Annotated in this window: 98 protein-coding genes, 1 other RNA gene and 1 pseudogene (2 of these 100 running past the window's edge); 52 read left to right on the top strand and 48 right to left on the bottom strand. The window is 60.7% G+C overall.

Annotated elements, in window-relative coordinates; translation table 11 throughout:
• The 12 genes from ssrA to HSW_RS04490 form a co-directional block, all read left to right on the top strand.
• Positions 1-50, top strand: a transfer-messenger RNA (tmRNA) gene (gene ssrA / locus HSW_RS23395); it begins 320 nt to the left of the window's first position.
• 277 nt (positions 51-327) lie between these two features.
• Complete coding sequence (locus HSW_RS04450; RefSeq protein ID WP_044000985.1) at positions 328-1,680, top strand: sigma-54-dependent transcriptional regulator; 1,353 nt, start codon at positions 328-330, stop codon at positions 1,678-1,680.
• A 444-nt stretch (positions 1,681-2,124) separates the two neighbouring features.
• Positions 2,125-2,478: a DUF7674 family protein gene (locus tag HSW_RS04455; RefSeq protein WP_052346111.1), complete on the top strand. Its 354-nt coding sequence runs from the start codon at positions 2,125-2,127 to the stop codon at positions 2,476-2,478.
• A gap of 135 nt (positions 2,479-2,613) precedes the next feature.
• The gene (gene kdpF, locus HSW_RS25155) at positions 2,614-2,691 is read left to right on the top strand and encodes a K(+)-transporting ATPase subunit F (protein WP_129922805.1); all 78 of its coding nucleotides are present in this window, start codon (positions 2,614-2,616) and stop codon (positions 2,689-2,691) included.
• A 90-nt stretch (positions 2,692-2,781) separates the two neighbouring features.
• The gene (gene kdpA / locus HSW_RS04460) at positions 2,782-4,482 is read left to right on the top strand and encodes a potassium-transporting ATPase subunit KdpA (RefSeq protein ID WP_044000987.1); all 1,701 of its coding nucleotides are present in this window, start codon (positions 2,782-2,784) and stop codon (positions 4,480-4,482) included.
• A gap of 89 nt (positions 4,483-4,571) precedes the next feature.
• Positions 4,572-6,620: a potassium-transporting ATPase subunit KdpB gene (gene kdpB / locus HSW_RS04465; RefSeq protein WP_044000988.1), complete on the top strand. Its 2,049-nt coding sequence runs from the start codon at positions 4,572-4,574 to the stop codon at positions 6,618-6,620.
• 198 nt (positions 6,621-6,818) lie between these two features.
• Positions 6,819-7,379 carry a potassium-transporting ATPase subunit KdpC gene (gene kdpC / locus HSW_RS04470; RefSeq protein WP_044000989.1) on the top strand — a complete coding sequence of 187 codons (561 nt, stop codon included), beginning with the start codon at positions 6,819-6,821 and terminating at the stop codon, positions 7,377-7,379.
• Positions 7,380-7,382: 3 nt separating this feature from the next.
• A complete protein-coding gene (locus tag HSW_RS24935) occupies positions 7,383-7,517 on the top strand; it encodes a hypothetical protein (RefSeq protein WP_262489408.1) in 135 nt (44 codons plus the stop codon).
• A 248-nt stretch (positions 7,518-7,765) separates the two neighbouring features.
• A complete protein-coding gene (locus HSW_RS04475; RefSeq protein ID WP_044000990.1) occupies positions 7,766-8,875 on the top strand; it encodes a porin in 1,110 nt (369 codons plus the stop codon).
• A gap of 241 nt (positions 8,876-9,116) precedes the next feature.
• Positions 9,117-10,292 (top strand): histidine kinase, encoded by a 1,176-nt coding sequence (locus tag HSW_RS04480; RefSeq protein WP_044000991.1) that lies wholly within the window; start codon positions 9,117-9,119, stop codon positions 10,290-10,292.
• Between the two features lie 178 nt (positions 10,293-10,470).
• Positions 10,471-12,219: a HAMP domain-containing sensor histidine kinase gene (locus HSW_RS04485; protein WP_044000992.1), complete on the top strand. Its 1,749-nt coding sequence runs from the start codon at positions 10,471-10,473 to the stop codon at positions 12,217-12,219.
• A 134-nt stretch (positions 12,220-12,353) separates the two neighbouring features.
• Complete coding sequence (locus tag HSW_RS04490) at positions 12,354-12,755, top strand: hypothetical protein (protein WP_044000993.1); 402 nt, start codon at positions 12,354-12,356, stop codon at positions 12,753-12,755.
• A gap of 76 nt (positions 12,756-12,831) precedes the next feature.
• Here HSW_RS04490 and HSW_RS04495 read toward each other — a convergent pair whose 3' ends face one another.
• From HSW_RS04495 to HSW_RS04515, 5 genes are all read right to left on the bottom strand, one after another.
• On the bottom strand, positions 12,832-13,179 hold the full coding sequence (locus tag HSW_RS04495; RefSeq protein ID WP_044000994.1) for a hypothetical protein: 348 nt from the start codon (positions 13,177-13,179) through the stop codon (positions 12,832-12,834).
• An 80-nt stretch (positions 13,180-13,259) separates the two neighbouring features.
• Positions 13,260-14,174: a UV DNA damage repair endonuclease UvsE gene (gene uvsE, locus HSW_RS04500; RefSeq protein WP_044000995.1), complete on the bottom strand. Its 915-nt coding sequence runs from the start codon at positions 14,172-14,174 to the stop codon at positions 13,260-13,262.
• Positions 14,175-14,287: 113 nt separating this feature from the next.
• Positions 14,288-14,968, bottom strand: coding sequence for a carboxypeptidase-like regulatory domain-containing protein (locus HSW_RS04505; RefSeq protein WP_081768250.1), 681 nt, complete (start codon positions 14,966-14,968; stop codon positions 14,288-14,290).
• Positions 14,969-15,143: 175 nt separating this feature from the next.
• Positions 15,144-15,782 (bottom strand): hypothetical protein, encoded by a 639-nt coding sequence (locus HSW_RS04510; RefSeq protein ID WP_044000997.1) that lies wholly within the window; start codon positions 15,780-15,782, stop codon positions 15,144-15,146.
• Between the two features lie 152 nt (positions 15,783-15,934).
• Complete coding sequence (locus HSW_RS04515; protein ID WP_044000998.1) at positions 15,935-17,179, bottom strand: metallophosphoesterase; 1,245 nt, start codon at positions 17,177-17,179, stop codon at positions 15,935-15,937.
• Positions 17,180-17,322: 143 nt separating this feature from the next.
• Between HSW_RS04515 and radC the strand changes: the two genes are divergently transcribed.
• From radC to HSW_RS04550, 7 genes are all read left to right on the top strand, one after another.
• Positions 17,323-18,054 (top strand): RadC family protein, encoded by a 732-nt coding sequence (radC, locus tag HSW_RS04520; RefSeq protein ID WP_044004115.1) that lies wholly within the window; start codon positions 17,323-17,325, stop codon positions 18,052-18,054.
• Positions 18,055-18,087: 33 nt separating this feature from the next.
• Positions 18,088-18,702, top strand: coding sequence for a DUF1684 domain-containing protein (locus HSW_RS04525; protein WP_052346113.1), 615 nt, complete (start codon positions 18,088-18,090; stop codon positions 18,700-18,702).
• A gap of 187 nt (positions 18,703-18,889) precedes the next feature.
• Positions 18,890-21,322: a phenylalanine--tRNA ligase subunit beta gene (pheT, locus tag HSW_RS04530; RefSeq protein WP_044000999.1), complete on the top strand. Its 2,433-nt coding sequence runs from the start codon at positions 18,890-18,892 to the stop codon at positions 21,320-21,322.
• A 200-nt stretch (positions 21,323-21,522) separates the two neighbouring features.
• Positions 21,523-21,819, top strand: coding sequence for a hypothetical protein (locus HSW_RS04535; RefSeq protein ID WP_044001000.1), 297 nt, complete (start codon positions 21,523-21,525; stop codon positions 21,817-21,819).
• Positions 21,820-21,856: 37 nt separating this feature from the next.
• Entirely contained in the window at positions 21,857-22,147 is a 291-nt protein-coding gene (locus HSW_RS04540; RefSeq protein WP_044001001.1) for a cell division protein ZapA, read from the top strand.
• Positions 22,148-22,280: 133 nt separating this feature from the next.
• Positions 22,281-23,978 carry a ribonuclease Y gene (gene rny, locus HSW_RS04545; RefSeq protein ID WP_044001002.1) on the top strand — a complete coding sequence of 566 codons (1,698 nt, stop codon included), beginning with the start codon at positions 22,281-22,283 and terminating at the stop codon, positions 23,976-23,978.
• Between the two features lie 128 nt (positions 23,979-24,106).
• Entirely contained in the window at positions 24,107-24,856 is a 750-nt protein-coding gene (locus tag HSW_RS04550) for a hypothetical protein (protein WP_155832819.1), read from the top strand.
• A 5-nt stretch (positions 24,857-24,861) separates the two neighbouring features.
• On the opposite strand, the gene HSW_RS04555 is transcribed toward HSW_RS04550, so the two are convergent.
• Positions 24,862-26,262: a mercuric reductase gene (locus HSW_RS04555; RefSeq protein WP_044001004.1), complete on the bottom strand. Its 1,401-nt coding sequence runs from the start codon at positions 26,260-26,262 to the stop codon at positions 24,862-24,864.
• A 152-nt stretch (positions 26,263-26,414) separates the two neighbouring features.
• On the opposite strand from HSW_RS04555, the gene HSW_RS04560 reads away from it, so the two are divergent.
• A complete protein-coding gene (locus tag HSW_RS04560) occupies positions 26,415-27,149 on the top strand; it encodes a porin family protein (RefSeq protein ID WP_044001005.1) in 735 nt (244 codons plus the stop codon).
• A 20-nt stretch (positions 27,150-27,169) separates the two neighbouring features.
• Here the strand turns inward: HSW_RS04560 and HSW_RS04565 are convergent, their stop codons facing one another.
• Complete coding sequence (locus HSW_RS04565) at positions 27,170-29,056, bottom strand: hypothetical protein (RefSeq protein ID WP_044001006.1); 1,887 nt, start codon at positions 29,054-29,056, stop codon at positions 27,170-27,172.
• A 68-nt stretch (positions 29,057-29,124) separates the two neighbouring features.
• On the bottom strand, positions 29,125-30,303 hold the full coding sequence (locus HSW_RS04570; RefSeq protein WP_044001007.1) for a PIG-L family deacetylase: 1,179 nt from the start codon (positions 30,301-30,303) through the stop codon (positions 29,125-29,127).
• Positions 30,304-30,824: 521 nt separating this feature from the next.
• Between HSW_RS04570 and HSW_RS04575 the strand changes: the two genes are divergently transcribed.
• Positions 30,825-31,562 (top strand): hypothetical protein, encoded by a 738-nt coding sequence (locus HSW_RS04575; RefSeq protein WP_044001008.1) that lies wholly within the window; start codon positions 30,825-30,827, stop codon positions 31,560-31,562.
• A 20-nt stretch (positions 31,563-31,582) separates the two neighbouring features.
• Here HSW_RS04575 and HSW_RS04580 read toward each other — a convergent pair whose 3' ends face one another.
• The 3 genes from HSW_RS04580 to sucD all read right to left on the bottom strand — a co-directional run bounded on the left by HSW_RS04580 (position 31,583) and on the right by sucD (position 34,264).
• A complete protein-coding gene (locus HSW_RS04580; protein WP_044001009.1) occupies positions 31,583-32,362 on the bottom strand; it encodes a hypothetical protein in 780 nt (259 codons plus the stop codon).
• Entirely contained in the window at positions 32,359-33,234 is an 876-nt protein-coding gene (locus HSW_RS04585; protein ID WP_044001010.1) for a hypothetical protein, read from the bottom strand. Before HSW_RS04585 ends, HSW_RS04580 begins: the two co-directional genes overlap by 4 nt.
• A gap of 148 nt (positions 33,235-33,382) precedes the next feature.
• Complete coding sequence (gene sucD, locus HSW_RS04590; protein WP_044001011.1) at positions 33,383-34,264, bottom strand: succinate--CoA ligase subunit alpha; 882 nt, start codon at positions 34,262-34,264, stop codon at positions 33,383-33,385.
• A gap of 247 nt (positions 34,265-34,511) precedes the next feature.
• Here sucD and HSW_RS04595 point away from each other — a divergent pair.
• Positions 34,512-35,486 (top strand): annotated as a pseudogene (locus HSW_RS04595) (PLP-dependent cysteine synthase family protein); the annotation flags it as partial.
• Between the two features lie 50 nt (positions 35,487-35,536).
• Positions 35,537-35,875 (top strand): response regulator, encoded by a 339-nt coding sequence (locus HSW_RS04600; RefSeq protein WP_044001013.1) that lies wholly within the window; start codon positions 35,537-35,539, stop codon positions 35,873-35,875.
• A 179-nt stretch (positions 35,876-36,054) separates the two neighbouring features.
• Here HSW_RS04600 and ade read toward each other — a convergent pair whose 3' ends face one another.
• Positions 36,055-37,710: an adenine deaminase gene (gene ade / locus HSW_RS04605; protein WP_044001014.1), complete on the bottom strand. Its 1,656-nt coding sequence runs from the start codon at positions 37,708-37,710 to the stop codon at positions 36,055-36,057.
• Positions 37,711-37,963: 253 nt separating this feature from the next.
• On the opposite strand from ade, the gene HSW_RS04610 reads away from it, so the two are divergent.
• The 3 genes from HSW_RS04610 to HSW_RS04620 all read left to right on the top strand — a co-directional run bounded on the left by HSW_RS04610 (position 37,964) and on the right by HSW_RS04620 (position 40,137).
• Positions 37,964-38,356, top strand: coding sequence for a hypothetical protein (locus HSW_RS04610; RefSeq protein ID WP_044001015.1), 393 nt, complete (start codon positions 37,964-37,966; stop codon positions 38,354-38,356).
• Between the two features lie 41 nt (positions 38,357-38,397).
• Positions 38,398-39,114 (top strand): (d)CMP kinase, encoded by a 717-nt coding sequence (gene cmk / locus HSW_RS04615; protein WP_052346114.1) that lies wholly within the window; start codon positions 38,398-38,400, stop codon positions 39,112-39,114.
• A 138-nt stretch (positions 39,115-39,252) separates the two neighbouring features.
• A complete protein-coding gene (locus tag HSW_RS04620) occupies positions 39,253-40,137 on the top strand; it encodes a 4-hydroxy-3-methylbut-2-enyl diphosphate reductase (protein ID WP_044001016.1) in 885 nt (294 codons plus the stop codon).
• Between the two features lie 96 nt (positions 40,138-40,233).
• On the opposite strand, the gene HSW_RS04625 is transcribed toward HSW_RS04620, so the two are convergent.
• Together HSW_RS04625 and HSW_RS04630 are read right to left on the bottom strand one after the other, a co-directional pair.
• Complete coding sequence (locus tag HSW_RS04625) at positions 40,234-40,929, bottom strand: SDR family NAD(P)-dependent oxidoreductase (protein ID WP_052346115.1); 696 nt, start codon at positions 40,927-40,929, stop codon at positions 40,234-40,236.
• Positions 40,930-41,078: 149 nt separating this feature from the next.
• Entirely contained in the window at positions 41,079-41,312 is a 234-nt protein-coding gene (locus HSW_RS04630; protein WP_316931426.1) for a helix-turn-helix transcriptional regulator, read from the bottom strand.
• Between the two features lie 268 nt (positions 41,313-41,580).
• Between HSW_RS04630 and HSW_RS04635 the strand changes: the two genes are divergently transcribed.
• From HSW_RS04635 to HSW_RS04670, 8 genes are all read left to right on the top strand, one after another.
• Positions 41,581-42,135, top strand: a complete 555-nt coding sequence (locus tag HSW_RS04635) for a DUF502 domain-containing protein (RefSeq protein WP_044001018.1) — start codon at positions 41,581-41,583, stop codon at positions 42,133-42,135.
• A 176-nt stretch (positions 42,136-42,311) separates the two neighbouring features.
• Positions 42,312-42,599: a 2TM domain-containing protein gene (locus tag HSW_RS04640; protein WP_044004118.1), complete on the top strand. Its 288-nt coding sequence runs from the start codon at positions 42,312-42,314 to the stop codon at positions 42,597-42,599.
• Between the two features lie 114 nt (positions 42,600-42,713).
• Positions 42,714-43,835 (top strand): PQQ-dependent sugar dehydrogenase, encoded by a 1,122-nt coding sequence (locus tag HSW_RS04645; RefSeq protein ID WP_044001019.1) that lies wholly within the window; start codon positions 42,714-42,716, stop codon positions 43,833-43,835.
• A 119-nt stretch (positions 43,836-43,954) separates the two neighbouring features.
• Entirely contained in the window at positions 43,955-44,416 is a 462-nt protein-coding gene (locus HSW_RS04650; protein WP_044001020.1) for an ATP-dependent zinc protease family protein, read from the top strand.
• Between the two features lie 78 nt (positions 44,417-44,494).
• Positions 44,495-45,436, top strand: coding sequence for a 30S ribosomal protein S6--L-glutamate ligase (gene rimK / locus HSW_RS04655; protein WP_052346117.1), 942 nt, complete (start codon positions 44,495-44,497; stop codon positions 45,434-45,436).
• A 228-nt stretch (positions 45,437-45,664) separates the two neighbouring features.
• A complete protein-coding gene (locus HSW_RS04660) occupies positions 45,665-46,738 on the top strand; it encodes a succinylglutamate desuccinylase/aspartoacylase family protein (protein ID WP_316931411.1) in 1,074 nt (357 codons plus the stop codon).
• A gap of 109 nt (positions 46,739-46,847) precedes the next feature.
• On the top strand, positions 46,848-47,507 hold the full coding sequence (locus HSW_RS04665) for an OmpH family outer membrane protein (protein ID WP_052346118.1): 660 nt from the start codon (positions 46,848-46,850) through the stop codon (positions 47,505-47,507).
• 184 nt (positions 47,508-47,691) lie between these two features.
• Entirely contained in the window at positions 47,692-47,958 is a 267-nt protein-coding gene (locus HSW_RS04670; protein ID WP_044001021.1) for a hypothetical protein, read from the top strand.
• A 129-nt stretch (positions 47,959-48,087) separates the two neighbouring features.
• On the opposite strand, the gene HSW_RS04675 is transcribed toward HSW_RS04670, so the two are convergent.
• The 5 genes from HSW_RS04675 to HSW_RS04695 form a co-directional block, all read right to left on the bottom strand.
• Entirely contained in the window at positions 48,088-49,395 is a 1,308-nt protein-coding gene (locus tag HSW_RS04675) for a T9SS type A sorting domain-containing protein (RefSeq protein WP_197031941.1), read from the bottom strand.
• A 177-nt stretch (positions 49,396-49,572) separates the two neighbouring features.
• Complete coding sequence (locus HSW_RS04680; RefSeq protein WP_044001023.1) at positions 49,573-50,139, bottom strand: hypothetical protein; 567 nt, start codon at positions 50,137-50,139, stop codon at positions 49,573-49,575.
• Between the two features lie 58 nt (positions 50,140-50,197).
• Complete coding sequence (locus HSW_RS04685) at positions 50,198-50,866, bottom strand: NAD-dependent epimerase/dehydratase family protein (RefSeq protein ID WP_044004122.1); 669 nt, start codon at positions 50,864-50,866, stop codon at positions 50,198-50,200.
• A gap of 246 nt (positions 50,867-51,112) precedes the next feature.
• Positions 51,113-51,952: a CvfB family protein gene (locus HSW_RS04690; protein ID WP_044001024.1), complete on the bottom strand. Its 840-nt coding sequence runs from the start codon at positions 51,950-51,952 to the stop codon at positions 51,113-51,115.
• Between the two features lie 127 nt (positions 51,953-52,079).
• Positions 52,080-53,984, bottom strand: a complete 1,905-nt coding sequence (locus tag HSW_RS04695) for a BamA/TamA family outer membrane protein (protein ID WP_052346119.1) — start codon at positions 53,982-53,984, stop codon at positions 52,080-52,082.
• Positions 53,985-54,220: 236 nt separating this feature from the next.
• On the opposite strand from HSW_RS04695, the gene HSW_RS04700 reads away from it, so the two are divergent.
• The 4 genes from HSW_RS04700 (at position 54,221) to HSW_RS24100 (ending at position 58,689) form a co-directional block, all read left to right on the top strand.
• On the top strand, positions 54,221-55,489 hold the full coding sequence (locus HSW_RS04700) for a putative DNA modification/repair radical SAM protein (protein WP_044001025.1): 1,269 nt from the start codon (positions 54,221-54,223) through the stop codon (positions 55,487-55,489).
• A gap of 532 nt (positions 55,490-56,021) precedes the next feature.
• Positions 56,022-56,966 carry a TIGR03915 family putative DNA repair protein gene (locus HSW_RS04705; RefSeq protein ID WP_052346120.1) on the top strand — a complete coding sequence of 315 codons (945 nt, stop codon included), beginning with the start codon at positions 56,022-56,024 and terminating at the stop codon, positions 56,964-56,966.
• A gap of 189 nt (positions 56,967-57,155) precedes the next feature.
• A complete protein-coding gene (gene rfbD / locus HSW_RS04710) occupies positions 57,156-58,013 on the top strand; it encodes a dTDP-4-dehydrorhamnose reductase (RefSeq protein ID WP_044001026.1) in 858 nt (285 codons plus the stop codon).
• A gap of 73 nt (positions 58,014-58,086) precedes the next feature.
• Positions 58,087-58,689: a hypothetical protein gene (locus tag HSW_RS24100; protein ID WP_155832820.1), complete on the top strand. Its 603-nt coding sequence runs from the start codon at positions 58,087-58,089 to the stop codon at positions 58,687-58,689.
• Between the two features lie 28 nt (positions 58,690-58,717).
• Here HSW_RS24100 and HSW_RS04715 read toward each other — a convergent pair whose 3' ends face one another.
• Both HSW_RS04715 and HSW_RS04720 read right to left on the bottom strand, forming a co-directional pair.
• Positions 58,718-59,953 carry an MFS transporter gene (locus HSW_RS04715; protein ID WP_394332385.1) on the bottom strand — a complete coding sequence of 412 codons (1,236 nt, stop codon included), beginning with the start codon at positions 59,951-59,953 and terminating at the stop codon, positions 58,718-58,720.
• A 270-nt stretch (positions 59,954-60,223) separates the two neighbouring features.
• Positions 60,224-61,144 (bottom strand): AraC family transcriptional regulator, encoded by a 921-nt coding sequence (locus HSW_RS04720; protein ID WP_052346121.1) that lies wholly within the window; start codon positions 61,142-61,144, stop codon positions 60,224-60,226.
• A 274-nt stretch (positions 61,145-61,418) separates the two neighbouring features.
• Here HSW_RS04720 and HSW_RS04725 point away from each other — a divergent pair, with 274 nt between their 5' ends.
• The 3 genes from HSW_RS04725 (at position 61,419) to HSW_RS04735 (ending at position 63,915) form a co-directional block, all read left to right on the top strand.
• Positions 61,419-62,945, top strand: a complete 1,527-nt coding sequence (locus HSW_RS04725) for an aldehyde dehydrogenase family protein (protein ID WP_044001027.1) — start codon at positions 61,419-61,421, stop codon at positions 62,943-62,945.
• Between the two features lie 184 nt (positions 62,946-63,129).
• Positions 63,130-63,468, top strand: a complete 339-nt coding sequence (locus tag HSW_RS04730) for a hypothetical protein (RefSeq protein WP_155832821.1) — start codon at positions 63,130-63,132, stop codon at positions 63,466-63,468.
• 39 nt (positions 63,469-63,507) lie between these two features.
• Positions 63,508-63,915 carry a DUF779 domain-containing protein gene (locus HSW_RS04735; protein WP_044001029.1) on the top strand — a complete coding sequence of 136 codons (408 nt, stop codon included), beginning with the start codon at positions 63,508-63,510 and terminating at the stop codon, positions 63,913-63,915.
• A 74-nt stretch (positions 63,916-63,989) separates the two neighbouring features.
• Here HSW_RS04735 and HSW_RS04740 read toward each other — a convergent pair whose 3' ends face one another.
• Positions 63,990-64,454 (bottom strand): DUF4440 domain-containing protein, encoded by a 465-nt coding sequence (locus HSW_RS04740; RefSeq protein WP_044001030.1) that lies wholly within the window; start codon positions 64,452-64,454, stop codon positions 63,990-63,992.
• A gap of 98 nt (positions 64,455-64,552) precedes the next feature.
• Positions 64,553-65,065 (bottom strand): YMGG-like glycine zipper-containing protein, encoded by a 513-nt coding sequence (locus tag HSW_RS04745; RefSeq protein WP_044001031.1) that lies wholly within the window; start codon positions 65,063-65,065, stop codon positions 64,553-64,555.
• A 200-nt stretch (positions 65,066-65,265) separates the two neighbouring features.
• On the opposite strand from HSW_RS04745, the gene HSW_RS04750 reads away from it, so the two are divergent.
• The gene (locus tag HSW_RS04750; protein WP_044001032.1) at positions 65,266-65,571 is read left to right on the top strand and encodes a hypothetical protein; all 306 of its coding nucleotides are present in this window, start codon (positions 65,266-65,268) and stop codon (positions 65,569-65,571) included.
• On the opposite strand, the gene HSW_RS04755 is transcribed toward HSW_RS04750, so the two are convergent.
• The 10 genes from HSW_RS04755 to HSW_RS04800 all read right to left on the bottom strand — a co-directional run bounded on the left by HSW_RS04755 (position 65,568) and on the right by HSW_RS04800 (position 86,580).
• Complete coding sequence (locus tag HSW_RS04755) at positions 65,568-66,491, bottom strand: alpha/beta hydrolase (protein ID WP_044001033.1); 924 nt, start codon at positions 66,489-66,491, stop codon at positions 65,568-65,570. The two genes, HSW_RS04750 and HSW_RS04755, sit on opposite strands and share 4 nt — an antisense overlap.
• A gap of 52 nt (positions 66,492-66,543) precedes the next feature.
• Entirely contained in the window at positions 66,544-69,543 is a 3,000-nt protein-coding gene (locus tag HSW_RS04760) for a DUF6493 family protein (RefSeq protein WP_044001034.1), read from the bottom strand.
• Between the two features lie 54 nt (positions 69,544-69,597).
• A complete protein-coding gene (locus tag HSW_RS04765) occupies positions 69,598-70,944 on the bottom strand; it encodes an SWIM zinc finger family protein (protein WP_044001035.1) in 1,347 nt (448 codons plus the stop codon).
• A 307-nt stretch (positions 70,945-71,251) separates the two neighbouring features.
• Positions 71,252-74,479 (bottom strand): efflux RND transporter permease subunit, encoded by a 3,228-nt coding sequence (locus HSW_RS04770; protein WP_052346122.1) that lies wholly within the window; start codon positions 74,477-74,479, stop codon positions 71,252-71,254.
• A gap of 119 nt (positions 74,480-74,598) precedes the next feature.
• Positions 74,599-75,735 carry an efflux RND transporter periplasmic adaptor subunit gene (locus HSW_RS04775; RefSeq protein WP_044001036.1) on the bottom strand — a complete coding sequence of 379 codons (1,137 nt, stop codon included), beginning with the start codon at positions 75,733-75,735 and terminating at the stop codon, positions 74,599-74,601.
• A gap of 227 nt (positions 75,736-75,962) precedes the next feature.
• Positions 75,963-77,321: a TolC family protein gene (locus tag HSW_RS04780; RefSeq protein ID WP_044001037.1), complete on the bottom strand. Its 1,359-nt coding sequence runs from the start codon at positions 77,319-77,321 to the stop codon at positions 75,963-75,965.
• A 318-nt stretch (positions 77,322-77,639) separates the two neighbouring features.
• The gene (pbpC, locus tag HSW_RS04785; protein WP_052346123.1) at positions 77,640-79,946 is read right to left on the bottom strand and encodes a penicillin-binding protein 1C; all 2,307 of its coding nucleotides are present in this window, start codon (positions 79,944-79,946) and stop codon (positions 77,640-77,642) included.
• Between the two features lie 62 nt (positions 79,947-80,008).
• Positions 80,009-80,338 carry a hypothetical protein gene (locus HSW_RS04790; protein ID WP_044001038.1) on the bottom strand — a complete coding sequence of 110 codons (330 nt, stop codon included), beginning with the start codon at positions 80,336-80,338 and terminating at the stop codon, positions 80,009-80,011.
• 117 nt (positions 80,339-80,455) lie between these two features.
• Entirely contained in the window at positions 80,456-80,917 is a 462-nt protein-coding gene (locus HSW_RS04795; RefSeq protein WP_044001039.1) for a hypothetical protein, read from the bottom strand.
• A gap of 128 nt (positions 80,918-81,045) precedes the next feature.
• The gene (locus tag HSW_RS04800) at positions 81,046-86,580 is read right to left on the bottom strand and encodes an alpha-2-macroglobulin family protein (RefSeq protein WP_044001040.1); all 5,535 of its coding nucleotides are present in this window, start codon (positions 86,578-86,580) and stop codon (positions 81,046-81,048) included.
• 119 nt (positions 86,581-86,699) lie between these two features.
• On the opposite strand from HSW_RS04800, the gene HSW_RS04805 reads away from it, so the two are divergent.
• Positions 86,700-87,017, top strand: a complete 318-nt coding sequence (locus tag HSW_RS04805) for a hypothetical protein (protein ID WP_155832822.1) — start codon at positions 86,700-86,702, stop codon at positions 87,015-87,017.
• 890 nt (positions 87,018-87,907) lie between these two features.
• Here HSW_RS04805 and HSW_RS04810 read toward each other — a convergent pair.
• Positions 87,908-92,245 carry a hypothetical protein gene (locus HSW_RS04810; RefSeq protein ID WP_052346124.1) on the bottom strand — a complete coding sequence of 1,446 codons (4,338 nt, stop codon included), beginning with the start codon at positions 92,243-92,245 and terminating at the stop codon, positions 87,908-87,910.
• 319 nt (positions 92,246-92,564) lie between these two features.
• Here HSW_RS04810 and HSW_RS04820 point away from each other — a divergent pair, with 319 nt between their 5' ends.
• A complete protein-coding gene (locus HSW_RS04820) occupies positions 92,565-93,473 on the top strand; it encodes a LysR substrate-binding domain-containing protein (RefSeq protein ID WP_044001044.1) in 909 nt (302 codons plus the stop codon).
• Between the two features lie 272 nt (positions 93,474-93,745).
• The gene (locus HSW_RS04825; RefSeq protein WP_044001045.1) at positions 93,746-94,951 is read left to right on the top strand and encodes a threonine synthase; all 1,206 of its coding nucleotides are present in this window, start codon (positions 93,746-93,748) and stop codon (positions 94,949-94,951) included.
• 256 nt (positions 94,952-95,207) lie between these two features.
• On the opposite strand, the gene HSW_RS04830 is transcribed toward HSW_RS04825, so the two are convergent.
• Genes HSW_RS04830 through HSW_RS04840 form a run of 3 tightly spaced genes read right to left on the bottom strand, consistent with a single transcriptional unit; the run spans position 95,208 to position 99,111 of the window.
• Entirely contained in the window at positions 95,208-96,410 is a 1,203-nt protein-coding gene (locus HSW_RS04830; protein WP_044001046.1) for a tetratricopeptide repeat protein, read from the bottom strand.
• A 48-nt stretch (positions 96,411-96,458) separates the two neighbouring features.
• Positions 96,459-97,727 carry a tetratricopeptide repeat protein gene (locus HSW_RS04835; RefSeq protein ID WP_044001047.1) on the bottom strand — a complete coding sequence of 423 codons (1,269 nt, stop codon included), beginning with the start codon at positions 97,725-97,727 and terminating at the stop codon, positions 96,459-96,461.
• 7 nt (positions 97,728-97,734) lie between these two features.
• Positions 97,735-99,111, bottom strand: a complete 1,377-nt coding sequence (locus HSW_RS04840; RefSeq protein WP_044001048.1) for an ATP-binding protein — start codon at positions 99,109-99,111, stop codon at positions 97,735-97,737.
• A gap of 263 nt (positions 99,112-99,374) precedes the next feature.
• Between HSW_RS04840 and HSW_RS04845 the strand changes: the two genes are divergently transcribed.
• Entirely contained in the window at positions 99,375-100,757 is a 1,383-nt protein-coding gene (locus tag HSW_RS04845; protein ID WP_081768255.1) for an ammonium transporter, read from the top strand.
• A gap of 161 nt (positions 100,758-100,918) precedes the next feature.
• Here the strand turns inward: HSW_RS04845 and HSW_RS04850 are convergent, their stop codons facing one another.
• The 7 genes from HSW_RS04850 to HSW_RS22515 all read right to left on the bottom strand — a co-directional run bounded on the left by HSW_RS04850 (position 100,919) and on the right by HSW_RS22515 (position 106,439).
• Positions 100,919-101,719 (bottom strand): ZIP family metal transporter, encoded by an 801-nt coding sequence (locus HSW_RS04850; RefSeq protein WP_044001049.1) that lies wholly within the window; start codon positions 101,717-101,719, stop codon positions 100,919-100,921.
• Positions 101,720-101,803: 84 nt separating this feature from the next.
• Positions 101,804-102,076, bottom strand: a complete 273-nt coding sequence (locus HSW_RS04855) for a DUF167 domain-containing protein (RefSeq protein ID WP_052346125.1) — start codon at positions 102,074-102,076, stop codon at positions 101,804-101,806.
• A 3-nt stretch (positions 102,077-102,079) separates the two neighbouring features.
• Positions 102,080-102,280: a hypothetical protein gene (locus HSW_RS04860; protein WP_044001050.1), complete on the bottom strand. Its 201-nt coding sequence runs from the start codon at positions 102,278-102,280 to the stop codon at positions 102,080-102,082.
• A 37-nt stretch (positions 102,281-102,317) separates the two neighbouring features.
• Positions 102,318-103,067 carry an endonuclease III domain-containing protein gene (locus tag HSW_RS04865; RefSeq protein ID WP_081768256.1) on the bottom strand — a complete coding sequence of 250 codons (750 nt, stop codon included), beginning with the start codon at positions 103,065-103,067 and terminating at the stop codon, positions 102,318-102,320.
• Between the two features lie 74 nt (positions 103,068-103,141).
• Entirely contained in the window at positions 103,142-104,092 is a 951-nt protein-coding gene (locus tag HSW_RS04870) for a hypothetical protein (protein WP_044001051.1), read from the bottom strand.
• A 338-nt stretch (positions 104,093-104,430) separates the two neighbouring features.
• Positions 104,431-104,841 (bottom strand): response regulator, encoded by a 411-nt coding sequence (locus HSW_RS04875; protein WP_044001052.1) that lies wholly within the window; start codon positions 104,839-104,841, stop codon positions 104,431-104,433.
• 110 nt (positions 104,842-104,951) lie between these two features.
• Entirely contained in the window at positions 104,952-106,439 is a 1,488-nt protein-coding gene (locus HSW_RS22515; RefSeq protein ID WP_052346126.1) for a sensor histidine kinase, read from the bottom strand.
• 150 nt (positions 106,440-106,589) lie between these two features.
• Here HSW_RS22515 and HSW_RS04885 point away from each other — a divergent pair, with 150 nt between their 5' ends.
• A complete protein-coding gene (locus tag HSW_RS04885) occupies positions 106,590-107,399 on the top strand; it encodes a TrmH family RNA methyltransferase (protein WP_044001053.1) in 810 nt (269 codons plus the stop codon).
• Positions 107,400-107,431: 32 nt separating this feature from the next.
• Here HSW_RS04885 and HSW_RS22520 read toward each other — a convergent pair whose 3' ends face one another.
• Both HSW_RS22520 and nagA read right to left on the bottom strand, forming a co-directional pair.
• A complete protein-coding gene (locus HSW_RS22520; protein WP_052346127.1) occupies positions 107,432-108,091 on the bottom strand; it encodes a DoxX family membrane protein in 660 nt (219 codons plus the stop codon).
• Positions 108,092-108,241: 150 nt separating this feature from the next.
• On the bottom strand, positions 108,242-109,360 hold the full coding sequence (gene nagA, locus HSW_RS04895; protein ID WP_044001054.1) for an N-acetylglucosamine-6-phosphate deacetylase: 1,119 nt from the start codon (positions 109,358-109,360) through the stop codon (positions 108,242-108,244).
• A gap of 101 nt (positions 109,361-109,461) precedes the next feature.
• Here nagA and HSW_RS04900 point away from each other — a divergent pair, with 101 nt between their 5' ends.
• From HSW_RS04900 to HSW_RS04910, 3 genes are read left to right on the top strand one after another with little or no spacing between them, the layout of a single operon-like run.
• Positions 109,462-110,319, top strand: a complete 858-nt coding sequence (locus HSW_RS04900) for a hypothetical protein (RefSeq protein WP_044001055.1) — start codon at positions 109,462-109,464, stop codon at positions 110,317-110,319.
• Complete coding sequence (locus HSW_RS04905; RefSeq protein ID WP_044001056.1) at positions 110,316-110,597, top strand: acylphosphatase; 282 nt, start codon at positions 110,316-110,318, stop codon at positions 110,595-110,597. The genes HSW_RS04900 and HSW_RS04905 overlap by 4 nt, the downstream gene beginning before the upstream one ends.
• Positions 110,598-110,613: 16 nt before the next feature.
• Complete coding sequence (locus HSW_RS04910; RefSeq protein ID WP_044001057.1) at positions 110,614-110,946, top strand: DMT family transporter; 333 nt, start codon at positions 110,614-110,616, stop codon at positions 110,944-110,946.
• Positions 110,947-111,119: 173 nt separating this feature from the next.
• Here the strand turns inward: HSW_RS04910 and HSW_RS04915 are convergent, their stop codons facing one another.
• Together HSW_RS04915 and typA are read right to left on the bottom strand one after the other, a co-directional pair.
• On the bottom strand, positions 111,120-111,869 hold the full coding sequence (locus HSW_RS04915) for a YqjF family protein (RefSeq protein WP_197031942.1): 750 nt from the start codon (positions 111,867-111,869) through the stop codon (positions 111,120-111,122).
• Between the two features lie 348 nt (positions 111,870-112,217).
• The gene (typA, locus tag HSW_RS04920) at positions 112,218-114,026 is read right to left on the bottom strand and encodes a translational GTPase TypA (RefSeq protein WP_044001058.1); all 1,809 of its coding nucleotides are present in this window, start codon (positions 114,024-114,026) and stop codon (positions 112,218-112,220) included.
• A gap of 252 nt (positions 114,027-114,278) precedes the next feature.
• On the opposite strand from typA, the gene msrB reads away from it, so the two are divergent.
• A complete protein-coding gene (msrB, locus tag HSW_RS04925) occupies positions 114,279-114,854 on the top strand; it encodes a peptide-methionine (R)-S-oxide reductase MsrB (protein ID WP_071883062.1) in 576 nt (191 codons plus the stop codon).
• A gap of 145 nt (positions 114,855-114,999) precedes the next feature.
• On the top strand, positions 115,000-115,343 hold the 5' portion of the coding sequence (locus HSW_RS04930; protein ID WP_044001059.1) for a DUF3050 domain-containing protein. Its footprint extends 451 nt past the window's final position; 344 of the gene's 795 nt are visible here — the first part of the coding sequence; it begins with the start codon at positions 115,000-115,002; the stop codon falls past the right edge of the window.

Below are 115,343 nucleotides of genomic sequence, written 5' to 3' on the forward strand. Positions count from 1 at the left end.
TCGACGCCTTCCTTGTCTGGACCAGGGTTCGAATCCCTGCGGCTCCACTTTATTGCAAAAGTGAAAGGATAGAAGTGAGAAGTTAGACTTCTGTTCTTCTTTTCCTGTCTTCTGAACTTTTGAAACCCGATTCAGCACTGCTGAGTCGGGTTTTTTTTGTAAACGACTACTACTGCCATTCCGGGCAGCACGTGGCATCTGAAACGCGGATTGTGTGGATTACCGGATTGCGACTATCCAACATCCGTGTAATCTGAGCAATCTGCATAATCCGCGTTTCAGATTCCTCCTGCGTCGGAATGACAGATAGCCCAGGCCACCCCGCCCATGCCCAACGGAACCCTGCTGCTCATCGATGACGAAACCAGCCTGCGCCAGATGCTGGCCCGGGTGCTGGAGCTGGAAGACTACACCGTGCTGCAGGCCCCCGACGCCCGTCGCGGCCTAGAAATGCTGCGCCAGCACGCCGAGGACGTGCTGGTGGTGCTGAGCGACGTGAAGCTGCCCGACGGCTACGGCCTCGATTTGCTGCCGCGCTACAAGCAGGTGGCCCCGCTGGCCGAAGTCATTCTGATGACGGCCTACGGCACCATCCCCGACGGTGTGCGGGCCATGAAGGAAGGCGCTTTCGACTACCTCACCAAGGGCGACTCCGACGACCAACTGCTGGTGGTAGTAGACCGCGCCGCCGAAAAAGCCCGTCTGCAGCGTCGCGTGGCCGACCTCGAAAAGAAAGTAGGCGCTCAGTACAGCTTCGACAGCATGATTGGCCGCTCCGGGGCGCTGCTGCAGGCCCGCAAGCTGGCCGAACGCGCCGCCCCCACCGACAGCACCGTGCTGCTGGAAGGCCCCACCGGGGCGGGCAAGGAGCTGTTTGCCCAGGCCATTCACCAGGCCAGTCCGCGCCGCAGCAAGCCGTTTGTTGCCGTGAACTGCTCGGCCTTCCCCAAGGACTTGCTGGAATCGGAGCTGTTTGGCTACAAGAAGGGCGCGTTTACGGGGGCGTTGACGGATAAGAAGGGCCTGCTGGAAGAGGCCAACGGCGGCACCTTGTTCCTGGACGAAATCGGGGAGCTGGAGCTGAACGTGCAGGCCAAGTTCCTTAGGGTGCTGGAAACCCAGCAGTTCACCAAGCTCGGCGACACCCGGCCTACCAGCGTGAACGTGCGCATTGTGGCGGCCACCAACCGCAACCTGCGCCAGGAAGCCGAGGCCGGCCACTTCCGGCCTGATTTGTACTACCGCTTGGCCGTGTTTACGGTGCCGGTGCCGGGCCTGAACGAGCGGCGCGAGGACGTGCCGCTGCTGGCCGAATACTTCCTCCAATTCTTTGCCGGCAAGCTGCGCCGCCGCCTACGCGGCCTCGAGCCTGAGGTGCTGGAGCAGCTGCGCCGCCACGACTGGCGCGGCAACGTGCGGGAGCTGAAAAACGTGCTGGAGCGCGCCGCCATCCTCGCCGATGGCGACACGCTCACTACCGACGACCTGCCCGCCGAGTTCCACTATCTGCCCGCCGCCCCCACTACCGACGAAGCCTCCGATAACAGCCTGCGCACCATCGAAAAGCGCCAGATCCGGCAGGTGCTCCACGACACCGGCGGCAACAAAATGGAAGCCGCCCGCCAGCTCGGCATCGGCACCAAAACCCTCTACCGCAAAATTCAGGAGTACGGGCTGTAGAGTAGAGACGCAACAGTTGGAGTCTCGTCGTTGAACGATGCCGCCTGCGTCCCAGGGCTGAAGCCCTGGGCTACGTAGCGTCCGCCCGTTCTCTCTCACTCTCACTATCCCAGGGCTGAAGCCCTGGGATGCAAGCACCCTACCAAACCGGGTTATTCTGACCAGCGCACCGGGTCAAAATGACCCGGTTTCTTTGTGAGCGGGGAGTGGGGTAAGAGAAGTTTAAAAATATTTTAATCTGATAATCAAGTAGATAAAATAAGAATAAGAAACAGCATCCGGATGTGGGCCCTGATTGGCAAGAAGCCGCCCGAGCCATTCGTCGATTCGGCAAACGGACCGAACCGGGGCCGGTGCTGGGGTGCCTGACAACCAGCCCAGCGCCATGCCCCGCCGACGCACGGCTCACTCACGGACCCGTTCCACTTCTTTTCATCTCGTCAGATGACTTCTTCTTCCGAAACCGCCACCCTGTTGCTGGAAAGCTTCCCCGAACTGGGGGCGGAACTGCAGGTGCCGGCCACGCGCCAGAGCCTGTACCGGCAGCTGAGCTGCTTTGCCACCTTCACCCGCGAAGCCGCCGAGGCCGGCCAGCTGGCCCTGCTCAAGCGCTGCTTCGAGGTAGCCGACCGCCTGCTGCGCCAGGGCGACGCCTACCTGGCCCGCGCCATCGAAAACGTGTACCTGCACTGCCTGCACCTCGATGGCAGCACCTACGGCAACCAGCTGGCCCGCCAACTCATGCCCAGCCGCCTCTACCAGACCTATCACTATCCGCACACCACCATGCTGCCCTAGGGCCGCTGCTTTTTCGCTTTGCCAATGGCTCCGCTCCTGATGATTCCCGTGCTCACGGCCGCCGGCCTGGCCGGTTTCTGGCTCTTCTCCAAGTCCGTCGATTTCTTCGACCAGATCTAACCCCGTCGCGCCATGATGGTCACCCTGTTTTTCCTCTCCCTCGCCACGTTCGGCTACCTCTGCTACGTGCTGCTGCGCCCGGAGAAATTCTAATTCTGTTGCCCGTTACCCGTTGCCCGTTGTCAGGTCGTTCGACGATTGACAACTGGTAACTGGCAACCGGCAACCGGCAACTCAACCAAGATGAACAACGAACTACTCAGCATCGGCGGAATCTACCTCATCACGCTGGTGCTGGCCCTGCCGCTGGGCGCGTATCTGGCCCGGGTGTTCCGGGGCGAAAAGAACCTGCTCGACTTCATGCGGCCCGTCGAGAATGGCATCTACCGGCTCTCAGGCATTGATGCCCGCCGCGAGATGACGTGGCAGCAGCACATGGTGGCGCTGCTCACCATCAACCTAGTGTGGTTCCTGCTGGCCATGCTAGTGCTGTGCACCCAGGGCAGCCTGCCGCTCAACCCCGACGGCAACCCTTCGATGTCGCCCGACCTGGCCTTCAACACGGCCATTTCCTTCCTGGTGAACTGCAACCTGCAGCACTACTCCGGCGAGTCGGGCCTGTCGTATCTCTCCCAGATTGTGGTGATTACCTTCCTACAGTTTGTGAGTGCCGCCACCGGCATTGCGGCGGCCGTGGTGGTGTTCAACGCCCTCCAGACGCGCACCACCGAGAAGCTGGGCAACTTCTACGACTACTTCGTGAAGAGCCTCACCCGCCTGTTGCTGCCCGGTTCGCTGCTGATTGCCCTCATCCTGGCCTTCAACGGCACGCCCATGACGCTGCAGGGCAAGCAGGAGCTGATTTCTTTGCAGGGCGATTCGGTGGCCGTGAGCCGCGGGCCGGTGGCCGCCATGGTGGCCATTAAGGAGCTGGGCACCAACGGGGGCGGGTTTTACGGGGCCAACTCGGCTCATCCGCTCGAAAACCCCAACTTTATCACCAACGCCGTCGAGAACATTGCCCTGGTGATTATCCCGATTGCCATGGTGTTTGCGCTGGGCTTCTACCTAAAGCGCCGCAAGCTGGCCTACATGATTTTTGGGGTGATGACCGTGGGCTTCGTGGCCCTGCTGGCTCCCACGGTGTACTACGAGATGCACGGCAACCCCGCCATTTCCAAACTCGGCGTCGATCAGGCGCTGGGGGCCATGGAGGGCAAAGAAATCCGCCTCGGGGCGGCGGCTTCGGCCTACTGGAGCATCACCAACACCATCATCAGCTGCGGCTCGGTGAACTCCATGCACGACTCGTTTATGCCGATTTCGGGCATGAGCCAGATGCTGGGCATGATGACCAACGCCTTCTACGGCGGCTGCGGGGTGGGTTTGCTCAACTTCTTCGCCTACCTCATCATTGCCGTGTTCATTGCCGGCCTGATGGTGGGCCGCACGCCCGAGCTGCTGGGCAAGAAGATTGAGGCCCGCGAGATGAAAATTGCCGTCATCGTGACGCTGCTGCACCCGCTGCTGATTCTGGCGGGCACGGCCCTCACGGCTCACCTCTACGCCGGCAACCCCACCGAGTACGCCGGCTGGCTGGCCAACCCCGGCTACCACGGCTTCTCCGAAATCCTCTATGAGTTCACCTCCGCCTCGGCCAACAACGGCTCCGGCTTCGAAGGCCTCGGCGACAACACGCCCTGGTGGAACATCAGCACCGGCGTGGTGCTGCTGCTGGCCCGCTTCCTGCCCATTGTGGGCCCGGTAGCCATTGCCGGCCTGCTGGCCCGCAAGAAGTACGTGCCCGAAAGCGCCGGCACCCTGCCTGCCGACACGGCCACCTTCGGGGTGATGGTGCTGGCCGTCATCGTCATCATTGCCGCCCTGGCCTTCTTCCCGGCCCTGGCCCTGGGCCCCCTGGCCGAGCATTTCTCGCTGTACTAATCTGCTTTAGAGCTTAGAGGTGAGAGCTGAGAACCTAGCTCTCGCCCATTGCCAAGCTCTCACTTCTAAGCTCTGAGTTCTAAAATCTCATGTCAACTAAATCTCAATCTCTCTTTCAACCCGCGCTGGTGTCGGAGGCCGTGAAACAGGCGTTCGTGAAGCTCGACCCGCGCATCATGTTCCGCAACCCGGTGATGTTCACCGTGGAAATCGGGACGGTGGTGATGCTGCTCGTGACGCTGGGGCTGCTGGTGAAGCCCGATGCCGCCCAGGGCTCGTTCGGCTACAACTTCACCGTGTTTGTGGTGCTGTTCCTGACGCTGCTGTTCGCCAACTTCGCCGAGGCCATTGCCGAGGCCCGCGGCAAGGCCCAGGCCGAAAGCCTGCGCAAAACCCGGGAGGAAACGCCCGCCCGCGTGCTCGATGCCAACGGCCAGGAGTCGTCGGTTTCTTCGTCGCAGCTCCAGAAAGGCCAGATTTTCCTGGTGGAAGCCGGCGAAATCATCCCCACTGATGGCGAAATCATCGAGGGCCTGGCTACCATTGATGAGTCGGCCATTACGGGCGAGTCGGCCCCGGTGATTCGGGAGGCCGGCGGGGACAAATCCTCCGTGACGGGCGGGACCAAGGTGCTGTCGGACCGCATTAAGGTGGTGGTGACGACGGCCCCCGGCGAGTCGTTCCTGGACAAGATGATTGCCCTGGTGGAAGGCGCGTCGCGGCAGAAAACGCCCAACGAAATTGCCCTCACCATTCTGCTGGCCGGGTTTACGCTGGTGTTCGTGCTGGTGTGCGTGACGCTGGCCCCGTTTGCCGAGTACTCCAATACGCCCATTGCCATTTCGGCCTTCATTGCCCTGTTCGTGTGTCTGATTCCGACCACCATCGGCGGGCTGCTCTCGGCCATCGGCATTGCGGGCATGGACCGCGCCCTGCGCGCCAACGTCATCACCAAAAGCGGCAAAGCCGTGGAAACGGCCGGCGACATCGACGTGCTGCTGCTCGATAAAACCGGCACCATCACCATCGGCAACCGCAAAGCCACCCACTTCTGGCCCGCGCCCGGCATCACGGAGGCTCAGATGGTAGAGGCTGCTACCCTGGCCTCGCTCACCGACGAAACGCCCGAGGGCAAGAGCATTGTGGAGCTGGCCGGCGAAACCCGCCGCTCCGACGTGGCCGGCCTGCGCACTCGCCTTCAAGGAGCCGAGCTGATTAAGTTCACGGCCGAAACCCGCAGCTCGGGCGTGACGCTGCCCGACGGCACCCGCCTGCGCAAGGGCGCTTCCGACGCCATCCGGCAGCTGGCCGCCCGCGCCAACCAGCCTTTCCCCCAGGAAACCACCCAGCGCGTGGAAGCCATTGCCAGCAACGGCGGCACCCCCCTGGTGGTCAGCCAGAACGACCAGGTGCTGGGCGTGGTGGAGCTGCAGGACATCATCAAGCCCGGCATTCAGGAGCGGTTTGAGCGCCTGCGCAAAATGGGCATCAAAACGGTGATGGTAACCGGCGACAACCCGCTCACGGCCAAGTTTATTGCTGAAAAAGCCGGCGTGGATGACTTCATTGCCGAGGCCAAGCCCGAGGACAAAATGCAGTACATCCGCCGCGAGCAGCAACAAGGCAAGCTGGTAGCCATGATGGGCGACGGCACCAACGACGCCCCCGCCCTGGCCCAGGCCGACGTGGGAGTGGCCATGAACTCGGGCACCCAGGCCGCCAAAGAGGCCGGCAACATGGTGGACCTCGACAACGACCCCACCAAGCTCATTGAGGTGGTGGAAATCGGGAAGCAGCTGCTCATGACGCGCGGCACGCTCACCACCTTCAGCATTGCCAACGACGTGGCCAAGTACTTCGCCATTGTGCCCGCGCTGTTCATGGTGGCCATTCCGGCCCTGGGCGCGCTCAACATCATGAGCCTGAAGTCGCCGCAGTCGGCCATCCTCTCGGCCGTTATTTTCAACGCCGTAATTATTCCGCTGCTGGTGCCGCTGGCGCTGCGCGGGGTAGCCTACAAGCCCATCGGGGCCTCGGCCCTGCTGCGCCGCAACCTGCTGGTGTACGGCCTGGGCGGCGTCATCGTCCCCTTCATCGGCATCAAGGTGATTGACCTGGTGGTAGGACTGTTTTTGTAGAAATCAGAAAGAAAAATCCCCTCCTCAGATGAGGAGGGGACGCGGCGGCGCAGCCGACGCTGGGGTGGTTGACCCGCGTGCTGATGTTGTTTACCGGAACGACTTAACTCCGAATCCTTCAACGAATCAACCACCCCTAGCCCCTCCTTTCCAAAGAGGGGAACTAGCTCTAGACTTAGCTTTTTAGCTCCCTTTTCCATGAAACAGAACCTGCTTCCCGCATTCCGCCTGACCCTTGTGCTGCTGGTGGTATGCTGCCTGATTTACCCCGCTTTGGTGTGGGCCGGCGCTCAGCTGGCCCCGGCCGGCGGGCAGGGCGAAACCATCAGCCACAAGGGCCGCGTGGTGGGCTACGATAACGTGGGCCAGAACTTCACCCGGCCCGAGTACTTCCAGGGCCGCCCCTCGGCCGTGGACTACAACGCCGCCGGCTCGGCCGGCTCCAACAAAGGCCCCAGCAACCCCGATTACCTAGCCACCGTGCAGGTCCGCCTCGATACGTTTCTGGTGCAGAACCCCGGCGTAACCAAGGCCCAGGTGCCGGCCGAGCTGCTCACCGCCTCCGGCTCCGGCCTCGACCCGCACCTCTCGCCGGCCGCCGCCGCCGTGCAGGTGGGCCGCGTGGCCAAAGCCCGCAACCTCGATGCTGCCAAGGTGCAGGCCCTGGTGACGGAGCACACCCAGCACAGCGCCTTCGGCCCCGACCGGGTGAACGTGCTGCGCCTGAACGCGGCCCTCGACGCCCTGCAGAACCGCTAGCCGGTGGCTGCTTCCGCGCACCGGGCCCGCGCCCATTATCGGCTGCGGGCCCACCGGCACCGCGGCCGCCGCTTCCGCCCCGGCTACACTCTGCTGGCTCTGGCGCTGCTGTGGCTACTGCTGCAACTGGTAGCCTGAGGCAGTAGCGCGAACTGTGTAGTTCGCGTCCCCGCGCCGTTGCAACGATTGTCGTTCTGGGGCGCGAACTACACAGTTCGCGCTACTACCTCCCGGCTCGTTTTCGTTGCTTTACATCCTCAATTCTGTATTACTTCCCCGCCATCCGCCTGATCAAAAATCGTCAGGTTCCCCCTCTCCCCGTGGCTTCGCGCATCAAGCGAACCGGGGGCCGGGGGGTGAGGTTCCTCGGCCTTCTTTCTCTCCCAATGAAACCACTGGTTCTTTTTACCGCTACGGCACTGCTCACGGCTTCGGCTGCTATGGCCCAAACCACGCCCGATTCCACAGCAGCTGCGGCGGATCCGGCCAATCCGCTGACTACCTACGGGTTTGTGGATGGCTACTACGGCTATGATTTCAAGCACGCGGCCACCAACCAGCGGCCCGGCTTCCTGTACTCGCACAACCGCCAGAACGAGTTTACGGTGAACAACGCCGTTATCGGCCTGCGCTACGACAACGGGCAGGTGCGCGGGGCCCTGGGCCTGCACGCGGGCACCTACGTATCGGCCAACTACGCGGCCGAGGACCAGGTGCTCAAGCATCTGTACGAAGCCTACGCGGGCTTCCGGCCCTTCCAAAAAGCCTGGCTCGACGTGGGTATTTTCGGCTCGCACATCGGGTTTGAGTCGGCCCTGAGCAAGGACAACTGGACGCTGACCCGCTCCCTGATGGCCGAAAACTCGCCGTACTACGAAGCCGGGGCGCGGCTGACCTACGAGGTGGCCCCGAAGCTGACGCTGACCGGGCTGGTACTCAACGGCTGGCAGAACATCCGCGAAAACAACCAGGCCAAGGCCCTGGGTACCCAGATTCAGTGGAAACCCACCGATAAGCTGCTCATCAACAGCAGCACTTTTTACGGCAATGAGCAGCCCCAGGACTCGGTGCGCCGCCGCCGCTACTTCCACGATTTCTACGTGAGCTACGCCGCCACCGACCGCCTCAGCCTGGCTTTGGTGTTCGACGTGGGCAAGCAGGAAAGCGAGCAGCGCGGCGGCAAGGCCGATACCTGGCACACCGGCGCGGCCTTCGTGCGCTACAAGCTGGCCGATAAGTGGACCGCCGCCGCCCGCGCCGAGTACTACAACGCCGACCGGGGCGTCATCATCAGCACCATTTCGCCGGTAGCCGCCGCCACCGATTTCAAGGTGCAGGCCGCCTCGCTCAACCTCGACTACGCGCCCACCAGCAACGTGACGTTCCGGGTAGAAGGCCGCACCTTCCACGGCCGCCAGCCCTTCCTGACGGACCGCAACGGCAACCCCACGCGCAACTACGGCAACCTCACCAGCAGCATCGCGCTGTCGTTTTAGAGTACTCAGCCAGCACGACAACATAGCACGTCATTCCGAGCAGCGCGAGGAATCTCGCGTGCTGACGTTGCCAAGCTACCTGTCATGCTGAGCGTAGCCGAAGCATCTCTCCCGCTTCGTTGAGCTACCATTTCAAGAGTCAGCACGCGAGATTCCTCGCGCTGCTCGGAATGACGTTCTACCGAAGCGGTAGAGATGCTTCGACTGCGCTCAGCATGACGTTCTAACATTCCCTTCGACCATGTCAACTCCAGCCAACGACGACCAACAGCGCGACCAATCGGCCGAGCGGTTTCTGCGGCTGGTGCAGCAGCGGCGGCGCGGGCGGCTGAAGGTGTACCTGGGGCTGGCCGCCGGCGTGGGCAAAACCTACCGCCTGCTGCAGGAGGCCCACGATCTGCGCGCCCACGGCGTGGATGTGGTGCTGGGCTACGTGGAAACCCACGGCCGCCCCGGCACCGTGGCCCAGCTCCGCGACCTGCCCACCGTGCCGCGCAAGCACATATTCTACAAGGGCCGCATGCTGGAGGAGCTGGACGTGCAGGGCATTCTGCAGCGCCGGCCCTCGGTGGTGGTGGTGGATGAGCTGGCCCACACCAACGTACCCGGCTCCGAAAACGAAAAACGCTGGCAGGACGTGGAGCAGCTGGTGCGGGCCGGTATTTCGGTGCTTACGGCCGTCAATATTCAGCACCTCGAAAGCCTGCACGACCAAGTGCTGCGCATCACCGGCACCGACGTGACGGAACGCGTGCCCGACCAGGTGCTGAAGCAGGCCGATGAAGTGGTGAACGTGGACCTGACCGTGGGCGAGCTGCGCGCCCGCCTGGAGGAAGGCAAAATCTACGACGCGGCCAAGGTGCCCACGGCTTTGCAGAACTTCTTTCAGGCCGAAAACCTGCTGCAGTTGCGCCAGCTGGCCGTGCGCGAAACCGCCAACCTCATCAGCCGCCAGATTGAAACCGACGGCGGCGGGGCCGCGCCCGTGGCCCCCGAGCGCCGCAACCAGGACCGGCTGCTGGCCTGCATCAACGCCAACGCCCCCGCCGCCCGGGAAATCATCCGCAAAACCAGCCGCCTCGCCGACCGCCTCTCGGCCGCCTCCTGGGCCGTGCTCTACGTGCAGACGCCCCGCGAATCGGCCGACCGCATCAACCTGGCTACCCAGCGCCACCTGCTCAATAACCTGCAGCTCACCACTGAGCTGGGCGGCCAGATTCTGCGCGTGAAGGCCACCGACGCGGTGCCCGAAATCCTGCGCGTGGCCCAGGAAAAAGGCGTCACGCTGCTGATTTGCGGCGTAACCAGCGAGAAAAGCTGGTGGCAGCGCCTGCTGCGCCCCGGCGTCACGCGCCGCCTCATCCGCGCCGTAGCCCGCTCTCCGCTGGACGTGGACGTGTTTTTGGTGAGTTATTGATGTAGCGCGAAGCTAGAAACTAGCTCCCCTCCTCAGATGAGGAGGGGTTGGGGGTGGTTGATTCTCCCAGAACGGTTTTAGAGCTAGTTTTTTAATAGATGTTCAACGATTGTCAACCACCCCCAACCCCTCCTTTCCAAGGAGGGGAGCTAGTTTCTAGCCCTGATACTGCCCGCCCATGAACCTCAAAACCAAAATCACCCTGGCCTTCGTCACCATGCTGCTGCTGCTGCTGGGCGTGAGTGCGTTTACCCTGTTCTCGCTCAACCGCCTTGACCGCACGGCGCGCAACGTGCTGCAGGACAATTTCTACTCCGTAGAGCTGGGTCAGCGCATGCTGCGCGCCCTCGACAGCGTGCAGACCGCGCCGCCCGTGGCATTGTCCAGCTTCCGGGAGGCTCTCACCCGCGAGGCCGGCAACGTGACGGAAGTGGGTGAGCAGGCGGTGGTAGACAGCCTCACCGCCACGCTGGCCCGCTACGAGCGGCTGCCCCAGGCCGCTACCGCCGCCCGGCTCCGCACGCTCACCTACCGCATGATTGACCTGAACACCCAGGCCCTCACCCGCAAAAACGAAGCCGCCAACCGAACCGCCACCCAGCAGCAGCGCTACGTGCTGGCGTTGCTCACCTTCGCGCTGCTGACCTCCCTGCTATTCGTACTGAGCGTGCCCGAGGCGGCCGTGGGGGGCCTGCGCAAGCTCACGGCCAGCATCGAAAACGCCACTAATCAGGATTATTCGTCCTCCATTCCGGTGGAAAGCCACGACGAGTTTGGCACCGTGGCGCGGGCTTTCAACCGCATGCTGGTGCAGCTGCAGGACTACCGCACCTCCACGCTGGCCCAGCTGATGGCCGAGCGCAACCGCGCCGCCAGCATCGTGAACAACCTCGATGAGGGCCTGCTACTGGTGGATGAGCACCGCCGGGTGCTGCTGGTGAACCCCGTAGCCGCCGAGCTGCTGGGCCAGCCCGCCGCCGGACTGCTGGGCCAGCCGGCCGACGAAGTAGCCCGCCACAACGACCTGTTCCGGGAACTGCTGCGCCACCTCGATACGCCCGCCGCCCAGCGCCCCCAGGAGGCTGCCCCGGTGCTCACCCTGGCCCGCAACGGCGAGGAAGTGTACTACCGCGTAGCCGTGAACGACGTCATCAGCTTCAACGAGGCGCTGGATAAGATGGAATTCGTGGGCTCTATCCTCACCCTGCACAACGTGTCGGAGTTCAAGAAGCTGGATCAGGCCAAGTCGAACTTCCTGGCTACCGTGTCGCACGAGCTGAAAACGCCGCTGTCCAGCATCAATTTCAGCCTGAAGCTGCTGCAGAATGGCAAAGTGGGCTCCGTAAACGAGGAGCAGCAGCGGATTCTGGCCACCATCAAGCAGGAAAACCAGCGGCTACTGAAGCTGGTGGGCGAGCTGATTGACGTGTCGAGGCTGGAATCGGGCAACATCCAGCTCAACTTCCAGCCCACCCAGGTGCGCGACATCGTGCAGTTCGCGGCCGATACCATCCAGCTCCAGCTCCAGCCCAAGCAGCTCACCCTCGACATCCAGGTGCCCGCCGAGCTGCCCCCCGTGCGCGCTGACATCGAGAAAACCACCTGGGTGCTGCTGAACCTGCTGGCCAACGGCATCCGCTACTCGCCCGAGCAGGGACAGCTGCACATCCGGGCGGCGTTGGCTGCGGGTGGGCAGCAGGTGGAGGTGCTGGTGCAGGACCACGGCCCCGGCATTGCGCCCCAATACCAGGAAAAGATCTTCCAGCGCTTTGTGCAGATTCCCGATAAAACCGGCTACCGGGGCGGCTCGGGTTTAGGCCTGAGCATTGCCCGCGAGTTTATCGGCAGCCAGGGCGGGCAGCTGTGGGTGGAAAGCGAACTGGGCAGCGGCAGCACCTTCCGGTTCACGCTGCCAGTGGCGGGGTGAAAAGTCAAAAAAACAAGCTCAACAGCGTGTAAACAAGATTTGGGGTTTATCCGGCGGCTGGTTGACGGCTCGCGTACAAGCAAATACGAAGCCCCAATAATGGGGCATCCGTTTACTACCAGACCTCCTGTACTATGAAACTTTCCTTGCTTGCTGCCGCCGCGTTGCTATTCACTGCTACCGCCGCCACTGCTCAAATTTCACCTTCTGAGCCCCAGCGGGGCGGAACGCTCAATCAGACCACCGTGCAGCCGCAGAATCCGGCTAACCCCACTACCAATCCTGGTAACCTCGACCAGCGTACTCCTACTTCCACTAACCCTACGCAAACCGTACCCGGCACCATCGACCAGCGGCCTACTACGTCGCCTATGGTAACGCCCGGTGGGGTGCGCCGTGCCACTCAGCCTACTACGGCTCCCAGCCGCACCACTACTAACGGCCGCCGCGTGAGAACTGTACGCGGTACCTCCACCACGCCAATGGGTACCACTCCCGCCGGGACCACCACTCCGGCCGGTACTATTCGTCCGTAACGCAAGATAATACCACATAAAAAGGCCGCTCCGTATCATACGGAGCGGCCTTTTTATGTGACGCGGAGTAGGTGGGTTAGCGGCTTTGTTCCAACTGCCCGCCAGCCTTCAGCAGCGTATCCGACAGGCTCGACAGACCGCTACGGACTTCGTCAGGAGCCGTGCGTACAATTTCGGCGGTTTGCGCGCCCAGCATGCTCAGAGAACGGCCAATGGCCTGCGCGTCGAGGCCCGCGTCGCCGGCGCTGAGCAAGGATTGTAAGTTGCCCAGCTCGCGGCCAATATCCTGCAGAGCCGGCTCGCCGCTTTGTAACAGGTGCTGCTGCCAGGTTTCGGTGTTGTCCATTGCCCCGCTGAGGGGAATGCCCGTCAGGCCGTTGCTGAGAGAGTGATTAGTGGCATTCAGCAGATCAGAGAATATCATCGGAAGGGGAGAAGTAAGTGAAGACAAGCGGTGTGGCTTATCGGAGGGCTGTACGGCAGGGAAGCGCCAGGGGTTGAACTTTACTGTGCTGCAGGCAACGACACCGCCAGTCGGCCCACGTCACGCAGAATACCGCAGGCCCGGCCGGCGCTGGCTTCCTTGTCCTTTATTTCCAGCATGATATCCACGTCTAGGTCACCTAACTCGGGCAGAAAGGCCCGGAATAGGTCTTCCTCCATGCTGGCCGTGTGCTTGCCTTTCCGCTCACCGTGGGCCTGCGAGCTGTAGTCCATCATCATCACCCCATCGCGCGCAGGATGCCAGGTGGCGGCAGCCAGGCGCAGGGCTTCGGCCATTGGCTCGCCGTGGTTGAGGCACTCGTGGTGGAAGTTGTCGAACAAGATGGGGATGCCCACGGCCTGATGCACGCGCAGGCAGTCCTGCAGGCTGAATAGCCGGTCGTCGTTTTCGATGACGAGGCGGGCGCGCACGGCCTCGGGCAACTGCCGATAGGTGGCAATAAAGCGGCTGATAGCTAGGTCCCGGTCGCCGTAGAGGCCGCCCACGTGAATCTGGAGCTTGTGGGTGCTGTCGAGGCCCATCAGGTCCAGCATTGAGCCCTGGTACACTAGCTCCTGCACGCTACGCTCCACAATACCGGCATCGGGTGAGTTCAGCACCACAAACTGGTCGGGGTGGAAGGAGATGCGCATGTCGTGGGCTTTCACGAAGTCGCCCACCTGCCGGAACTCTGCCGCAAAGCGCGTCTGCCAGGGAAAGGTGTTGATGGGGTGGGAGCCAAACGGCACCACCCCCGAGCCAATCCGGAAAAACAGCAGCTGCCTCTCCACGTTCCAGGCCAGAATTCGCAGCAAGCAGCGCAGGTTGTTTCCCACGGCCAACTCTACCCGCTCGTCAGAATAAGAAGCCAGCCGGAATGTGCTGGTCGTGGTGCAGTCCAGGGATTCGTTTACGCAAGGATATCCAATCTTCATACCCCGGTATACGGTGATTTAGTGATTTAGTGAGTCGGTGATTTTGCCGTTCTGCAGGCATTTTTACTGCAAATTGAACGGCAAACTCACTGGATCGACTTACTAAATCACCATTATTCCACCTCGTAGCCGCGGTTGTCCTTGAAGTTCTTGTTGTAGCGGCGGCGGTTCAGGCGGTCCAGCTCGGCGGCTTTGGCGGCGGCTTCTTCTTTGTTGATTTCCTCCATTTTGCGGCGCTGCTTGCCCTCGCGCGAGAACTGCTCATAGAGTAAACTCACGGGGCTGGCCAGCGTGGGAACTGGAGCCTTGGGCGCGGCCGAATCGACGGGGAACAGGGGTTTGGGCGCGGGCGGGCGCTTAACGGCGCTGGTAGGAGCCGTGCTGGGCCGCTTAATATTGCGCAAAGCCCGGTTGATAACGGCGCGGTCGGGGCGGCCTTCCGTGATTCGAACCTCGCCTAGCTGCACGGTGTCCTGCACCAGTTTGATCTGCACGATGAGCTGAGAAAGGCCGGTGCCGCCCAGCGGCAGGCGCTGCGCCTTGAAACCCACGGCCCGGAAAATGAGCGTGTCGGTATTGTTGGCCGTGATGCTGAAGTCGCCCTCGGCGGTGGCAGTGGTGCCCAGGCGGGTGCGCTGCACAATAACGGAGGCCCCCGGAATGGGCCGGCGGTTGCTGGCATCCGACACGCTGCCGGTTACCCGCAGCTGGGCCGTGGCGGCTCCGGCCAGCAGTAGCAAAACCAGCAGCCACCCGGCGCGCAACAAACCCATAGGCAAACGAAAAGGCATCATCAGATAGCAAACTAACGCACCACGGCCGGAGAAAGCCAATTAAAACCGATCAGGCCCCCGGCATTATCGACGCAGCCACGCCGGAAGGAGACAAAAAGAGCCCGCACCGTTGCAGGTGCGGGCTCTTTGGTTGTAAGCAAATTCGCGGCCGGATTAGATCGGCCAGCCAAACAGCTTACTTGATGACGGATTTGTCGCCTTCTTCCGGTTTCATTTTTACGGTGCCGTCGTCGCCGTCCATCTTCATTTTGTTGCCTTCGGCGTCCTTGATTTTTACGTCGCCGTCGGCCTTTACTTTTACCTTCGAGCCGTCACCCATCTCAGCCGAGGAAGCCGATGCGTCAGCGCTGCTCATATCGGAAGTCGCCATGTTGGAATCGTCCTCCATGTAGCGGTCTTCCATGTAGTCTGTACGGCTCGACTCATAGGCCGAGTACTGCGTGGGGTCGGTGAAAATGGTTTTCATCTCCGTGTCGGTGTCGGTGTATACGCCCTGCATGGCGGCGGCCATACCTACGGTGTCGGTGGCATACTTCGTCTGGAGTTCAGCAATGCGCTGGCCGCGCGTCACGTACGCCGTCCGGATTTTGGTACGGGTGGCGTCGTCGAATTTCATTTTGGCAGCCATATCTGCCGCAATCCGGTCGGCGCGGCGCTCAATGGCTTCGGGCGTGTAGGCCGTCTGCGCCGTGGTAGTGGTTGTGGTAGTGGTTGTGCCGTCGGCCGAGGTAGTGGTTTCGGCGGTTTTATTTTCCGAGCATGAGGCCGTCATAAATGCAGCCGCAGCCGAAAGGATTAACAGGGTCTTTTTCATGGCGTTGAGAGAAGGTAAAGGGAGAGAAGAGGATGGGAAAAATGTAATGCGACCTATACGGAGTGCAAGCGCGGCCGGTTACCGACGGGGCAAACAAAAGCCCGCTGCGGTAATCCGCAACGGGCTCAGGTAGGATGCAGAACGTTAGTGGCTTACCCCCGGCGCAACTCAAACACGGTAATTTCGGGCAGGAAGCCCACCCGGCCGTGGTAGCCGATAAAGCCCAGCCCGGCATTCACGTAGAGGTACTGCTTGCCGCGCTGGTACAAACCGGCCCACTGCTTGTAGGCATACTGCACCGGGCTCCACTTCAGAAACGACAGGTTCACACCGAACTGCATGCCATGGGTATGGCCCGCCAGCATTAGGTCAATGTCGTCATACTGATGTACCTGTCCGTCCCAGTGCGAAGGGTCGTGCGAAAGCAGGATTTTGAAGGGTGCGGCAGCATCAGCAGCGGCGTGAGCCTGGGCCAGCTTGCCGTACTGCGTAAATCCCCGGGCCCCCCAGTTCTGCACGCCCAGAATGACAATCTTCTCGCCGTTGCGCTCCACCGTACGGGCCTCGTCCAGCAGCAGCTCCCAGCCAATTTTGGCGTGATTCTGCTTCAGCCGCGCTAAGTTGGCCTCCCACAAAGAACGATCCTCCTTGAATTCAGGCACGTAGTCGCCGTAGTCGTGGTTGCCGAGCACGGAGTAGATGGGCAGCTTCGATTGGATGCCAGCCAGCGTGTCGATGTGCTCTTCTACCTCAGTGGCGTAGTTGTTCACTAGGTCACCGGTCATGAAAATCTGGTCGGCCTGCTGCTCGTTGATGAGCTGCACAGCCCGCTGCAACGGCTCTTTGGAGTGGAAGGAGCCTGTGTGCAGATCAGAAATCTGAAGCAGCTTAAACCCATCGAAGGAGGCCGGCAGGTTGGGAAAGCGCAGCGTCACGCGGCGCACGGTGTAATCGGTGCCGCCCTTGGCCATGCCCCATAGCAGCGACACGAACGGAATGGCGCCCAGCACCAGAGCGGCCTTGCTCAGAAACTCACTGCGCGAGATGCCCGCGCCGCTGGGCGTGCCGGCGGTCCGGGTGCCGCTCTGGAAAGCCCAGCGGGCCAGCCGCGTGAGGTCTTCCAGCAGTAGTGGAATCAGAATGACGATTTTGGCCGCAATCATGGCCAGCAGTAGCCCACCCAGGTAGGACTTAAAGGAGGCATGTTCCTGGCGGTTGCGCATGGCCCAGAATCCGAGGACCCAAATCAGCACCGAAACGCCCCAGTACAGAGTGGCCGTTAGCCGGCGGGTACTGGAGTCAGCATGTTGAAAAATGGTGCGAAATGCCTGGTAGCCATACCACTCGGCCACGGCTATCAAGCCGAAAAAGAAAACGAGAAATGAGGGGTTGCGCATAGAGAAAGTACAAACCAGCGGGCCGTAAAGTAGTTCGGGGCCGGTTGCTACGGGAAAAGACGTGGTTGCGGAGTTTTTGCTTTAAATTCCGGAGCTAACAACAACGGTGCCCTATGCAAGAGTTTGACAATCTGACGGAAAATATGCCAGTGCAGGCTCCCGAATCGGCAGCCGTTCCTTATGAAACGCCCGCTTCGTTCGGTATCAAGAGCTGGGCCGAAGAAGACCGGCCGCGCGAAAAACTGATGCAGAAGGGCCGCGCCGCCCTATCAGATGCCGAACTGCTGGCCATTCTGCTGGGTTCAGGTACGGCCAAACTCTCGGCCGTGGATGTAGCCAAGCTGGTACTCAGCGCCGCTCAGAATGACCTGAACGCCCTGGCCCGCTTTTCCCTGAAGGAGCTGATGCGCCAAAAGGGAATAGGGGAAGCCAAAGCCATTACCATTGTGGCGGCCCTGGAGCTGGGCCGCCGCCGCAAAGAGGCCGATGCGCCCGCCCGTGCTACCATCACCTGCTCCCGCGACATTTACCGCGTGGTACGTCCCTACCTGCAGGACTTGCCCCACGAGGAGTTCTGGGTGGTGCTGCTGAACCGGGCCAACGTGGTAATGCGCACCGTGAGCATCAGCCGCGGCGGCGTGGCCGGCACCGTCGCCGACCCCAAGCTCATCTTCAAGGAAGCTTTGGAGCAACTGGCCAGCAGCGTAATTCTGGTGCATAACCACCCCAGCGGCAATAAGAACCCCTCCGCCGCCGACATTGCTCTCACCCGCAAGCTCAAGGAAGCCGGTCAGTTCCTGGATTTGCCCATCCTCGACCACCTCATCTACACCGACAACGGCTACTACAGCTTCGCCGATGAAAGTATGCTGTGAGGGGAAGCAGAAGCTGCACGTTACTTTTGCGCTATGCGCTTAAATCCCAAACTACTCATTGCCCTCGGTTTACTACTCGTCTTCGGCTACTTCGTGCAGGACTTGGTGCTGGGCAGCGACCAGTACGCCGCCCAGTTGCGCAAAGCCCGCGAGGCCAAGGACAACGGTTTCCGTCGGGCCGAAGACTCGCCCCTGAGCACCGAGCAGCGCCAGACCTTCGACAGCCTCAAGTACTTCGTTCCCGATAAAGCCTACCGCTTCGACGCCCAGCTGGAGCAGTTTTCCCAGCGCGACACCGTAGAAATGCCCCTCACCGATGGCAAGGCCGATAAGTACCTGCGCTGGGGCCGGGCCAGCTTCCTGTTCAACAAGCAGGAGTACAAGCTGACCCTGTTCCTGAAAGCCGACGGCCAAGATACTACGCTGTTCGTGCCCTTCACCGACCGCACCAACGGCTTTGCCACCTACGGCGGCGGCCGCTACCTCGACGCACCCCTGCCCGCCGCCGGCGACACGGAAGTAATCCTCGACTTCAACGAGGCCTACAACCCCTACTGCGCCTACGCCGACGGCTTCGCCTGTCCCGTCCCGCCCGCCGACAACCGCCTGACCGTGGAAATCAAGGCCGGGGAAAAAGCCTTCAAGTAGCGGTACGCCGCCAACAACTGTTATTCCTCGCTCCGCTCGGAATGACACACGCGGCTATTTCGGCCCGTTTTCCGCCGCCCCGCCGAATCCGTACCTTTGTAGTCAGTTGGTTGCTCGCGGCCAGTTACCAACACAATCCTGACAACTGACCACGAGCAACCAACTGACAACTCGCAACTCGTAACTGATGAAAATATCCCTCGACTGGCTCCGCACGCTCATTCCTACCGATAAACCCGCCGAGGAGATTGGCAAGCTGCTCACCGGCTCCGGGCTGGAGGTAGAAGGCATTGAGGAGCTGGAAAGTGTGCCCGGCGGCCTGCGCGGCGTGGTGCTGGGCACCGTACTCACCCGCGAAAAGCACCCCGACGCCGACAAGCTCAGCGTTACTACCGTGGACGTGGGCGACGGCACCATCCGCCAGATTGTGTGCGGCGCCCCCAACGTAGCCGCCGGCCAGCGCGTGGTAGTGGCCCTCGACGGGGCCGTGCTGCACCCTTCCGAAGGCGAGCCGTTCAAAATCAAGAAGTCCAAAATCCGGGGCCTGGCCTCCGAGGGCATGATCTGCGCCGAGGACGAAATCGGCTTGGGCCAGTCGCACGCCGGCATTATGGTCCTGACCACCGACCTGCCCAACGGTACGCCTGCCGCCGAGTACTTCGGCTTGGGTTCTGATTCGGTATTCGAAATCGGCCTGACCCCGAACCGCGCCGACGCCGCCTCGCACTACGGCGTGGCCCGCGAGCTGCGCGCCCTGCTGCGCCATCCCTGCCACCTGCCCGATATCAGCGACTTCCACGCCCCGGCGGCGGCCGCGCCCATCAGCGTAACCATCGAAGACGCCGCCGCGGCCCCGCGCTACGCCGGTTTGCTGCTTGAAAACGTGCAAGTAGGCCCCTCGCCCGAGTGGCTGCAGCGCCGCCTGCGCAGCATCGGCCTTTCGCCAATCAATAACGTGGTGGATGTGACCAACTTCGTGCTGCACGAGTTGGGCCAGCCCCTACATGCCTTCGACGCTGACCAGATCAGCGGCAACCAGATACGCGTGAAGCGGGCCGCCGAAGGGGAGAAGTTCACCACCCTCGACGGTACCGAGCGCACTCTGCGCGTTGAGGACTTAGTTATTGCCGATGCCCACGGCACGCCGATGGCGCTGGCGGGCGTGTTTGGGGGCAAAACCTCAGGCGTGAACGAGGCCACTACCCGCGTGTTCCTAGAAAGCGCCTACTTCGCGCCGGCCGTGGTGCGCAAAACCGGCCAGACCCACCAGCTCAAAACCGATGCCTCCTTCCGGTTTGAGCGGGGCACCGACCCCAATATGGTGCTCATGGGATTGAAGCGGGCAGCTTTGCTGTTGCAGGAAGTGGCTGGCGCCACCGTGGCCGCGCCCGTGGTAGACGAGTACCCCGCGCACATCGGCCACGCAGCCGTGCGCCTGCGTCTGCCCCGCGTGGAGAAGCTGGTGGGCCAGTTCATTGCCCCCGAGCGCATCCGCCAGATCCTCACCGACCTCGACATCCTCATCTCGGAAGAGCTGACCGACGAAGCCGGTCACGCCGAGTGGATGCTGTCGGTGCCACCGCATAAAGTGGACGTGACCCGCGAGGCCGATGTGATTGAGGAAATCCTGCGCATCTATGGCTACAACCATGTGGCTTTGCGTCCGCATAACTCGGCTTCTTACCTGGCCCAGTTTCCCAACCCCGACCCCGAAATCATCCGCCAGAATACGGCCCGGCTGCTCAGCGGCCAGGGCTTCTCGGAAATCATTACCAATTCCATCACCAACTCGCTCTACTTCGAGAAGGAAGGGGAGACGGATGAAACACTGGTGCGCCTGCTCAACTTCAATAGCGCCGAGCTGAACGTGATGCGCCCCAGCCTGCTGCCCAGCGGCCTGGAGGTAATCCGCCATAACGTGAACCGCCGCCAGCGCGACCTGAAGCTGTACGAGTTCGGCAAAGCCTACCGCCAGAAGGCCGGCGGCCAGTACGAAGAGCACAACAAGCTGGTCATTTACCTCACCGGCAACACCGCCGCCGAAACCTGGCAGCAGAAGTCGGACAAGAGCAGCTTCCACCAGCTGGCCGGCGCGGTGCAGCAGGTACTAGCCTCGCTGGGCTTCCCGCAGCCTACTTCGCAGCCGGTGCAGCACCCGTACCTAGCCGGCGGCCTCACGCTGCTGGCCCAAAACCAGCCGGTAGCCCAACTGGGCGCGGTATCAACGGCCATCCTGAAGCGCCTCGACGTGAGCCAGCCGGTGTGGTACGCCGAGCTGGACTGGGACTGGCTGATGCGCAAGTACAAAAACGCGCTAGTAGCCCGCGAATTACCCAAGTTCCCGGAAGTGCGCCGCGACCTGTCGTTGGTGGTTGATAAAACCGTGACCTTCGACCAACTCCAGCAGATTGCCCGTCGCACCGAGAAGAAACTCCTGCAGCAGGTGAACGTGTTCGACGTGTACGAGGGCGAGAATCTGGGCCAGGGCAAGAAGTCGTACTCCGTAAGCTTCCTGCTCCAAGACCCCACCCAGACGCTCACCGACCAAGCCATCGACTCCGTGATGAACCGCCTCATCCAGCAGTTCGAGCAGCAGGCCGGCGCTGTAATTCGCAGGTAAATTGGTTTTTGGTTGGTGGTTTTTGGTTATTGGCTTGCTGACCACAGACTACCGTATGTCATTCCGAGCTTGCCGAGGAATCTCGCGTGCTGGCGTTTAGGTTACTATTGCAACATCAGCACGCGAGATTCCTCGGCAAGCTTGGAATGACGTGCTGATAAAAAACCACCAACCAAAAACGAATAACCAAAAACCAAAAAATGGCCTCCACCCAGCAGCTTGCGCAACTCGACCGCCTGGAGCGGCAGGTGACGACCTTAGTGACTGCCTATCAGCAGTTGCGCGAGGAGCTGGCCGATTCGCAAACCACCATTCAGCAGCTGCAGGCCGACGTGCGCGACCGGGAGCGGCAGCTGAAGGATTTCCAGAATCAGGAGAATATCACTAAACTTGTCAATACCATAGCCGGGGAACCGGCCAATGTCAACGAGCTGAAACTTCGCCTCAACGAATACATCCGAGAAATAGATAAGTGCCTTGCCTATTTGAGGGAGTAACCACCACCACCCCAACCCCACCGACCACTGGCTGCTGATGTCCGATTTATCCATCAAAATCCGCGTTGCCGACCGGGATTACCCTATGCGGGTAAGCCCCGAGGACGAGGAACGCCTGCGCCTGGCAGGCCGGCTGCTAAACGAGCGGCTGAAGGAATTTCGGGAACAGTACGGCATTCAGGATAAGCAGGATCTGCTGGCCATGATTGCATTATCAACAATGGCTGACCGCCTCAAGGTCAGCAAGGAAAAGGACGGAACCGATGCGGCCCTGACCGAGCGCCTCGCGCGCTTGGACACGCTGTTGTCGGGAATGGTGCTGGTGTAGCCGAGAGCGGCTTGCCGCAACGCGAAGTAGCAGCCCGAGCAGGGCGGGGTAATCGGCCCCGCTGCCTGCGCGGGCATTGGCGTTTCTACGGAGCTATGGGTTTCTTCCTTCCTTTAACCCCCCTCTATAGCTCATGTCCGAAACTCTTTATATTGTCCTGGCTGCCGTGCTTGCCCTTGTGGTGGGCGTGGTACTAGGGCGCCAGCTGGCTGGTAAAGCCCGGCAGGACCATGAAGCCGACGCCAAAGCCCGCGCCCAGCAGCTGCTGGCCGAGGCCGAAGCCCAGGCCACCCGCACCCGCGACGAGCGGATTCAGCAGTCGAAAGATAAATTCCGCACCCTCAAGCAGGAATTCGAGCAGGAAAGCCGCCGCCAAAAGCAGGCCCTCGATCAGGAGTTGACCGAGCGCCGGGCCGCCGTGGTGGAGCAGGAGCAGAGCATCAAGCAGCTCAGCCTGACCACCCAGAAGCAGCTGGAAACCATTCAGCGTAAGGAAAAAGACCTGGATGCCACCCGCGAAAAAGTGGAGCTGCAGGCCCAGCAGCAGCGCGAGAAGCTGGAAGCCCAGGAGGAAAAGCGCCGCGCTACCCTCGAAAATCAGTTGGCCAAACTGGAGCAGCGCGAGCAGGAAGTAGAGCAGGAGCTGGAGGAAACCCGCCAGAGCCTCAGCGAGAAAATCCAGCTGGTAACCACCCAGCTCGAAACCATTTCGGGCCTCACGGCCGCCGAAGCCCGCGAGCAGCTGGTGGAAAGCCTCAAGAACGAAGCCCAGATCCAGGCCAGCTCCTACATCAAGGACGTGGTGGCCCAGGCCAAGCTCACGGCCACTAAGGACGCCAAGAAAGTAGTGCTGGAAACCATTCAGCGCACCGCCGCCGAGCACGCCATTGAAAACTGCGTGAGCATTTTCAACATCGAGTCGGACGACGTGAAGGGCAAGATCATCGGCCGCGAGGGTCGCAACATCCGGGCCCTGGAAGCCGCTACCGGCGTCGAAATCATCGTGGATGATACGCCCGAGGCCATCATCATTTCAGGCTTTGACCCCGTGCGCCGCGAGGTGGCCCGCCTGAGCCTGCACCTGCTGGTGAAGGACGGCCGGATTCACCCGGCCCGCATCGAGGAGATTGTGGCCAAAACCCGCAAGAACATCGATGAGGAAATCGTGGAAATCGGGGAGAAAACCATCATCGACCTGGGCATTCACGGCCTGCACCCCGAGCTGATCAAGATGGTGGGCCGTATGCGCTTCCGCAGCTCATACGGTCAAAACCTGCTCCAGCATAGCCGCGAAGTGGCTAACCTCTGCGCCACCATGGCCGCTGAAATGGGACTTGACGTGAAAAAAGCCAAGCGAGCTGGCCTGCTCCACGACATCGGGAAAGTAAGCACCGAGGAGCCCGAGCTACCCCACGCCATCCTGGGTATGGAGATGGCCAAGAAGTACAAGGAGCACCCCGACGTGGTCAACGCCATCGGTGCCCACCACGACGAGATGGAAATGACGGCCATGATTTCGCCCCTGGTGCAGGCCTGCGACGCCATTTCTGGCTCGCGTCCCGGTGCCCGCCGCGAGATGATGGAGAGCTATATCAAGCGTCTCAAGCAGCTGGAAGAAACCGCCAACGGCTTCAAGGGCGTCAACCAGTGCTTCGCCATCCAGGCCGGCCGCGAGCTGCGCGTGATGGTAGACGCCGAGAACGTAACCGATGAGCGAGCCCAGGAGTTGAGCTACGAAATCTCGCAGAAAATCGAGAAGGAGATGCAGTATCCCGGCCAGATCAAAATCACCGTTATCCGCGAAATGCGCGCCGTGGCCTACGCCAAGTAGTACGATACTTCCTCAACGTAAAACCGCCCCCGTAGCTTTGGCTGCGGGGGCGGTTTTGCTATTAGGGCTGCAACGTTTGCGCTGCTTGGCAACTCTGGTTTAGTGAGTACTACTAACAAGGAGAATTTATGGATCGATTCATACGCTCTATAACTGTATCAGGCAGTGTGATGGTGATACTAACAGGCTGCTCCTTGTATGCCCCATTACAACCCAGTGCCCCGCTAATTCATATCAAGGGCGAAGCCGAGGTAGTGGCCAGCGGCTACTTCAGCGGCCGAGTAGAGGGCTCAGCTGCGTACTCACCACTGAAATATGTGGTGGTAAGAGCAGCTGGGGGCCTGAAAACCAATGGCACTGATTCCCTGTACTACCGCATCCGGCAACTGGAATCTAGCATAGGTACGTACCGTCGTTTGGGCGATGGCTGGCTGCTAGGAGCCATGATGGGTTATGGCTTGGGTAAGGGCGGCGCACGGTATTATGATGACTTCCAGAAAGCCTTGCCGGATTCTGTTCCGTTGCGCCTGTACCGTTATAGCTTTCGCAAGCCCCACGTAGAAGCTTACGTCAGCCACCAGTCCCGGTGGACAACTGTTGGAGCAAGTTGCCGCTTTTCGCAGGTACGGTTTGCCAACTTCACGGATCGGGGTCAGCCAGTGCCATTGCACCGGATGTCTCGCCTGGAGCCGTCAGTCTTTCTGCGGTTGGGTGGGGCTGATGTGCTGCCCTGGCTGCAAGGACAGGTAGTGCTCAGTCTTTCAATGGCCGCCGGAGGGCGCACGCATTCACCCGACAAGGCTATATATGCCATGAAGATGGAGCCCGCCTTTACCTCTTTCGGTTTCGTAATTTACCCGCATCGGTTCAAGGAGTAGCTTTCCTATGCCGCCTTCACCAGCTTGGCAAACAGATTATTCAGCGCTTCAGCCCATGTTGGGTGGGCAAACACGGTATTCTGTAGATCGTCGCAGGTGAGGCCGCCGGCCATGGCCAGCTGAATCATTGACATGATTTCGCCGCCCTGCTCGCAGAAGATGGTGGCCCCGATGATGTGGCTTTTTTCGTCTACCAGTACCTTCATGAAACCGGTGGTGAAGCCCGTTTCCTGGGCCCGGCCCACTACGCGCACCGGCATGGTGGCCACGCGGTACTCCAGTTTTTCGTGGCGGGCCTGCTTTTCGCTGAGCCCGATGCGGCCCAGCTGGGGCTGGGTGAACACCACGTAGGGCAGCGGACGGGCTTTGGCTGAACGGCGCTTGCGGTGCAGAATATTGTCGCGCACCACGCGGTAGTCGTCGTAGGCCAGATGGGTGAACTGGGGGCCGGGATGCACATCACCGAGGGCGTAGATACCGCGCACATTGGTCTGCAGCCGCTCATTGACTAGCACGTAGCCTTTCTCGTCGGTTTCTACGCCGGTGGTTTCCAGGCCCAGGTCGTCGGTGTTGGGCTCCCGGCCCACAGCCACCAGCAGGTGGGAGCCGCGCAGGCGTCGCTCTCCGGCAGACGTGCCGGCCGTGAGGGTGTACTCGCCGTCGGCGTTGCGCGACACGCGGCGCACCTCGGCTTCCAGCACAAACTCCACGCCGTCGGCTTCCAGCTGCGCACGCATGGCCTGGCATACGTCGTCGTCTTCGCGCTCCAGCAGGTTCTTGGCGGCGTCGATGATGGTGACGCGGCTGCCGAAGCGGCGAAACATCTGCCCGAACTCCAGCCCGATGTAGCCGCCGCCCAGAATCAGCAGGTGTTCGGGTAGCTGCTTGAGGTCGAGAATATCCACGTTGGTGAGGAAGCCGCTTTCGGTCAGGCCCTCGATGGGCGGTACGGCAGCCCGGGTGCCGGTATTGATGAAGATGAGCGGGGCCGTCAGCTCCTGCTCGCCCCCGGTATTCAGCTGCACGTGCAACACACGCGCACTGCGGAAGCGGGCATGGCCCATAAACACAGTAATGCCACTCTGCTCTTGGGTGAGATTGTCACGCACCCCGTCACGTTTTTGCTGGATGATGGCATCCTTACGTGCCACAATGGCGCGAAAATCTGGTTTCGGCGCGCTGGCTTTGACGCCGTAGTCGGCGGCGGTGGCAACCTGGTGGACTCGCTCAGCCGAAGACAGCAGAGCTTTTACCGGCGAGCAGCCGTAGTTAATGCAGGAGCCACCCAGCAGGTATTTTTCGATGACGGCTACCTTGCGGCCAGCTTTGGCCAACGCCGTGGCCAAGGGGTTGCCCGCCTGGCCGGAGCCGATAATGAGGACATCAAAACGAGTAGGACGGGGCATACGATGGGTAAATCAGGCAGCCGGACAGTAAGCCGCACCGGCTATACGGGAATTCATCCGGAACCGTCGGGCTAATACTGGCCCGATTGGCCGCTGCACAACGAAACCCGGCTGCCGACGTTCTGAGGCCAACTCCCTACCTTCCGCTGCCTATGCTGTACCTGCTTCGTCGCGTTGCGTTTCTGCTGTTTCTGCCGCTGCTGGCGGGCTGTTCATCGTTATACTTTCCGCCGCCGCCCCAGGTGCCGCTGCTCACGCAGAAGGGTGAGTGGAGCGGGGGTATTCATACCAACTTCAGCCAGAACACCGCCGTGCAGGGCGCCTACGCCGTCACCGACCACCTGGGGGTAATGGGCTCGGCTTCGTTTCTGCACACCGATAAAAAGAAGCGGGCCGAGGACCATGACTTCGGCGAACTGGGCCTGGGATACTACACCCGTCTGCGCGACTCCCGCGTGCTGGAAGTGTACGGAGGCTACGGCCTGGGCCGCACCAAGCGGGTGGAGCGTACGCCGGCCGAAGGCATCACCCGCACCCTCGAAGGCAGCCTCGATAAATACTTCGTGCAGGTCAACTATACCTCCAAGGACAAGAAAACCTACCACGTACTGGGCCGCGACTGGCCCGTGACCTACGGCACGGCCCTGCGCGCCAGTTACGTCACGCTCACCAATTTCCGTCTCGACGGCCAGGCCCAGGCACCCGAAGACAATGTATTCCTGGAGCCCATCACCTACACCCGCATCAATCTGGTTGGTCCGCTGGATTTTCAGCTTATCAGCGGCAGCAACTTCGGGCTGCGGCACCGCAAGTTTCTGAAAGCCGCCAACTCTGTGTTTCAGTTCGGGCTGGTGGTGAACGTGGGTGGGCAACAGGGGGGGAAGTAAGAAAAAGAGGCGACGGATTGCTAGCGTACGTCCCAGCGGTATAACCGCAGGTTGCCGGTTTCGGCTACGAGGGTGAGCTGTTGCTGAGCGGGCAGGGCGGCCCCGGCCTCAATGAGCTGCCGGGCCTGGGGGTTGGTTTGCTGCCTGCTTAACAGGTTGGTTCCATCATAATAGCTCTGGTCGAATAACACCAGAATTGGCTTGCCTGCCGCGCGAAGCTGCTGGCGCAGCTTTGGAGTCGGGCCCTGGGGGCTGAAGATGCTGCGAAGCTGCTGAATATGCGCCTGCGGCGTGCGGGAAAGCTTGCTGGCCATCAGGGGTAGGTTGGTGTGCAGGGCCAGCTGGTAAGCGTGGAGGGAATGCGCATTGTCATCATCCACGGTCAGGGCCATATCCTCGCTGCCTACGTGGAAAAACGGTACCGGCAAAATGGCCTGATACTGCTCGGGGTGTAGCTGCTGCAACAGTGGCTGCAGCTCCGGAAACTCCTTTTCGTTGGTGAGTACATCGGGCAGTAATGATTTGCGGTAGTGCTTCACCGTGTCGCGGGTATCGAGCAAGGCCAGTGCTACCAGTGCCACCATCACGGCCCAGCGTCCGGGCCAGCGGCTGAAGCGCAGCCAGAAATCGAGGCTTGCCAACACGAGCAGGTTAACGGCCCAGAAGAACGGCCAACTGAATCGCGCCACCGCCCGAAAATGGGTAACGGCAGCAGTCAGCTTCTGCAGGTAGTAAAATGCGCTGAAGTAGTTCTGAAAAGTATACTGGCCGTCCGCTACACTATATTCAGTTCCGATTGACACCGCCAGCCCAACCAGGGCCGCGCCCAAGAGCACGCCCAGGAAAGCCCGCTCGGGCGTTGCCCGCCAAGCCGCCTGAAAGCGTTGAACGGCTGGCCTGCGTACTACGCAGGCCCCGGCAAAAAACGTCAGTCCGAACAGGGCAAACGCCCCCAGGTATGCCACCGATTCGTAGGTTGGTTGCTCCCGGGGTGCCAGCCAGAAATGCACGGTTTCATAGCTGTTCGTCCGGATTAGGGCGGAAAGCTGGAGCTTCCAGGGTGCAAAATTGAAGCCCGTTGCCTCCATGCTGCGCAACGCGTAATAGCCATCGGAAAGGCGAATTGCCAGAAAGCATACGGCAAACGGTACCAACGTAAGCAGCAACCCGGCTCCGCTGAGCGACCAGGACCGCCATTGCTGGCGCGGGAGCAGCCACCACGCAAAAAAACCGGCCGTGGTAAGCGCCAGCAAAGGCAGGTAGTACAGGTGAGCCAGGCCGGCCGCAATAAAGCCCAGTAACAGCCCCAGCACCCACCGCCAGATAGGCCGGCCAGTCTGCGCCCGCTCGTAGAGACCCAGCAGGCCCCAGATGGCCAGTAGTACCACCCAGCTGTACGACAGGTTAAAATGGCCCACCAGCAGGCGGCTGGTTTGTGGATTCAGCCAGGGCAAAACCACGGCAAAAATGAGCACCAGCCCCCAATGCTGCACCAGGCGGCGTAGAATGGCTACCAGTAGCGCCGTACTTACGAAGAAGCCCAGCAGCAGCAGCCAGTGGTACACATCCAGCGCGTAGGGCGTGAGGTCGAAGATATAATGTGACCAGAGCCGAACCGGAATGGCCAGCAAAGGGGTGTTATCGGTATAGAAGACATAGTCTCCGAACGGGTAATTCATCAGGCCAAACCAGCCCAAACCGTTCTGCCAGGGCTGCTGAATGTAGGCCTGAAAGGTGAAGTAGTTTTTGGCTCCGTCCTGTGTGGTGACCAGCAGATGCTGGCCCGGCTGCAGCACCAATTGCCCAAAAGCCCGCATAACCAGCAGGGCTTGAAACAGCAGGGCCAGGGCCAGCAAAAGGTTATGGGAGGGCCGCCAGCGCCAAACCGCCGCGAATGAAGTACGCATACTGGAAGTGCGGAGCGTGAAGAGAAGCTCACGCCGAAGAAATGATGAACAGATTATTCGGGCGGCAACTACCGCACTACTGACACGGTGCGCAGCCGCCTGTGGTGGCCAACCCGCAACTCAGTTACATAGGTACCGGCCGCCGGAAAGCGTTGGACGTCCAGCCAGACCTCATGCTGGCCAGCTGGCTGGGTAGTGCCATTTTGCAGCAGCAGAATTTCGCGACCCTGCATATCCAGCACCCGCAGCCACACGGCGGCTGGTAGGGGTAGCTGATACACCAGTAAACTGGATTGAGCAAAAGGATTCGGATAGTTGGGCAACAGATTCAGCTTTTCATCCAGGAGCGCGTCCTCATCTTTCGCCACTTCCTCATCGGAGATGGAAGAGGCAACAACGGGCCGTTCGGGCTGCAGCACCTGGCCGGTCTGGTGTTTTACCTGCACGTACTGATGTCCAATAAAAGCCAGATGCTTCGCATCCCAGGGGTCGCCCTGGCGCTGATCGGTCATCGTCTGGCAGTAGGCCTTATACACTTGACGCTGATTGTTCTGCTGACTGGCCGTCAGATTGACGGGCCGGCGGCTTACATCGTAGCCCACGTACTTAAAAAACCGGCATTCCTGCTGCTGCATAGCATGCTGGGCTAATGCGCCGGCCAAGTAATGGTCGGAATGGTCGCCGGGGTTACACCGCGCCTCTGCCTGCGGAATGTGTAGGGTGAGCTGGCCTTTGATGGCCTCACGCATCAGCAGGCCGCGAATCGTCTGGCTCAGATCATTCCACGAAACGTAAGGCGCGCCGCCGTTCAGCGGAGTAAGCGGGCGGCCGTAATCCCGCAGTTGCTGCAGACTCTGGAAATTACCGCGCGCCAGCCCCCGGCCATGTACTCCACCATCCGGCAGGTGCAGATAGTAGGCTACCGTATTCTGATAGCGGTACACATCAAGGCTATGTCCATTGATAACCAAGCGGGTAACAGCCGGAACAATGCTGGCGGCCGGGGTAGCCAAGTCAGCAGCTTGCCGTACGGATGCCCGGTGACCTGCTTCGCGGCTTTGCCAGTAGGCATCAGCCGGCTCATTGGCCTGTCCTCCCGTCAGACAGATGAAAACTGTTTTGCGGCGCGTGTGGCGTACTTCCTCGCACACGGCAGCCCCCATAAACAACTGCCAGTCATCGGGGTGCGCCGTTAGAACAGCCGTCCATTTGGGTGTGGCCTGGGTAGTGGAGCAGGCCGGCGGCATGGGGCTACCTATTTGGGCATAAGTGGTTGCCGGGCGTTGACAAACTATTCCTAGTAGAAGAATCCAGAGTATGGTTTTTCTCATCTGGTAGCAGTGGGAGCAGGGTGAGGGAGTCCCTGTACTTCCAAAGTTATCGGTTCAGCTGCGGGAATTTTTCCTTCGCGGTTTATTCTTTAGACCAACGGCGGAATCGAGCTAGTCAATGGCCTGTATAAAACGGCAGAACGCCTCATTCAGCGGATTTTTAGACTGAATAACCGGGCGTAAATAACTAGCAACAAGGTAAGCAGAGTGCTCTGCCAAGTATGCTAAACCGCCACCTGAAAACGCCGCTACATGGAGGCAACAGAACTGTAAAATACAGTGAAAGTCTGCACCAGATCCGGGTTTTCTGCTTTACAGCCTGCTTCCCGGTTCTGCGGAAAGCAGGCTGTAAAGCAGAAAACCCGGATCTGGTGCAGAAATGATTTTGCGGCTTGCTGCCGGATGAGTACTCTTGCTGAAAGTATCCTTTGTGCTATATGTGGTATTCGTATCTGCTGCCTGTCATCGGCCTGATTTTGGGAGGCTGCACCGTTTATGCTCCCGTGCAGCCAACCATGCCGTTGCTGACGGAGGTTGGACAAGCTGAAATTCACGCCAGTATGCAGCTTTCGGGGCGGCTGGAAGCGGTGGGAGCGTATTCGCCGGCTCCGCACATGCTGCTGACCGGGGCCGGAACGGTAGGAGTAAAAACGGGCGGTGATACGTACCTGCGCACCCGTCAGGCCGAGTTCGGTATTGGCGGCTACCGGGAGTTCGGAACCAATGGGCTGCTGACGGTCATCGGTGGGGGCGGCCTGGGCGTCACGCGCCGGCGCACCTGCCTCTGGGGCTGCGACGACGTGCAGGGGCGTACCAGTAAGCTGTTCGGGCAGGTTGGGGCGGCCTGGGAACTACCCAACAGCTGGCTGGGCCTGACGTACCGGCTGGCGTACGTGGAGTTCTACCAGGTTAGCCAGGATGCGGTGGGGCTGGCCGACTTCGGGTCCTTCCGGCATGAAATCATGCTGTTTCGGCGGCAATGGTTGTTTGGGAGTGAGCAGTGGTTTGCCCAGAGCACGCTCGGCTTATCCATTAGCTCTCTGCGCAACTCCGCCCGCTCCTTAGCCATTCCAGATAGGGTGGCCGATGCCCGTTGGGAGGTTGCCGGGGTGCCCACGCCGCTGCTGAGTATCGGTATCGGTTGGCAGCCCGCTATGCGGCCAAAGAAACGCTAACTCCTCGTAGCGTTGCTGTTTCATTCAATCGGCTCCAGTTCCAACATGACCACCGTATCAAACGCCTGCACCGATTTACCCCGGAACGTCTGCAGGCCTTCCCGCTTATAGGGCAGATGTGGTGCCCAGCGCATCCAGGTATTCGAAACGTAGCCCGCCGGACTCTGGCGCAGCTTCGGAAATGCATCGGTAGGGGTCCAGATGGTAGTAGTGTCAGTGCCGCGCTGGGTAAGAATGTACGGCTGCACTACGGCTGAACCGTCCTTCTTGGTTTTGCGTCGTTGGATGTAATCACGCCGGATAAACACTTCATCCGCAACTGTCGGCAGGCTCTCCAATACCACATATATCCCGGCTGCAGGCAACTGTATGCGCTGATTGCGCAAGTCGAGCCGCAACTGCGTCCGGCGCTTGGGGATAGAATCAGGTGGCGCAAACAAAAAAGGCTGTTTCAGCAGTTCCGGCCCCAGCATTTCCGCTCCCGCTCCCCGTTGGTGGAGGCTCACCTGTAAACGCCCCGCCGTAAAGCGACAGTGCAACGGTATCACCAGCGAAGCCAAAGTGTATGTCTGGCCGGAATCGGGAGCCGGCAGCCACACAACGCAGCGCTGCTGAGGCACCAGGGGGCGCGTACCCCGGATGTAGCTGCCGTGAAACGTACCCGTCACCGACCTTGCTACATGCCCCCGTACCGCTACTTCTGGCAAGGCAATAGTGCGGGCTGAGTCGGTGATTGTCAGTTGGGCGTGGGCAATAACGGGGCTGAGCAATAGCAGCAGCAGAGGTAAATGCAGGTTCATAATTCTTCCACTTCCAGTTCCAGCTCATAATTGTAGTCGCTCACCGATTCCCGGGGCAGTGCCCGGCGCATCGGGGCCAGGTCCTGCGGTACCGACTGCCAACTCGGGGGCTGGCCCCGCCGGCCGACCAGCAGCCAGGAATGACAATCCGCTGCCGTATTCACCAGCCGGTAAGCCAGGGTCGGGAAAGTTGTTGTTGCTACCAGCCGTGTGCTACCATCGGGGCGGCGCAGCTCCTCGTAGCCATAGGAGCGGGTACTCGTGCCGGGTTGTATTTTCCGAAAATCCAGGTCCTGCGGAGGCGTTTTGCCGTCGTACGTGGCGGCCAGAATCCGGTGGCGCACGAAGGTTTCCTCTGGGATGGTAGGTAGGCCAGCGGCTACCACAAATACGCCGGCCCGGGGCAGGAGCAGCCGCTGGCTTGAAACATCAAACCGGAGCCAGCCCTTTTTCTCCACTGCTGTTTCGGCCGTGAGCAGCAGCGGCTGCGTCAGCAGATTCCGGGCGGTTTCGGGGCCGGCAGTAAGGGTTCCCGGACTAAGCCAGAGCTGCAGACGGCCTTCGGGCAGGTTGCGACGGTGTTTGGGCAGGTCCTGCACCGTTTCAGGCATGCGCGCACCCAGCCGCAGCCGTACGGCCCGCACCACGTACACCCGCGCTGTATCGGGCGGCCCGTGCCACACGGCTACGGCGCGCCCAGGCGTCAGTTCCCGCCCAAAAGCGGTGCGCAGGCCTCTGGTTTCGCCGGGCGGACTTAGCGTCAGCAGGCGGGGCTGAGCATGCACGTTTACTTCCGGCAGGTGCTGGCGCAGGCGGGCAGTGTCGGGGGATGCGGTAAGCAGCAGAAGCGAGGAGGATAATAGCAAAAACATAAGAAAGTAGTCGGATAACCCGGCGGGCCGCTGCCAGGCCGAGGGCACAAGTATATAGCGTATATCGAATAAGATACGATCCGGCGCAAAAAAACCGGCCGCCTCTGCGTAGCAGAAGCGGCCGGTCAGGCAAACAGGCAGGCGAAGATTACTTCGCGCCCAGTACGCGTAGCATGGTGTCACCGATTTCAGCGGGCGAATCCACCACGTGGATACCGCACTCGCGCATGATGGCCATTTTAGCGGCAGCCGTATCGTCGGCACCACCTACGATGGCACCGGCGTGGCCCATGCGGCGGCCGGGAGGTGCGGTCTGGCCGGCGATGAAGCCTACCACGGGCTTCTTGTTGCCGGTTTCCTTGATCCAGCGAGCAGCTTCGGCTTCCATGCCGCCGCCAATTTCGCCAATCATCACGATGCCCTCGGTTTCGGGGTCGTTCATGAGCAGTTCTACGGCTTCCTTGGTGGTGGTCCCGATGATGGGGTCACCGCCGATGCCGATAGCCGTGGTCTGGCCCAGGCCGGCTTTGGTGAGCTGGTCAACGGCCTCGTAGGTCAGCGTGCCCGATTTCGACACGATGCCCACGCGGCCTTTCTGGAAGATGAAGCCGGGCATGATGCCCACTTTGCACTCGCCGGCGGTCATCACGCCGGGGCAGTTCGGCCCAATCATGCGCAGACCCTCGCGGCCCTTCAGGTATTCCTTCACCGCAATCATATCCTTGGTTGGAATGCCTTCGGTGATGGTTACGATAACTTTAATGCCCGCGTCGGCAGCTTCCATGATGGCGTCGGCGGCGAAAGCCGGCGGCACGAAGATGATGCTGGTATCGGCGCCGGTTTCGGCTACGGCCTCGGCCACGGTGTTGAACACGGGACGCTCCAGGTGCTGCGAACCGCCTTTGCCAGGCGTTACGCCACCCACCACGTTGGTGCCGTACTCAATCATCTGTTGGGCGTGAAACGAGCCTTCGGAGCCGGTGAAGCCCTGCACAATCACTTTGGAATTCTTGTTTACCAGAACACTCATAGAAGTGGGGTTAGCGGAAGATGCGGGTTGAGGGTGGGGTACTAGGCCGCCGGGCAAAACCGACGGTGCGCAAAAGTAGGCTTTTTTGCCTGTTGGGCGAAGCATTGTTTGTCATTCCCGCGGAAACACGGTATCTGAGCGGCGCGGGGCTGTTGGTGTCACTTACTGCGGGCGGCACCCTGCCGCTCCCACCCGAAATCCGTACCTTTGCGGCCCTCTCTCTCAAAACCGCTTACCCTTCTCACCCATGTACTTTAATAACATCGTTGAGGCCATCGGCAATACGCCGCTGGTGAAACTCAACCGCGTCGCCGACGGCATCAAAGGCACCGTGCTGGCCAAGGTAGAATACTTCAACCCCGGCAACTCGGTGAAAGACCGCATGGCCGTGAAAATGGTGGAAGACGCCGAAAAAGCTGGTCTGCTCAAGCCCGGCGGCACCATCATCGAGGGCACCAGCGGCAACACCGGCATGGGCCTGGCCCTGGCCGCCATTGCCAAAGGCTACAGCTGCATCTTCGTGATGAGCGACAAGCAGAGCAAGGAAAAGCAGGACATTCTGCGGGCCGTGGGTGCGCAGGTGGTGGTCTGCCCCGTAGATGTGGCCCCCGAAGACCCGCGCTCTTACTACTCGGTGGCCAAGCGCCTGAGCGAGGAAACGCCCAACTCGTTCTACCCCAACCAGTACGACAACATGTCGAACACGGCGGCGCACTACGAAAGCACCGGCCCCGAAATCTGGAAGCAGACGGAAGGCACCATCACGCACCTGGCCTGTGGCGTAGGAACCGGCGGCACCATCTGCGGCACGGCCAAGTACCTGAAGGAGCAGAACCCGGCCGTGGTAACGGTGGGCCTCGATACGTACGGCTCGGTGTTCAAGAAATACAAGGAGACGGGGATTTTCGATGAGAACGAAATCTATCCTTATAAGACGGAAGGCATTGGGGAAGATATTCTGCCCAAGAATGTTAACTTCGACTTGATTGACCTGTTCATTAAAGTAACCGATCAGGACGCTGCCGTCATGACGCGTCGCTTAGCCAAAGAAGAAGGCCTGTTCGTAGGCTGGTCGTGCGGCTCGGCAGTGCATGGGGCCTTGGAATATGCTAAAGAATACCTGCAGGAAGGCGACACGATGGTCATCATTTTGCCTGACCACGGTACGCGCTACCTGGGGAAAATCTATAACGACGACTGGATGCGGGCGCAGGGCTGGTTATAAGCCCGAGGCCGCAGCTGCTTGTCTTACTTCATCAATACACCCCAATTATGGCCCGAAAGCTGCGGAACGTCGTGCTGGTAGACGATAACGAAACGACCAGCTTCCTGAATAACCGGCTGCTGAGCCGGCTGGAAGTGGCCGATCAGGTACACACTTTCTCCAAAGCCGAACAGGCCTACCAGCAGATCTGGGGCGGCTCCAAAGGCGAAGTGCCGGCCGAGGACGCGCCCGACCTGGTATTTGTAGACCTGAAAATGCCAGGCATGGATGGCTTCGAGTTTCTAAAGCTCTACAGTGCCCTGCCTGATTCAGTGCGGGAGCAAACTGTTATGGCCGTACTCACCACCTCCATGCACGCCGCTGACACCGCCCGCGTGGCCCAGTAACGAAGGCGTAGAGTATCTGGCTAAGCCCCTGACCGAGGAAAAGATGGAGAAACTACTCAAAAAGCGGTTTTAAGTAATAGAAGCGAGACTAGTAGAAGTGAGAGGAGAGACTTTCGTTCAATGGCACATTGCCAGAACGAAAGTCTCTCCTCTCACTTCTCTAGTCTCGCTTCTCCATTTTACACCACGTTTTCCACGAAGCGGAAGGCTTCGCCGTCGAACAGACCTTTGTCGCTGAGCTTGAGGCTGGGGATGACGAGCAGGGCCATAAAGGAAAGCGTCATAAACGGAGCCTGGAGCGGGGAGCCCAGCTCCTTTGCCAACGCATCTACGGCGGCGTAGGCTTCAGCTACGTGGTAGCCTTCCTGGTCCGACATGAGGCCGGCCACGGGCAGGGGAAGCACCAATTCCCGCCCATCAGCCGTAACGACGGCCAAACCGCCCCGGGCCGCAATGACTAGGTTTACGGCGCGCGCTAGGCTGGCATCGTCGCAGCCAACGGCAGTAATGTTGTGCGAATCGTGGCCGACGCTGCTGGCCAGGGCACCGCCTTGCAACCCGAAGCCCTGGATGAAAGCCACGGCCGGCGGGGCAGCATGGTAGCGGTTCACCACCGTTAGCTTGAGTACGTCCTGCGCTATGTCGGGCAGGACGAGGCCGTTTTCCACGCGGGCAGGCAGGTCGTGGCGGGCCGTGATGAGCTGGCCGTCGAAGCACTCGATAACGCGCACGGTGGCCGCCGCCTGTGGGGCGGGCAGCGCGAAATCGGTTGGGGCGGTGGGGTTGGTGTCGAAGTTATTGACCACGGCCACCGGCACGGCCGGAATCAGGGTTCGGCCGTTTTCGGCTACCAACTCCCCGTTGAGGTATGTCTGGCGCACCGGGAAATCAGTCAGGTTGTCCACCACGATAAAGTCAGCCGGGTCGTCCTCGCGGAGCAGGCCCACGGGCAGGTTGTAATGCTCCACGGGGTTGCGGCAGGCCACGCGCAGCACTTTCAGCACTTCCTGGCCCCGCGCCACGGCCCGCTGTACCAGTTGGTTAATGTGGCCCAGCAACAAAGTGTCGGGGTGCTTGTCGTCGGAGCAGAACATCAGGTTCTCGTAGTGCTCCGGCAGCAGGTCGATGAGAGCTTCGAAGTTGCGGGCCGCCGAGCCTTCTCGGATTAGCACCTTCATCCCCACGGCCAGCTTATCAAGCGCTTCTTCGGCCGTGAAACACTCGTGGTCGGTGCTGATGCCGGCCGAGGCGTAACGGGCCGCGTCCTCGCCCCGCAGGCCGGGGGCGTGGCCATCCACGGGGCGGCCGTGCTGCTGGGCCAGCCGGATTTTCTCCATCACCTGCTCGTCGCGGTTCAGCACGCCCGGCCAGTTCATCATTTCGGCCAGGTAGCCGATTTCAGGGTGCTCCTGAAACAGATGCTCGATGTCCTGGGCGGTGATTTCAGCCCCGGCGGTTTCAAAAGGCGTAGCGGGTACGCAGGATGGCGCGCCGAAGCAGAACTTAAACGGCACCTGCGCCCCGTTCTGCAGCATGTACTTTACCCCGGCCACACCCAGTACGTTGCCAATTTCGTGGGGGTCGGAAACGGTAGCGACGGTGCCGTGCACCACGGCCAGACGGGCAAACTCGGAGGGCACCAGCAAAGAGCTTTCCACGTGCACATGGGCATCCACAAAACCGGGCAGGGCGTAGGGGAGCGTGGGGTCGGGAGCCGAAGCACCGGTAGGTTCAATGCGCTGGATACGGCCGGCGGCAATATGAAGGGTGGCTGGGGTTATCGTGTTCTGAAAGAGGTTGATAACGTTGGCCTGAAGCGAAAAATCGGCGGGCATAGGGCAGGAGGGAAGCACGGTGAAAAGTACGGTCGCCGGGCGGCTAACGGGTAAAGAACCGTATATTTGCCGAAAATCCGCGCCGTGAGAAAGATTGTGACTTTGCTACTGGCCGCCCTGCTCGGGGGCTCAGGCCTGCTGACGGCGGGCTGTGCTACCCGCTCGCCGCAGCAGAAAAAAACGGCCTCCATCAAGCGGAAAGCCAAGTTCGGCAAGATTCCCTGTCCCTGCGAAAGTCACTAACGCTCTGTTCATGCCCGACCAAAATCCCGTTGCCGCGCTGGTAGCCGCCGCCGAAGCCGTGCGCCAGACGCTGCACGTCAACCAGTATGATGCTGCCGCCGTGCAGCGTCTGGCCGAGTTCATCGAAGCGCAGCGCACTACGGTGAAAGAAGCCGACCGCCAGGGCGTAATTACAGCTCTGGGCTGCTTCTTGGGCCAGTGCCTCGTGACGGAGTACGGCGGTGAGTGGGCCAAGGGCCCCGATGGCAGCACCGGCGTGGGCCTCAACGGCACCAGCTTTTTCAATCCATTTTACCGCGTAAGCGAGCAACTGACCAAGGGCCTGGCCCAGTCGGTAGCCACGTTTTTCGCGGGTGTACCCGAGCGTCTGGCCGCCAAGCCGGGCCGTAAATCCTGGATTTAGTGAGTCCTTTCCGTCAGTCTGAGCCCAGCAGCGAACCTGTCATGCGAAAAATCGTCATTGCCATCGACGGCTATTCTTCCTGCGGCAAAAGCACGACGGCCAAGGCCGTGGCTGCCGAGCTGGGCTACGCCTACATTGATACCGGGGCCATGTACCGGGGCGTGACGCTGCACTTATTGGAGCACAACATTGATTTTGCGGACCTGCCCCGCGTGGAGCAGGCCCTGCACGAAATGCAGATTGCCTTCAAGCGCAACCGCAAAACCGGCCGTAATGAGTTGTGCCTCGATGGCGTGGTGCGGGAGGACGAAATCCGGCAGATGCGCATTTCCAACCTCGTAAGCGAGGTGTCGGGAATTCCAGCAGTGCGCCACGCCATGGTGCGCCAGCAGCAGCGCATGGCCCGCAAGCGCGGCGTGGTGATGGATGGCCGCGACATTGGTACCACCGTTTTCCCCGATGCCGAAGTGAAAGTGTTCATGACGGCCGAGGTGCTCACCCGCGCCCTGCGCCGGCAGGAGGAGCTGGCTACCAAAAACGAGCACGTGCCGGTGGAAGACATTGTAGAAAACCTACGCAAGCGCGACCACCTCGACTCTACCCGCACCGAAAGCCCCCTGCGCCGCGCCCCCGATGCCGTGCTGCTCGATACCACCCACATGATGATTGACGAGCAGGTGGATTTCGTGCTTGAGCGCGTGTCGGCTAAGCTATTTTCTCTGGCGTCGGCCGGCTGGGAACCGAAGGAAATAAAATAGGTAGCAGCCGGGTGCAGGGAAGAAAATTTCGGCTTTCACCTGTTGTAACTAGAGTTGAGGCACAGGATTCGCTAGAGGCGCATTCGGCCGCGCGGTAGGGGAAGGATTCTTGCCGGGTAGCCCTAAATTAAGGAGCTCATGAACGTCACCATCGATAAGAATTCCGGCTACTGTTTCGGCGTTGAGTTTGCCATTCAGATGGCCGAAGACGAGCTGGCCCAGCAGGATACCCTGTATTGCCTCGGCGACATTGTGCACAACCGCATGGAGGTGGAACGCCTCCACGCGCTGGGCCTGCGCATTATTGACCGGGAGCAGCTAGAGGAACTGCACGACGCCAAGGTGCTCATCCGGGCGCACGGTGAGCCGCCGGCCACTTACGAGTTGGCCCTGCGCAACAACATCGAGCTGATTGACGCCTCCTGCCCCGTAGTGCTCAAGCTGCAAAACCGTGTGAAGCACGCCTTCGACACCAGCACCCGCCAGAACGGCCAGATTGTCATTTACGGCCAGCCCGGCCACGCGGAAGTAACCGGCCTCGCGGGCCAGACGCTCAACCAAGCCATCATTGTCATGACCGAGCAGGACCTCGACCAGGTGGATTTCTCCCGGCCCGTGACCCTGTTCAGCCAGACCACTAAGAGCACGGCCGGCTTCTACCACATGAAAGCGGTGATAGAGGACCGGATCCGGGCCGCCGGTGGCTCCCTGGAGTCGTTTGATGCCAACGACAGCATTTGCCGGCAGGTGAGCAACCGGGAGCCGGCTCTGGCCAGGTTTGCTGAACAGCATGATGTTGTCATCTTCGTGAGCGGCCGTAAAAGCTCCAACGGAAAGGCCCTGTTCTCGGTGGTCAACAAAACCAATCCGCGCAGCTACTTCGTGGAAAACGAGGAGGAAATGCAGGACGAATGGTTCCACGGAGCTGACTCGGTTGGTATCTGCGGGGCCACCAGTACCCCCATGTGGCTGATGCAGCGCGTGAAGGACCGGATTGAGGAAGTAGCCGAGCACGTAGCGTAACTCATAACTCATCCGCATAAAGCCCCGAAGAGGCAGCCGGCGCATTTGGTGCGCCGGCTGCCTCTTCGGGGCTTTATGCAGGTAGCGGGGGCCGGCCTACAGCATCATGCCACCCGTTACTTCTATGCGCTGCCCGTTGATCCAGCGGGCTTCTTCGGTGCACAGGAAAGCTACCACGCCGCCCACATCATCGGCGAGGCCTACCCGGCCTAAAGCCGTCATCTGGGCGACGTAGGTGCGCATTTCCGGCGTGTCCGGCATAGCGCCGCCGCCAAACACGGCCCCCGGTGCTACCACATTGGCTGCAATGCCCCGGGCACCCAACTCCAGCGCCAGGTAGCGCGTGAATACATCCACCGCACCTTTCATAATACCGTAGGCCGAAGCGCCGGCAAATGAATACCGCGTCACACCCGAGGAAATATTGATGATGCGGCCGCCATCCTGCAGAAAAGGCAGGGCCTTCTGGGTCAGGAAAAATACGCCCCTGAGGTGCACGTTAAGCATTTCCTCAAACTGCACTTCGGTGGTTTCGGCGAAGGGCACAGTCAGACCCGTGCCGGCGTTGTTGATGAGAAAATCGAACCGGTCGGTGCCAAAGGTGACGTGTAACGTGCTGGTCAGCTGTGTGTAAAAAGCGTCGAAGCTGCCAGTTTCCGCCGTGTTCAGCTGCAGAGCTACAGCCTTGCGGCCGAGGGCTTCAATTTCGGCCACAGTAGCGGCGGCTTCGGCTTGCTGACTGTGGTAGGTGAGTACAATGTCAATGCCTTTGCGGGCGAGGCTCAGCGCCATGTTTTTGCCCCTATTACCGGCTGCCGCCGGTAATAGGGGCAATTTTGGTGGTTGTCATCGGGTAGAGTTGACGTGATGTAAGAACACGACAAAGGTCCGTCAGACCACCGGCAGGGGAATTGTGAGGGTCAATCCGTTTTATGTAGAAATCAAACTATTTCCTGCAGCCGGTAAGTGCCGGGCGCAAGAGCCATCTGGCGCTTGAAGAAGTTGGAAAAGTGCGCTACATCGGCAAACACCAGGCTATCCGCAATTTCTGTCATAGTCCAGTTGGTTTGCCGGAGCAGGGCTTTGGCTTCCTGAGCAATCCGGCTGCTGATCAGTTCGGTGGTTGTGCGGCCAGTGCTTTTCTTGAGCACTTTGCTGAGGTGATTGACGTGCACGGACAAGTGCTCAGGTCAGCGCCGGTGCAGGCCGTCAGGTCATGGTAAAACTTGGCTAACGGAGGCGTTTTTATGAATTCGTGGTTGTGAAATTCAAAGATACGGCAACCGGAGGCTATACCCGCTGCTACGCTACGCTGACGCGCTATTCGGCCCGGATAGTACAGCTTCTTCGGTAATGCCGATAGGGGAGCTGTTACTTGTATGCGGGTACCGGTATCTTGCGGTGCACGGCGGCTGGTAGCACCGCCGCCTTATTCTGCTCTGCATGCGTCGTCTTCTTAACTACTTCCTCAGCGGATTTCTCATTGTGGCCCCCATAGGGCTCACCATTTATATTCTGTACGCGCTACTGCGCTGGCTTAATGAGCTGTTTGCCGGCCTGAGCTTTGATGTGCCGGGCCTGGGGCTGGTGGTGGCTATTCTGCTGATAACGGCGGTGGGCTTCGTGGCCAAATCGTTTCTGGTAAGGCCTTTTCTCATCATCACGGAGCGGCTGCTGCACCGTACGCCGCTGGTGAGTATTATTTACTCCAGCCTCAAAGACCTGTTCGATGCCTTCGTGGGCGACAATCAGAAGTTCAACCGGCCGGTGCTGGTGCGCACAAGTGCCCAGGAACAAACCTTCAAAATGGGCTTCGTAACCCAGCCCAGCATGCAGGCTATTCACCGCGACGACCTGCTGGCCGTGTATTTTCCGCACTCCTATAACTTTTCGGGGGAGCTGGTGCTGGTACCCATTCAGAGTATTACCTACCTCGACCTGCCCAGCTCCGAAGTCATGAAGTTCATTGTCTCCGGCGGCGTCTCGCGGCTGGGATGAGTGGTGACAGAAACTCTACCATTTGAACTTTCACAACTTCACCACTGCTCCACAGTTCGGGTGGGTTTTTTGACGGTTCAAGTACGCGAAACGGCCGTTTGGGTAACCTGGGTTTTCAGTATCTTCCTGAAAAGGATAGGTTTGTTTCATCCTACTACCTAAACACCCCCCACATCATGGAAACTCCGGCTCGTGACCCCCAATTATGGCGCATTGCAAAGGCTCGTGCCAAATTCAAGTCGCATCTGTTCACGTACTTCGCTGTAAACGCGCTGCTCTGGACTATCTGGCTGCTGACGGACCGTCACAGCGCCAATGGTATTCCGTGGCCCGTTTGGTCGACAGTGTTCTGGGGCATCGGCGTGTTTATGAACGGGGTGGGCGTGTACGGTGGCTTCGGCAAGGCCCACCTCTCGGAGCGAGAGTATGAGCGCCTGCTCCGTCAGCGGGCGAATGAGGGATGAGTTATCAGTTGCTGGTTGTCAGTTGTTCGTCATTGCAACACAACCCAAAACTGACACTTGGCAACTGCCAACTAAATAAGCAACCTTCGGCGGCAGAAGCGGGTTAGTGGCAGTATGAATACGCGCCTTCTCCTTCCGCTGCTGCTGGCTCCGCTGGCCGCCTTTGTGCCCGAGCCGAAACCCGTCCCGGCTCCCGATGCTAACCTGACTAAGATTAAGCTGCCGGCCGGCTTCGCCATCAGTTACTTCGCGCAGGGCGTGAAAAGTGCCCGGGAGTTGGCCGTGGGCCCCGATGGTACCGTGTACGTAGGTACCAAGGACGATAAAGTGTACGCCCTGCCTGACCGTAACAAGGATGGTCGGGCCGACGAAGTAGTGACGGTAGCCACCGGCCTGAACGCGCCCAACGGCGTGGCTGTGCGCAACGGTGCTCTCTACGTGGCCGAAATCAACCGCATTCTGCGCTACGACAACATTGCCACCCGCCTCCGGCAAAAGCCCAAGCCGGTGGTCGTGTATGGCAAGCTGCCCAATAAGGAGTGGCACGGCTACCGCTACATCGCCTTCGGGCCCGATGGCAAGCTGTACGTGCCGGTGGGCGCGCCCTGCAATACCTGTTTGCCCGAGGAGCCCATTTATGCCACCATCAACCGCATGAATGCCGACGGAACCGGGCTTGAAACCTTTGCCTACGGGGTGCGCAATACGGTAGGGTTCGACTGGAGCCCCCAGGACAAGGCTCTGTGGTTTACCGATAATGGCCGCGACCAGTTGGGCGACAACCTGCCCGCCGACGAGCTGAACCGCGCCGCTGGCCCCGGCCAACACTTTGGCTTTCCGTATTTCTTTGCCGGCGACGTAGCCGACCCCGAGCTGGGCAAAGGCAAATCGGCGGCTACCTACGTGAAGCCTGCCCGTAAGCTAGGGCCGCACGTAGCGGCCCTGGGCATGAAATTCTACACCGGCAAGCAGTTTCCGGGAACCTACCGCAACCAGATTTTTATTCCTGAGCACGGCTCCTGGAACCGTAGCAGCAAAGTAGGTTACCGCATTAGCCTCGTGAAGCTCGATGCCACCGGCAAGCAGGCCCTCAGTTACGAAACTTTCGCTGAAGGCTGGCTGCAGGGCCAGACGCCCTGGGGACGCCCCGTGTGTCTGCTAGTGCTCCCTGACGGCTCTCTGCTTGTTTCCGACGACCAGAATGATGCTGTATACCGCATCAGCTATAAAGGCTAGCGGTGAAATGGTGAATTAGTGAAAGGGTGAGTTTGCCGTTCTATTAACGCTGCCTGTGCATATTGCGCCGGTAGCACGGCAAACTCACCTTTTCACTAATTCACCATTTCACCTTTGCTATGAAACAGCGCGCACCGAAACGCACCGTAGGACGGCGGGAACTGGTTGATTTTCCGAAGTTTCAGCTGTGGGGCGTGGAGGCCAAGGTGGATACTGGTGCCTACACCGGGGCTATTCACTGCTCCAACATTCACGTAGAAACCGATGCTGCGGGCCGGCAGCGGCTGCATGTGCAGCTCCTCGACCCCTCACACCCTAACTTCGACGGCTCCCCGATGCAGTTTGAGGAATTCACGCTGCGCGACATCCGTTCCTCCAACGGGGAGGTGCAGGAGCGGTACGTTATCCGGGCCAGCATCCGGCTGTTTGGGGAGGATTTCGAAACTGAATTCTCCCTTTCTGACCGGTCCGATATGCGCTATCCGGTGCTGCTGGGTCGCGTGCTGCTGCGGCAGGCCCGGCTGGTGGTCGACGTGGCCCGGCGCAACGTTTCGTATAAAAATCAGCTGGCCGCGCGCTAAACCGCGCCGGGTGCCACCGGGGCCGCTTATCTTTGAGCCGCGCTTCTGCTCCTATCTTCTCTCCTAAGTACCCCTCCCATGAAATTGGCGATTCTGTCGCGTGAGCCGAAGCTGTACTCCACCGCCCGGCTGGTGGAAGCCGCTGAGCAACGTGGCCACGAGGCCGTGGTGGTGGACCATCTGCACTGCAACCTGGTGCTGGAAAAAGGCAAGCCGGGCATCATCTATCAGGGCCGGAAGCTGGAAGGCTTCGACGCCATTATCCCGCGCATTGGGGCCTCCGTGACGTTTTACGGCTGCGCTGTGGTGCGTCAGTTTGAGATGATGAAGGTGCGCACGGCCGTGGAAAGCCAGGCTATTGTGCGCAGCCGCGACAAACTCCGCTCCATGCAGATTCTGGCTCGGGCCGGCGTAGGTATGCCCAAAACGGCCTTCACCAACTACTCCAACGAGGTGCCCGAAATGATCCAGCAGGTGGGCGGGGCGCCCGTCATCATCAAGCTGCTGGAGGGTACCCAGGGCCTGGGCGTGGTGTTGGCCGAGTCGGAAAAGGCGGCCCAGTCGGTGATTGAGGCCTTCCACAACCTGAAGGCCCGCATCATTGTGCAGGAGTTCATTGCCGAAAGCAAGGGCGCCGACCTGCGGGCCTTCGTGGTAAACGGCGAGGTAGTGGGAGCCATGAAGCGGCAGGGCAAGGAAGGCGAGTTCCGCTCGAACCTGCACCGGGGCGGCTCCGGCACGCTGGTGAAGCTCACCCGCGCCGAAAAAGCCGCCGCTTTGCTGGCTACCAAAGCCCTGGGCCTGGGCATTGCCGGCGTAGATATGCTGCAGAGCAAGCGCGGTCCGCTAGTGCTGGAAGTCAACTCCTCGCCCGGTCTGGAGGGCATCGAAAAAGCCACCGGCCTCGATATTGCCGGTAAAATCATCGACTACACCGCCCAGCTGGCCCTGAAAAAGACCAAAAAGGTGGCGGACCCCGCCACCTCGGCTGCCGTCCGGCCCGATACCCAGGCCGACTGACCCGACGCGGGCCGGTAGCCATGCAGGCCGTCCGGACGACGCCGTGCTGACATCCGCTGGCGACAACCAACCCGATGACTGTCAGCTGCCGGATCAGGGGCGGGGCGAGTTGCGTATCTTCCGACGTGAGCGTGCCGGCTGGAAGAGGGAGCAGGGAGCAGGGGCCGGGTGCTTGTGTATTGTTCTGCCACCGGGCCCGCTGCGCAGGGCCACAACTGCTGCCTGCCTTTGCTGCCTTCCGCCGCCCCCGATTTGCTTTGTCTGAATGGCCTCACCATTGCTCCCGGCGAGCAGGTGCTCACGCGGCTGGTAATTTCGCGCCTGCCCTCGGGTACGGTTATCGACATCCCGGTGCACGTATTCCGGGCCCACGAGCCCGGGCCTACGGTGCTGCTGCTGGCCGGCATGCACGGCGACGAAGTGAACGGCATCGAGGTCATCCGGCGCATGATCCGCCGCGACATGCTGCGGCCTTTGCGCGGCACCATCTTGGCCATTCCCATCCTCAACATCTACGGCTTTCTGAACTTCTCGCGGGAAGTGCCCGATGGCAAGGATGTGAACCGCTCGTTTCCCGGCAACCCGCGCGGGTCCCTAGCCAGCCGCGTGGCCGCTCGCTTCATGCGCGAAATCATGCCCCTGATTGACTACGGCATTGATTTTCACACGGGCGGTGCGGCGCGGGCCAACATTCCGCAGTTGCGCTGCCTGTTGCACCAAGATGAGGAAACTGATGCGCTGGCCGCTGCCTTTGGGGCGCCGTTTACCCTGCACGCCGGTCTGCGCTCGGGCTCCCTGCGCGAAACCGCCATGCAGGAGGGCCGCCGGATTATCGTGTACGAAACCGGCGAGTCATTGCGGCTGGATGAGGAAGGCATTGATTTAGGCATTGCGGGCGCGCTCCGGGTACTGCATCACTTGGAGATGCTGCCCGAGGCCCCACCGCCTGCCCGACCAACTGTAGTATGCATGCGTTCCACTTGGCTGCGGGCCAAGTATGCTGGCCTGTTCCGGAGCATCGTGAAACCGGGCCAGTACATCGAGAAAGGGGAGGTTTTCGGCTCCGTAGCCGACCCGTACGGAGAACATTCCGTGCGGCTGGAGTCGCCGGTAGCCGGGTACATTATTGGCCTCAACCATATGCCGGTCGTTAACCAAGGGGATGCCTTAGTACATGTAGGCCGTACCGATACCGCCCTCAGCCGTACCGACCTCACGGCTCCGTTCGACGAAAAACCCACCAAACCCACCGAAATCGAAACCGAGGAAGATGAAGAAGCCGGGGAGGAAGTGGTGAACTAATGGGTGCCGGAGCAAGGGAAGAAGAACAGCGTCATTCCGGCATCTGCCCAACTTTCCCGTACTTTGGCCGCCCGCCCGACGGCGGTTTGTATCCTTTCCTAGTTTCTGAATGAAAAACTCTCTTCAACTGGCCATCAATGTAGTGTTGGCCATTGCCGTGGCCGTGCTGTTCTACCTGCACTTCGCCACTAAACCCGCCACTACGGCCCGCAAACCGGTAGCCGTCGTGCAAACCACTGACTCCACGGGTACCGTAACCACCGCGCCGGCCGAGGAAACCGACGACTTGGTAGCCGTAGCTGACACCGAAAAAGTAGCCTACGTGGAATCGGGGCGGATGCTGGATGGCTATCAGGGCATGAAAGACGCCCGCAAAACCTTCGAGACGAAAGCCCGCCGCTGGGAAGCCCAGAACCAGACGCTGGTGCGCGGTTTCCAGACGGCCGTGCAGCAGTACCAGCAGAAGGCTGAGGGCATGACGCAGGAGCAGCGCGCCACCACCGAGCAGCAGCTCCAGCAGCGCCAGGCCCAGGTAGCTCAGGAACAGGAAAAGCTGCAGCGCCAAGCTCAGGAAGAAGAAGCTAAAATGACCCAACAGGTGCTGGAGCGCATCAATAAGCAGATTGAGAAGTACGGCAAAAGCAACGGCTACCGCCTCATCCTCATTGCTGCTCCCAGCGGCACTATTGCCTACGGCCGCAAAGACCTGGACATTACCAACGCCGTGCTCAAACACCTCAACGACGAGTACCGCGGCGCGAAAAAATAGCGTCCTGCAAACCCTATTTCTCGCGGCGGCCCGATTGTCTTAATCGGGCCGCCGCTGTTTTTGGGCTGCAACGGCTACTCGGTAAACACAAACAGAACAGGCTTTTTAAACCTGGCCGGTTGGCGGGCGTCCAACCTACGACCCGGCCGCGCTGCCCAGGCGCCGGCTTTTACCTGTTCCGACTATGAAAAGCTTCCTGAAACTACCGGCTCTGATAGCCCTGTTGCTGATAACCGCCGCTTCTTTCCTGACGAGTTGCGTGGCTACTGCGCCTAATACGGCGGTGGTGGTACGGCCGCGCCCGTATCCGCCGCAGCCTTATTACCGCCCGTACCGAACCTATTACCGCCCGGCCCCGGCTGTTATTGTGCGGCCCCGGCCAGTTATTGTGGCCCCGGCCCCGCGCCCATATTACGGCGGCCGGCCCCACCGCTACGTGCGGGTCCGGTAAACCACTGGCACAGTAGCCCGAACATGGCAGTTCGCGTTCAGGCCCGGCAATCATCAAAATAAATGACCAGGCAAAAGGCCCCGTAACATTCGTTATGGCGCCTTTTGCTTTTCATAACTGTATGTCAACCTACTCCCGTACGAAACGCTGTACCACGCGGCCTTGGTTGGTGGGCAGGTAAAGCAGATAGGTGCCGGAGGCCAGCGCGGGCAACGGTATCCGCAATGTGCCGCGTTGCGTTGTGACCGTGGCGCGCTGCACCAGCTGCCCGGTCAGTGTCCGGATTTCCAGCGGGCCGGTTAACGTGCCGGGGGAGCCGGCCGCTTCCACATACAGCACCTCGGTAGCCGGCACGGGGTAGAGGTGGAGAGGCGCAGCCAATTGGCGGGCCAGGCTAGCCGTGATGATATCCTGAAAGTTGCCGTAGTTGATGCGCTGTCGGTTGGCAAATTGCGCGGTAATGGGCGAATACAGCTGCTCCGTCCGGCGCGTGAGGCGGTTCTGGGCGTCGTAGCGCAGCTGGGCGCGCAGCTCATTGGTAAGCACCCAGCCGCCATTGAGCCAGTCCTCCTGTCGGTAGCCTAGGTCGTTGCCCTGCGTGTCGTAGGGCTCGGTGTAGCGGCTGAAATTCTGCCAGGTGCCGGCGGGCTGGGCTTCTTCAATGAGCTGCGTTACGGTGCCGGTAGCCCCGTAGCTGAGCGTGTGGCGCTGAAAATCGGCCCACTGCCCGCTGTTCAGCCACGCCTGCACCTGGAAGGCGGCTGGTTGCCGGGCAGGCCAGTTGTGCCAAGTCAGGTCCGTCAGGTGCTCCTCATTCACCCAGCCCGTACCGTCCCAGCGTTGGGCCACCACTTCCGACCACTGCCCGTTGCTGAGCGTGTATTGAAACCGGGCATCGTTCTGGTAGCTGCCAGCGTTGAGGACCTGCACAGTTTGCTCCGTGAGCAGTGCGCCGGCGTAGGTGTTCTGGTAGCGGTACCCATCGGTGGTTTGCCAGGCATTGCCGTTCCAGTCCTGGCTAAGCTCTTCCGTCAGCTGGTTTTGGGCATCGTAGGTGCTCACGTACCGAAACTCATTGATCCAGGGCGCACCGTTGCCGGTTTGGGTAATTTCCTCCGTCGGGTGGCCCTGCGCGTCGTAGAAGTACTGCGTCCGCCGAAAGGCGGTAGCGGTGGCCGAATCGGCCGTGATGATTTCGGTAGGGCGGCCCTGGGCATCGTACGTGAACTGGTCGAGGAGCGGGTTGCTCCAGGTGGCAGTAACTGCGTCCCAGCCGTAGCGTACCGCCTGCCGGGGCCGGTAGGCAGTAGTCTGGCGGGCCTGTGGCGCGGGCGTTGCGTTGGCAGTGGTATAGTGCGTGGCGCGGGAAAGGGCTTTGGGCAGCAGCTGACCGGTGGTGGAAGTCGCAACCGCCAGCAACCCCGGCAGTAAAAGCAAGCGGAACGGTATCATGGGCGTATGCTTGAGCGGGCCGGGGTCGGCTGAATCCCAACCGACCTGGGAAGATACAGAATTGAGCGCATATTGTATAGTGGAAAATTCATATAAAAACCCGGCCCCACCAAAGCGGAGCCGGGTTCTGAGTATGCCTGATCGAAAGGCGTCAGCTGAAACCTAAAACGCGAAGCGTAAGCTTACGGCCGCATCATTATAGAAGCCCGTGTAGCCATCAAACACTTCAAAGAAGGGCTTGTAATCAACGCCAACAGTGAAGGGCAGATCTTCCATTTTGTATTCCAAGCCCAGAATCAGGTCGGCTCCGCCCACGATGTAATTGGCATCATCGTACCAGTACTGCCGGTAGTAGTATTTGTCTTTGTTGCGACGGAAGCGGACGTCCTCAAAGTAGTAACGGCCCCGATAGGAACCGATATGGGCCCCGGCCCCGTAGTAAAACTGCAGCCCTTTGAAATCGGAAACCGGCAGATGCTTTTCCAGTAATAAGGTCAGGCGGCCTCCACGGGCGGCATACTCCCGGGTCAGCAGTCCCTCGAAGGCCACGTTGTTCTTGCCGCTCAGGAAGTGCTTTACCGTCAGGCCCGACGACCAGCCGCCGCCCCGCAGGCCAATGCCGGTGGTGTAGCCGGCCCCGGAGCCGCCCTTCTTCTTACTCTGGGCCTGCGCGCCTTCACTGGCCGTCAGCAACCCGAACGCCACCGCACCCAAAAACAAATACTTCATGCTGGAAAGAAAATGGTATAACTCGATTTCCGGCAAAAGTACAAACCTGCTGGCAATATTACTGCCCCCTGGCTCCTAGCCGCGCAATGGCATCCGACGAATATACTTGCAGACCCGCAGCATCGGCCTCGGCGGCGTGAAGCATGGCGCGGGCGACGGTAGCGGCCTCGATGGCGCGGTATTTCCGTAGCGGCCCGCGCAGGGCCGGCCGTAATGCCCGCAGCACCATAGCCCCTAATTGCTCCCCAAAACGTTTTTCAGTCCGGTCGCCCAGCAGCAAAGAAGGCCGGAAGAAATGGATGGCCCGGAAGGGCGTCTGGCGCACGGTCGTTTCCATTTCGCCCTTCACGCGGCTGTAATACACCCGCGAACCGGCATCGGCCCCCATGGACGAGACGACCAGCAGCTGAGAAGCAAAATTGGCAGCCGTAAGGGCCGCCAGCTTCACCACGTACAGGTAATCGACTTTATAAAAGGCCTCCCGGGAGCCAGCCTGCCGCAGCGTAGTGCCCAGGCAGCAGAACACGTCGTCGGCAATGAGCTGGAGGCGGTGGTCTTCCAGCTGGTCGAAATCAAGCAGGCGCTGCTCCAGCTTGGGGTGCACCAACGGCACCGGGCGACGGCCCACGGCAATTACCCGGTCGTAGCGGTTGGAGGCCAGCAGCAGCGGCAACAGTTGGGAGCCGATGAGGCCACTGGCGCCGGCAATAAGGGCAGTTTTAGACATGGGGGCGGCGTAAACGGGTGATTTGGTTGGGGCAGAATAGCGGGCAGAAACTTCCCGCTCTACGTAGCGGCGCACCAAACTGCCGCCTGCCCCGCAAATCAGATGCGCAATACCCCCGTCACGTTGCCTGCGGGCTGCTGCCAGCCTGGTGTAGAGACGCGTATTCGCGGCGCGTCGTTGCTGACGTTGCATACCGGGCGCAGTGCCGGTCGTTCAACAACGAGACGCGAATACGCCTCTTTACAGCTACTCGGCGGCGTTCAGCAGCTGGGTGTGTTCGGGGGCGAGCTGCACCAGGCCCTGCTTGTAGAGGGTGCCCAGGGCCTTTTTGAAGACTTTCTTGCTCATGCCCAGACGGCGGTAAATGTCGTCGGGCTCACTTTTGTCGCCGAGTGGGAGCAGGCCGTTGGGGGCCTGGCGCAGGAAGGTGAGCAGGGTTTCGGAGGCGGCTAGGGCCTCATCGTAGCCCTGGCGCTGGAGGCTCAGATCCAGCTTGCCATCGGGGCGCACCTGCTTGATAAAGCCGGAATGCACATCCCCGAGGCGCAGCGGCTTGAATACCTCATTGTGGTACAGAATGCCCTGGTGGGTGCCATCGACAATGACTTTATAGCCCAGGTCGGTTTCCTCGGCCACGAACAGCTCGGCCGGGTCGCCGGCTTTGCCGGCAAAGGGCTGGTCGCTGAGAAACCATTCCCACTTGGCCGAGGCCACGATGCGGTCGGAGGTTTCATCGAGGTAGGCGAAGATGGTGACCCGCTCGCCGGGGCGCAGGTTGCGGCGCTGGTTGCGGTAGGGCAGCAGCAGGTCCTTTTCCAGGCCCCAATCAAGGAAAGCCCCGGTGGTGGAGACGTCGCGCACGGTGAGGGTGGCAAACTGGCCCACCAGCACGAAGGGCTCCAGGTTGGTGGCAATGAGACGGTCCTCCGAGTCGCGGTACACAAACACGCGCACCACGTCGCCCACGCGGGTACCCGGGGCAATGTACTTGCGCGGCAGCAGCAGGTCGCCGTCATCGGAGGTCAGGTACATCCCGAAATCTACCTCGCGGGCTACTTCCAGCTCGTTGAAATCACCAAGATTCATGGGAAAAGGGCAAAAAAGGAAACGTCAGAAATCAGCCGGCCGGGACCACCGCCGGGCCGCAAAGCTACGCAATCAGGCGTGGTCGGGGAGTATCCAAGGCCGGCAGAGTAAATCTGACTTCTATCCCTTACCGATACTGAATAATCCCCGGCTGGCCGAAGCTGAAATCGGAGAAGTCGTAGTAGGCGCGGGAGTTTTCGAAGATGCGGATGCCGTTGGGTGAGGTCATACCGCGCGGGTAGAAGCCGAACGTAATCTGGAAGGTGCGCAGGGCCGCGTACTCGTTGCGGAAGCGCAGACCCAGGCCGAAGCCGGTGTAGGGCGCCTCGTGGAAGGGCAGCACGCGATTGAGGGTGCGGGCGTTCAGCCAGGCCACGTCGGCAAAGGCCACGGCCGCCATCCGGAAGCCCAGAAACGAGACGGGCGTAAACACGGTAGCCTCGTAGTTGAGCGTCACGCGGCTGGTGCCCGTGAGCAGGCCATTAGGCTGGAAGCCGCGCAGGCCCCGCTCCCCGTCAATACCCAGCGGTTGCTCGCCAGGCCGGCGGTTGAGGCCCAGACTGTTGCGCTGCCACAGAAAATGCCGCCACTGGTAGTTGCCGGTGTGGTAGAGGCGCGTGAAGTACAGCAGCTCCCCGCTCACCAGGCCCTGCTGCCAGTCGTTGCCGCGCCCGCGCAGGTAAGAGCCAAATTCGCCGTTCAGGTACAGGTAGCCACGCTGGGGGTGGTAGCCGGCGTAGGCCAGCCGGAAGCCGTAGTAGCGGCGGTTTTCCAGCTCGTTGAACTCGTAGCCGGTAGTCAGGCTGGCCAGCGTACCCGTCGGAATGTCCTCGGTGCGCCCGAAGCCGAACAGGTACTTATCCTTATAATACCGCCGCACGCTGTACCCGAAGGTGCCCAGCAACAGACTGGCGTTCTGGTAGTCGGTAGTGGGCTTCCGGTCGTAGCTGGTCCGGATGACGCGACCCGCAACAATCATGCGGCCGGGGCTTTCGTAGCCTAGGTCGTAGCTTTTGGGGCGTAGGGCGCGGCCCAGCCAGGCATCCTGCACGTTGTAGCGCAGGTCGCGGAAAATGTAGGGGTCTTCCACGCCGCCACTGCCCGCAATAGCCACCAGCCGGTCCGCGTAATCGTAGCTCAGGGCCCCGGCGTAGCGGGTGTTGATGGAGTAAAAGTCGCGGCTCAGGCGCACGTTGGCTTCCCGGTTGCGGGTTTCCTCCCGGTAGCGGGCCTGCCCGTAGAAGAAGCTGCGAAACGGTACCAGGTAGCTGCCGTCGTAGCGGAAGGGGCGGGCTCCGGGGCCTTCGTCGCGGCGGCCGTACTCCAGGCGGTTGCGCAGCTGGTGGCCCTGGCCCAGGAAGTTCACGTCGCGTAGCCCGATTACGCCCGCCTGCACGTCGCGCAGCTGAAACGAGCCGCTGATGCTGAAAATATCCTTGGTAATCACCTGCACGTCCACGCTGTCGGGGGTGCTGGTGCGCTCATTCACGAACACGCGCGCATCCAGCAGCTCCGCCGTCTGGCGCAGCAAACGCTCCGATTCGGCCAGGTCCTGCGGCTCCAGCTCGTCGCCCTCCCGGAACAGTAGCACCTGCCGCACCCGGGCCTTGGTGGTTTTGATGTGGAACGTGTTGCCGGCCTTCTCCAGAATATTGCGCGGCACCCTGGTCGAGTCGGAAATGCTGAACCCGAAGGCATCCAGCGTGCGGATATTGATGCGCCGCACGATTTTATAGTTGTGGCGGTCGAACTGCCGGTCCAGCAGCGTGGCATCCAGACCAGCCTGGTCCTCGCGCCGCTCCGTGAAATTGAACAAGGCCGAGGCCGCCTTGCCGGCAATGGTCTTGCGCTTGGTGTACGCCTTCAGCCCCTTCAGCATCCGTTCCTGGTCAAAGCGGCGGCGCAGGGAATCGGGCCGGACGCCGGCCGTGCGGGCCGTATCGGGCAGGGAAGCACGCGGGGTCTGGGCGGTGGCCGGGGCCACGCCGCTCAACCACCACAGCAATCCTCCAAACCACCACAGATACTTCATATAGCAGACCAAGCCAAGGCAGGCAAGTTACAACGCAATAGGAGCATTTGCTGGTTTCCGGCGCTAAGTCCGGTTCCGGTAATCCGGCGGGCTGGTTTCCCTGTCTCGTTAGTAATAAGGCACCCGCAGGCCGCAAACTATAAGTTGCGACGCGGGAACAATTCTAAAAAAATTAGTCTTATAATCTGTTGTCTTTTGAAGTGTAAGCTTCTATTTTTAAGCCGAGAAAGCACCCTATGAACGACCAGCGCATTCAGGAGAAGCTAAGTATTTTGGCAGACGCCGCGAAGTACGATGTATCGTGCTCCAGCAGCGGCGGCAAGCGCAAAAACGTGGATAAAGGCCTGGGCAATGCTGAGGGTATGGGTATCTGCCACAGCTACACCGAGGATGGCCGCTGCGTGAGTCTGCTCAAGATTCTGCTCACCAACCATTGCATTTTCGACTGCGCCTACTGCGTATCGCGCCGCTCCAACGACGTGAAGCGCGCTGCTTTCACGGTGGACGAGGTGGTGGATCTGACCATGAATTTTTACCGCCGCAACTACATTGAGGGCCTGTTCCTGAGCAGCGGCATCTTTTCCTCGCCCGATTACACAATGGAGCGGCTGGTACGCATCATCAAAAAGCTGCGCACCGAGCACCGCTTCAATGGCTACATTCATGTAAAGGCCATTCCGGGTGCGTCGGAGGAGCTGATTCAGGAGGCCGGCCTGTATGCTGACCGCCTCAGCGTGAACATCGAGCTGCCTTCGGAAATGGCGCTGCAAAATCTGGCCCCTGAGAAAAACTACGCCGAAATTCTGACGCCGATGGCCCAGATCCGGGACGGCATCACCCAGAATAAGGAGGAGAAGGCACTGTTCAAGAAGGTGCCGCAATTTGCCACCGCCGGCCAAAGCACCCAACTCATCGTGGGCGCGTCGCAGGAAAACGACCTGCAAATCATCAACCTGAGTGACTCGCTCTACAAGGGCTACGGCCTCAAGCGGGTGTACTACTCCGGCTACATCCCCATCACCGACGATGCCCGCCTGCCCCAAGTGACGCAGCCGCCCCTTATCCGGGAGCACCGCCTCTACCAAACCGACTGGCTCATGCGCTTCTACGGCTTTCAGGCCGATGAAATCCTGGACCCCACGCACCCGTTCCTTGATCTGGAAATCGACCCCAAGCTGGCCTGGGCCCTGCGCAACCGCCACGTATTCCCGGTGGACGTGAATACGGCCGATTACGAGATGATTTTACGGATTCCCGGCGTGGGTTCACGCTCGGCCAAACGAATCGTGGCCGCCCGCCGCTTCGGTCCGCTCAGCCTCGACCATCTGCACAAGTTTGGGGTGGTGCTCAAGCGGGCCAAGTTCTTCCTCACCTGCCGGGGGCAGGCCCTCTCAACGCGTGACTACGACGAGCAGACCATTCGCCGCCAGATTTTGTTTGGGGCCGGTTCCGTCCGCTCCGCCTTGGTTACCCAACAGTTAGACCTTTTTGCTCAAGCCTCCTGAAATGCGTTGCCAGTTGTGAGTTAAGAGTTGCCAGTATCGTGCTGGCAACTCTTAACTCACAACTGGCAACTGAAAACCAAACTGCCATGACCGTGTCACATCGCGCTGCCGCCGCGTCGGCTTCTTCCGCCGCCGCTTCCCATCCGTCGCCCCTGAAAGTTGCCCGCGTGGCCTGCTGCTGCAGACTGGCTGATTTGTTGCCTATGGTCCAGCAGATGCACCGCGAGGTGGCACGCCGTTCGGTAAGCAAAGCCGCCCAATCGTCGGAGGCTGCCTGAAACCCAGCCGCACGTCATTCCAAGCTGGCCGAGGAATCTCGCGTGCTGATGTTATAGCGGTACCCAAACCTCGAAACGTTATTCCAAACAAAGCCTAGGAGCCTAGCTCGGTTGCCGTTGTTTCACTAGCCTAGGGTTTAAACCCTGGGCTACGGAGCGGTGGTCGTTGGAATAGTTTGGCGACGTCAGCACGCGAGATTCCTCGGCCAGTTCGGAATGACGTTCTAAGGGTTCTTTGCAAAACAGTTCTAAGCATGGCCGTTTCCCGTTTTTCCGCGTCATCGTTGCCGACTATTGCCGCTGCTGCGCAAACCCGGCGGCCGGCTCCGGTCCTCAGAAATCCGCCCCTCGATTACGCCTACGATGGCACGTTTGAGGGGCTGTTGACGGTGCTGTTTTCTATTTATGACCGGAAGGCGGCACCTAACAGCATCCAGCCGCTGGGTGCGGTACAGGGCGGGCTGTTTGCGCAGCCGGTGGAAATCAGTACTAATGAAGCCACGGCGGCCCGGGTGTGGGATGGTTTGCTGCGGTATTTGGATAAGGAAGCGCGCACCCGGTTGTTTCACACGTTTCTGAGCGAGCAGCCCGACCGGGAACTGCTTATTTTCCGGTACACCGATCTGGCCATGCGTACCGGCCGCGACATCTCGGAGCATTACGCCGACGACAACGTACGCCGGGTGCAGCGCGTGGCTCAGCAGATGTACCGCGAAAAGCACCGCATGGAGGCCTTCGTGCGCTTCGAGAAAACCCGAGACGGCCTGTTTCACGCCACCATTGAGCCCGATTTCGATGTGCTGCCGCTCATTGCCGCGCACTTCACCAAGCGCTACGCCGACCAGCGCTGGCTAATCTACGACCAGCGCCGCCATTACGGACTCTACTATGACCTGCACCGCACCGACATTGTGCAGTTCGACAATGAGGCCGCGCCGCGCCGGCACGCGGGCGTGTCGGCCACGGTACTGGATGAGCGGGAACCCCTGTTTCAGGTGCTCTGGCAGGCCTATTTCGACCATGTGAACATTCCAGAGCGCAAAAACCTGAAGCTGCACCGCCGCCACATGCCGCTGCGCTACTGGAAGTATCTGAGCGAAAAACAGCCCCGCACTCAGCCCTTCCAACCCATCCAGAACAAGCGCCCCGTGCAACCTGGTGGCCCCGCACTGGCGGCATCGCCCATCGAAAAGGAGTAGGAGGGAGGCGGGAAAGCCGTAATTTGCAGCCGTACCGTTTCCGCCTGTCATCCTGAGGGGAGTGAAGGGCTTTATTTCGCCTGAACAGTTTGTGCTTGAATGAAGTCATTTTAGCGCAAACCAAGCAAGCGGGATAAGGTCCTTCGCCATATGTTCAGGATGACAGCTGGGACTTCTTCCGCTTATTCTATGGGTTCAATTCTTGTTTTTGGTGGAGCCGGCCAGTTGGGTCAGTGCCTGCAACTGGTAGCGCAGCAGCGCAGCATCTCCAACATTGTGTTCCTGCCCGAGGAGCAGGCCAACATTCTCAACACCGACACGCTGCGGGGAGTTTTTGCCGAACACCAGCCGGCCTACATTATCAACTGTGCCGCCTACACGGCTGTGGATAAGGCCGAGGAAGAGGTGGACATAGCCCGCCGCGTAAACCGCGACGGGGTGGAAAACCTGGCCCGCCTCTGCGGCGAGTTTGGCACCACGCTGCTACACGTTTCCACCGATTTCGTGTTTGCTGGCACCGGCAACGAGCCCCTGCTGGAAACCGACGCGGCCGAGCCCATCAGCGTGTATGGCCTCACCAAGCTGGAAGGCGAACAGGTGATTCCGCCGCATACCAGCCAGTATTTCATCCTGCGCACCAGCTGGCTGTACTCCGAGTATGCCGGCAACTTCGTGAAAACGATGCTGCGCTTCGGTAAGGAGCGGGAAGAAATGCGCGTCATCTGGGACCAGCTGGGCACCCCCACTTACGCTATTGATCTGGCCGGGGCCCTGCTCCACATCATCCAGACCGGCAGCACCGCCTACGGCATCTACCACTACAGCAACGAGGGCGTGACGTCTTGGTACGATTTCGCGGTGGCTATTTTCGAGCTGGGCGGCCTGCCCACCCGCACCGTACCCATCCGCACCGCCGAGTACCCCACCAAAGCCACCCGCCCGACCTTCTCGGTGATGGATAAAACCAAGGCAAAAACTGCCCTGGGCCTTGCCATTCCGCACTGGCGCGAGAGTTTGAAGGTGTGTATGGGGCGGTTGGCGGAGTAAAGCTAGGCTATAATGCCTATCACATTTGATAGTGCATTTTTATGATTAGGGCAATTATGTTATCGAGGCTTATATGAAATGGAAGCGCACCCGGATTCGTGGTTTAAGACGCCACTTCCGAAACTTGCGGCAGCGAGCTAAGAAGCCAAGCGAAATGGGGCTAGGAAGTTTGGAATGGCTCACACGCTTTCAACAAACCTATCACAAAGTAATTGCTGACCCCTGGGCCAACTGTAATAAAGTGCCCCAGAAGCCGGAGTTCCGCGCCCTTTGGGTAAAGCGTTTCTTATGCACCTTCCCTTATTGGCAAGCGCAGTTAAGGAGAAGGTATTCTGATTTCTACTTAGCTATTTGGTTGTACGAGCCAACTGCTGAAGACTTCTGTGAATCTCGACTCATGGTTGCCGTGAATGAGCGTACGCTATTTTATGAAAACTACTTTGTTGCAGCAGAAGACATTCCGTTACCCGCAGAATACTTAGCCCTACCTGGAATTGAAACGCTCAACTGGCAAGCGTATCCTCGATTGGGGTCATTCTCTCCTGAAGAATTTGAGGAGGCGGCTACTTGGGTAGCTAATAAGCCCTATCATCTAAGTGTGACGGAGCAAGGCGAATCCTGCATCATCGTGCATTTCGGCTGGCATTGGGTCGGTCAAGCACATAAGCACCAATAAGTAGCTACCTCACTGAGTATGCTGCTTATCATTTGATAGGAGGTTTTTTTACTGTTTCACTTCGCCCATAAAACCGATTCGCCAGATACGCCAGCACCACCAGCGCCAGGCCCACGGAGCAGACGCCCATCCACTGAAAATGGTCCCAGGCGAGGCCGCCGAGGAAGGAGCCGGCGGAGGCCCCGATAAAACAGGCCGTCATGTACACGGTGTTGAGGCGGCTGCGGGCTTCGGGGCGGAGGCTGAAAATGCGCGTCTGGTTGGAAATATGGGTCATCTGCTGGCCCACATCCAGCACCACTACGCCGGCAATGAGCCCCAGCAGGTAAGTGCCGCCGAAGCCCAGCAGCACGTAAGCCCCCAGAAACAGCAGAATCCCGAGGTTCAGGGCGTAATCGGCTCCTTTGCGGTCGGCTGATTTGCCGGCGAAGGACGCGGCGAAGGCCCCGGTAGCCCCGATGAGTCCGAACAAACCGGCCACTTCGGCTCCGTAACGGTAGGCCGGGCTTTCCAGGAAGAACACCAGCGTGGTCCAGAACGCGCTGAAGCCCCCGAACATGCACGCGCCCACCAGAGCCGAGCGGCGTAGCACCGGCAGTTCCCGCACCAGCGTGCCCAGGGAGCGAAGCAGACTGCCATAGCTGCCCGCGTACTGCGGCTGGTTGCGCGGCAGCATCCGGGCCAGCACGGCGGTGAGTGCCACCATCACACCCGCACCCACCCAGAACATGGTGCGCCACCCGAAATGCGCCCCCACGTAGCCACTGATGGTGCGGGAGAGGAGCACACCAATCAGCAAGCCGCTCATTACCCGGCCCACTACCCGCCCCCGCTCTTCGTCGGCGGCCAGGGAGGCGGCCATGGGAATGAGCAGCTGCGGCACCGCCGAAAACAGTCCGATAAGCAGACTGGCCGCCGCCAGCATCCCGAACGAAGGGGCCAGCGCGGCTACGGCCATGCAGGCGGCCGAGCACAGCAGCAGCCCCAGCGTCAGGCTTTTTCTCTCCCGTTTGTCGCCCAGCGGCACCACCAACAGCAGGCCCAGGGTGTAGCCAACCTGTGTAATAGTAGCCACCAGGCTCGCACGGCTTTCCGACAGCCCAAACGTGCGCCCGATTTCGGCCAGCAGCGGCTGGTTGTAGTAGATGTTGGCCACTACCAGGCCACAGGTCACGGCCATTAGCCACACCAGCCTGGGAGCCATGCGGGCCGGTACTTTTGGCGCCGCTACCACTGGCTGCGCCCCTCCACTCAGGTCTGTCATGCAAGCAAAAGCCGCCGGACAAATCGTGCGGCGGCATAAGTACGAACAGCAGAAACCGATAAACACGCCGGAAGGTTACGGCGGGAGTGAGTGAGTGAGTGAGTTGCAAGCAGCGCGAAGCAATCCTTCCTCTCCAAAGTGATAGACCTCGAAGAAACAGAAAGCCTCTGACGGCCATGTTGGTATCAGAGGCTTTTTGCAGGGTTACTGTTTGCGCTTCGAAAAGGAAGGATTGCTTCGCGTTGCTCGCAATGACAGCCGTTCATGCTCTCACCCCAGTAACTGGCGCTTGTACATGCCGGGCGTCACGCCTTCGTACTGCTTGAAGAGCTTCTGGAAATAGGCCGTATTGTTGAAGCCGGCCCGGAAGCAGACGTCGGCTACTTTACTCAAGGGGTTGCGCAACAGGCGCTTGGCCTCGGCTATGCGCTCCTGAATGATGAATTCCACCGGCGTGAGGCCCAGCTCGCGCTTAAACACGCGGAAGAAAGTGGCCTTGCTCATGCAGGCCAGCTCCGAGAGCTTCTCCACGGTAATCTGCTCCGTGAGGTGCTGCTTGATGTACTGCACCACCGCCGCAAACCGGTGGGAGGTGGCGTGCTGCTGGTAGTTATGAAACAGCAGCTGCCGGGCCTGGGTCTGCATCAGGCGCACCAGCATTTCCTGAATGGTGAAGCCTGCCAGTACATCCTTTACCCGGCCCGTGTCGCGGGAAAGCTGCACCAAGCGCTCCAGGGTACTGGTGAGTTCGGGCGTGTTCTGGAAGTGGGCGTGGTCCAGGGTATCAAGGTGCCAGGGGAGGTGAGCTTCGGAACGGGGCTGCTCCTCATTCAGCAAATCCACGGTTTGGCGGATGGTATCGGTGGGGATGGCCACGGCCAAACACTGGGTGGGGTGCTGCTCATCGGCCTCAGGGAAGTCGATAACCATCGTTTCGTTTTCGCCCACAATCACCGACTCGCCGGGTAGGTACTCAAAGGCGGGCTGGCCGGGCAAGTGCATCACCTTTTTGCCGCGCAGCATGGTGGTAAGCACCACGTGGCCCATGTTCAGGGGCACCTGGTGGGCCGTCTGGTGGGTTTCAAACACGTTCAGCTCGAAGGCATCCAGCGCGTACACCGTGCGGTTTTCGACCAGTGTGGTCAGCTGTTGGGGCGGGCGCAGGGCGACGGGAGCGGGCAGATGCGGCATAAGCTAGGAAGGCATATGGCGCCGGTGCCCGCAAGGGCCCCGACGGGTGGGAGAAACAGCTAAAGCTAAAAACCGGCGGAGCAAAACTCAACCTCCGGCCCACTTGGTAACCTTTCTACAACCCGCTGAGTCAGGGGAGAGTTGCAGAATGAGGTGAGTGAGTGCTTACATTTTGCGAGAATAGGTGGCTTTTATTGCGACGATAAGATACCTGTTTCGCCGTAATCGGCCCTTAGCTTGGAGTATTGAATTAACCCACCAATTCTACTCCCGAATGGAAACGCTCGAAAAACCCACCACGCTCGTTGAACGCCCCAAATTCAAATCCCACTACGATAACTTCATCGGGGGCAAGTGGGTAGCCCCGGTGAAAGGGCAGTATTTCGAGAATATTTCGCCCATCGACGGGCAGGCGTTCTGCAAAGTAGCCCGTAGCTCGAAGGAGGATATTGACCTGGCCCTCGACGCGGCCCACGAAGCCTTTAAAACCTGGAAAAAAACCTCGGCCACGGAGCGCAGCAATATGCTGCTTAAAATTGCCGACATCATCGAGCAAAACCTCCCGCACCTGGCCGCTGTGGAGTGCGTGGAAAACGGCAAGCCCATCCGCGAAACCACCCTGGCCGATTTGCCGCTGTGCGTGGACCATTTTCGCTACTTCGCCAGCGTCATCCGGGCCGAGGAAGGCTCCGCCACTGAGCTGAACGCCACCACCTTGTCGCTCAATATTCAGGAGCCGCTGGGCGTGGTGGGCCAGATTATTCCCTGGAACTTCCCGCTGCTGATGGCTACCTGGAAGCTGGCCCCGGCCCTGGCTGCCGGCTGCTGCGTGGTGATGAAGCCCGCCGAGCAGACGCCTGCTTCTATTATGGTACTGATGGAGCTGATTCAGGACGTGCTGCCCGGGGGCGTGCTCAACGTGGTGAATGGCTTCGGGCTAGAAGCCGGCAAGCCGCTGGCCTCGTCGCCGCGCATTCAGAAGGCGTCCTTCACTGGCGAAACCACCACAGGCCGCCTGATCATGCAGTACGCCGCCGAAAACCTGATTCCGGTGACGATGGAGCTGGGCGGCAAGTCGCCGAACATCTTCTTCAAATCGGTGATGGATGCCGACGACGACTTCCTCGACAAGGCCCTGGAAGGCGCGGCCATGTTTGCCCTAAATCAGGGCGAAATCTGCACCTGTCCCTCGCGCATGCTGGTGCAGGAGGATATCTATGATGAGTTCATTGAGCGGGTAATTGCCCGGGTGAAGGCCATTAAGCTGGGCAACCCGCTGGATATGGAAACCATGATGGGCGCTCAGGCCAGCAACGACCAGTTCGAGAAAATCCTGAGCTACCTGGAAATAGGGAAGGCCGAAGGGGCGGAGGTGCTGTGCGGCGGCGAGGCTTACTCGCAGCAGGATGGGGCTCTGGCCGAGGGCTACTACATCCAGCCGACCATTTTCCGGGGGCACAACAAAATGCGCATCTTCCAAGAGGAAATCTTCGGGCCGGTGCTGTCGGTGACCACCTTCAAAACGGTGGAGGAAGCCCTGGAAATTGCCAACGACACGCTCTATGGCCTTGGCGCCGGCGTCTGGACCCGCGACGCGCACGAGCTGTATGAGGTGCCCCGCGCCATTCAGGCTGGCCGCGTGTGGGTGAACTGCTACCACGACTACCCCGCCGGGGCGCCCTTTGGTGGCTACAAAGCATCCGGTTTCGGCCGCGAGAACCACAAGATGATGCTGAGCCACTACCGCCAGAACAAGAACATGCTCATCAGCTACAGCCAGCAGAAACTGGGTTTCTTTTAGTAGATACGTGAAGGAGGCAGATGGTGAGTTGCGGTTCCGCTGGCCCGAGTTGTGCCGCCGGAAAAGCAGCTCACCATTTGCTGTTTCGCGCAACCTCGGTTAGCCGGCGTATATCTCTGGAATGGTCGGTTATCATGCTGTCGATATGGGAATTACAACGTTGTTGCGTTGCTTACTGCCGGGGTTGATGCTTGCCGTCGGGGCCAATGCGGCTTCGGCTCAGAAGCTTCCGCTGCCCGGCCACAAAAACCCCGACTGGACGCTGCTCAAAACGGAGCCTTTATACAGCAGCCCCGACGCCGCGCCTAATCAGCCCCAGCCGGTGCCCATGCCCAACATTGACGCCCGTGGCGGCATGAAGGACAGCAGCGGCCAGTGGATCATCTATTACGACCCGCTCCGCAACGTGCGCTACAATATGGCCGACCTGAAAAAGAACCGCTTGCGGGTGCAGGACCTTCGCACGGGCATCGTGTACACCTACGCACCTAAGAAAGGAGCCTCCCCCAAACCATTGCACTAACCGGTTCCGTCAGTTACTGCCCTGAACCTTCTCCCGCCCATGTCCACTGAACTTACTGCCCGCGTGCTGGTCACGCCCGCCGCCGAGGCCACCATCGACCTGCTGCGCGACGAGCACGGCCCGCTCATGTTTCACCAGAGCGGCGGCTGCTGCGACGGTTCCTCGCCCATGTGCTTCGCCAAAGGCGAATTCCGGGTGGGTAGTAACGATGTGTGGCTGGGCCGCATTTACGGCTGCGACTTTTTCATGAGTGCCTCGCAATTTGCCTACTGGAAACACACCCAGCTTACCGTAGACGTGGTGAAGGGTCGGGGAGCCAGCTTCTCGCTGGAAATCCCGCTGGGCGTCCGGTTTCTCATTCGGTCCCGGCTGTTCACCAAGGAAGAGGAAGAAAATATGGCCCCGGTGTATGATGGGGAGGAATACCCGCAAGCCACTGAGGCCTGAAACGACTCAAACGCACAACGTCCCCGGCAACCAGGTTGCCGGGGACGTTGTGCGTATAGAGAGGATGGCCGGAGCTACTTCACTTTCACGGGCAGGCCTTCGAGTTGCACATAGCTGAGCTTCCAGGCATTTTTCTTGTTTTTCTTCCAGAGCAGGATGAAGTTTCCCTCTCCTTCGCCGGTTGGCTGACCGGGGCCTTCGGGTACTACCTCCGTGGAGAACGTGCCGGCTTCGTAAGCCGTGCTGGCATCGGTACCGGAAGAGGTAGAGTACAGCTTCAGGTCGGCAATGGTGCCCATGGTGGCGCGTACCCACTTATCGGCTACTTCCGATTTGCCATTGAAGCGCGTGGCGCCCTGGGCGTACTGCACATCATCAGCCAGCAGCGTATCCAGCTGGGCAGTATTTTTTGCATTCCAGGCACCAATGAACTGCTGGTTAAGCGTTTTCACGTCAACAGCGGCAGCCTCATCGGCTTTGGGTGCGGAGCAGGAAGCCAGTAGCGTACCGGCGAGCAGAAAACCAAAAATGGGTTTCATGGAAACAAGAGTTAGGTGGAGGCTGAACGGGAGAAAGTAAGGAACAAAAAGCCCAGGCCCGGAGGCCTGGGCTTTGAAGCTAAGCGAAACGAATCGGACTACCAGCTTTTCCGACGCACTTCCGAGGTCGGATAGGCTTCGTCGCGGGCACCGTAAGCGGTATTAGGCAAATAGGCTGAGCTCATGGCTAAAGTAGCCGGCGCAGCGCCGGGAGCCGAGAAGCTGCTCATCATGGCCGGAGCAGCCGGGGCGGCGGCTACCGAGGCGGCGCGGGCAGCGGCCTGGCTGCGGCCTTGGGCAATACCGGAGCGGTAAGCGGCAGCACGACGAGCTTCGGCCTGACGGGCGGCAGCTACGCGGGCCGCTTCGGCGCGACGCTTGTTATCGGCGTTGCGGCCCACCGAATACCCAATAACTCCACCAGCAGCACCCCCTACGGCACCACCTACTACGCGGTTCTTTTTGTTGATGAGGGCACCGGCAGCGGCACCACCCAAACCACCAATAATGGCCCCTTTGGCACTGGAGCTAACCTTGCGGTCCTGAGCAAAGCTGCTGGCAATGGTGGTAAAGAACATCACAAGAGCGAGAAGCAAACTTACCTTTTTCATAACGAGGAAATGTTAGGTTCAGTAGGCCGGTTGTGTCGTGGCCCTGAACTTCGTTTTACAAGCACCATGCCAATACGGGCAGAGGCAGGTCCGGGTTTAGCTCAACACTAGCGACGACGACGGGGCTTTCTGTGAGACGGTAGTCGATGTAAAATAGCCTGTATTCACCTGATTAGTGGCGTTTTTCGTAGGAGAAAAAGATGGAAGAAAAATTCTTATTTCGGGTGGCGGAAAGTTTTTTTCTGACCGGACTGGGCGTACTCCTGCTGCCCGAAAACCAGGTGCCGGAACTCCGGCCATTCAACCTGCACACCGCTTGGCGGATTACGTTGCAGTATCCCGGGCTGGAGCAGCAGGTGGCCGTTGCCAGCCTAGAGGAAATAGCGCGCCCCAATGAGCCGGAAACCCGCGCCCTGCTGCTTACGCAGGAAGGAGCCGCCCTCGTACCACCCGGCACAGAAGTATGGTGGACAGGCCGGGAAGCTACTTGGGAGGAGTTGAGCTAGCGCAGCCAGCCACCTGCGTCCAGCCAGTTGTGCAGTCGGTCCATCCAGTGGTCCGGGGTGGTGGGGTTATGCATTCCGAATCCGTGGCTGCCTTTCGGGTACAAGTGCATTTCAACCGGGACTTTGTGTTGTAGACAAGCCTCATAGAAACGCAGGCTGTTCTGCACCTTCACTACCTCATCGTCCTGAGCATGCAGAAGGAAAACGGGCGGCGTTTGGGCCGTAACCTGCTCATCGGCGGAATACAGCCGGATTTGCGCGGCTGTGGGACGCTCGCCCAGCAAATTGGTGCGGGAACCCAGGTGCGCCAGACTATCGGAGAAGCTGATAACCGGATAAAGCAGCACCAAAAAATCGGGGGTGGCGGAAGTGGTGCTGAGGGTACCGGCCGGGTAGCCGGGTATTCCACGGCGACTAGCACCAACCCAAGCCGCCAGGTGTCCACCCGCTGAGAAACCCATCAGCCCGATACGCGTCGGGTTCAGGCCGAATGCCTGACTACGCTGCCGCACCAGCCGCAGGGCCTGTTGCGCATCCAGTAGCGGAGCGGTGGTTTTATCGAGCTGGGTTTCGGAGTTGGGGAGGCGGTATTTCAGCACGAAAGCGGTAATACCCCACTCGTTAAGGCGGCGGGCCACGTCGTAGCCTTCGTGGTCTATGGCCAGCCGGGCGTAGCCACCGCCAGGACAGATGATAACAGCGGTGCCGTTGGCTTTGGCGGGTCTGAAGACGGTGAGGGTTGGCTGCAGGACGTTGGAAACCCGGATGCTGCCATTGGCCTGGGTGACGACTACTTCCCGCTCGTTGCTGGGTCTGGCATTTGGTACGGGGCCTTCGTACAGCGGAATGACGGGCTGAGGCTGGGCGTGAAGCACGGGAGAGGAAAAGCCGAGGAAAATCGTGAACAGCAACGCTTTCATACGGCACAGGTGAGATGATACGGGCTGCAAATACGCGAAGTGCAGCCGTAAGTTAAGCCTCTGCCAAGGTGCCGGCGGCCTTTTTCAGGGTAGCAGAGCTACTCCAGTCGCGGAGTTGCTGCTGTACCAGTGCCGGCACCGCCCGGCGGGTGCGCCCCTGTACATCGGCGTACGCTTCAACCAGCTTCCGGGTGTTGCGCAGAGGGGTAGCTGGCAACAGGGGCAGCACTGCTTCCAGCAGTTGGCGCAACGCATCATCGGTACGCGGGCTGATGGCGCGGGCCTGGGCTAAGGTATCAGTAAGGCGCTGCACGGGCACAAATTCGGCGGCCAGAAGTTTTCCCAGAGCTTCGCCTAGCGTTGCCGAATCTAACCGCCCGTTTTCCACTGCCGCCAGTAGCGCCTCCAGGGCCACCGCCCGACATACCGGCGCTCCGTGCGTGAGCCCCAATGCCAGCAGCAGGGTAGCCGGTTCCGTGAGTACAGGGCCGGGAGCCAACAGGCCCTGCAGTACGGTTTGTAGAGCCGTCTGAGAGCTGGACTCCTTATCATCGGTGCGGCAGCCAATCCGAATCAGATGCCAGTAAAGAGCGTCAGCGTTGTTCGGGAGCAGGGTGAGCAGAAAGGGAAGGTCAGCGTTCAGCGTCCAGAGCGAGTAGGCATTTGTCTCGCTGGCATGCAAGGAGTATAGCAACAGGCCCGAGGGAAGCGGCAGACCGGGCTTATTGCCCGACACAACCAGCTCCTGCCAGGAAGTAGTTACGACGGGGCGCTCCTTGTTCCACTTTTGATAATAGGTGTGCGACTTCCGCTCAAAAGCCCAGGTAGGCTGCCAGGCGTGCTCCAGGCCCGGATAATTGGCCAGGGAGCGTAGGGCGGGGAGGGTGGCAGCCGGTTGCTGCGTACGCGCTGCCACCGACCACAGCCAGGGTAGTGCCGTGGTGAGGCTGGCAGCCGGCTCTGTGGCTGGGGGACGGCGCAGAAAGGGAATGAGTTTGCTTAACCGCTCAGTGAAGCTGCGCTCAATAGTCTTTGCTGCAACAACTGAAGCCGGCAGCGTAAGAGCCGAAGGGCCCAGAAACGATTCAAGAAGGGGGTACAGGCCAGGGTTGTGAAAAAGGGGCAGCAGACGACGCGCGGCGGCTACGTCTTCGGGGGCCGTAACGGCCGTACGGGCCAGGGCCAGGCACAGGTCGGCGGGGTTGGGCTCTTGGCCGGCGTCTTCATAAGCAAGTAGGCGGCGCATCAGCACTGAGGGGGCTACCCAGTGGGGGGCATGCGTGGGGGTGCTCAGCAAAGGCAGAGGAGTTCCTGCGGCTTGTAAAGCGGCTTCCACGGCCGCCAGCCGCTGTTGCTCCACCCGCAGCAATGGGTCGTAGTGGCTGTACTGCTGGTTGTGCGTAGGCACTGCCGCTACCTTGAGGTGCGGAAAGCCCAGGTACCAGCTCATAAGTAAAGCCAGCAGCATTTCGCGTTGCCCATTGTGGTTGCTGCCAAAGGAATAGCTGAACAGGCCGGTCCAGGTTTCGTCTTCTGATTTGCTTTTCAGAGCCCAGGGCAATGCCTGAACCAAGTACGGATGCAGCTGCCGGGCGTAATCTTTGGGAAACTCGCTTTGCAGGCGCAACAGGCCATCAAGCCAGCGTTCCACATCGGCAGGAGTATTGTGCTGTAATACCTGACCGGTCAGGAAAAGCAGCTCATGCCAGTCACGCACCGGCGCAATAGCCGTGGCGGCAGAAATATCCGGTACAAAATCTGCCTGAGGCACGTACACGGCGGCTTCACTCAAGGATACGTCTTCCTCCTCGCCGGGCAGATACGGTAGCAGCAGCATACGGGCAGCGGGAGCCAGGAAGTCGGCGTACAGGCAGAGGTTGGTGGTCGTGTCGGCGGTGGCTGCGGCAGAAAGCAGGGGTTTTCTCGCGCCCAGAATAGTTTTTAGCAATTTGGCCGCGCGTTCCTGCACGGTGGCATCTGCATTGGCCAGGGCAGTGGTACTGAGGCTGGCCAGAAGCGGAGCAAGCGTCGTGTCGCGCTTCAGAAGCTTCTCAAACCCGCTGAACAAGGTGCGCAAACCGGTTTTCACGTCCTGGCGGGTCAGCAGGCCTTCGGCATACAGCAACAGGGGCGCGGCGGCAAACTCAGGCTCAGTCCACAGGGGCTTAAGTTGATCGAGTGCAAAGTTGACTACCAGCGGGAGGGGGTGCGCCAGTAAATCTACCACCTCATTCTGGCGGGCCAGGCACTCGGTAGGAGTGGGCGTAAGGGCCAGAAAGAGGTTTTTGAACCACGTCAGCAAGGGACGCCGGAAGTCGCGGCGCAGGGCCAACAAGCAGCGGTTGAGCAAATCTGCCCGCTCCAGATGGCCCGATTCCACTAGCCGAGGTAGCAGGAGCAACCAAGTAACGTGCGGCTCATTCTGCTGATAAATGGCGGCCGAATCGACGGGAGTATCGAAATCAAACAACAGTGGCAGGTCGCGTTCCAGCAAGGTGACATCCGTCTGCAGGAAGCGTAGCACGTCTGCCGTCGTTTCCTGATTTTGCTGTTGGGTATTGCGGCTGTACGCGTTCAGCTGTTGCGCCAGGGACTGCGCAAACAGCCACGCATCATACTCAACCAATCCGGCATCGGCTAATTGCCGCAGCCGGGAGTAGCCGATAACTTGCCACGGTGAGCTTCGCGTAACGCGTAGCAGCCAATCAGTAAGCCACGTCGGGCGGGTGTGTTGTAACAGCTGCAGCAGCAGCTCCCAGTGGCCGTAGTCGTGTTTCGGGTGTTGGTGTTGGAAATTCCAGGGCAGATCGAAGGTGCGAGCAGCAGCCTCTTTGCGCGAGTAGCACGCCACGCCGGCCAGAAACAGCAGCGGCCCCCGCTCAAACGGAAACCGGGAGTTGCCCAGGTTCCAGTTGTTCATTTCACGATACAGAGCCTTCGTTTTCGGCCGGATGGCCAGCAATTCCTGCTTAGTGAGGCGGAGCAGAAAATCAACCATTGCCTGCGCCTTACCATGGCGGGCAATGTGCTCGAACGTTTCAAGAGTAGTCATAAACCGACGGATAATTTGTGTTAAACATCACGCAATTCAGCTGTGTACAGGGGGCTATTGCTTCACGAAGCGCATCTGAGCGGCCAGAATATGCTTGCAGGGGCCGCGCTGGCCTTGGTTGCCGCTAAACCAGGGGCAGGTGCAGCGGAGTTGTTCAGGGCCGCCCACCAATACCGTGTGCCATACGCTGGTGCCTCGTACCCGCGCCTCCGTAAGGCCACCGGGACCCACGCTCACCAGCTGCACATCATCAGCGGCTGCCAACAGGGCGCGGGCATTCTTCAGGCGCGGATTCAGGCTGATGATACGCTGCATTCTGAAGGGCAGGCGGCGGTAGAAGAAGTGGTTCTCCGTCAGATCGAAGCCCAGCAGGCCCATGGCCGAGAGGCTGGCGCAAAGCCGGTCCACGGTGTCGGGAGCAAGGCCGTTTTCGAGGGCGAACAGGGTGGGGTTAAAGGTTTCATTGCCCCGGAACAGGGCGTTGGCCCCGGCCACCCACTCGGCGGGCAGCTCGTCTACCAGGGCTTCCAGCTGGTTGCCCTCACCCGAAAACCCGCGCCACGCATCCGCCGACAGCGCCAGCACAAACTGCTGACCGCCGCCCAGTTCCAGCACGAAAGCCGCTGCCTGCCCATCAGGAGTAGCGTATACGCGCAGAGTCTCACACAGCGGCAGTAACCCTTCCAGCAGCCGCAGCCTGTGCACGCCGCCCACCCGTACCGCGCCGGGGCCGCCCACTGGCGCAAAGCTGGGCCGGGGGCCGCGCAGTACCAGAAAAAAATCGGTGCGGGCAATGCCGGCGGGCAGGTTCTGCACCAGCTGCACAGCTTGCAGGCGCGTGAGGCGCAGCTTTTCCTCCATCTGGGCCAGGTAGCCCTGCACGGTGGTCAGTCCCTTGATCCAGCGCTCCGGCAGCGCCACTTTGCGCTCCGTCACGCGTCCCTCAGCCCGCTCCAGCACCACTTCCTGCTCACCCACCGATAACAGCACTGGCTCGGTGCGCGAAATACGGGCCAGGGCATTTACCATCGGCTCGTTGAAGTCCACGTTGGTAGTGCCGCTGCGCAGAAACTCGCCATCCAGTGCCTCCGGTCCCAAATCGAGGCGGGCGTACACGCCATTGCACGATGAAAACGCTTCAAACCGCAGCATGCCGGACCCGGCCGTTACAATCGGGTCGCGAAGCACAGCGCTCTGGGGTACGAAGCGGGCCGCTACCACTTTGGCCAGCGTACTCAGGCCCCGCGCCGCCAGCCAGGAGTCGCGCAGCCGGCCCTGAAAGAAGCAGGCTGTGCCCGCCTCTACAGTGTCTTCAGCAAAGGCCGATAACAGCAGCGCATTTCCTTCCGGACGAGCCTCCAGCGCCGACGGCCGGGCGTAAGCATAAGCAAAATCAGTCATAACAGTGGCAGTTGGTTATGATGCCAAGTAAGCGAATTATTTTGGCATGTGCTAATTATATTAGTAGAAAGCATATTCGATATGCTCTGCAGTGAACTAAATTATTTAGCTGAATATTTTGGCTAGTAAGTGCGCTGGAATGGCCGTGGAGATGCGTATTGTGCGTCTTACAGTTGCTAAATGTGTTGTGTCTGCGCGGTGCCGGGTCGTTCAACACCGAGGCGCGAATACGTTTCTTTAAACTGGGCACGAAAAAGCCCCGGCAGCGGGGGCTGTCGGGGCTTTCATAAAGGCAAAACAAACCGAACTACGCCGGTTGCGGGGCGGCAGAATGGTCACCTTCGCCGGGGCCTGCTTCTTGGGGGCCGCCGTGTTCTTCGTCGGGTTTGTAGTTGGCTTCCAGCTCGGCTAGTTTCTCTTTGCCGTAGGCGAAGCGGGTGATGAGCACGTAGAGCACCGGCACGATGAAGATGGCCAGCAGCGTTGCCGAAATCATGCCACCGAGCACCGTCCAGCCGATGGTCTGGCGGCTTTGGGCGCCGGCCCCGGAGGCGAATACCAGCGGCAGCACGCCCAGAATAAAGGCCAGCGAGGTCATGATGATAGGGCGCAGGCGCAGACGCACGGCCTCCAGCGTGGCATCTACCAGCGGCATGCCTTTATCTACCCGCTCCTTGGCAAACTCGATGATCAGAATGGCGTTCTTGGCCGACAAACCGATCAGCGTAATCAAGCCAATCTGGGCGTAGACGTTGTTGGTGAGCTTGGGCAGGAAAATCAGCGCTAGGATGGCCCCGAACGCGCCCAGCGGCACGGCCAGCAGCACCGAGAAAGGCACCGACCAGCTTTCATACAACGCCGCTAGGAACAGGAACACGAACGTGAGCGACAAGGCGAAGATGTACACCGTCTGCCCGCCGGCTAGCTGCTCCTCGCGGGTCAGGCCCGAAAACTCGAAGCCATAGCCGGCCGGCAACGACTGGGCCGCCGTTTCCTGCAGGGCCTTGATGGCGTCGCCGGAGGAGTAGCCGGGGGCCGCGTTGCCGTTGATTTCGGCCGAGCGGAACAGGTTGTAGTGCGAGATAAGCGGGGCCGACTCGTTGCGCTTGTAGCTGGTAAGTGTGCTCAGGGGTACCATGCCGCCGCTGCTGTTGCGCACGTAATACTGGCCCAGGTTGCTGATGTCGCCGCGGTACATGCTGTCGGCCTGGGTTACCACGCGGAAGTTGCGACCGTACACCGTGAAGTCGTTCACGTAGGCCGAGCCCAGGTAGGTGCGCAGCGCAGTGCCGATGTCGGAGATGGATACGCCCAGCTTCTTGGCCTTTTCGCGGTCAATGGTCAGCTCGTAGCCGGGCGTGTTGGCGGTGAAGAACGAGAAGGCGCCGGTGATTTCGGGCCGCTTGCGCAGGGCGCCGAGGAAGTTCTGCAGCTGCGCGTCGAAGTTCTTGATGTCGCCGCCCGCCTCACGTTCCTGGAGCACGAACGAGAAGCCGCCGGTGTTGCCCAGGCCCGGAATGGCCGGCGGCGAAATCACCACCACGTTGGCTTCCTTGAAGCGGCTCATGCGCTTCTGGATGGTGGCAATCAGGCCCTGCAACTGCAACTCTTTGTCCTCGCGCTCTTCCCAGGGCTGCAGCTGGCAGAACACGGTGCCGCTGTTCGATTTGGAAGAGAAGTTGACGGCGTTCAGGCCGCCCAGGCCGGCGTAGTGCCGAATGCCCTTCACCTCGCTCAGCTCCTTCATAATGCCCTTGAGCGTACTCACGGTGCGCTCGGTAGAGGCGGCCTCGGGCAGGTTGAAGGTGATGATGATGCGGCCTTCGTCCTCGGTGGGAATGAAGCCGCCGGGCTTCTTGGCGAACAGCAACCCGGTGCCGGCAATGATGCAGACCAGAATCACGACCACGAAGCGGCTGTGCTTGATGCCGCGCTGCACGCCCCGGCCGTATTTGCTGGTCACCTTATCGAACCAGGTATTGAACTTGTAGAAGAGCTTGTCGAGCCCCGTGGAATTCTCGTCGCGCTTGTGGGGCTTGAGCAGCAGCACGCACAAAGCCGGCGTGAGCGACAAGGCCACGAAAGCCGAGATAATCACGGAAATGGCGATGGTGATGGCGAACTGCTGGTACAGCCGCCCGGTGATGCCCGGAATGAAGCCCACCGGCACGAACACCGCCGCCAGAATCAGGGCAATGGCAATAACCGGGGCCGAAATTTCGCGCATGGCGGCCAGCGTGGCATCCAGGGGGCTCATGCCCCGCTCGTTCATGTTGTGCTCCACGGCTTCCACTACCACAATGGCGTCATCCACCACAATGCCAATGGCCAGCACGAAGCCGAACATGGTGAGCGTGTTGATGGTGAAGCCCAGCGGGATAAACATGATGAACGTGCCGATGATGGACACCGGAATGGCTAGCACCGGAATGAGCGTGGAGCGCCAGCTCTGCAGGAACAGGAACACCACGATAATCACCAGCACCAGGGCTTCCACCAGCGTGTGCAGCACTTCCTCGATGGATACTTTCACCACCGAGGCGGCCTCAAACGGCACCACGTAGTCGAGGTCGGCGGGGAACTGCTTTTTGAGCTGATCCATGGTCGCCACCACGTTTTCGTAGGTTTCGAGGGCGTTGGCGCCGGGGGCCTGGTACACAAGCAGGTAGGCCGAGCGTTTGCCGTCCACGAAGGAGTTGTTGGCGTAGTTGAACTTGCCCAGCTCCAGCCGCGCCACGTCCTTGAGGTACACCACAGTGCCGTCGTCGGGACGGGTTTTCACGATGACGTTGCCGAACTCTTCGGTGTTGGTCAGGCGGCCTTTCACGAACACGATGTACTCAAACGTCTGGCCCGTCTGGGCCGGGGGCGCGCCGATGGAGCCGGCCGCAATCTGGGCGTTCTGCTCTTGAATGGCGGCCGTGACTTCCTGGGCCGTTACGCCGAGCTGGCTGAGCTTATCAGGCTTGAGCCACACGCGCATCGAGAAGTCGTCGGCGCGGCTCACGATGTCGCCCACACCCTTGGTGCGCAGCAGGGCGTCCTTCACGAACACGTTGGCGTAGTTGTCGAGGAAGGTGGTGTTGTGGGTGCCTTTGGGGGCGTACATGGCCACCAGCATCAGAATGCTGGGGTTCCGCTTGCGTACCACCAGGCCCAGGCGCTGTACTTCCTGCGGCAGGGTCGGCTGGGCAATGCCCACCCGGTTCTGCACGTCGAGGGCGGCAATGTTGATGTCGGTGCCGACTTCGAAGTTCACCGTCATGCTCATCTGCCCGTTGCTGGTGCTGTTGCTTTGCAGGTAGGTCATGCCGGGTGTGCCGTTCACCTGCACTTCCACGGGTGTGGCCACGGTCTGCTCCACGGTCTGAGCGTCGGCCCCGGTGTAGGTGCCGCTCACGGATACGGTGGGCGGCGTAATCTCCGGATACTGCCCCACGGGCAGATTCAGGATGGCCAGCACGCCCACCAGCACAATCACCAGGGAGGTGACAATGGCCGTAACGGGACGCCGGATAAAGGTTTCTGCAATCATTTTCTTATAGCTGTTAGCTAATAGCTGCTGGCTGTTAGCTGATGTTCGGAAAGGAGAAGGAAGCTGGCTAGGCGCTGCTGAGGAAAAAAGCGAACAGCTACTAGCCAGCAGCTAACAGCTTATTTGGCGGCGGTAGGAGCCGTAGCGGGGGCGCCGGTGGTAATCTGGCCGCCGTCGCGGAGGCGGTTGAGGCCTTCGGTCACTACTTTGTCGCCGTCCTTGATGCCGTTCATTATCACAATCTGGTCGCGGAGGCGGGGGCCGAGTTGCACTTTGCGCTGGTAGGCCTTGCTGCTGTCGCCGGCGATGAACACGAAGTTCTCGCCCATCTGCTCCACCACGGCCTTAAACGGCACCACCAGCCGGCGGCCCGACTGCCGGTTGAGCACGTTGAGCACGGTGCTCATGCCGTCCTTCAGCTCCCGCTTGGGGTTTGGGAACTGCACCCGAATCTGCACGGTGGCCGTCTGCTGGTCCACGCCCCGGTCGATGGCCAGCATCTTGCCGGGCTGGGCGTAGCGCGTGCCATTGGGCAGCATGAGGCGGAACGTGGAATCCTGACGGCCGCCGCTTTGGCGCTGCAAATCAGCGAAGCGGCTCAGGTCGGCATCCGGAATCACGAAGTCCACGCCCATCGGGTCTTCGGCGCTGATGGTGTTGAGCAGCGTGGTGCCGGGGCTCACCTGCGCCCCCAGCCGCACCTGCGAAATGCCAATGCGGCCTGTAAACGGCGCGTTAATTACGGAATAGTCGAGGTCGGTGCGGGCCAGGGCCACGTTGGCCTGGGCCTGGGCCACCTGGGCCTGGGCGGTGGAGTAGCTGGTGGCGGCGTTGTCGACAATCTGCTTGGCAATGGCGTCCTGCTGGGCTAGCCGCTGGTAGCGGTTCAGGTTCACCTGAGCGTTCTGCACCACGGCCTGGGCGCTACGCAAACCGGCCAGGGCCTGCTGGTAGGCGGCCTGGTACTTGCGGCGGTCAATCTCATAGAGCGGCTTACCCTTCTGCACCAGGTCGCCATCCTTGAAGTATATCTGGGTAATGAATCCGGCCACCTGGCTGCGCAGCTCCACGTTGTTGAGGGCTACTACGGTGGCGGGGTACTCATCGTAGTACACCGCGTCGGTGGTGCGGGCGGCTACCAGCGTAACGGGCGTGGCCGGCGGCGGACCGGCAGCTTTTTCGTCTTCTTTCTGGCCGCAGCTGGCCAACGCCAGCAGGCCGGCGGCGAAGGAAAGGCGGAGGAGGGTATGTGTCATATGAAAAGCAGGAGCAGCGGAAAGGATGAGGGTGCAGCGGCGGGCGGCGCGGGTGCCCAGGGTTGAAACCCTGGGCTATGGATGGGTTGATATATGTCTCAGGACGTTATGCTGAGCGAAGCTGGAGGCGTAGTCGAAGCATCTCAGCCTCTGGACTATCAAAAGCCTTACAACGAAGCGGTAGAGATGCTTCCGCTTCGCTCAGCATGACGGGGTAAAACGGACGCTTAATACTCTGTGGGCAGCTCGCCGAGGGCACGGAGCAGGTCTACTTTGCTGCTCAGGAGCTGGAAGAGGGCGGTATAATAGTTGAGCTGGGAAGTGCGCAGGGTGGTTTGGGCCACAATCAGATCGATATAGGCCCGGATGCCTTCCCGGTACTGCAGGTTGATGACGTTGTACACTTCCTTGGAGGCTTCCAGATTGCGCTTGCCCAGCATGTATTGCGTGTAGTAGCCCTTGTAGTTGGCCAGTGCCGTGGCGTACTCCGTGTTGATCTGGTTGCGGGTGTTGTTCACGTCCTCATCCAGGCGGGTGTTTTCGAGGCGGGCACGCCGCATGTTCTGGGTGCGCCGGAAACCGGTGAAAATGGGTAAGCCAAGCTGCAAACCGGCGTAGGAGTTCGGGAAGCGCATGCGGTACTGGTCGCTCACCGAATTATTCTGATAGACTGAGTTGTAATTGCCAAACGCCGACAACGACGGCAGGAAACCCAGGCGGTAGTAATCCACTGTAATATCCTGCAACGACTTCTGCGTCTGAAGCTGCTGGATTTCGATGCGGTTGTTAATATTCAGGGCCACGGCTGTGTCCATGGTGGCATCCATTTCCAGCTTCAGCGTGTCGTATTGCAGGGCCAACGGACGTTCCGGCGGCAGGCCCATCAGCTGCTTGAGGTAAGCCAGCCGCGCCTTAATGGCTTCCTGCGACTGTTTGCGGCCGGCCAGGGAGTTGTTGAGCGAAATTTCGGCCTGCAGGTACTCCGTTTTGTCGGCAATGCCGGTTTCGTAGCGGGCCCGGGCGTCGCGGTAATTGCGCTGGAGGCGGGCAATATCCTGGCTGAATACGTCGAGCTGACGTTGGGCCAGCAGTACATCGTAGAAGCCCTTGCTCACGTCTGAAACCGTGGCAATCTTGACATTCACGGCATTTTGGGCGGCAGCCTGGTTGTTGAACCGCTTGCTGCGGGCGGCTAGGTACACGTCGTTGTTATAAATTACCTGCGTCCCGCTCAGCCCCACAGTCGTCACGTTGCGCACGCCCAGCTGGCGCGGGGTGGCAATGCCGGTGGTTGGGTCAGGGAAAACAGTGAAAGGCAGCTGGAAATAATGCTGGGCCGTGCCCTGGAGCCCTACCTGGGGCAGCCAAGCGGCCAACGCTACCTGGTTGTTGGCCTGCGTGATTTCCTGGTCGATGCGGGCCTGGCGTACCAGGGGCTGGTTTACCAGGGCCACATTCAGGCACTGCGCAAGGGTAAACTCCTGGTTTGGCGGCAAAGAAGGAGTGACCGTCTGGGCCACGCTTACGCTGGGAGCAAGCCACAGAAAGCCCAGCAGCAGCCGGAGCGTCTGGTGTACGTAGTTCATAGGAAGGAAAAAGCAGTTACTCCGATACGTAACTGGACGGTTCAGGGCTGGGCGACCCAAGACAAGCGGATAGAGCGGATGCCCCGATGGACACATACGGCCGGGGGAGGCTGCACGAAGGGCAAAGGCCGAAGCCGGTGGGCGGACTCCGAGTAGTAGCAGGGCGGAAGCTGGTTAAACCTGCCGGCCGCCGAAAGGTTTTGCAGAGTTTTTACGAAACGGCCTGACAGTGCCGCCTGGCTCATGGCAAGTAGAAGCAGCCGCTGGACCGGAGCCGTTCGGTTGCTTGGACTCAATTCGCGCTGCTGCGTGAGCGGCTTATTCCAGTTCCGTCACCGTCACCAGCACATCGGTGTTGCGGCCGTGGTCATCGGCACAGGATATTTTGAGCGGACCGGCCGACGGGCGGAAGAATACTCGTTCGGTGGCTTTGGCGGTGCGCAGAAATTGGTCGTTGATGTACCAGTGCACCTGGCGTACCTCGTTGTCGGTGGTGCAGCTAAGCAGGAGCTGCTGTTGCTCGCGCCGGTTGAGCACGTACTCGGTGTTGGCGGTGGGCGAGGTGATAGTGGGGGCCAGCTCCTGGCCGCCGCGCACCCGCTGGCACTGCGGATTGTGGGGCGGCAGGCGGCGGTACGGAATGCCCTGGGCCTCCTTATAGGCCGCTACCTCCGGCAGCAGATTCGGATATAGCTCCCGACGGTAGCCGGCCGCCGGCGCGCACGCCCGGCAATACGTGAAGCTGCCATCTTCTGACACCAGCACCTCGCGCTGATGCTGGCACCGCTGCCCGCTGCTCACGCTGGGTAAAAAGTAGTCGATGATTTGATTGGGGCAGTTTTCACCGGGTACCAAGCCGCTTTCGGCGCATACCAGCCGAAAATCCAGCGCGGCCGGGGGCGCAAACCAGTCGTTGGGCGAGTTGTAGGCCAGGGCGTTGAACAGGTCGAACAGCAAAGGCGTGGCCACGTCGGCGCCTGTCAGGGCCGGGCTGCCCTGCCCGCTGAAGTTGCCCAGCCACACGCCAATGGTGTACTCTCGGTTGTAGCCGATGCTCCAAGCGTCGCGGCGGCCGTAGCTGGTGCCGGTTTTCCAGGCCACTTTGGGCAACCGCATGCTGCTGGCGGTGCCCAGCGGCAGGTCAGGGCGGGTAAGCTGGGCCAGAATATCAGTGGTTAGAAAAGCTGCCGACTCCGTAATTAGAGGTGTGGTGGATTGGTGTTGCTTCGTGGATACGAACTGCAACGGCGCAAACTGTCCGGCATCGGCCAGCGTCACATACAGATTTGTCAGTTCTTCCAAACTAGCCCCGCAGCCGCCCAAAATGCTGCTCAAACCCAGCTGGGTGCGGTTGCGCGTGACGCTGCGGAAGCCAGCCTGGCGGAGCTTGTCGGTGAAGGCGGGCACGCCGAGTTGGTTGAGCACGCGCACAGCCGGGATGTTGAGGGAGTAGGCCAGAGCGCGCTCCAGCGTCACTTCGCCGTTGCAGTGCTTGTCGAAGTTCTCGGGGCGGTAGCCCTGGAAATTGGTGGGCACGTCAGGCAGCAGCTGTTTGGGCGTGACGAGGCCCCGGTCCATGGCCAGCGCATACAGAAACGGCTTGAGCGTGCTGCCCGGCGAGCGAACCGCCACCACGCCGTCGTTCTGGCCCTGGCCCACGAAGTCGCGGAAATCGGCCGAGCCCACGTAGGCTTCCACCTGCCGGGTGCGGTTGTTTACCACCAGCACGGCGGCCTGCGAGATACCCAATTCGCGCAGACGGCGCACGTAATTGCGGGTGAGGTCCTCGGCCTTGCTTTGCTTTGCGCGCTGCAGGCTGCTACGGATGATGGCCGCGTGCGGAAACTGCCGCACCAGCCGCCGCGCCAGGTGCGGGGCCTGGGTGGGGGCAGGGTGGCGCTGCACGTCCAGCGGCTCCAGCAGCGCATCTGCTACGTCTTGTGCTGGAAATAGTCGCGCTGCTCCGAAACGCCGCAGCCACCGGTTACGCTCCCGCAGCACAGCCGCGTTGTTCTTGCCCAGTACCAGCCCCCGCGGCCGGTTCGGGATGATGGCCAGCGTCACGGTCTGGGCCAAAGAGAGGTAGTCGGGTGTTTGCTGGAAGTAGAGCAGCGCGGCCGATTTTACGCCTTCCACGTTGCCGCCGTAGGGCACTAGGTTCAGGTAGAGCTGCAGAATCTCGTCTTTGCTATAGTGGGCTTCCAACTGCACGGCTCGGGCCATTTCCAGCAGCTTGTTGGGGAACGTGCGCTCCTTGGGTTCCAGCAGTCGGGCCACCTGCATGGTGATGGTGCTGGCTCCAGTGGTGCGCCCCGTGCCAAACACATTGCGCCCGGCCGCCTGCACCAGCGCCAGCGGGTTCACCCCAAAATGCCACCGAAACCACCGGTCTTCCTTCTCAATGATGGCCGCCCGCAGCACCGGCGTAATCTCGCGCAGCTCCGTCTTCATCCGCCACTTCTGGGTGGGGTTGAGGTAGGCATGCAGCACTGATCCATCGGCGGCCAGCACAATGGGCGAGTACTGCGGCGTCGGCGGCACCGGAAACGCCCAGTCCAGCCCCAGCAAAAGCAGCAGCAACAGGCCGAAACCCGCCAGAACACGCCATCGGATGCGGTAATGCATAGCAGCGGCAAGATAAGGGCTTCGGCTCGGGCTCCGTGAGCCGAGTAGTGGTGTAAACGAGCTTACTGTGCGGCCTGGTCGCGGCGGCGGCGGGCCCGGAGCGTATTAAAGCGTTGTTCCAAATCCTCAGTGCTGATGAAAAAAGCTGGGTTAGCATCAGCATCCCGCAGGGAATCCAGCAAGGCTTTAGCCGGGGTGTACTGCCGCTGATTGATAAGCGCATCGGCCCGTTGCAACGTCTGCTGACCCCGGACAGCGGCTTCCGGACTATCGGCTTCCCGCGTCACGTTTCCCCGGCCATCAGTACGGAAATAAAAGTAGTAGCCCATCCACAGAATCATCCCGAAGAACATGACTAGGATGGAAATCAGAATAAGACGAAAGTTGATCATTGTTGAGGAAAGAATGAGTTATAAAAGGATTGGGCGTACTACTGAGTTAGCTACAGTCTTGAATTTTGACAGTGCATTTTACAACGTGGAAACCCTGTTTAAGAGAAGTATAAGTGGTTAAGGTCGAATTAATTCATGGCGTGAAATCTGACCATGCTCGAAGTAGATGGTAAGCATGGCAGGACTGCTACCAAGAAAGCTCGGTTCCTCTCCTAACTCATACGTCCATGCGTCAGTGTTTTCACCAACATCCGGCTTTCCCAACAGAGACAGCGCCTGTGACTTGGGAAGATTTCGTAGGATACCAGAATCTACAAGATCCTGTACCTTGGTGTACCGAGCGGTTGGTTGAGCTACCCAGTGCTGAGGGATGAATGACTGTCGGGGATAAGAATAGGCTACCCAGCCGAAAGTGGCAATTCCACCGATGAAAATTAGCAGCGTCAGTAAAAAGCTATTGGCAAGAATAACCGCTTTCCTGTGCCAGCCTGAGAACGGAAATCTGCGAGTAAGCACATAGCCCGCCCAAATACCTCCAGCAAGAGAAAAAGGTAGCCAGATCAGTAGAATGCTAATCATCTAAAAAGTAGATAGTACGGTGTGAAATATATTCATCCTGAGCTGAGCAAGGGACCTTATCATGTCACGTCTGGATTATGACGTAACATGATAAGGTCCTTTACTCTGCTCAGGATGACAACTTCTGTTTACCGCACCCGCACCACGCCGCTGCCGGCGTAGCTGTGGTACTCGGCATTGTACATGGCGTCGGCGCTGACGGGGCCTAGCTTGAAGGTGCCTTTTGAGACGGCGCGGCAGAGGTAGTAGAACGATTTGGGCTGGGGCGTGACGGTGGTGAAGAGGTTGATTCGGTCGTCGCGCACGTCGAGGTAGTCGGGTTGGGCGGCGTCGGTGGCCCAGGTGATGTCGCGCACGGCGCCGATGCGCGGGTTTTCGATTTCCAGGCCGGCGGGGAGCAGGTCGGTGATGGCTACGTTCTTGACTTCCCCGGCCGACTCGGCCGACTGGATGGTGATTTTCACCACTACTAAATCATTCTGGCGGAAGCTGGTGCTGCCTACGGGCTGGCCGGTGCGGTTGAGGAACTGGCGGCGCACTTGCAGGTAGGCATCTTCCTCGCGCACTTGGCCGGTGGGCGAGATACCCTCGGTTTCCCAGAAGTAGTAGAGGCTGCCTTTGCCGCTGGTGCGCAGGGCCAGCTGGCGGTTGGCCACGTTGCTTACCGTGAGGTCCTTGCCCGAGAAGTTGCCGATGGCCTTACCATCCGCCAGCAGACTGGCCGTGACGGTGCTGCCGGCGTTTTTCTTAGCCAGCTTGCCCAGGGCCAGCAGCGCGAAGGCGCGTTCCTGGGTGCTGAGCCAGCCGGCCTGCTTCACCTGGCGGCTGAGCTGGCGGGCCAGGATGTTTACCTGGGCATTGGCCGGGTCGGCGGCGAGCAGGGCGTTGAGCACCAAAGCCTCGTCGCGGATGGGGGAGGAGAAAGCGCCATCGAGCTGGCGGCCGGCAATGGACTGCACCCCGAAGCGGGTGGGCAGGGCCTCCCGGTAGCTGCGCTGGTTGCCGCTCAGGGCGAAGGCCGCCGCCAGGAGGTAGCGGGAGTCTTCGGGCAGCAGCTTGCGGTTGGCTTTGTAATAGTTCAGGCCCACGGCATCGGGGCGGCCAGCCAGGGCCAGCACGTAGAGCGAATAGGCAATTTCCTTCTTGGCCAGCGTCACGGGTTGAATCACGCCGCCGGTCTGGATGATGTTGTAGGTGTCGGTTTCGCGCTTACGGACGCGGGCCTGCAGGTAGCGAAGCACCCGGTCCAGCACGTTCTTGTTCACGTCGAAGCCGGCTTGTTGGGCTTCCAGCAGGAAGTGGGCGGCGTAGGCGGTGGCCCACCAGTTGTCGTAGTCGCCGCCGGGCCAGTAGCTGAGGCTGCCGTTGTACATCTGCTGGGCTTCCACCTTGCGGATGGCTTCCTGCACGTGGTAGTTGGGGTTGAACAGACCGGCCTTGCCCGTTTTGCCGGTTTTCTGACCCAAAGAAGCGGCCAAATCACCGTAGTACAGCTGCGGGAAAGCGGCCGACACGGTTTGCTCCAGGCAGCCGTAGGGGTATTGTAGCAGGTAGCGCAGGTCCTTGGCAAACTCCGTCATCGGCGAGCGGCTCACCACCAGTTGGCTCCGCAGGGAGGAAGGCAGGAAGTCGGTGCGCAGGTTCAGCTGCTGGGCCGCGCCGCCCGCCACCACGCCCGCCCCCGTGCGCTTCTGCAGCGGCGAAGCGGGGCGGATGGGTAGTTCGATGGTTTCGGTGAAGGTTTCGTTTGTTTTTGAATTCTTAACTGTAATTACAACGCTACCAGTGCCAATAGATGGCTTGGCATTAACCCGGAAGCTAATGCGTTTCTCTGTGTTGGGAGGAAGCTTAACAGCATATCCAGCCGGTTCTACCTTGTTTGGCAAAGAGCCATCTTGAATTAAGGATTCAGCTGATGCAAGAGGGCCAGTGAGCTGTTTCTTGACCATAACCCACATTTCCTTACCCGTCGTATTCGTCAGCGTTATGGGCACGTCAATCGTATCGCCGGGGCTGAGGAAGCGGGGGAGGGTCGTTGAAATAACCACCGGGTCGGCCACTTTCATGGTATGTTCGGCCGAGCCGAAGGCGTCGCCTTTGTAGGCCACGGCCATGATGCGGATGGCCCCGCTGAACTGCGGGATTTGCAGCTTGTAGCGCACCTTGCCGCTGGCGTCGGCGGTGAGCACGCCGCTCCATTTGGCCAGCAGGCGCACGCGGCGGTTGGGCACGGGCGTGGTGCGGCGCGAGAGGTCGTAGCCGTCGCCGCCGGTGCTGCTGGTGCCCAGCTCGGGCAGCAGGAAGGGGTACACGTCGTAGGCCTGCACTTCCAGGGCGCGCTTCTGGTAGAAGTAGCCGTAGGGGTCGGGCGTGCGGTAGTCCTTCATCTGCAGAATGCCCTCGTCCACCATGGCCAGCGTCACCTGCGCGCCGGGGGCGGTGGTCACTTCAATGGTCTGGGCGGTCTGGGAGCGGCTTTGGGCGGGGGCTTTGATGGCGACTTGCAGGCGCGCGCCGGGCTTTTCCACCGTGAGCGGCACGAAGCCCCGGGCCACGGTGAGGGGCAGGCGGTTGTCCTTGATTTCGCGGATGGCGGTGGCCGTCACGTAGATGTTGGGCACGTGGTTGCCTCGGATGGGCACGTCCACCTTGGCCGATTTCTCGTCGGTGGTCACGTAGAAATGGTCGAGCACCCTGTCTCGCTCCACGGTTACGAGCACGCGGCCGGAGAAGGGCGTTTTCAGCAGCAGGTGGGCCACGTCGCCGGGCTGGTACTTGGGCTTGTCAGCCTCAATGGTCACCTCGCCCTCGTTGTTCACCTCGAAGGAGTTGCTCTGGGTGTCGCCGTAGCCGTAGGCGTACACGCGCCGGGCCACGTAGGTGCTGGCCCCGGGCCGCGCCACCCGGATTTCGTACTCGCCGGAGTAGGTGGGCGAGAAGCCTAAGTTGGCATCGGACGTACTGCTGCCGTACACCGGAATGGTGCGGTTGAGCACCACTTCCTCGCGCTTCTGCGAGTTGTACACGTAGCGGCCGCCCTGGCGCTCAATCACCGTTTCCCAGAGCAGGCGCACGATTTGCACCTGTGCCTGGGCCTGGGTGGGCTTGCCGGCCGGCGTGAGGGCCACCAGCTGCACGGCCAGCGGCTTGCCGGTGCTCACCAGATCATCGGCGCTCCGAATGCCGAACAGCACCGGCTGGGTCTGCACCTCGAAGGTGGCCAGGCGGTTTACCGGGCGGCCGGTTTCGTCGAATACCGTGGTGAAGGCCGCGCCTTCCAGGGTGCCGAGGTCGGTGTAGTCGGGTACCTGGTAGGTGGCGGTGCCGCGGCCGGCAGCGTCGGTGGTGCCTTCGCGAGTGGTCTTCTCGAAACGGTCGGAAATGGGCGTCGATTCCAGGTCGCCGTAGCTGCCGCGCCGTTTGTCGCCGCTGTTGATGGCGAAGGTGTACTGATCGTAGCCTTTCGGCTTGAAGGCCTTTTCCTTCAGCGAAAACTCGACTTCAAACTTGCGGTCGGCGGCGGGCGGGCCAAACAGGTTCTGGGCCGTAATCAGGGCCGAAACCGACTGGCTGGGCTTCACCACGGCGCGGTCGGCCTTCACGTTCACTTTCATGCGGTCCGGAATAAACTCCTCCACCGAGAGCTGGCGCGAAGTCAGCAGCACGTCGTTGCCGGTCAGGACTTCCAGGGTGTAGAGGCCGGTCATCACGGCCGGGGGCAGAATGAAGCGCGCTTCGAAGGAGCCGGCCGTGTTCAGCTGCTTCTGCAGGCTGGCGTACTCCTTGCCGGTGGGCAGCAGCAGCCGGATTTTCACCGGCAAGCCCTTGGGCGGGGCCTGCCAGGCATCGGTGCGCAGTACGGTGTTGGTCTGGATGGTGTCGCCGGGGCGGTATAGGTCCCGGTCGCCGTAGAGGAAGGCCTGGTAGCGGGCGGCGTTGGTTTGCAGGCCGCCCACCTCAAAGCGGGAGGTTTCCACGCGGCTGCGGCTCAGGTCGAGGAAGGTGAAATCGTTGCCCTGCTGGGCCATCACCATACCCAGCTTGAAGCGGCCGTTGGCAGCCGTGCTGTCGAAGCGGGCCACGCCGTCGCCGTTGGAAAGGCCGGTGCCCATCACCTGGTTGTTGGTGCTGATGTAGCGCAGCTCCACGCCGGCAAGCGGCTTGGCGTTGCGGATGGAGTTGGTGAAAACCAGCGTGCTGCCGCCTTTGCCCTGCTTCACAATCAGTCCGATATCCGACACGGCCACCAGCTTGCTCACCTGCAGCCACTGCCGCTCGGTGTCCTGTACTTTGATGATGTAGAGCCCCTTCAGACCGCCCGCAAACTCCAGGTCCTTCAGGTTCAGGTTCAGCAGCCGCAGCCCCTGCGCCTTCGGCAGCCCCGACACGGTGTAGGTGCGCTCGGTGAGGACGTTGCCGAGGTTTTCCACGTCGTAGTACTGGAAGGAGCGGTCCACGTATTCGCCGCCGTCGCCTTCTTCCTCGTTGCCTTCCTCGCCGTCGTACTCGGGGTAGCCGTACTGGCTGCCGCCGCGCAGTAGTTGCTGGATGTTGTTGGCGTAGACTTTGGCAATGGTCACCTTCACCTGGCCCACCTCGTTGATGCGCACGCCCAGGTTGCGCGAGCCCAGCGCGTCGAGGTACATGGCCTTCTCGGCGCTGCCGAAGCTGATGGTGGGCCGCTCGTCGGAGAAGCTCACCGACTGCGTTACGCCCTCCCCGAGCATCCCGCCCAGCGCCCCTCGCAGGCCCTGGTTCACGCCAATCTGGTAAGTGCGGCCCACCTCGAAGCCGCCTTTCAGCCGCACCCCGTTTTCCGTTTCCTCCACCTCGTAGGCCACCTGCGGCGACACGCTGAGGTAGCTCTGCAAATCGGTGGCCGTGACGGGCTGGTTGGTGGTGATGAGCACCATTGGGTCAGCGTTTTTCAGCGAGCCTTCGATGGTAGTTACCTGCAGGGCCTCGGGGTCGGGCACCGTTACCTGGGTTTCGTAGTCGGCGGTGCTGGGCTGGTCGCTGCCCACGGCGTGCAGGCCCTGGGCCAGCGCCACGGTGAGCGGCGTGCCGGGGCGCACCTGCTGGTTGAGGCTCACGCGCACCACCTCGCCCGGCTCGCCGCTCACCTCAAAGGCCACGGGCTGGGCGTCCTGGGTCACGCGTAGCAGCGGCTTCACGTCGGCGGGCTTTACGGCGTAGTTGAAGGGCAGCTCCACGCGCATCTCGGCGGTGCCGGCGGCCCGACTGGAGCGGCCCCAGAACGCCTGCGGCTCCTGCAGCTCTAGGTAGGGCGTGTGGAATTTCTGGCGGTTCTCGGGCAGCTCGGCGTTGCGCTTGCCCTCGGGCAGTGCCTCCTTGCGCAGCGTGGCCTTGAAGTTGGTGCTAGGCTTAAACGGCGTGCTGGGCGAGAAAATCAGCTCCCGGTCCGACGTCCACTTGAACTTGCCGCGCAAGGCTGGCTCGAAGCTCACCACCTGCACCGTATCCCAGCGGTCCTGCAGCTCAGGCGTCACCACGGCATCGGCAAACTGAAACACGAGGTTCTGGTACGGGTCAATTTCCTCGCCGTTGGGGTCCTGGCCGGCATCGGAACCGGACCTGGAGCAGGCGCACAGCACCGCCAGCAACACCAGCAACGGCAGGCGGGAAAAGGAGCGAAACAGCATGGAAGGGGGAGGAGTTAGGAAAGACGCCGGAAGGTATAGAAAAACGGCGTTTCTACTAGGTTTTGTATAGGTTTGAATGGGAATAAATCTATAAAGCAGAAGCTGTTCAAATGAGCGAAGTGACTAACCTGCTGATTACGTTCGGATCAGAGAATGAGGAAGCGGTGCTGAAACAGCTTGGCGAATACAAACACAGAGGATTGTCCTTCCATATTGTTTCGGTAAAGGATAAAAGCCTTCCACAAGGTTGGTATGGGGGATCAAAGAATTTGGAGTGCTCCGTTTTACTGGGAGCTTACAACCATCTTCACCTGAAGTCGCTGGTAGAGTTTATGCGTGGAATGGTATGGGAAGCTCCGGAAGATGTGCAATTGATCATTCGGAAACAGTGGGAATCTAAGTTTCGGATAATTGATCTGTTCCCGGAAGAGCAATAAAACCCGCTATACCCCAACTGGCGCGAGTTTAGCGCCGCCATAACTCGTGACCAGATACTGATGTGAAGGCTGAGCCTCCACTGCCGCGACGCGGCAAGTCGGTGCCGCGCCGCCTGAGTTGGTTGTTCCTACGGGCGAGTTAAAAACTCGCGGCATGAGTTGGTACGAGTTTTCAACTCGCCCGCCAGTTACAGGGAATAATCACGTCTGGTTTATATTATACCTTATCTTCAACAGACCCTAAATAATGCTTACGTATGGAAGAGAAGATACAGTTAGATATCTGCTGTTGCGCTCTGGCGAAAGTTCGCGCTAAGGCGGTAATCTATTCCGTGCTGAGTGAATTCACGCCAAATCATACGCCCTTACGTGGTGACTATGGGTGTTGGCATGTTCCCTATAGTAACCCCGATTACGAATTTATTTCGGAGGGTGCAATGCTGGAATATTACGCCTAGCATCCCACAGCAACGTGCTCTTTCTTCTGGGAATCAAAAACGGATTGGGCTTACAGTCCTACAGTTGGGGCATTTTTCACCTCAGATGGATTCCTGATAATAAGTGTAACTATCAATGGCAGTGCGGCAGATGCCCAGCGCTTTCTGGGTAGATTAAAAGCTTGTCTGGGTTCAGAGGTAGGGGTGATTAGCTACATTGATCCACCTGACTTTATAGATGGTCAGAGCTTTCTCACCAGATATAACTAGCTCTTACACCCCCTCAAACACCTCCGCCCACTCAATGCCGAACCCCGGCAGGGTGTGTAGAAGTCGCTACGGGCTGGTAGCGGCCCTCGAGTAACACGGATACCGAAAGGTTTTTTACAAAATGATTAAGAAATACAACGGGCTCCATATGCAGCATCTGGAGCCCGTTACGTGTATACTTATCTATTCTACTGGTTCCATGGAAGCCGAAGGCTCGAGAGGAAACTCAGGACCAGGCTCTTTAGGCGTTGGCTGCGGCTCAAACCGGCTCTTGAAGCGGGCGTACAGCGCGTTCATGCCCAGCAGCAGCAACCCCATCAGAATAAAGACTACCGCCCGCGTGATAGTACCTGTCTGGCGCAAATCGAAGAAGAGCAGCCGGGCCAGGCTGAGCGCCATGCCGGCCAGGGCCACGTAGCGCAAATCGGGGCGGCGCAGGAGCAGGCTGCACACGAAAGCAGCCACTACTTCCAGCATCAGCAGTACCGTGAGCACAGAGTGGTCGAAGGACTGGACTAGCAGCAGCGTAAGGGCTCCGAAAGCCGGGTAGAGCAGCAGCGGAACAAGAAGAGCAGGCGAGATATGACCCAGGCCGGCCAACGGGGCCAGCATCGGGGGCCAGTAGGCCGGGCGTACGGCGGCGGTTTGCAGCCGGACAGCGGCATAGGCAAACAGCAGCGCCACCGCCCCAAACGATACCATCCACGGCACCGTCAGCAGTTGACCGGGAGCCAGGTAGCGCACCGACACGTAGCCGCTACACAGCACCGCTGCCCCAAAAAACAGCAGCCCGTACACTTGCACCCGGCGCAGGTGCCAGGGCAGGCGGGCCCCGCCCAGCGTCAGCCCAAACGCCCCAGCTACCCAGAGTAGTGGCAGCCATTCGGTCCGGATTTCATAGCCGATGGTAAAGCCGGCGAACAGCAGCAGCGCCTCCGGCAGCAACGGCTGCAGATACCGCCAGGAGCGGTAAAGAGGTTCCGACGCGGGAGTCCGTTGCCAGGCCAGCCCCCCGAGCAGTAGCAACGTTGCGCCGGCCGTGAGGCGGCGGTCCGGCAGCCCCGGCAGCAGGTCGGTCGGGTTATCCAGCAGCACATGAAAGTGCCCCAGCAGCCCCAGTGCAAGCAGAGCGTAGGTGAGGTGAAGCAGGAACCGGTCGGGGGAACCGGCGCGGTGCAGGGTTTCGGGAGTAGCGTAGTGGCGGCGGGCCCGGTGGGCGGCGGTGGCGGTCAGCGCTGCCAGCAGCAGCCAGAGCAGCGCCGGCAACGCCTCGGCCCGCGGGGCAAAGGCCACCCAGCTGAGCAGCGTAGCTTGTACGCCCAGCAGATACAGCCACGGCGCGCGCACCTGCTGGCTAGCCGCCGGCCACCACGAGGTAAACAGCCCCGTAGCCGCCACCAGCAGCAGCGGCAGCAGGTAGCTCATTACCTGTAGCGGCTGGAAAACTGCCGTTGCCGGCAAGGCGTGGTTCCACTGCAGCACCTGGTAGCCGATGGTGGTCAGCACCACGCCCAGCCACAGGCCGGGCACGGCAAACCGGCGGCGCACCAGCAGCAAGCCGGCCAACAGGCCCGCCGCCACCCAGCCGGCCCAGGTATGCGCATACACCAGGCCGCCCGCCGCCAGCAGCTGCCCGGCCGGCAACAGCCCCAGGAGCCGCACCCGGTGCCGTGGGTCATCGGAAAGTGGCACGGCATCAAGCACCGGGGCCTGTTGCCAGTGCAGCCAGCGCTGAGTTGCTACCGTAGCCAATGCCGCCCCCACCAGCAGGGCCGCCCGTTGCAGATCAGCAAGCGAATCCAGCCGGCATACCAGGAACGGCAATGCTACGGCCAGCGCCATGGTAAACAGCAGCAGCCCGCGGTACAGACCGGTTTCCTGCTGCCAGGCCAGCGCTATGGTAAACAGCAGCAGCTCCGCATATAGCAGCGTAACGGTGGCGGGCCAGCTTAGCCCCAGCTCGTGCAGCCCCATCATACTAACGGCCAGCACCAGCTGTCCCAGCAGCAGGTGCGCCGGCCGGAACCAGCCCCGCTGCCCGCGCCACCAGTACGCCAGCCCGAACAGCAAGCCGGCCGCCGCGCTGCCGCCGCCCAATAAAGCCCCCAGTGGTGGTTGAGCTTGTCCGAATACGGCCTGCACAAACAGGCCCGTCGCGCCCAGGTAGAGCAGCAGCGTAAGGCCAAACAAGGTCTGTTGCAGGGAGGTAGTGTGAGCGGGAGCCAGCAGCCGCTGCCAGCCAGTGCGCAGCACGGGCAGCATCAGCAGTACGGAGCTGCTGAGGCCGGCCGCTGATAGCAGCAGCAGGCGGCGGTGCAGCTCACCGGCTTCCAGCTCGCGGACCGTGCCGGTACACGTCAGCAGGAAAATAATGCCGCTGAGCAGCGTAGCACCCAGCAAAGCACGATAGGCGTTGGCTTCGCGGACCCAGCCGCAGGCTCCGGCCAGCAGCAGGGTTTCCAGGTACAGCAGCAGGAGCGTGGCGGGCCAGCCCAGCCCCGCTTCGTGCAGCCCGAGCAGGGCTACTACCAGCAATGCCTGACCACACAGCAGATGCAGCGTGCGGAACCAGCCGCCCGTAGCGCGCAGCCACCACGCCACCCCAAAAACGGCCCCGGCCGCGGCCAGCGTACCGCTTAGCAGGGCAAACAGGGGCGGCTGCGCGAAACCGAAAACAGCCTTGGCCAGCAGTGCGCCCGCCCCGAGGTAGAGCGCCCCCACAACCCCGCCGAACGTCTGCTGCATGTCGCGGCTCCGGCTTTCGGAATCATTCTGCAGCCAGGCCGTTTGTTGCAGCAGCAGGTAGTAGGCCGCGCCCAGCAAACCGGCCAGCAGCAGCAGAAACGCGTTGCGGGGCAGCTCGGCCGCGGTGTAGGTGCCGAGTTGCGTCAGGTTGAGCAGCACCAGGCCCAGCCCGGCCAGCAGGGCACCCACCGATGCCACCTGGAATACTACTTTCTCCTGCTCCCGTGCCATCACAAACGCTACCAGCAGGGTTTCCAGCAGCATAAACAACAGAATGAGCGTTCCGGACGCGTGCCAGCCCTGCAGCGAAAAGGCTGCGAATAAGGCCAGCATCAGGGAAATGATGCTATCCGTGCGGAACAGCCACCCGATGCCCAGTTGCCGGGCCTGCCGCGCCACCCAGAACGTAAACAGTGCCCCCAGCCCCAACGGTATCGTTTTCCAGGGCGAGCCGGTGCTGTAACGGTACAGGTTGATGCCCAAACAGGTCCAGTTGAGGACATGAGCCGCAAACAGCAGCGCATCGAAGCGGACGGTGGCGTACACCTTCCGGTACTGTACCACGGCTCCCGCCACCCCCACCAGCAGCACCAGGGCCATTGCGGGCAGCCGCACCGCCGTCGGCAGCACACCCGTTGCCACCTCCGTAACTCCCTGATGCCAGTACTGGTGAAACGCGAAAAAGCTTAGAATGCTCAACAGCAGCTGGTATTTCCAGCGTTGCCGGTACGTGATTCCGATGCTGAATACCGTAACGCCAGCCGTCGCTGCCAGCGTCAGCAGGTTGTGCGGTAATACGGCCAGGGCCACCAGACTCAGCACGCCGTGCAAGGTGGCTACGGTTTCCCGGCGGGCATCCCAGGCCAGCCACAGATTCACGGCCACGCCCGCCAGCAGCAGCAGATAGCTTAGCGGCGGTTCGGCCCACTGCAGCCCCGGTACGCTCACGGCCCCCACGCAGGCAAATAGGAATATTGCCGCCGCGCTGCTTTGTAGCCACACGTGCAGCTTCGCCGCAAACGGCCGGGGCCGCAGGTAATAGTGCAGCCCCAGCAGCACCGCCGCAAAGCCGGTAATCATGCCGAAGCGAGCCGGGGCACTTACCCGCAAGGCCGTGTAGATGCCCAGAAACCCAATGCCGGTCACGAGTACCATGGCTCCCAGCACGCCCGTCCAGTTGTCGAGCAAAAGCTGCTCGGTTCGGTCCCACCACGTAGGGCCGGCTGGCTGGGTAGGCTGGGGACGCGCCGGAGTTGGTCGTAAAGCCGGTACCCGATCCGGCTGCGGAGCCGGGGCCGGCCGGGGCATTGGCGGTGTAACCGGGGGCTGCGTAGTTGGTGGTGGTGTAACCGGCGCCGGGCTGGCAACCGCAGGCGTCGGTGTAACTAATGCTGCCTCGGCAACGGGTGATGCGGCTGCGGCCGGGGCGGGTGGAACGGCCGCCACCACCGGAGCCGGAATCGGTAAGGCGGGCGCAACGGGCGGCGTAACTGGTGTAGGCGGCGTAACGACTGGAACCACGGTTAGGGCCGGCGGCACTGGCTCCCGGCGCGTAACCAGAGCCGCCTCAACTGGGACGGGGGCGGGTGAAGCAGTAGCGGCGACGCGCGGCAGCCGGAGTAACTCCTGGCGCAGCTGTTCCACCGTAATCTGCAGTTCGGTGTGGGCCTCTTCGCGCTGCTGTAACTGGTCGGTCAGGTCGCGCAGCCGTTTGCTGATGTTCTGATACAGTACGGCCAGTACAATGACCGTCAGCATCAGCAGGGAGGTGCTCATAGGGGAAATCCGTAAGAGATAAAACACAAAGTGGCCGTGGTCAGACAGCCGATAATAGGGCGGTGGGGGCGCTGAAGAATCCGGCAGCCACCTGCAATCCGCTATAGCTAATGGACCGAAAAGTACCGGATCCGCAACGGATAATCCTAATTAAAATGACAAAATTTTGTACGTTGTGCCTTGCGCGACGTGATTAGGCCACATCGGCTACCTTGCCGGTTGCTTCCTGACCCTGTTTTTATCGTCTGTTTGCACTTGCTGCTGATCGGCAGCTGGTTAGGCAACGGACCCTTCGTTTTTTTCTTCGCTATCAGCCGCCATGCTTTCCCACGCCCACGAAGTTTTTCTGGAAGTTGCCCGGCAGTTGAGCTTCACCAAGGCGGGGCAGACGCTGTTTCTGAGCCAGTCGGCGGTGAGCAAGCGGGTGCGGGCGCTGGAGGAACACTACAAAACGGGTTTGTTCGAGCGACTCGGCAATGCAGTGCAGCTTACGGCAGCCGGCGAGCTGCTATACCGCAAGCTGCTGCTGGCCCGGCAGCTGCAACACGAGCTAGAGCAGGAGTTTACGGAGTTGAGCCCCGAGTTTCAGCCCCGCCAGCAGATGGTGATTGGGGCCAGCACCACCATTTCGCTCTACGTCATTCCGCCGGTGCTGTCGGCCTACCTGGGCCGCTACCCGCACACCCAGCTCACGCTCAAAAACCGCAATTCCGAAAACATCCTCAAGGCCCTGCTGGAGCACGAAATCGACCTGGGCATTATTGAGGGCATCCACAAAGTCAGTCACGTTACCTACACCCCGCTGCTCACCGATGAGGTAGTGGCCGTGTGCTCGGCCCGCAACCCGCTGCACCGCCGCGAGCTGGAAGCCCAGGACCTGCGCCGCACCCCCGTGGCCCTGCGCGAAACCGGCTCCGGCACCCTGGCCGTGCTGGAAGAAGCCCTGCAGACCCACGGTATCCGCCTCACCGATTTGCAGGTGAAAGTGCGCCTGGGCGGTACCGAGGCCCTCAAGAACTTCGTGCGGGTAGATACCTGCCTGGCGTTTCTGCCCCGGCAGTCGGTGATGAAGGAGCTGGCCGCCGGCGAGCTGGTGGAAGTGCCCGTGCGCGACCTGAACCTGGTGCGCCACTTCGATTTCGTGCAGCGCAAAGGCACCGAAAATAACCTGCCCTACAAAACCTTCGTGCAGTTCGCCCGGCGGTATTACGGCAACGCGAAGCGGTAGTAAAGCAGGGGCAAACCCAGAACGTCATTCCGAGCCTGCGACGAATCTCGTGTGCTGATGTTGCTTGCACCACACGGTGTAGAGACGCGACACTTCGCGTCTCGCCGTTGAACGACCGGAGCCGCACCAACCAAACAACCTCAGCAACGGCGAGATGCGAAGTGTCGCGTCTCTACATCATCCGGCTATCATTCCAAACGGGCATAGGCTATTCCAAGAAGGCGTTTGGTTTGGGCATAGGGCGGCGGGAGCTTTGCGTTCAACTCCCTGCTATGACCACCCTCGAAACCACTACCCACTCCCGTTTGCACGCGCTGCACTGCGCCGCCTGCCACGCCCCCCACGATGCCTTTACGCTGCAGTATGTTTCTACCTGCTGCGCCCAGCCGCTGCTGGCCCGCTACGACCTCACTGCCCCGCTCACCCCCGCCGACGTCATCAACCCCACTGATAACTCCATGTGGCGCTACCGGGCTTTGCTGCCCTTGCTCGATGATGCCAACCTCGTGACGCTGGGCGAGGGCTGGACGCCGCTGCTGCCACTGCCGCGCCTGGCCGCCCGCCACGGTTTGCGCAGTTTGCTGCTCAAAGACGAAGGCCAGAACCCCACCGGCTCGTTCAAGGCCCGGGGCCTGAGCATGGCGGTTTCCAAGGCCAAAGAGCTGGGCGTAACCGGCTGCATCATCCCCACGGCCGGCAACGCGGGCGTGGCGCTGGCGGCCTACTGTGCCCGGGCCGGCCTGCGCTGCGTAGTGGTAATGCCCCGCCACACGCCCACGGCCTTCAAGGAGGAATGCTACTGGTACGGGGCCGAAGTCCACCTCGTAGACGGCCTCATCAACGACTGCGCCACCCGGGTACGGGAGTTGAACGCCGCCGGCGAGCTGCTCGACGTCTCGACCCTCAAGGAGCCCTACCGCCTCGAAGGCAAGAAAACAATGGGCTACGAGCTGGCCGAGCAACTCAACTGGACGCTGCCCGACGTGCTGCTATACCCCGCCGGGGGCGGCACCGGCCTCATCGGTATCTGGAAGGCCCTGCGCGAAATGCAGGAGCTGGGCTGGCTGCCGCGCCACGCCAAGCTGCCCCGCATGATAGCCGTGCAGGCCGCCAGCTGCTGCCCGCTGGTGGAAACCCGCGCCGGCCGTCAGCCCAACTGCCACGCCTACGTGGGCCAGCCCTCTATTGCCAACGGCCTGGCCGTGCCCCGCCCCCTGGGCGAACCGCTCATGCTGGATGTGCTGGATGAGTCCAACGGCCTGGCCCTGGCCATCACCGACGAGCAGATGCTGGCCGGCATGCGCGAGCTGAGCCACCTGGAAGGTCTGTTCGTGGCCCCCGAAGGCGGGGCGCTGTGGAGCGCAGCGTTACAGCTGCTGCACACTGGTCAGATTCGGCCCGAGGAGCAGATTCTGCTGCTCAATACCGGTTCGGCCCAGAAGTACCTGGACAACGTGCTGGGTAGGGCAAACGGGTAATGGCTGGCGCGGTGTAGAGACGCGACACTTCGCGTCTCGTCGTTGCTGACGTTAGGTTGCTGAATAGTTGCTTACGTTGGGTTTATGAACGGTGTAGAGACGCAATATTTTGCGTCTTGGCGTTGCTGATGTTGTTATCGTTCAACGACGAGACGCAAGATATTGCGTCTCTACAGCCGGGCAACGAAGTGGTAGAGATGCTTCGACAAGCTCAGCATGACGTTCTAGGGTCCCACTTCCTAGCCAACCTCGACAACTAACTCCGCAGGCCCATCACCCACACGTATACCAGCGTGCCGCCCAGGAACGTCATAAACAGCGGCCCCTCAGCCGGCAGCGCCAGCGCATCGAAGCCGATAGCCAGCACACCCGCAGCCACCAGGCCCCAGCCAAACCACTTCGACTGCTGCCGCCGTTTCGGGAGCCACTGGCGCTGGGTGCCCACCAGCGGAAATAGCAGCCCCAGCCCCACAATGCCGGCCGTAGTTAGCGGACTGAGGTGGCCGTAGCGGCCCGCGCCCAGTAGGGCCAGGGCACTCAACAGCAAGGCCAGAAACTGGTTGGAATAGCGCGTGTCGGCTTCGCTGAGGGCAAAGCGGCCGTAGCGGTTGAAGCGTAATAGGGAGTTGAACAGCGGCTCGGCAAACCAGCTCATATAGACCAGCACTAGGTATAGCGGCAACAGACCCGGCACCACCCGCGAGAGCAGAAACAGCCCGATAAATAGGCCTTGCCGCGTGCCGGGGCTCAGCGTCTGGGTCCAGACCATGAAGCGGTAGAAGCCATTGTAGAGCCAGAAACGGGCTTTCAGGGCCGATACCAAGCCTTCGCGGGCGTAGTCGGAGGTGGGGTTGAGGTGCAGGGCTTCGCGGAAGTGGCCGGCGGCTTCTTTGGCGCGGCCGCGCTCCAAGGCCACCCAGCCCATGTCGGCGTGGGTGCCGGCGTCGGAAGGGCTGTGACGCAGGGCCTCATCAAGGTCGGCAGAGGCTTCGTCGTGGCGGCCGAGGCGGGCCAAGCAGCGCGCCCGTAAGCCCAAGCAGTCGACGTGGGTCGGGTCGACCTGAAGGCCGGCTTCGGCGGCGCGCAACGCGGCGTGCAATTGCCCCTGCTGAAACCGGAGCTGGCCCAATACGTGCTGGTAATCGGCGTCCTCGGGGTCAAGAGCCAGAGCTTCCTCAATTGCTTTTAAGGCCGCTGGCAGTTCATGCTGGCGCTGTAGCGTGGCGCTCAGCACGTAGAAGGCAAAGCTGTTTTCGGGGTCGAGGTGAATAGCCTGCTGCGCGGTGGTCTGAGCTTCAGGTAGGCGGGCCAGTTCCATTAAAGCCAGGGCCAGCATGCACTGCAGGTAGCTGTTGTCGGGGTCGTCGCGGAGTTGGCGGCGGGCTTCCTGCTCGGCCTCCTGGGGGCGTTTATGCTGCAACAACAGTTGCACGCGGCTAATCGACTGGTAGGAATCCATGGTATAAGGTAGAGAGCGGAAGGGAAACAACTAAAGCCAGGCCGGTGGTTACTGCCCGGCAGCCCAAGCGTGGCGAATGAAGTAAACCCCCACGCCAGAGGTTAAAATGAACAGCGTCACCGGTCCGAATGGCCAGGTATCTTCCCAGCACACGCAGGTAATGGTGGTGACCAGCACCAACAGGCTGCCGAGCACCTCTGCCAGGGGCGAGGTTTCGGGAATGGACCGCTCGGAAGCCTGCTTGAATGCTGCCCCAATGGCTAGGGCTACTGACGTGAGGCCGCCCGTGAGCCCCGGCCCCAGACTGCTTTCTGGTACGCCAAGCCAGACCAGCAGCCAGATGAAACCTGTCGCCCAGGCCAGCAGCAACAACGAAAACGCCGCTACCGGACCGTACCGCCGAAACGTTTGCTGCGCGTAGGGCCGGGTGGCAGCGGGGCGGTTGCGGAGCTGCCGCACCTGCGGGTGCAAGCGCCAGTACACGGCCTCGAACCCCATGAACAGCAGAATGGGCACACACAGCAGACTAAGCGGAATCAGAATCAGTAGAAAGTGCCCCCACGCTTTCAACTGCCGCTGTTTCGTTCCTTCCGAAATGAACGTAAGGTAGTTGTCCAGCCACGTTGCCCACCGGCCCAGCCAGAGTTGCTGCCGAATAGCCTGGCTGGCTCCTTGCAGAGCCGTGGCATCATTGGGGGCCAGGCGCAACGCCTCCTGAAAATGCGCCTGGGCCATTGCAAACCGCTTCTGCCGCATAGCTTCGCGGCCTAAGAGCTGGTGCGCTTTAGGTAGATTCGGGTGGGCGGCTACCAATTGCTGCAGCGTTGCGGCCAACTCCGGCCAGTGCTGCAGCGCATGCAGCGCACCCGCGCGCACTACCAGACACCCTGCATGCGTCGGGTTGTGGGAAAGTCCCAGCTCCGCGGCTCGTTGTGCCGCCGTCGGCTCGCCTTGGTGCAGATGCAGCTGGGCCTGAATGCTGAGATATTTCGGATTGGTGGGCTGTAGCCGAAGGGCTTCCTGCAGAGCCGTTTGCATAGCCTCCTGCTGCCCGGCCTGATCCTCAATGAGGCATAGCACATACAGGGCCTCACTGGCGGCCGGATTCAGCGCCAGTGCTTCCTGCACCACACTCCGCGCTTCGGGCAGACGGTTCTGCTGATACAGCGCAAAGCCCAGCATGATATATGCCTGCCCCTCCCGCGGATTGCGGACCAGCTGCTGCCGGAGCAGCTGCTCGGCCTGCACGGGGCGGCGCATATCCAGCAGATTCTGCACCGCGTCCTGCCACCGCGCTGCGGGGGAGTTGGGTGTCATGGGAAGGCTACTTTTTGATGCCCAGGTAAGTCAGAATGTCGTCGTAGGTACCGCCTTCATTGGAATAGAGGGCGTAATTTTTGGCCGTGGCAAACCACTCCTTGGTGCTGGGGCGCACCTGTTTGGCGGCGGCCAGCAAATGACTCTGCTGCACCGGCAGCGGTTTGCCGCCTTTCATCGACTCACGCAAGCAGGCTTCCACGGCCGTATCCACCACGGCCTGCAGGTCGGCACCGGAGAGGCCGGCGGTCTGGGCAGCCAGGGCGGGCAGGCGTAGGTCGTCGGCTACGGGCTTGCCGCGCAGCAGCACTTCCAAGATGGCCACGCGGGCGGGCTCATCGGGCGGGGTTACCAGCACAATCCGGTCGAAGCGGCCGGGGCGGCGGAAGGCGGGGTCGAGCTGCCAGGGGGCGTTGGTGGCGGCCAGAATGAGCACGCCGTCGTTGGAGCTGCGGGCCCCGTCCAGCTCCTCCAGAAACTGGTTGATGAGGGTGCGGCCGGCGCTCTGGCGCAGGTCGTGGCGGTTGGCAGCCAGGGCATCCACCTCGTCGAAAAACAGCACGCAGGGCGCCTGCATGCGGGCCAGCTCAAACAGCTCGTGCAGCTTCTTCTCGCTCTGGCCCATCCACATGTCCAGAATGTCGTTGATGCCGACGTGGATGAAAGAGGCCTTTACCTCGCCGGCCGTGGCGCGGGCCAGGTAGGTTTTGCCGCAGCCGGGCGGGCCGTACAGCAACAGCCCGCCCCCGGCCGCCTTACCATAGGCTTTGTAGAGGTCGGGGTGCAGCAATGGCTGAATCATTTTCATGCCGATTTCCTCTTTCACCACCTCCATGCCGCCCACGTCCTGGAACGTGATTTTCGGCTTCTCCAGGCCCGCAAACAGGGCGCGCTCGTCTAGGCCCTGGGCCGAAACGTGGGTGGCGTTGTAGTCGGCGGGGGCGCCGCCGCCAGCGGGCTGAGCGGCCGGGCGCAACCCCAGCTGCTCGTCGAGGTCCTGGTCGCGCAGGCTGCTGTCGAGCTGCAGCGCCTGCTGGTAGGCGGCGCGGGCTTCGTCGGGCGGGCCGCCGGCTCCGGCCAGCACCCGGGCGTGCAGCAGGTGGGCGCGGGCGTGGTCGGGGTGGGCACGCAGCACTTCTTCCAGCACCACCAAGGCCGCTGAAGTCTTTTGTAAGGCCGCGTAGGTTTCAGCTAGGCCCAGCTGCAGCTCCTCATCGTCGGGGGCCTGGCGCAGGCCGAGGCGGTAGTGGTCTTCAGCTTCGGTAAAGCGACCCACCTGGCGCAGCAAGCTGGCTACGTGGCGGCGCAACGGCACGTTTTCGGGCGAAAACTGTAGCGCGTCGAGTAAGGGTTGTATATCGGAGGAATTGGGCAGAGTCGCCATATAAATAGACTAAGATGAGGGCCGCAAGCTACAGGTTTCGCACGCAACTATGCTTCGTCAGCCCGGTAATGCCAGCCACTACGCTTTCTTAATCGGATTGTATGAATTGCTAATAGTGCCTATGAAACGAAAGGGGTGTATTCTGTTATATTCTGTGTAAATAGATAATTGGCCCTCTATTGGATAGGGATTTTAGAAAAAAATACCATGCTTGTGGTATATTGACCTCTGAAAATAAGGTGCAGTTACCCAATAAGCTTGTCATGACTCCTACATCTTCCTCCCTGAAACCTAGCAAGAGTCTGTTCGCGTTGGGCACACTGCTGGTGCTGGCACTGCTGGCAGCCTTTGTGCAGGTGCCGCACCCGGCTGCCGTGCCCGGCTCCCTCAACGGAGCCGATGTAGCCTGGATGCTCACGGCCACGGCTTTTGTGCTGATTATGACGCCGGGTCTGTCGTTCTTCTACGGGGGCATGGTACGGCCCAAAAATGTCATCAGTACCATGCTGCAGAGCTTTGTGGCGCTGGGCGTGATTTCAGTGCTGTTCTATTTTGTGGGCTTTTCGCTGTGCTACGGCGACTCCTGGCACGGGCTCATTGGCAATCCGCTCACGTTTGCGCTGCTGCGCAATGTGGGCACCGCCCCTAATCCGGCCTTTGCTGCTACCATTCCGTTCATCCTGTTCTTCGCCTTTCAGCTCAAGTTTGCCATCATCACTCCGGCCTTGATTACCGGCTCGTTTGCCGAGCGGGTGCGGTTCAAGGGCTATCTGGCCTTCATGGTGCTGTTCAGCCTGTTTATCTACTGCCCGCTGGCCCACTGGACCTGGCACCCCGAGGGCTTCCTGCGCAAATGGGGCGTGCTCGATTTTGCCGGTGGCACGGTAGTACATATTTCGGCAGGCGTGGCGGCCCTGGCGGGGGCAATGGTATTAGGCAGGCGCTCGGCCAACCTGCGGCCGACTTCATTTTCCACGCCCAACGTGCCATACGTGCTGCTGGGAACCGGCCTGCTGTGGTTTGGGTGGTTTGGCTTCAATGCCGGCTCGGCGCTGGGAGCCAATGAGCTGGCGGCATTGTCCTTTGTGAATACCAACCTGGCCTCGGCGGCGGCCCTCATTGCCTGGGTGCTGATTGAGGTAGTGCGCGGCGGCAAACCTACGGCCGTGGGGGCCTGCACCGGCGCAGTAGTGGGGCTGGTGGCCATTACGCCCGCTGCCGGCTACGTCGATTATGGTCAGAGCATCCTGTTTGGGGTGCTGTCGGCTATTATCAGCCACGCGGCCGTGCACTGGCAGAACTCCCGCACCACCATCGATGATACGCTGGATGTCTTTCCCTGCCACGGATTGGGCGGTATTGTGGGCATGCTGCTCACGGGTGTGTTTGCTGATAAGGTGGGCCTGATTCATGGCACCTTCACCACCTTCGGCTACCACCTGCTGGGCCTGCTCATCGTGATAACCTACTCATTCGTGGGGGCCTGGATCCTCCTTAAAATAACTGACCGTATCTTCGGATTGCGCGTAAAGCTGCAGGAAGAGGAGCTTGGTCTCGACCTAAGCCAGCACGAAGAATCCACTTACCACATCGACGAAGAATTTGAGCGCACATACCGTCGCGAACTGGCCACGGAAAACGCGTAACAGCAACACCGGCCACTGTAAGCCTCATACTCCGGAAAGTTGAGGTGCTCCCCTCTGGTGGTCGGTGGGTTAGAGAAGGGAATGAGGGGTACCCTAGTAGTAAGAAGGCCACCGGCGGGGAATCCGGTGGCCTTCTCTGCTTTTTACAGAACGTCATTACTTCACTCGCCCAGCTTGCTGAGCACAAACGACACCAGAAAGCCCAGTACGGTAATCAGCCCCGTAAAATTGTGGGCCACTTCGAAGGCCTCCGGAATCATGGTATCGGCAATCATGGCCAGGACTGCGCCGGCGGCCACGGCGGTAGTAGCGGCCACTACCTCGGGCGAGAAGCCGCTGAAAACCGTGTAGCCAACCAGGGACGCCACCCCCGAAATAACTGCAATGCCGGCCCAGAGCCCCAGCACATAGGCGGGCCGCCGGCCGGCTTTGCGCATGCCGGCGGCACTGCTCAGGCCCTCGGGTAGGTTGCTCAGAAAAATGGCCACTACCGCTACCATGCTAACGCCTCCTCCGGCCAGCATGCTTAGCCCAATAACAATGCTTTCGGGAATACCATCCAGCAGCGCCCCCATGGCCAGGGCCATGCCGTTGTCGTCGCCCGCATCAGTGCCTTCGGTTTTACCCTGCTGCACGGCGGTGCGTTCCTGGCCCTGAAGGTGGCCGGAGCGTTTGCGGTGCTTGGCTCCGTAGCGCGCCAGTAGCCAATTAGCCAGCGTATACACGGCCGCACCGCCCACAAATCCCAGCCCGGTAGAGTCGAAACCACCTTTTTTGTAGGCTTCCTCCATCAGTTCCAAAGAAAGCGTGGAAATAAGCACACCGCTGCCAAACGCCATAATGGCGGCAATAAGCCGCTGCGGTACTTTGGCAAAATAGCCAATGGCCGCGCCCAGCAACAGCGCGGAGCCCGAAACCAGGCCCCAGAAGCCGGCCACGGCCCAGGTGGGAAAAGCGTACATAAGCAGAGGGGAGAAAGGGCGGAAAACCGCCAGCCCAACGCCAGCGGTGACCGTTCAACGCCGGAATCTCCGCAAAGGATACCGTTAGGCGGCCCGGAACCGCATCAGCACTGCCGCACACTCGCTTTCGGTGAGGCCCGCTACTTCCACTTTCTTAAAGGGAGCCGTGTGGCCGCTCAGGAGTGTAACGCTGGATTTACTCACGCCGAACACTTCGGCCAGATACCCCAGCAGGCAGGCGTTGGCTTTACCATCCTGAGCCGGGGCGTTCAGCCGGACCGTTACGGTGCCGTCAGCCGCTATTTCCAGCTGGTTGCGGCGGCCGTTGGGTTTGGCTTTCAGATGCAGAATGGGCACGCGCTAGGCCGGATCGTTGTAGGCGTCGTACACGTTCCAGGCCCAGATAACGAAGGGCACGATAAGCGTCCAGGCCAGTAGAAAGCCGATGGTGCCGCCTACGGCCCAGATCAGAAAGGCCTTCAGAATCTGACCCTTGATAAGCTGACCCAGGCCTGGGACGAAGATGGAAAGCAAAGCGGGCAGGCCGTACGTGGTTTTCATAGCAGAGAGGAGTAGGAGGTGAGAAAGATGCAGAAAATTACGAAACCCGGCTCTGGCCGAACGGGCACCGTGCCAGCACCACGCACCGCCCGCAGGCCGGCGTGTGGAAGTAGCAGCACTTCTGCCCGTGAAACATCAGGGCTTCGTGGTGGTCATACACCAGCTGGGCGTCCCAGTCGGGTGGGAGCAGGGCCGCCAGCTGGGTATGAGCCGCCGCCTCGCCTACTTTGGGGCCGATGAGCCCCAGCCGCTGGGCCACGCGGTGGTGGTGGCTATCCACGGGCATGGCGGGGCGGCGCAGGGTGCTGAACAGCAGCACGGCCGCGCTGGTTTTGGGCCCCACGCCGGGTAGCTGCTCCAGCCACGCCCGGGCCTCCGGAATGGGTAAATCGGCCAGAAATTCCAGCTCGCAGGGGCCGCCGTCGCAGCGCTGGCTTACTTCGCGCAGTACCTGCTGGAGACGGGGTGCTTTCTGCTCGGGCCAGGTGCAGGGGCTGATGGCGGCCTCTACTTCGGCTACCGGGGCGTCGCGCACTTCCTCCCAGGTCGGGAAGCGGGCCCGCAGCTGCTGGTAGGCCCGGTGCGAATCCTGGTTGCGGGTGCGGTGGGAAAGCAGGGAGCTGATCAACTCACTAAGCGGGTCCTTGGTGCTGAAAAAAGGGAAAGGGGCTCCATACTCGGCGCATAGCTTTGCATGTACCCAAAGGGCTAACTCCTGACGCTCGGTCAGCGAATCGGAAAAAACAGACGGCTTCACCTGCCTGCCTACGCGAAGCAACGTCCTCATGGCTGTCTGAGCAGCAAACAAAATGCCCCGCTAGTGGGCCGGCGGGGCATTGAAGTAAACTACATCTGCCAGAACTACTGCCCTCGGTTATAGAGCAGAATGGCCTGTTTGATGCTGTTCTGCTGCTTACCGCCAATCACCAGCGGCACGATGGCCAGCGGAATAGCCGCGTACACCAGCGGCGACACCGAAAACCCGTTGCTGCCGCCAAAGCTGGAAAGTACCCCAGCCAGCAGCAGGCCGCCGGCTCCCACATAGCTGAGCGTGGTGTAGGTCTGGTAGCGGCGAGCGTTGGCCAGGAGCTGCTGCGAGCCAGGGCTGTCCTGGGTGGCCAGCTGCAGATTCTTGATGCTCAGGTCCTCAATGGGGCCGTTATCCTTGCTGAAATACTCTGTGCGCACCGTGCGGTAGCCACCGTAACCGCCGCCATAAGGGTAGCCCCCAAACCCGCCGTATCGGCCGTAGCCGTAAGGCGAGCCGAAGCCGCCATTATTCATGTATTGCTGGCTGGTGATGGAGTACAGGCTGATGCGGCCCACCCGGTCGCGGCGCAGGGTACTTTCGCGCTTGGAGCGGCCTGGCAGCGTGGTGCGCACGTAAAACCCGGTTTCGTCCTCATAGTAGCGCACATCATTCAGCTCGAACCGCTGCTGCCCATCAACGAGCAGGAAAGGGCGGCCCAGTAGCGGCTGCTTCAGCTCCACATCGTAGCCGCGCAGCACCTGGCCCGACTTCAACCCCACGGCGTAGCGGGTGGTATTGGCTGGCGGCAGCACCTGGCGCTGAGTACGGGCCGAATCGGGCAGGGCGGGTGGCGCGGCCAGCGTACGGGGCGCAGGCGCGCGGCGGGTGGTATCCGCCACGGGCGCGACGACGGTAGCCGGAGCCGGCGTAACGGGAGCCGGAGCGGCAGGACTGGGAGCAGGAGCACCGGGCAGGGTATTCAGCTCGCGGGGCGTTTGCTGGGCTAAAGCCGGAGCCGCCAGGGCGCACAGAGCCAGAAGGGGGAGGGAGCGGAGCAACATACAGGCAAGTAAGCAGAATGGCCGCAAATAGCCGGCCGGAAGATGAGGAAGAAGTGAGTTTTCAGCCCGCCCATGCACGTGCTGCTGAATGCCGTTGCAACAGCCGCCGCCGCCGGAAGGTGCCCGACAACTGACACGGCCGATACCTGAACGCAGCCGCCTCAGTTTCTGGTGTGCAACAGGGCAGCGGAACACTCAAAACGCCGCCCGACACGCACGGGCCACCCCACAGAGAGCAGCCCGTTCGTGTCGGGCGAAGAGCAATACTCATTCAGGAGCCGACAAGGCCGCCGCAGGTTGCACCCGGGGCCGGGTAAGCCACGTTGCTACAAGCCGGCTTAGCGCAGGAGCTTCTCCAGCAGGTTCATGCTGTCTACCATGTCGGGGCTGGATTCGAAGTCCAGGGGTTTGAGAATGTAGCCGCTCACGCCCAGGTTCTGGGCGTTCAGGCGGTCTACATCCATTCCTGAGGTGGTAATGATGAACACCGGAATTTCGCTCAGTTCGGGATGGGTACGAATTTCGGCCAGAAACTCATGACCGTTCATTTTGGGCATGTTCAGATCCAGCAGAATCACTTCGGGCAGCGGCCGGATGGCCTCTACGCCGTTGCTGCCCAGCAGCATATCCAACGCCTCCAAGCCATTGAAAGCCGTGTGCAGTTGGTGGGGCACGCTGAATTTCTCGAAGGCCTTTTTAGCCGTCATCGTATCAAAAAAGTCGTCTTCAACAAGCAGAACGGAGCGCATGAGAGTAGAGGTGAGAGGGTTTGGGGGTAAGAGAGTATGGGGGGCGAGAGGGTTTGGGGTAGGAGGATGTGAGCAATAACTCTTACCCTCCTACCCCAAACCCTCTCGCTCTAATTCTTCTGCCAGGTGAAGATAAAGGCTGCGCCCCGGCCTTCCTGGGATTCGATGTGGATGGTGCCTTTTTGCTCCTCCACAATGCGCTTCACAATGCTGAGCCCAATGCCGGTACTTTCAGCCGTGTTCCGGTCGCGCAGGGTCTGGAACATCAGGAATACCTTCTGCTGAAACTGGGGCGCAATGCCGGGGCCGTCGTCCTGCACCCGAAACTCGTAGCACTCGCCCAAGTCGCGGCAGCTCACGGTGATGAGGCCATCAGGGCGGTTGTGGTACTTGGCGGCGTTGCCCATCAGGTTGGTAAATACCTGCTGCAAACTAAGCCGGTCGGTTACCAGCACGGGCAAAAGAGTAGGGGTTTCTACCCGAAACGTGGGCGGAATAACCAGCTCCGTTACTTCACTCACCAGCTGCTGCACGTTCACTTGTTCCAGCTTGCGCTCGGTGCGGCCGGCGCGGGCATAGGCCAGCAGCCCGTTGATGAGGTCTTCGAGACGGTGCAGGCGGCCTTTCATCATGTCCAAGTACTGGCGCATCTGGTCACTGAGCTCGTGGGGCAGCTCGTCCTCAATCCACTTCACTACCGTGACTACCCCGCGCAAAGGGGCTTTGAGGTCGTGGGAAGCCACGTAGGCAAACTGGTCCAGTTCCCGGTTGCGGTTTTCGAGGGCCGTGAAGCTGTTGTCCAGCGTCTGGGTCATGTGGTTGAGGGACGTTGCAAGGTTGCCCAGCGTGTCCTGTTCCTGGTCCGAAATCTTCACGGTATAATCGCCCTGCACTACCCGGTTGGCCAGGCTCTCAATCAACTGAATGCGGCGGGCTACGTCCGCGTTGGTACGGGCCAGTTCGGCCTGCAGCTCTTCATTGGCCCGCAGCTCCTGGGTGATTTTGGTAAACAGCCAGAGCACAATAATAGCCGCCAGCACGGCCGATACCACAATGGCGGCCGGGGTAGTATTCTCGAAGAAATCCTGCCGCCGCCGCCGTTCCTTCAGCAGTTCCTGCTCCTCTTTCTGCACACGCATGATAAGCTGGCGCAGCTCCAGCTGACGTGCCTGGTCTAGGCGCACTAACCGGCGTACCGCCTCGCTGGATGGGGGCAGCATTGTCCAGCGCCGTAGGTAGGCAAACTCATCCTCGATGCTGGTAGCCAGCGTGTCGAGGCGTCTCTGCTGGCCAGCGTTGTCGATGGTCAGGCCCTGCAGCGCCGACAGGTCGGAACGGGCAGCGGGGATGCTGCTTTCGAAGCCTGGCAGGTAGGTGCTGTCATCGAGCAGCAGATACCCACGCACCTGGCTCTGGGCGTCGCGCATATGGCCGCGCAGGCTGGAGGCATTTTCCAGTACCTGGTACGTATGCTCTACCTGGCGCGTGTAGAACCCCAGCTGCTGAATACTGTACCAGGAAATAGCCGAGGTCAGCAGCAATACGCCCACGGCAATAACGAAACCCAGAATAATTTTGGTGTTGAGCTTGAGGCCCATAGGCAGGAGCAGGAACAGAAGGAGCGGAAAACGGCCGTAAGGTACGGCGGGTAGTTAGCTGCGCCTACAACGGCCGGCCGAGGCGGCGGGTTGGCTTCCGTATCTTTGCCCGAAATCCGGCTGGCTCCTTTGCCGCCGGTATCTGCTGCCATGCCCCTCTTCGACCCGATTACCTCGCCCCAGAATCCGCGCATCAAGAACCTGCTCAAGCTGCAGCAAAAGTCGTCGGAGCGCCGGGCGCAGGGGCTGACAATCATTGAAGGCCTGCGGGAACTCACCATTGCCCACGGCGCGGGCGTGGTCATTCCGGCTTTGTTCGTGTGCCCTGATCTGGCCGGCGCGGCATGGCAACAACAGCTGCAGGAGCTATTTGGCGGCGGTACTACCGAGTGGTTTGAGGTATCGAAGGCGGTGTTTGAAAAAGTAGCCTACCGGGAAGGCTCCGACGGCGTGCTGGCCCTGGCCCGCCCGCCCCAGCTCACGCTGGAGGAGCTGCTGCTGCCGGCCGCGCCGCTGCTGCTGGTGCTGGAAGCCGTGGAGAAACCCGGTAACCTGGGTGCCATCCTGCGCACTGCCGATGCCGCGCAGGCTACGGCCGTCATCGTCTGCGACCCGCGCACCGATTTGTTTAACCCCAACGCTATCCGCAGCAGCATCGGGTGCTCTTTCACGGTACCTACCATTGCCACCACCCGCGAGGCCCTGCTGACCTGGTGCCGCAAGCACGGTATCCGCACCTACGCCGCCGCCCTCACGGAGCATGCCGTGGCCTATACCACCTGCGACTTTCGGGGCCCCACGGCTTTGGTCATGGGCACCGAGGCCGACGGCCTCACGCCCGAACTTATGCAGGCCTGCGACCAGACCATCATCATTCCCATGCGCGGGGCCATTGATTCGCTTAACGTGAGCACTGCCACGGCCATTCTCACGTTTGAAGCCGTTCGGCAGCGGGAGTAGCTGGCCTTAGGGTGGATCCGGTTGCTGAGTTCTTATTTGATTGTCCGCTGCCAGCTCCATATACTGGCTCCCAGCACCAGAGCAGTACCCAAAGCCATAATGCTCAGCATCATGGTTAACGACCACGCATAAAGCAGACTGCCGGTAAGCACTACGCCCAGGCCCAGCCACCAGAGGGCTTCGGGGCCGGGGCCGGCGGTGTGCCAGACCGGCAGCGGTGCCGTCTGCCGGGGCGGGTACAGCACAAATTTGAGGCGCTGAAAATCATGGAGCAGCAGGCCCAGCGTCAGAATCAGAAAGCCGGTGGTAAAAAACGGCGTGCCCGTCCAGTTCAGCGACCAGGTAAGGAAAATGATGTTGAGCCACATGGGCACCAGCAGCACGGCCCCCAGCAGCGCAAAGCGGCCCGTCAGGAGCAGAAAGCCAATCAGCAGCTGGGCTACGCCAATAAACTGCGCGTATAAAACCAGCCCGTTTTCCGTGAGAAACGCGTGGTCCATAGGTGGCCCCATCAGGCCGGGCAGATGATTATCGGAGAGTTTGTACAGGCCTCCGCCCAGCATAAACGCCCCTAGCAGCAGGCGGCAGCCCAGCACGTATGCGCGCCGCCGCCACCCACCCAGCCGCAGGGCCAGTATCGTAGCTAGCAGGGGAAGGAGCAGGATAAGCCCATAGACTATAACAGGTGGCATAACGAAGGAAAGTTAAGGACGGCGAAAGATGGTCTTCCCAGTCTTTTGCTTCTCATCTAATCAACCAACTACTGCCCGGACGCCCGGAAACCCGCATTTCCCCGGGCTTTTGCCCGCCGCTTGTTCTCTTTAGCGCAGCAGACAAGTAGCTTACCACCAGATTAGTTCTCCGCCGCGCGCGGTAGCATGCACGTTCAACTGCTCATCGAACAGCCAGAAGTCGGCCGCGTAGCCGGCTTCCAGGTAGCCTAGCCGGTTATCGAAGCCTAATACGCGGGCCGGGTAGAGGGACGCCATCCGCAGGGCTTCATCCAGTGGAATGCCCACTTGCTGCACGCAGTTGCGGATGGCTACTGGCAGGGTCAGAGCCGAGCCGGCCAGAATGCCCTGCGCATTCACAAAATGGTTGGCCTGCTGCTGAAACCGGTAAGCGCCCTGCCAGCTGTCGGTCACGGCATCAGTAATCAGAAACAGTCGTTCCCCCAGAATCCGTTTGCTGATGCGCACCGAGGCAAAATCACAGTGTACGCCATCGGCAATGATGCTGGCCTCGGCTGCCGCGTCATCGTATACGGCCCCCACCAGCCCCGGCTCCCGGCCCTGTAGCGCCGACATAGCGTTAAACAGGTGCGTGGCGGCGGTAAAGCCCTGTTGGAAGCCGGCCGCCGCCTGCGAATAGGTAGCATTGGAGTGCCCCGCCGACAGCACCACGCCGGCTTCGCGCAATCGGGCCAGGACGGGGGCGGGGGCCATTTCCGGGGCCAGCGTCATCATCTTCAGCACACCATCGGCCTGTTGCAACAGTTCTTCGACTTCCGCCACGGTGGGCGTGCGGATGAACTCAGCCTGGTGCGCGCCTTTTTTGGCGGGGTTGATATACGGCCCTTCCAGGTGAATGCCCAGCAGCCCCGGCTGCTGCCGCTGAAACTCCCGGCCTGCTTCCAGGGCAGCCAGCATCATCTGCCAGGAGTTGGTGGGCATGGTGGCCAGTACCCCCGTGGTACCGTGCCGGAAAGAGTGGCTGCACAAAGTGGCAAGCGCCTCGGGCGTGGGCGTCACAGAAAAAAGCTCCCCTGCGGCCCCGTACACCTGCAAATCCAGCAGGCCGGGGGCTAAGCTCAGACCCCTGACGTCCACGGTGGGTACGTCGGTGGGGGCGGCCTCCTCGGGCAGTACTGCCTCGATCAGCCCATCCTTCACTAGCAGCGTATGGTGGGGCAGCAGGGTGGAACCGGTGTACACAAGGCAGTTGCGAAGCAGGTAGCGCATGAGGGCGGGAAAAGCCAGAGGCAAGGAGAGACGCGAAGTTGGCAGGTTCCCGGCAAACGTCCGCTGCTTATCTTGTCTCGGTTTCTGCCGCCGCCATTCTCATGCCGTTCCTAGCGCCTCTTTTCGTCCGTAAGTCATGGTGGCCCCGCCTGCTGCTGGGCGCGTTGCTGGTGGTACTGGGGTTTGGGGCCTGTTCCACCTCTGAGTTTATCACCGAAAATGCCTCTCTGCAGGCTCCGTTGGTACTGCGTTACCGCATCCAGAAGAATACCCGGCTACTGTTTAGCTACTACGATACGCTGGCTACCGAAGTGCTCTACCACGGCCGGCCCCTACTCCCCATTACTCTCTGTCAGCCCGATTCGGGTTTGCCTACGCTGGGACGGTTGCAGCGGCTGCCAGCGTATCCGGCCCGGTGGCTGCTGCGGGTGCAGTGCCTGGTGGGGCAGGAGCCGGTCAACATCGTGTATTTGCTGCGCCTGACTACCGCCGGGCCGCGCCTCTACCGCGTCGGGGCTGACAACTCCGGCTACTACTCGCCGCCTTTCAACCTGGCGGCCGATACCGGGGCCGTATGGGTACCGCGCACCGATACTTCCGGCACGCTCTTCGACCTGAAGCAGCTCCGGGGCTTTCCAGTGTGGTTTCCGGCTTTCCCCGATTCCATCAGGGGTAAGTTTGATGAGCCGACGGAAGTGCACTCCCTGGCCCCCGACCGGCGGACGCTGGCCCGCTTGTTCAGCCCAGATACGACCACCTCAATTCTCACAGACAATGGCCCGGCGCGTCGTACCACGGCCCACGCGCCGGCTGTGTACCTTGATGAACGTGACGTTACAACCGGCCGCCTGCATCGGCAGCATCTGCCCGGACGAGTGCTATCGGCCGAAAATCCTTTCCACAATACCCGCTGGCAGCAGGATTCCCAGGACCGCTGGCACATACAGTTTATCCCGTGAGTTCACCCATTGAACATCGTATCATGCACGTCCGAGGCCGGGTACAGGGCGTTTTCTTTCGCCAGAGTACCCAGCACGAAGCCCGCCGCCTGGGCCTTACCGGCACCGTGCGCAACAACCCCGACGGTACCGTCACCATCGAAGCCGAAGGTCCGGCCGCTGCCCTCGACGCGCTGGAAGCTTGGTGCCATACAGGCCCGCCGGCGGCCCGGGTAGACCAAGTAACGGCCACGCCGGGTGCGGTGCAGGGCCATCAAGAATTTAGCGTTCAGCGCTAAGTATACCTTCTCTACTATGAAAAACTGGCTGATTCTGCTGCTGGCCATTGTGGCCGAAACCATTGGCACCTCAGCCCTGAAAGCCTCGGAGGGATTTACCCGACTCTGGCCCAGTGTAGTAGTAGTGGCCGGGTACGCACTGGCCTTCTATTGCCTCAGCCTAACGCTCAAGGCCATTCCTATTGGCATTGCCTATGCCGTATGGTCGGGCGTGGGTATTGTGCTCATTACGCTGGTAGGAGTGGTGCTGTACAAACAGATTCCCGACCTGCCCGCCATTATTGGCCTGCTCCTGATTCTGACGGGGATTATCGTCATCAACGTCTTCTCCAAAACCTCCGCGCACTGAACCGAGTAAGATTGCCGGAAGTACGGGTGGTACCAGTTGCTATATGACCAGCCAGCACAGCTGCCCGTCTTTCATCACCAACCTGTTCATTATATCGGTATTGTACTGTCTTTACTACAGTTTCCGATATGAAGCCTACGCTTCGGCTGAAGCGGAGTGATTCAACCTCGGCGTCAGACGCGCCGCAACTCCTCCACCCACACGTCCAGCTTATCGGCAGCGTGCAGCAGGGGTGGGCCGGCCGGTGTGGACAGACCGTGACTTTCGACTAGTGTGGATTCCCAACGCGTAAGGGTGGCCTCGCGCAATGCCCAGGGCGCGTGCCAGAGCTGCCCCCGCCACAAACTATTCCCATGCTGCCCGGCGCGTACCGTATGGCCGGCCGTATAGAGGTGATACCGCTCAGTAAGGAAATGGGCCAAAGTGTTGGGCTGGGCCAGGGGCAGCGCGGCCCCCGGCTGCCAGGAGGCCGCAAACGTAGCCGCTGGCTCGCTGCGGTGCGTGCGCGTGGCCGTGGCGTGCAGCGTGCCGTCGGGTGTGTGGGTGAGCTGCATGCGGGCGTGCAGGTAAGGCAGATGAAACAGGGTGCGGGCGGCCCACACGCCCAGTGGCTGGGTAGCATCCAACGACAAAAACCACACGCCCGGCACCCCGTCGAGGCGGGCGTAGGTGCGCACGTTCAGCTCGTGCAGCGCGCTCAGGCCCGGCACGGCCGGCAAGCCCAGCGGCCGGATGTGACTCATGGTAAACGGCACTACGCCCAGCCACGCCTGCCCGTCGAACAAGTCCAGCTCCAGGCGCGGCGGCAGGTAAGGGCGCAGCACTTCCGGGCTTACAGGCCAGTGCGCAAACAGCAGGTTGCTCCACCGTTGCCGCATCAGGGGCCAGCGGGACGAGCGGACGGGAGGCAGATAATCGGACAAGGGAAGCAGGTGGGGAAGCGTGAGGCTCAGGTTGTGCGTACAACCGTGCGGCCGGTAAAACCTCCCGCAAGAATTCAACAATAAAGCCGGGATGTAGCTCAACACTACAACCCGGCTCATATCGTTGCCGAAATCAATATGAATCTAGCCAGCCTGCCGGTATACTACTCTTCCCGGTTTTCCAGCCGCTGCCGCAACTCCCGTACTTCGCTTTTCTACGTGGTTTGGATGTTCTGCACTGTATCATTAGCTCAGCAGCAGACAGTGGCGGCAACAAAAAAGGGACGCAGCCATCGGCTACGCCCCTTTTTACGGGCTGACAGCTACCAGCCACCAGCTTAGAAAAACCTAGTCGGATTTCTTGGCCGAGCGCAGGCGCTCGTTTTCGTCCAGCAGGATCTTGCGCATCCGCGTCGACTTCGGGGTTACTTCCAGGTACTCATCCTTCTGGATGTATTCCATGGCTTCTTCCAGCGAAAACTGACGCTTGGGCACGATTTTTACGTTGTCATCCGTACCTGAGGCACGCATGTTGGTGAGCTTCTTGCCTTTCTGAATGTTGATGGTCAAGTCGTTCGGGCGGGTATGCTCTCCGATAACCTGGCCAGCGTATACTTCCTCACCGGGCTCCACGAAGAACTCGCCGCGGTCCTGCATCTTATCGATGGTGTAGGCGGTGCCGGGACCGGTTTCCATGGCAATCAGCGAACCGCTGATCCGGCCGGGAATGGTGCCTTTGTAAGGCTCGTAGGAAGCAAAGCGGTGGTTCATGATGGCCTCACCAGCGGTGGCGGTCAGCACGTTGTTCCGCAGGCCGATCAGGCCCCGGGCCGGAATGTTGAACTCCAGGTGCTGCAGGTCGCCTTTCGGCTCCATGATGGTCAGCTCGCCTTTGCGCATCGTTACCAGTTCGATAACCTTCCCGGCCGTTTCTTCCGGCACGTCCACTACCAAGTGCTCGATGGGCTCGGTGCGGTTGCCATTCTCGTCTTCACGGAACAGTACCTGCGGCTGGCCTACCTGCAGCTCAAACCCTTCGCGGCGCATCGTTTCGATGAGTACCGACAAGTGAAGAATACCGCGGCCGTACACCAAGAATGTATCCTCCTTATCGGTTTCCTTCACGCGCAAAGCGAGGTTTTTCTCCGTTTCCTTGAACAGACGGTCACGCAGGTGGCGCGAGGTCACGAACTTACCTTCCTTACCGAAGAACGGCGAGTTGTTGATGGTGAACAGCATGTTCATCGTCGGCTCGTCGATGCTGATAACGGCGAGGCCCTCGGGGTTGTCGGCGTCAGCCAGCGTATCTCCGATGTCGAAGCCTTCGATGCCGGTCACGGCGCAGATTTCGCCGGAGCTAACCTCCGAAACCTTCGTGCGGCCGAGGCCTTCGAACACCTGCAGCTCTTTGATTTTTACTTTCTTGATGGTGCCGTCGCGCTTCACCAGGCTCATGTTAGCGCCTTCACGCAGCGTACCGCGGTGCACGCGGCCAATGGCGATACGACCCACGAACGACGAGTAGTCGAGCGAAGTAACCTGCATCTGCGGCGTGCCGTCCAGGGTAGGAGCGGGAGGAATGGAAGCCACCACGGCGTCAAGCAGCGGAATGATGCTGTCGGTTTTTACTTTCCAGTCGGTGCTCATCCAGCCCTGCTTCGAAGAGCCGTACAGCGTCACGAAGTCCAGCTGGTCTTCGTTGGCACCCAGGTTGAACATCAGGTCGAACACCTGCTCGTGCACCTCGTCGGGACGGCAGTTTTCTTTGTCGACTTTGTTCACCACTACAATGGGCTTCAGGCCCAGGTCGATGGCTTTGCCCAGTACGAAGCGCGTCTGGGGCATGGCACCTTCGAAAGCATCGACGAGCAGCAATACGCCGTCGGCCATCTTCAGTACCCGCTCCACCTCGCCGCCGAAGTCGGCGTGACCAGGGGTGTCGATGATGTTGATTTTAACGTCTTTGTACCGGACCGATACGTTCTTGGAGACGATGGTGATGCCCCGCTCACGCTCCAGGTCATTGTTGTCCAGAATCAGGTCGTCGAACTGCTGGTGTTCGTCGAACAGCTTGGAGGCGTGGATGATCTTGTCCACGAGCGTGGTCTTGCCGTGGTCAACGTGGGCGATGATGGCGATATTCCGAATGTTCTGCATACAAAGGTTTTTCCGGGCGCAAAGGTACGGAATGTTTAGCGCAAAAACGTGCAGTAATCAATTGTGACTGAGTGAGGAAGAAACAGCGCGTGCGCAGACAGACAACTTATTGGGCTGCTGAGGTTCCCGAAAGTATAGAGGAAATGCTATTCAGCCGGGTAAGACCGAACCTAGGCGTGGTTGCGTATGTTGTAATTGGCCGCCCAGGCACACCGGCCGGCTCACCTGTATTTTCTTCTTTTTATCTCCCTCATGCGCTTTTCTCTGCTTTTTCTGCTTCTCTCCGGAGCTACGCTGAACACGGCCTGCTCGCAAAATAAGCCCGCCCGCGACGCCAAAATGGACCTGGCCGATTCGCCCCGACCCGTAACCAGCCCATCAGCTGCCGCCAAGGCGTATCCCAAGCCAAAGGTCGTGACCGGAAAGCCCGACGAGTTTCCTGTGCGCAAAACCGATGCGCAATGGAAGGCGCAGCTTACGCCGGCCCAGTATTTTATTCTGCGCCAGCAGGGAACCGAGCGGCCTTTCGTGAATAAATATGCCAACAACCACGAGAAGGGAAATTACTACTGCGCGGCCGACCACAACCTGCTGTTTTCCTCCGAAACCAAGTTTGAGTCGGGTACGGGCTGGCCGAGTTTCTGGGCTCCGGCCTCGGAAAACAGCCTGAAAGTAACCGCCGACAACAGCTTGGGCATGAGTCGCGACGAGTTGGTGTGCGCCAAGTGCGGCGGCCACCTCGGCCACGTTTTCGATGATGGTCCCAAGCCTACTGGCCAGCGCTATTGCATGGATTCCGACGGAATGCTATTCGAAAAAGCAAAGTAGGCACGCGTCATTCCGATGGCAGCCCGAGGAATGCTGGTTCACCCGTAATTTTGCTTACCGGCCCCCTGGAAATCCATGCCAGGGGGCCTTTTCGTTTGTTGTGCCTGCGGGGTGCAGGCTCCGCCGTACTTTTTCTTTCTGCTTTATGTCAACTCAGTATCATTCAGATTCCATTGCCGAGCTTCAGGAAGCTCTTGCGCCCGCCCGGCAGCAGTTGGTGGCCCACAGCGTGTACCAGTCCCTTCATTCGCTCGATGATTTGCGCGTGTTCATGCAGCATCATGTGTTTGCGGTGTGGGATTTTATGTCGTTGCTGAAGGCGTTGCAGCGGGAGCTGACGTGCGTTGAAATTCCGTGGGTGCCGCGTGGCAATGCGGCCACCCGCCGCCTCATCAACGATATTGTGCTGGAAGAAGAAACCGACGTGGACCCCCAAGGCCGGCCGGCCAGCCACTTCGAGCTGTACCTGCGCGCCATGCAGGAATGCGG

Source organism: Hymenobacter swuensis DY53 (genome assembly GCF_000576555.1).
Lineage (GTDB): Bacteria > Bacteroidota > Bacteroidia > Cytophagales > Hymenobacteraceae > Hymenobacter > Hymenobacter swuensis.

Bases quoted from the DNA above. Each gene is read 5' to 3' on its own strand.
- HSW_RS04450 (WP_044000985.1), top strand. From the start codon at position 328: ATGCCCAACGGAACCCTGCTGCTCATCGATGACGAAACCAGCCTGCGC.
- HSW_RS04455 (WP_052346111.1), top strand. From the start codon at position 2,125: ATGACTTCTTCTTCCGAAACCGCCACCCTGTTGCTGGAAAGCTTCCCC.
- kdpF (WP_129922805.1), top strand. From the start codon at position 2,614: ATGGTCACCCTGTTTTTCCTCTCCCTCGCCACGTTCGGCTACCTCTGC.
- kdpA (WP_044000987.1), top strand. From the start codon at position 2,782: ATGAACAACGAACTACTCAGCATCGGCGGAATCTACCTCATCACGCTG.
- kdpB (WP_044000988.1), top strand. From the start codon at position 4,572: ATGTCAACTAAATCTCAATCTCTCTTTCAACCCGCGCTGGTGTCGGAG.
- kdpC (WP_044000989.1), top strand. From the start codon at position 6,819: ATGAAACAGAACCTGCTTCCCGCATTCCGCCTGACCCTTGTGCTGCTG.
- HSW_RS04475 (WP_044000990.1), top strand. From the start codon at position 7,766: ATGAAACCACTGGTTCTTTTTACCGCTACGGCACTGCTCACGGCTTCG.
- HSW_RS04480 (WP_044000991.1), top strand. From the start codon at position 9,117: ATGTCAACTCCAGCCAACGACGACCAACAGCGCGACCAATCGGCCGAG.
- HSW_RS04485 (WP_044000992.1), top strand. From the start codon at position 10,471: ATGAACCTCAAAACCAAAATCACCCTGGCCTTCGTCACCATGCTGCTG.
- HSW_RS04490 (WP_044000993.1), top strand. From the start codon at position 12,354: ATGAAACTTTCCTTGCTTGCTGCCGCCGCGTTGCTATTCACTGCTACC.
- HSW_RS04495 (WP_044000994.1), bottom strand. From the start codon at position 13,179: ATGATATTCTCTGATCTGCTGAATGCCACTAATCACTCTCTCAGCAAC.
- uvsE (WP_044000995.1), bottom strand. From the start codon at position 14,174: ATGAAGATTGGATATCCTTGCGTAAACGAATCCCTGGACTGCACCACG.
- HSW_RS04505 (WP_081768250.1), bottom strand. From the start codon at position 14,968: ATGATGCCTTTTCGTTTGCCTATGGGTTTGTTGCGCGCCGGGTGGCTG.
- HSW_RS04510 (WP_044000997.1), bottom strand. From the start codon at position 15,782: ATGAAAAAGACCCTGTTAATCCTTTCGGCTGCGGCTGCATTTATGACG.
- HSW_RS04515 (WP_044000998.1), bottom strand. From the start codon at position 17,179: ATGCGCAACCCCTCATTTCTCGTTTTCTTTTTCGGCTTGATAGCCGTG.
- radC (WP_044004115.1), top strand. From the start codon at position 17,323: ATGCCAGTGCAGGCTCCCGAATCGGCAGCCGTTCCTTATGAAACGCCC.
- HSW_RS04525 (WP_052346113.1), top strand. From the start codon at position 18,088: ATGCGCTTAAATCCCAAACTACTCATTGCCCTCGGTTTACTACTCGTC.
- pheT (WP_044000999.1), top strand. From the start codon at position 18,890: ATGAAAATATCCCTCGACTGGCTCCGCACGCTCATTCCTACCGATAAA.
- HSW_RS04535 (WP_044001000.1), top strand. From the start codon at position 21,523: ATGGCCTCCACCCAGCAGCTTGCGCAACTCGACCGCCTGGAGCGGCAG.
- HSW_RS04540 (WP_044001001.1), top strand. From the start codon at position 21,857: ATGTCCGATTTATCCATCAAAATCCGCGTTGCCGACCGGGATTACCCT.
- rny (WP_044001002.1), top strand. From the start codon at position 22,281: ATGTCCGAAACTCTTTATATTGTCCTGGCTGCCGTGCTTGCCCTTGTG.
- HSW_RS04550 (WP_155832819.1), top strand. From the start codon at position 24,107: ATGGATCGATTCATACGCTCTATAACTGTATCAGGCAGTGTGATGGTG.
- HSW_RS04555 (WP_044001004.1), bottom strand. From the start codon at position 26,262: ATGCCCCGTCCTACTCGTTTTGATGTCCTCATTATCGGCTCCGGCCAG.
- HSW_RS04560 (WP_044001005.1), top strand. From the start codon at position 26,415: ATGCTGTACCTGCTTCGTCGCGTTGCGTTTCTGCTGTTTCTGCCGCTG.
- HSW_RS04565 (WP_044001006.1), bottom strand. From the start codon at position 29,056: ATGCGTACTTCATTCGCGGCGGTTTGGCGCTGGCGGCCCTCCCATAAC.
- HSW_RS04570 (WP_044001007.1), bottom strand. From the start codon at position 30,303: ATGCCGCCGGCCTGCTCCACTACCCAGGCCACACCCAAATGGACGGCT.
- HSW_RS04575 (WP_044001008.1), top strand. From the start codon at position 30,825: ATGTGGTATTCGTATCTGCTGCCTGTCATCGGCCTGATTTTGGGAGGC.
- HSW_RS04580 (WP_044001009.1), bottom strand. From the start codon at position 32,362: ATGAACCTGCATTTACCTCTGCTGCTGCTATTGCTCAGCCCCGTTATT.
- HSW_RS04585 (WP_044001010.1), bottom strand. From the start codon at position 33,234: ATGTTTTTGCTATTATCCTCCTCGCTTCTGCTGCTTACCGCATCCCCC.
- sucD (WP_044001011.1), bottom strand. From the start codon at position 34,264: ATGAGTGTTCTGGTAAACAAGAATTCCAAAGTGATTGTGCAGGGCTTC.
- HSW_RS04600 (WP_044001013.1), top strand. From the start codon at position 35,537: ATGGCCCGAAAGCTGCGGAACGTCGTGCTGGTAGACGATAACGAAACG.
- ade (WP_044001014.1), bottom strand. From the start codon at position 37,710: ATGCCCGCCGATTTTTCGCTTCAGGCCAACGTTATCAACCTCTTTCAG.
- HSW_RS04610 (WP_044001015.1), top strand. From the start codon at position 37,964: ATGCCCGACCAAAATCCCGTTGCCGCGCTGGTAGCCGCCGCCGAAGCC.
- cmk (WP_052346114.1), top strand. From the start codon at position 38,398: ATGCGAAAAATCGTCATTGCCATCGACGGCTATTCTTCCTGCGGCAAA.
- HSW_RS04620 (WP_044001016.1), top strand. From the start codon at position 39,253: ATGAACGTCACCATCGATAAGAATTCCGGCTACTGTTTCGGCGTTGAG.
- HSW_RS04625 (WP_052346115.1), bottom strand. From the start codon at position 40,929: ATGGCGCTGAGCCTCGCCCGCAAAGGCATTGACATTGTACTCACCTAC.
- HSW_RS04635 (WP_044001018.1), top strand. From the start codon at position 41,581: ATGCGTCGTCTTCTTAACTACTTCCTCAGCGGATTTCTCATTGTGGCC.
- HSW_RS04640 (WP_044004118.1), top strand. From the start codon at position 42,312: ATGGAAACTCCGGCTCGTGACCCCCAATTATGGCGCATTGCAAAGGCT.
- HSW_RS04645 (WP_044001019.1), top strand. From the start codon at position 42,714: ATGAATACGCGCCTTCTCCTTCCGCTGCTGCTGGCTCCGCTGGCCGCC.
- HSW_RS04650 (WP_044001020.1), top strand. From the start codon at position 43,955: ATGAAACAGCGCGCACCGAAACGCACCGTAGGACGGCGGGAACTGGTT.
- rimK (WP_052346117.1), top strand. From the start codon at position 44,495: ATGAAATTGGCGATTCTGTCGCGTGAGCCGAAGCTGTACTCCACCGCC.
- HSW_RS04665 (WP_052346118.1), top strand. From the start codon at position 46,848: ATGAAAAACTCTCTTCAACTGGCCATCAATGTAGTGTTGGCCATTGCC.
- HSW_RS04670 (WP_044001021.1), top strand. From the start codon at position 47,692: ATGAAAAGCTTCCTGAAACTACCGGCTCTGATAGCCCTGTTGCTGATA.
- HSW_RS04680 (WP_044001023.1), bottom strand. From the start codon at position 50,139: ATGAAGTATTTGTTTTTGGGTGCGGTGGCGTTCGGGTTGCTGACGGCC.
- HSW_RS04685 (WP_044004122.1), bottom strand. From the start codon at position 50,866: ATGTCTAAAACTGCCCTTATTGCCGGCGCCAGTGGCCTCATCGGCTCC.
- HSW_RS04690 (WP_044001024.1), bottom strand. From the start codon at position 51,952: ATGAATCTTGGTGATTTCAACGAGCTGGAAGTAGCCCGCGAGGTAGAT.
- HSW_RS04695 (WP_052346119.1), bottom strand. From the start codon at position 53,984: ATGAAGTATCTGTGGTGGTTTGGAGGATTGCTGTGGTGGTTGAGCGGC.
- HSW_RS04700 (WP_044001025.1), top strand. From the start codon at position 54,221: ATGAACGACCAGCGCATTCAGGAGAAGCTAAGTATTTTGGCAGACGCC.
- HSW_RS04705 (WP_052346120.1), top strand. From the start codon at position 56,022: ATGGCCGTTTCCCGTTTTTCCGCGTCATCGTTGCCGACTATTGCCGCT.
- rfbD (WP_044001026.1), top strand. From the start codon at position 57,156: ATGGGTTCAATTCTTGTTTTTGGTGGAGCCGGCCAGTTGGGTCAGTGC.
- HSW_RS24100 (WP_155832820.1), top strand. From the start codon at position 58,087: ATGAAATGGAAGCGCACCCGGATTCGTGGTTTAAGACGCCACTTCCGA.
- HSW_RS04715 (WP_394332385.1), bottom strand. From the start codon at position 59,953: ATGACAGACCTGAGTGGAGGGGCGCAGCCAGTGGTAGCGGCGCCAAAA.
- HSW_RS04720 (WP_052346121.1), bottom strand. From the start codon at position 61,144: ATGCCGCATCTGCCCGCTCCCGTCGCCCTGCGCCCGCCCCAACAGCTG.
- HSW_RS04725 (WP_044001027.1), top strand. From the start codon at position 61,419: ATGGAAACGCTCGAAAAACCCACCACGCTCGTTGAACGCCCCAAATTC.
- HSW_RS04735 (WP_044001029.1), top strand. From the start codon at position 63,508: ATGTCCACTGAACTTACTGCCCGCGTGCTGGTCACGCCCGCCGCCGAG.
- HSW_RS04740 (WP_044001030.1), bottom strand. From the start codon at position 64,454: ATGAAACCCATTTTTGGTTTTCTGCTCGCCGGTACGCTACTGGCTTCC.
- HSW_RS04745 (WP_044001031.1), bottom strand. From the start codon at position 65,065: ATGAAAAAGGTAAGTTTGCTTCTCGCTCTTGTGATGTTCTTTACCACC.
- HSW_RS04750 (WP_044001032.1), top strand. From the start codon at position 65,266: ATGGAAGAAAAATTCTTATTTCGGGTGGCGGAAAGTTTTTTTCTGACC.
- HSW_RS04755 (WP_044001033.1), bottom strand. From the start codon at position 66,491: ATGAAAGCGTTGCTGTTCACGATTTTCCTCGGCTTTTCCTCTCCCGTG.
- HSW_RS04760 (WP_044001034.1), bottom strand. From the start codon at position 69,543: ATGACTACTCTTGAAACGTTCGAGCACATTGCCCGCCATGGTAAGGCG.
- HSW_RS04765 (WP_044001035.1), bottom strand. From the start codon at position 70,944: ATGACTGATTTTGCTTATGCTTACGCCCGGCCGTCGGCGCTGGAGGCT.
- HSW_RS04770 (WP_052346122.1), bottom strand. From the start codon at position 74,479: ATGATTGCAGAAACCTTTATCCGGCGTCCCGTTACGGCCATTGTCACC.
- HSW_RS04775 (WP_044001036.1), bottom strand. From the start codon at position 75,735: ATGACACATACCCTCCTCCGCCTTTCCTTCGCCGCCGGCCTGCTGGCG.
- HSW_RS04780 (WP_044001037.1), bottom strand. From the start codon at position 77,321: ATGAACTACGTACACCAGACGCTCCGGCTGCTGCTGGGCTTTCTGTGG.
- pbpC (WP_052346123.1), bottom strand. From the start codon at position 79,946: ATGCATTACCGCATCCGATGGCGTGTTCTGGCGGGTTTCGGCCTGTTG.
- HSW_RS04790 (WP_044001038.1), bottom strand. From the start codon at position 80,338: ATGATCAACTTTCGTCTTATTCTGATTTCCATCCTAGTCATGTTCTTC.
- HSW_RS04795 (WP_044001039.1), bottom strand. From the start codon at position 80,917: ATGATTAGCATTCTACTGATCTGGCTACCTTTTTCTCTTGCTGGAGGT.
- HSW_RS04800 (WP_044001040.1), bottom strand. From the start codon at position 86,580: ATGCTGTTTCGCTCCTTTTCCCGCCTGCCGTTGCTGGTGTTGCTGGCG.
- HSW_RS04810 (WP_052346124.1), bottom strand. From the start codon at position 92,245: ATGAGCACCTCCCTGCTGATGCTGACGGTCATTGTACTGGCCGTACTG.
- HSW_RS04820 (WP_044001044.1), top strand. From the start codon at position 92,565: ATGCTTTCCCACGCCCACGAAGTTTTTCTGGAAGTTGCCCGGCAGTTG.
- HSW_RS04825 (WP_044001045.1), top strand. From the start codon at position 93,746: ATGACCACCCTCGAAACCACTACCCACTCCCGTTTGCACGCGCTGCAC.
- HSW_RS04830 (WP_044001046.1), bottom strand. From the start codon at position 96,410: ATGGATTCCTACCAGTCGATTAGCCGCGTGCAACTGTTGTTGCAGCAT.
- HSW_RS04835 (WP_044001047.1), bottom strand. From the start codon at position 97,727: ATGACACCCAACTCCCCCGCAGCGCGGTGGCAGGACGCGGTGCAGAAT.
- HSW_RS04840 (WP_044001048.1), bottom strand. From the start codon at position 99,111: ATGGCGACTCTGCCCAATTCCTCCGATATACAACCCTTACTCGACGCG.
- HSW_RS04845 (WP_081768255.1), top strand. From the start codon at position 99,375: ATGACTCCTACATCTTCCTCCCTGAAACCTAGCAAGAGTCTGTTCGCG.
- HSW_RS04850 (WP_044001049.1), bottom strand. From the start codon at position 101,719: ATGTACGCTTTTCCCACCTGGGCCGTGGCCGGCTTCTGGGGCCTGGTT.
- HSW_RS04860 (WP_044001050.1), bottom strand. From the start codon at position 102,280: ATGAAAACCACGTACGGCCTGCCCGCTTTGCTTTCCATCTTCGTCCCA.
- HSW_RS04865 (WP_081768256.1), bottom strand. From the start codon at position 103,067: ATGAGGACGTTGCTTCGCGTAGGCAGGCAGGTGAAGCCGTCTGTTTTT.
- HSW_RS04870 (WP_044001051.1), bottom strand. From the start codon at position 104,092: ATGTTGCTCCGCTCCCTCCCCCTTCTGGCTCTGTGCGCCCTGGCGGCT.
- HSW_RS04875 (WP_044001052.1), bottom strand. From the start codon at position 104,841: ATGCGCTCCGTTCTGCTTGTTGAAGACGACTTTTTTGATACGATGACG.
- HSW_RS22515 (WP_052346126.1), bottom strand. From the start codon at position 106,439: ATGGGCCTCAAGCTCAACACCAAAATTATTCTGGGTTTCGTTATTGCC.
- HSW_RS04885 (WP_044001053.1), top strand. From the start codon at position 106,590: ATGCCCCTCTTCGACCCGATTACCTCGCCCCAGAATCCGCGCATCAAG.
- HSW_RS22520 (WP_052346127.1), bottom strand. From the start codon at position 108,091: ATGCCACCTGTTATAGTCTATGGGCTTATCCTGCTCCTTCCCCTGCTA.
- nagA (WP_044001054.1), bottom strand. From the start codon at position 109,360: ATGCGCTACCTGCTTCGCAACTGCCTTGTGTACACCGGTTCCACCCTG.
- HSW_RS04900 (WP_044001055.1), top strand. From the start codon at position 109,462: ATGCCGTTCCTAGCGCCTCTTTTCGTCCGTAAGTCATGGTGGCCCCGC.
- HSW_RS04910 (WP_044001057.1), top strand. From the start codon at position 110,614: ATGAAAAACTGGCTGATTCTGCTGCTGGCCATTGTGGCCGAAACCATT.
- typA (WP_044001058.1), bottom strand. From the start codon at position 114,026: ATGCAGAACATTCGGAATATCGCCATCATCGCCCACGTTGACCACGGC.
- msrB (WP_071883062.1), top strand. From the start codon at position 114,279: ATGCGCTTTTCTCTGCTTTTTCTGCTTCTCTCCGGAGCTACGCTGAAC.